Below are 106750 nucleotides of genomic sequence, written 5' to 3'. Positions count from 1 at the left end.
CGGCGTAGGTGGCGGCGTCGGTGGCGGCGCTGGTGGCGGCGTAGGTGGCGGCGCTGGTGGCGGCGTCGGTGGCGGCGTCGGTGGCGGCGCTGGTGGCGGCGCTGGTGGCGGCGTCGGTGGCGGCGCTGGTGGCGGCGTCGGTGGCGGCGTCGGTGGCGGCGTAGGTGGCGGCGCTGGTGGCGGCGTAGGTGGCGGCGTCGGTGGCGGCGTCGGTGGCGGCGCTGGTGGCGGCGTCGGTGGCGGCGTCGGTGGCGGCGTAGGTGGCGGCGTAGGTGGCGGCGTAGGTGGCGGCGTAGGTGGCGGCGTAGGTGGCGGCGCTGGTGGCGGCGTCGGTGGCGGCGCTGGTGGCCTTACCATTCTTTCGAGCATACCAGATCGCTGCCGAAGCACCGTAGGCGAAAGCCATGACGAGAGGCGAAGGAACGATGACAATCCGTGGCGTTTTCAGTCCTGCGACTTTGTAAAGCCCCTCTATCGCGGGAATGATCTTCTCGGGCTCGATAGGCTCAGTGCGCATAGCGCGACCGATCCAGAGCTTAGAATGTTCATCCATGCGTGTTTTTTCTTCCGGCGTAATGCCGCCTTCAGCTCGCGTCTTTGTACGGACGATTTTTGACATGTAGTTTCCTCTTGTGGGCGATTGATCAGCGACCAGCGCGATATTCAGGAACGCGCGTCGTCGAATAGGAGAGCGGCATTCCGCGACGGCGACGAAGGACGGGAGCAGGGTCGACATTGCCGGATACCGCGTCGGCCCATTCACGCGCCGCCTGACCGCCAACGACCGTCTTGTCGTCCTCGATCTGCTTCACGATTTCAGTGAAGAGAAAGGCTCCGACCGGATCGGCGTTGTTGATGCGGCTCGGGCGCGTCAGCACGCTCTTGTTGCCGAGCTGGATCGAAGCGACATAAAATTCGCTGTCATCCTCGCAGGAGCTTTCAAGCGCTGCCTCGCCATAGAAGAGCGCGCCTTCGCCGTAGAGCGGGATCGTCACTTGCTCGAATGTGAATTGAAGAGTTGCCATCGTTCCGTCCTCAGGCGCAAAGCTGCTGAATGTCAGAAAGCTTGGTGCGAAGAGTTTTGACCTCGGCGAGGAGGATTGGCGTTGCCGAACCTTCGCTGTTTCCGAAGTAAACCCCGAGCAAATCCATCGGCTCGATGTTCAGCACCCGGCAGATGGCGACGAGGCTGCCGACCGAAATGCGGTTCGTGCCCTTCTCGTATTTCTGGACCTGCTGGAAAGTGATGCCGAGTGCGGTTGCAAGATCGGTCTGCGTCACGCCACGGATCTTGCGGAAGTCCTTGATGCGGTTTCCGACTTCAACGTCGATATTCTCGATGCGCTTTGCCATTCTCTTCCCTCATCTCCCCGACTTCCTTGCCCGTTGGCTTGTGTCGGTGCGGTGTTGATGAGAGTAGGAATATACGCATGATGCGTAAAGAGCAAGTCCTTTTTACGAATGACGCGTAAAATAATTTGCGCAACCTGCGTAACGCAGTAAACGAAAAAAAACGCCGATCAAATATCGTCGGCGTTCATGGACTGCTCTATTGGGGAAGCGCGACCTTATGGGTTTGGCTTTGGGCGAGCCTCTTCCAATTTTCGTCTAGCGTTTTCCCAGACCTCTTCGCGCTCATCTGGTGGGAATTTAGCGATCAAATCAACTATTTCTTGAAGTTGTTCATTCAATTTTAAGATTGGTGGGTATTCGCGCTCAAGCAGAGCAACCAATTCAGAATTTACGGATCGCCCATTTTCAACTGCGGCGCGCTGAATCCGTTCCTTCAATCCGTCGGGCAAACGGATGATGATCTTGTCTAACGATCGGCTAGGACTCTCGTCGCTCATGCCGCGTGCATACAGGTCACATCGGGGGAAATAAATATTGGCCAGTGGCCATATCTGGTTGACGCGCTTACATGCGTCTGCCCATGATTTATAATGTTCTACTTTACTGAAGGGAGCGTGTCAGAGGGGGCGAGATAAAAACGAAAAAGGCGAAGCGAGTCATGCACGTCCCGCTTCGCCCTATCATCGGAAAACACGTTGAATTCGGAGAAAATCAACATGCAAGGGCATTGTACCATCGGGTCGGTAAAATCGACAGTCACGCGAGAATGTTGGACGGCATTATCCAAAGTAATTACCGACCCACCGGCAAGCAAAGAGATCGGCGCCAAACATGAATGATCTTTTTGCAATCTCAGCATACCACCTGAAGCCAGCCATCGACAATTTCAGGATACATCCCGTCATAGGTGATGCGATGGAGCCGTTACTTCGAGGCGGGCGCGACTTCGTTTTGACAGCGCCTGTGACGACGTATCAAGGTGAGGGGATTTACCTCATCGATGCCGGCTTGGGCATCGAACTCGTTCAGGTAGTTAATACCATGGACGCAGAAGGAAAGCTCTGTCTTTCAAGGGAAAACTCGCGTTACCAGTCGCGCTACGTGCAGCGAGAAAAATTCAACGAAATGGTTGTGGGTATAGTCGTCGCCGATATCCGAACACGGAATGAGCGCTTCCTGACAAGAACATGATGGTTGGGGCGGCTTCGGCCGCCCTTTTCATTTCGACGTGAAGCGACCGATGAAGCGACCGATGATATAAATCTCACTTAGGGCACGCTCCCTAGCAAGGTGCCGTGGGTTATCTGAGGATATCCTAACCATGATTTCCTCCGGGCTATCCCCAGATGTTACCTCAAGGCGCTTGACGACGACGCCGCCAAATTCATCGGCAAGAGCATAAATGCCAGGCGGCGACGGGACGCGGTGTCGCGTGTCGATGAACACAACATCCCCATCTTCTATCGTAGGAAGCATCGAATCTCCCTGTGCGGGAAAAGCTGCAACATGGCTTGCCTTGACGTTCATCCTCATCAGCATCGGCTCGGGAAGGCGCCAATGATCACGGACAACCTCTTGTGAAAAGACGATGCCATTCTTCGACACGTTCTCGAGGAGCGCAACACCTCCTCCGCCTAAGCCAGCAATGATGTCTATCTCTGGGATGTCTTTTGAAGATAGCGCCGGCCGCGGTTCTTCATCGACGACTGGCGCGTCCGGATCGAACGAGGATATCCACGTGCTTGAAGCGCCCGGAAGGCCGGTTAACTCCCAAATCTCAGCCGCGACGATCGGCGGCGCTCCACGCCCGACCAGCGCCTTTATCAGCTTCTTTGCGAGATCCGGGGTGATCGAATCCTTTTTGTATTCTCCATCCTTCACATATCGCTGGATGCTGGACGCGCCCGCCATTCCCATGCGCTGGGCAAGTTCATCCATCGTGAGCCCCGCACGCAACATAAGGCTCCGGATTTTTTGGGTGATTCTCGTGCTGTCCATCATGAAATCGACATTACGCAGTTTGCGTTTACGTTTTCCACGTTGACATATTTACGCAATGTGCGTATGAATGCGTAAAACCAACCATGGACCCGCAAAGTTTCACCGATGAGCCCTGCCGAAAACATTATCATGAACAAGCTTGGTGGCCTTACCAAGACTGCCAGGCTGCTCTCAACCGATGAAAAGGCATTCCCAATTTCCACCGTCCAGGGATGGAAAGACAGGGGAAGAATCCCGCAGGGATACTGGGTGCCAATCATCGAGGCGGCGCGCTCTGAGCTGAACGTTGATCTCAACATAGAGATGTTTCTCCAGTCTGAGGCCGCAGCATGAGCCAAGATATAATCACAGGCTTCATAGCCGTTGCGGCGATCTATTTGATCGGGCTCGCCATTCTTTGGCATCAGGATTCCATCAAATCGCAAGAGGTTGAGCGCAAAGCGCGCCGGGATGGGCTGATATGACCGCCGACAAGCAGCTGAAGATCTACATTGATCGCGTTCTCCGCTTGAAGGAAGAACAAGACGCGCTCGGCGACGATGTCCGTGACGTCTACGCGGAAGCAAAGGCCGAAGGTTACGACAAGACGGTCATGGGCAAGCTCGTTGCGCACCTCCGCAAGGTCCTGAAACAGGGCGAGGGCGCTGTCGCCGAGGCTGAAAGCGTCTTCGATACTTACCTGCAGGCTTATCACCGTGCATCTGGCACGCCAGTTGCTATCGCGCATACGCATGAGGATTTCGATCCGGCTACCGGCGAAGTCTTCGAAGAGACGCACCAGAGGCCCTCGACCAACGATGAGCCATCCCCAGAGGCAGGTCCGCAAGCCGAAGCCTCTCCCGCCGGGACAGGAGCCGGGACGCTTGCGGATCGTGAGGGCCATTCCGAAGGGGAGGCGGCTTCGGTCGACCTCCCCACCAATTCCGAGATCGCTTCGGCCTCTCAAGGCGAAGCCGAAGCCCCCAGCGCCGAGCGCGTAAGTCCGACACACGACACGAGCAGCGCCGCCGCCAACACAGGAGGCGATCATGTAACCGTCGAACCAACCGCCGCCATTTCGGCCGGAGCCCTCGTCAATCCCGCTCCGGCCATCAAGCACCGTTTCCGACCGAATTGCCAGCATAGAGATCATTGCAAGTCTGGAACGGCTGATCATTGCCATTCCTGCAGGCGGGCGATAAGGGAAGGGGACACGGCGTGAGCGATCTTCTCCGCATGGATTACATCAACAGCCTCCCGCAGCCCTTCTTCGCACGCTTCTGTGGCGACAGCGATTGGTGGCCTGTGAATGATTTCGAGGTTGAGACTGGGCGTATGCGGATTGATGTCTGCGGGAAGCTTGATGTCAAGCACTTCGGTGAAGTTATGGAAATTCGTGACGGAGCCTCCGTTATCCATGACTCCGATACCTTCTACAGCGATTGGGAAGACGATCAGAAAGCCGAAACCTCTCGGGAAGCTTCGCCGGCAGCCGAGACGGTGACGGCCCGTCGCGGGGCAGATGCATCTAAAGTCGTCTGCCCCGCATTGACCGATGATGCAGGAGGGATGTGCCCATGACCTCTGCATGTGCTGATCGCATCCTTTCTGCTCTGCAGGACATTCGCGCACGTCGCTATCGCTCAATCATCCGAACGCATGACGGCACAGTCATCATTGTTTGTGCCGAGACAGGGAAATCCGCGTCGGGCCGCACGCTTCGTGAAGCTCGGGAAAATTTCGAGAGGATCGCATGAACGATACGCTTTTCCCAATTCTGAAGCTTGGTGGTGAGATCGAAGGTGGGCGCATTGGCGGTCATATCGGTCGTTTTGAGATTATCTCGATTGAGAAGCTCTTCGTCGACAGCGTCTATCAGCGCGCGATTTCGCAGGGTTCTGTCAAGAATATCAAACGCATATGTGAGAACTTCGATTGGGCGAAGTTCCTCCCGGTCATCGTAACGCAGGATGGCGACACCTATTCGATTGTCGACGGCCAGCACCGGACGACAGCGGCGGCTACCATCGGGATCGAGGCGGTCCCCTGCTACGTTCTCTCCTGCACGGCGTCTGAGGCGGCGGCTGCGTTCGCGGCAATCAACGGCAATGTGACGCCAGTTCAGCCAATCGATCTTTGGTTTGCCGAACTTGCTGCCAAAAAGCCTTCGGCCGTCGCGCTCCAGAGGGTACTTGACGCAGCGAATGTCAAAGTAACGCGTAAGAAGGAAGGTTTTCTTTCCGGCGAGACGAGATCGATCACCGTCCTGCAGCGCGCCCTTGATTTCTACGGCAGCGCGATCCTGACGACTATTCTCCAATGCATCGTCGAGACGTCGGACGGCAATCCTGGAATGCTCTTCGGAGCGATGATTAACGGAATTGGCCGCGCAATCAGAACGAAGCCAGAGGCACTTTCCAATCCGGCTCGGCTCTTCGACATCTTCGACGACATCAATCTTTCCGAGATGCTTTATGCCGCGAGGATAGAAAGTGCACATAGCGGCAATCCCGTCCAATTCATCATCACGCGCCAGATCAATGCATTGATCAAGAGCGGCGCGGCGCGGGAGGTGGCAGATGCAGCCTAATTGCACTTGCCCGGTTTGCGGCCAGAGCATCACCGAATTGCCGGTCACATTTCTTCCGGAGCGCGGCATGGTCGTCGCTAACGGGAAGTTTGCCGTTCTGACAGGTTCCGAAGCCTTGCTCGTCCAGCGTTTGGCCGAAGTCTTCCCGCGCGTCCTGACGAAAGAAGCTGCGCTCGACTGGCTGTACCAGTTCGCTGCAGAGGGCGAAGAACCAGAAATCAAAATCATCGATGTCTTCATCTGTAAGGCTCGCAAGAAGCTCGATCCGATTGGCGTCCGCATCGATACGCTTTGGGGCAAAGGTTATGCGCTGGCCGTTGACCAAAAGCCTGTGATTATCAGGGAGGCAGCATGAACATTCTCAATTTCCGAAATCCCCCAAAGACCGCAATTCGCGCCGATGTGGCGGCGATGACGGCGGACTACATCGCTAGGCATGGTGTTCGGCGCTTTGACCGCGGCTTCTCCCAGGATTGGACCTACATCCAGAACCTCATGCTTTCCTATGGTTATGTCCTCCGGACCGAGCGGAAGTTTTATTCGCTCGTCCCGGTCGGCTACCGCGGTCGGCGCAAATTGGTCGGTCGAGACGGTATCCTCGCCCAGATCGACGCAGTTCTCATCGCCAACGGCCGTGAGCCTTTCCTCAGGAGGGCATCATGACGGAAGCCTTCGAGCTTTTCCTCATTGCTGGGCTTATCGGCACTCTCTTCTTCGGGGCGGTTTTCACGATCGAGTGGATGGGTCGCAAGGACGAGATGACTGGTTCCGACATGGGCGCTCCGGAGGGCGACGACAGAAGCCCGTTTCCTTGCCCGACCGGTCGAGACTGAATTTCAAATGGGCGCGGGTCACCTCTACCGCGCTCAAGACTCGTCGCGGGTGCTCTCCTCTCTCCCGGCGTCCGCGACGAGGACTTTAATCCGAGGGAATTGCTTCGACAGGCGCATCACAACTGCAGCCGTCGCATTTCCGAGCGGAATGAAAGGTGAGGGGACCGATGCGGCTTCGGTCCCCTCGTTGGCGAGACCGATGGCGGAACGGTCTCGCGGAAATGGAATCACGGCATTCAGGCGGCGGTCTGAGCCGGCGACGAAGGGCGAAAGCCCGGCAAGGTTTTCCCCTTCGTCGCGATCATCGTCTTTCCGGTGCATCTGAAGTCTCCGTTGAACGAGACGAGTGATCGCACAGGAGACGGACAAGGTGTTGTCAAACAAAGACAAGGAATTGGCAAACAGGGCCAAGGTCATGACTGACGCTTTTTATGCACAAAACCTTTTGAAGGAGGCGTTCCCAGAGAGCCGTTACGGATCGGTAAAGGGAGCGATTTTCGCGGCGTACCGCTTCGTCAGCCCCAAGGTGACGAAGGAAGTGACGCCGAGACGAATTCGATCGATCCGCGACGGTACCGCCCGCCGGATCGACGCTGAGGAAATGGAAGCGCTCAAGGCAGCGATCATTGAGGAGGCTCACCGTGAGCAACAGGAATTACGCGCCCGTCTGGCTGCGCTGGACAAAAAGGTTGCCGCTTTCGATGCGCGCGTGGCTGGCCGATCGGTGGCGCCGTCGAGCGAATAAGTGGGCCGATCGGGCAGAATGGATCATGGGAGACTGAGATGAGCATTCATCAGCCAACCTTGTTCGAGGGTAGCAAGCGTCTTGTGTACGACGAGGCTGTCGAGATGACGCTGCAGTCGATGCAGGCATACGGCCAAGCCCACGATCACTGGGTATTCGCTTTCTCCGGAGGCAAAGACAGCACCGCCACGTTGACCGTCATCATTCATCTGATCGACGCCGGCCGGCTCGCGGCTCCGAAGTCTATCAGCGTTCTCTATGCTGACACCCGTATGGAACTGCCCCCTCTTGCAATCGCTGCTGAGGGCTTGCTCGATCGCCTCCGCGCGCGTGGCATTCACTGCGAAACCGTCTGCGCGCCGATGGATCAGCGCTTCCTCGTCTACATGCTGGGCCGTGGCGTTCCTCCGCCGAACAACAACACGTTCCGCTGGTGCACCCGTCAGATCAAGGTAGACCCGATGACCGCGGCGCTTGAGCGTCGGATCAACGAGCTCGACGGATCTATCCTGATGATCACCGGCGTTCGCCAGGGCGAGAGCGCTATCCGTGATGGTCGCATAGCGATGTCCTGTGGCAAGGACGGTGCCGAGTGCGGTCAGGGCTGGTATCAGCAGGTTGTTCCGGAAGCCAAGGGCATTCGCGGTCGCATCGCCACATTGGCGCCAATCCTTCACTGGCGCGTCTGCAATGTCTTCGACTGGCTCAAGATCTATGCCCGCATGGAAGAGTATGGCGCTTGGGACACGTCGGCTGTCGTCGATGCCTATGGAGGCGACGAGGCACAGGAGATCAATGCCAGGACCGGATGTAACGGATGTCCTCTTGCTGCCCGCGATCTCGGGCTTGAAACCGTCGTCCGCGTTCCGTTCTGGTCATACATTTCGCCGCTGTTCGGTTTGAAGCCGCTCTATCGTGAGCTCCGTGAGCCGCGCAACCGGCTCAAGAAGACTGGCATCGACGAGAACGGCGACATCGCCACGGCCAAGAACAAGCAGCGCATGGGCCCGCTGACGTTCGAGGCGAGACTGATGGCGCTTGGTCGCATCATGTCGATTCAGTCAGAAATCAATCTCGATGCCGACCGCCTTGGCCGTCCTCACGTCGACCTGATCAATGCTGAGGAAGAAGCGCGAATCCGTGAGCTGATATCGCTCGGCACTTGGCCGAATGGCTGGGATGGCGATGAGCCTACCGCAGACACCCCGATGGACGCCGTTTTTGCTGACGGCTCCGTGCAGCCGCTTCTCGTGTGAGGTGAGTGATGCAGCAGCTTTCGATGTTCGACCTCATGATGCCGGTGCCGGTGCCCACATGCGCCGAGCCGCTTTGGCTTCAGACCAACCTCGACAAGAGTGGATGGAGCTGGGGGAAAATCGGGATCATGACTAACGACAATGGCACCTGGTCCATCAACACCGGTGATAGCGTTGGCGGCTATTGCGGTCATGGTGGTCCTTTCTGGGGCGAATACGCCACGTTTAAGGATGCGCTCACAGCCGCCGTCAAAATGATGCACGGTCGCTGGTCCGATATCTCCGTTCGCATGAATGATAGCTGCTGCCAGGAAAGCCACCGGCGCGTTGCGCGCAAGGGGTTGGACTGGCTTGCCGGTATCGAGGCTGAGTACGGAGTGCAGCACTGATGACCGAAGCCGATTTCCTCCGCGAAGAAATTGAAGAGCTAGACGCTCAAATCTTCCGTCTCAAGGGCAGCATGAACAAGGGCGACAATGGCGTGAAGCTTTCGAAGCTCGCGATCATCACCCGGCTTCGTGACCGGTGCCAACGTTCTCTGAAGGCGCTTGACCGTCGTAACGGGGAAGGGGCGGCGGCATGATCTCACTTCTCAAAAATATAGATGTCGCCCTCGACAAGCGCCTCGATGAAAGCCGCTCGGGCCTTCTCATCATCAAGCTTTCCTTCATGGGACGCCAGCAGCGCCTTCTTGGCGGCAACATAGGCCGCTCCTTCTTCGACAGTCGGCCATTCGTTGAGCATGAACTCGGCCGCCCGTTCCGAATTGGAAATGACCAGCCTTGCGCCCGGCTTCCGGGTGTCCACGATAACGGGCTTACTCCACCATTGGACCATGTGCGTTCTCCTATCGCGGAAGAACTTGCCGGCGCGGTGATAGTTCCGGGGATGGCCGCATGAACCGAGTAGTCATCAATATGGATGCTCAAGGTGGCTTCACGGTCGTAAGCGATGAGCCGATCGAATTCTACGTCGTCTGCGATCACATCCCGAACGATCGTGTCTACCAGATGGAAGTAGACGTCGGCGTCGAGAAGGTGAGAGCGCAACTTCGGAGCGATCCGGTCGGCCACAAGAACGACAGTCAGCCGTTCGGCTCCGGCTATGGTCCGCGCAAGCCGCCGTCAAAGCGGAAGCTTGAGGTGGTAAAATGACGTTCCTCGAAGCCTATTCCATCTCTGGTCCTGATGTCGAAGCAATAGCCAAGCTCCTCGGCATTACCCCGGCCGAAGCCGATCGCCTCATCAATGAAGAAATGAACCGCCGTCACCAGGAGCGCCGCGAAAAGCATCTCTCATATCATCGCGGCTACGATCAGCGTGTCCGCGTCCAGTTGCGCGAGATACGCGCCGGGAGGATTGCATGACCGTCACCATGACGCGGCAGGAATATCAGGCTGCTATCACCAAGCCTAAGCGCGGTAACAAATTCAAGGCAGAGCGTACACTCATAGACGGCATTCTCTTCGATAGCAAAGCCGAGGCCGCTTACTATGCCCATCTCAAGCTGCGCGAGCGCGCCGGCGAGGTGACGGACGTCGAACTGCAGCGTCCCTACGCCTTAACCGTCAACGGCGTTCTGGTGGCCACCTACAGGGCTGATTTCGTCTTCTGGGATAATCTCGCGCGCCGTCGTCGCGTCATTGACGTGAAAGGCGTTTCCACGCCCGTATTCCGTCTTAAGCAAAAGCTCATGCGCGCTTGCCATGGCATCACTATCGAGGTGGTGAAATGAGCGTATCCGCCGCTATTCGGCGCATGCTTGAAGCCGGCCTCACGATCGAGCAGGCCCTTGTGGCTGCAGAGGCATTTGAGGCTGAATCCATTCCAGTTCAGCCGGTGCTCTCCGCTAGGCAAGCGCGCAACAAGCGGTATTATGATAGCAAGAAGGCGTCTAAATCGCGTCTTGATTCAGACAATCAAGACGATTCAGACGATTCAGACGGCGGTGCTGCCCCTCCTTCTGATAAAGAAAATCCCCCAAACCCCCTAAAGAAATTAACTACCACCCAGACATCCTCACTTCGTTCGGATGCTTGCCCGGAGGCGGAAAAATCCGCTCCGGCCTCGCCGACGGTGATCGAGCTGCCGGCAACCAGGGGCGAACTGGTCGCCGTTTCCCAAGCCGATATCACCGACTGGTCGGAAGCATATCCCGGCATCGACGTCATGCAGCAGCTTCGCTCGATGCGCCAATGGCTGATCGCCAACGAACGAAACCGAAAGACATCAACCGGCATGCGCCGCTTCGTCGTCGCGTGGCTTGCTCGCGAGCAGGATCGAGGGGGCGGTCGATCGCCACATCAGCAAGCTCCGCCTCGCCAGACCGCCTTCCAGGAACGCCACAACGCGGCAATCGCAGCTTTCGACAGGAAATTAGGAACTACCCGAGATGACGAATTTACCGGCAACACTCTCGACCTTGGATCGGCAGATTGGCGAGCTGAACGAGCGCCTCGCTCCGGTCACTGATGATCACGTTTCGAAAGCCATCCGGTCCTTGCTCGCCGCCGGTCTGGCGTTGCCGAGCGGAATGGACCCGGACAAGGCGCCAGACGTCTATGGGTTTGCTCTCGCTGGCGTGTCCGCTTGCGGCGTCCAGAAGGCGACGACCAAGATTATTCGCGGCGAATATGAGATCAATCGCGCTTTCGTGCCGACACCACCGGAGTTCGCAGCGCTGGCCCGCAAAGAAGCGCTGGCGGTTCGCAGCGATCTCAACCGCCTGCAGCTGTCGAAGGAGTCGATCATCGATGCGCAGCCTCGCGAGAAAACAGATGCGGCCCAAATGGCAAAAATCCGTGATTTGGTTAGCCGCTTCAAGCAGCAGAACCCAGCGGCAGAGCGCCGCTATGCGCCCTCCGCCGTTGAACCAATGACGCCAGAGCAAGAAGAATATTGGGCCAAGATCGCGGCGTTACCGCCTGCAGGAGCATCATCATGAAGCCCTCCGATATCCGTCGTGTAGGCCTCAAAGATGAAGTGATCCGGCTTCATTTCGAAAATCCTGATGCTACCACGGACGAGATAGCCGCGGCGCTTGGCGCTGGACCGGAATACGTTCGTTGCACGTTTCGACGCAATGGCCTTACGGCCGTCAGGAAGAAGGACCGGCAGGCAAAGCCGATCGAGGCGAGACAACTCCTCTATAGCGCGTCCACCGTGTCAAGGCTTCGGCCTTTTGCAGAGCGACGGGGAATAACCGTCGAGCGGCTGATCTACATGGTCCTTCAGGTCATTGCGACAGATCGCATGGTTGACGCGATCTTGGATGACATCGAGGCGGCATAACCGATTTTCCAATAACCGAGCGGCGGCTCAATGCACGAGGGCAATGAAATGGCGGCAGAACAATGGTACGTGATCCGGTGCGCGCCTGGATCACAGCGCAATGCCAAGGCAAGCGTCGGGACGCCGGGTGCGCTCGAAAGCATTATTGAGCGAAACTTCCGAAACGAAGGTATCGATCTCTTTATGCCGACAGTTCACTACGAGGTGCGCCATCATCGCACAAAGAAATGGATCGAGCGGCGGTATCCCCTTTTGACCGGTTATGCCTTCGTCGACATGGCCGGCCACCAATTTGAGGATATTCGCCAGATCGAAGGCGTTATGTGCTTTCTCCGTCGATCACGAATGTCGGGGCCGTATCGTATGCCGTCAGAGGATATCGATGCCATGCGTGCCGTCGAAGAGGAAAACCGGGCCTTGATCCACAAACAGCGCGCAGAGCGCGAGGCCCGCGAGCGCAAGTCCATGCACCAGACGACCCGCAAGGATCGCGAGAAGATAATGCCGAAGGACACGGTCGCCATGATCTGCGGTCGCAGTCCGTTCAAAGGCCTTGTCGCCAGAGTTCTTGGTCCCTCATCTCGCGGCAAGGTAAAAGCTGTTATCGAAACCCTTGATAGCCTTCTGGAAATCGACATCCCGCTTGAAAATCTGGAGGCAGTCGCATAGAATCACTGCAACTGATTTGCCGCCTGATCCATCGGGGCTCTTAATGTCGTCCGAGGGGCGCGCCCTTAAGCCGCTTTAAGCGGTGTTTGGCGCGTGCGGTTTTTCCCTTATTGCGGACGTAGCTCAATGGTAGAGCTGGAGCCTTCCAAGCTCATGACGCGGGTTCGATTCCCGCTGTCCGCTCCATTTTGCTGCACGCGCGGGTGTAGCAAAATCCCCTCCGGGGGCGCCGTAAGCCAAGGATACGACCGTCAATCGCGGCCCTTGGAGCCAATTCGCCGCAAGGCAACGAAGCGCGAAAGGCCTACGGGCCGAGTAGGTGACAATCCGGAAAGACGGATATCAGCCCGTCACCTTTCGGTGGCGGGTTTTTCTTTGGAGTATCGAAAATGGAAACGACGAGGCGATCATTCCTCCGAGGCCTTCTTACCATTACGGCTGCAGCTGTCGTTTTAGACGGCCTTCCGCTTGGCCAGAAGGTGGCTTCGGCCCCGGTGCTTTACGCCGATGGTATCCACGACGACTCCGACGCGCTCGAAGCGATGTTCGATGGGCGTCCTTTCCGGGTGGATGGGGCGAACGTCATCGCCCATGACGGTATTTTGGCCAATGCGTATCTTTCGGTTTCAAGGCCGATACGCCCTAAAGGCGATTTCACCATCATGAACTGTTACATAGTCCAGCGCCCCGAATTTAAAGGTGAAGCCATGATGATTTTGGGCACTGGCTATGACATGAGCGGCATCCAAGACCTCTATCTCGACAACAGCGCATCGAAGCCAGTCACATTTCATGACTTCGCAGCCCGATCGGCATAACTGCTGGCCGGGTTTTCCAGCAATGAGGCAATAGCTATGCCAGACAAGCAACTCGCCGCCGCCAAGAAAAAGATCGCCGCGGCAAAGAAGGCCAAGCCGACGAACAAGCGGGAATGGCAGCGCGTCATCAACGCCGCGACATCCGTTCTGAAGTCGGCCGGCATCAAGGTTTAAGGAGACCCCCATGGCAGCGATCGACCAAATGGGCAATCCGGCGAATTCGCCGAGCGCCCCGGCCTCCAACTATGCCGCCATCACCACGTCCGACACTAACGATCTGCCTTTCCTGACGCGGTATGTCTATGTCGGCGTAACAGGCGATGTCGCCGCTGTGACCCAAGCAGGTAATGCGGTCGTCTTCAAGGCGGTCCCGGCTGGCGTCACTCTTCCCATCCGAGCCAGGCGCATCAACCAGACCGGTACCACGGCGACCAATCTCGTCGCCCTTTGGTGAAATCCTCCATCAAGCAAACAGCAAAAGCAAGGAGCATGAACCATGCCTGCAAAGCACTCAATCTATGGCCGTAACTTCGCGATCGATGTCCCGACCGGCGCCCCGATCTTCGATGACGGTACCAAGACCGCCACGGCAACCGGCACCGGCGGTACCGGCACGGCAACGCTGAACAAGACGTCCGGCAAGATCACGACCGGCGCCCTGACGACGGCCGCAGGCGGTACCCACGTCCTCACCCTGACGAACTCGAAGATCGCTGCTGACGAAATCGTCATCGTCACGGTCGGCAAGGGCACGGCTACCACAGGCACGCCGACGGTCGCCGATGTCACCCCGGCCGCCGGTTCCGTCGTCATCACGATCCAGAATATCCATGCCAGCGCCGCCATCAACGGCACGCTCGTCATCGGATATCAGATCTTCAAGCCGTAAGGAGACATCGGCGATGAAGGACTTTTCCGAATACGTCGAGCTCGCAAAGGCTAAACGCAAGGAAATCGACGAGGCCGCAGCCGAATACAATGCCGCTAGGGATCTGTATTACGCTGCGGAAGATAAGCGCGACGATTTGCTTTCGGATATGGGACAAATCGAAACGGACGCTGCAGCCGACGGCCATCTGATCAGCGACCTCCTCGCCGCTGTCGATCCCACGCCTGACGAGCAGCCTGAGACGAGCAGCTCCGATGCCTCTTAAAAAAGGATCGAGCCGCAAGGCGATCTCTTCCAACATCAAAACCGAAATGGCGGCCGGCCGTTCTCAAAAACAAGCCGTCGCCATTGCTCTCAACGTCGCCCGCAAGTCAAAGCGTGGTGGCAAGAAAGGATAGCACGAATGAGAGGCACATTCATTCTGCTCATCGCTATCATGCTTTCCGCCTGCCAGACACAACACCAACCGCCTGGCGATGGCCTTTGGCTCATGGTGAAGTGAATGGGCGCGCCCAAAGGAAACCAGTTCTGGAAGGCTAGGAGCAGCCACGGACGAACCCCGACTTTTGCAAGTCCAGATGATCTCTGGGACGCATGCGTCGAGTATTTCGAATGGGTGGATGCCAATCCGCTCTACGAGGACAAGCTCACCTCATATCAGGGCGTCAATCAGCATGAGCCTGTAGCCAAAATGCGGGCCATGACAATCAGCGGTCTGTGCATCTTCCTCGATATCGATCTTCAGACATGGGCAAACTACCGCGCTAATAAAGATTTCTTCGGGGTCGTATCGCGAGTTGAGCTGACGATCCGGACGCAGAAGTTCGAGGGAGCATCTGCGGACCTCCTGAATGCCAACATCATCGCTCGCGAATTGGGGCTTGCCGACAAGTCTGAACTTAGCGGCCCAGACGGTGGTCCCATCCACACGGAATCCACCTCCGATCGCGATCTGGCAAAGGCTGTCGCTCTTTTGCTCGCCAAGGGCATGAATGCAGACGGTTGATATCAGCCAGCTTGAGGCGGTCATCGCGAGCCTGACGGGCAAGCAGCGAAAAGAGCTTGAGGCTCTGGCTGCGGTGGAATTGAAAAAGCCGTTCCTTCCGAACCCTGGACCGCAGACGACGGCGATGCTCAGTGAGGCTGACATCCTGCTCTATGGTGGTCAGGCAGGCGGCGGCAAGACGGCATTGGAGATCGGCGCTTACTTCACCGGCCATTATAATGGGCTGATCCTCCGCCGTGAAGCCGTCCAGCTCGACGGCTTGATTGAGTTCTGCAAGGAAGTCGGTGAGCCGAATTTCGGCAAGTTCGTCGGCGGCAATGAGAACGTCTTCAAGCGTAATGATGGCGGTAGGCTGAAGTTCGCTGGTCTTAATCAGCCGGACGACTGGCGTAAGCACGCCGGTAACGCGAAGGATTATCTGGCTTTTGACGAGGCTGGCGAGTTTCTGAAGGAACAAGTCTTTTCCCTGATAGGCTGGCTTCGGTCGACAAGGGAAGGCCAGCGTTGCCGGGTAATTCTCGGATCGAACCCGCCTCGCGGTGGTGACGGCGAATGGATGATCGTCGAGTTCGCCCCATGGCTGGACCCGTCATTCCCGAATAAGGCCTCGCCTGGCGAGCTTCGCTGGGCCATTGTCGTCGCGAGCGAAACGGAATGGGTGGACGGTCCGGGCACATATGAGCGGAACGGTGAAGAATACGAGGCCATGTCTCGTACCTTCATCCCGGCAAGCCTGAACGATAACCCATACCTGAAGGACACGGGCTATCGCGCTAAGCTTCAGTCGCTGCCGGAGCCACTGCGCTCACAGCTCCTGTATGGTGATTTCAATGCAGGCCGCGCCGATCACGAATGGCAGGTAATCCCGTCGGAGTGGATCAGGCAAGCGCAGTTAAGGTGGATTTCCACGCCGCCGGCCAACATGCCGATGACTGCAGTCGCCGCCGACGTTGCCCAAGGCGGTGCTGACAAGACGCAAATTCAGGCTCGCTACGATTACTGGTACAGCCAGTTCAAGAGCTTCGATGGCAAGGATACGCCAGATGGTCCGACCGTCGCGGCCGAGATTGTCAAGGTCATGCGCGATCGCTGCCGCGTCGTTGTCGACGCTGGCGGCGGCTATGGCGGCGATACGCTGACCCAGCTCGCCCATGCGGATGTTGATTGCTACGGCTTCAAGGGAAGCCAGACGGCATCAGGTGCCAGCCGAGACGGAATGTTCCGTTTCTATAATCTGAGGGCGCAAGTCGTCTGGCAGTTCCGTGAGCAGCTTGATCCTGAATATGGATCGAATATCGCGCTGCCGCCCGATCCTGAACTTGCCGCAGATCTTGCCGCATATCGCTACGAGATCAAGCCGAACAAGAAAAGCGGCGGCGATATCCTCGTCGGCCCAAAGGAAGAGATGAGAGAGCGGCTTGGCCGATCGCCTGACAAGGGCGACACTACCATTATGCTTTCAGCCTCTGGCCTTGGTGGCCTCAAGCGTCCCAAGGCAGCCCAAGAGCGCCGCGATCACATTCGGCCCGTCGTCAATCTGGGCTACGCGAAACACAAAGCAAGGAGATAGCCGATGAGGCTTGGCCTATTCATCTACGGAGCGATGTTAATGGCGATGTGCTTTGTGACAGGGCTCTATCTCTCCAGCCATTATCTTGTCGGATTGGCACTGATTTCCTGCGCCTTTGCCGCTCTTGCCCATGTGTTTCATGAATGTGCGGACTTTTGTGACGAGACAGGAAAATACGCGGCACTTGCTCGTCTTCAGATTTTCGCTGCAGGCGCTGCCATCACTTCATGGTTGATGACGGCAATCACCGTTTTCTACGTTCTTCTCATTCTGATCGGAGGTGCATGATGGGCGGTCTATTCGGTAGCTCAAAGCCAAAGCCTACGCCGGTCCAGCCAATGCCCGACACGGAAGATCCAGCCGTGAAGGAAGCTCAGAAGCGTGCAGCGGCAGCGGTACAGCAGCGTTCCGGCCGGACGTCCACGGTATTGACCACGCCGACGACGCGCGCCGCGACGCCAAATGCTGGAACGACCGCCTATTCCAATAGCCTGCTGGGCCAGTCCACCTGATGGAAGATACGCGCGCCAAAGAGCTTTGCCGTATCGGCAACGCGCTCTTCTCGAAGAAACAGCCGTGGGATAGCCTGTGTCAGGATATCGCCGACAATTACTATCCGATGCGCTCGGACTTCACGCGCGAGCTGACACTTGGAGATGATTTCTGCACGAACCTGATGGAAAGCTATCCGGTTCAGGCCCGCGAGATGCTCGGCAATGCGCCGTCCGCCATGCTTCGGCAGGGCGATTGGTTCGAAATCAAGACCGGCCGCGAAGAGATCGACGATGCTCCCGGTCCGGCTCGCTGGCTGGAATATGCCACAAAGCGTTATCGCCGGCTGGTCTATGATCGTCGCGCCAAATTCACAGCTGCCACGATCGAAGTCGATCATGATTGGGTGGCATTCGGCAATGGCGTGATGTCCGTCGAGGAAAGCCCGACGCGCGATCATATGCTCTTTCGCCCATGGCATCCAAAGAACTGCGCATGGATGATCAGTGAGGTTGGCACCGTCGACCATCTCCAGCGCAACATGAAGAAGACCGCCCGCAATCTGAAGAAGATCTACAAGGACAAGGTCCATTCAGACATCAAGACGGCGGCCACGCTTGATCCGTCCAAAGAGTTCAACTGCCGCCACATCGTGCTGTCGACCGATGAAATCTACGGCGATGACAAGGCGATGCGCCGTAAGTATGCCAAGTTCCCGTTCCTCTCGATCTACATGGACATGGACCATGAGCAGATCCTCGGGGAAGCCGGGCTTCCGGTGTTCAATTATGTGGTGCCGCGCTGGCGGACACTGTCGAACTTCCCGCAAGGGTTCTCGCCGGCCACGATCAATTCGCTGCCCGACGGCCGCATGATCCAGCAGATGGCCCGTATCATCCTCGAGCAGGGTGAGAAGGCCGTCGATCCGCCGACCGTTGCCAAGGGCGCGATGTTCCGCGATGCCGTCAACATGTACGCCGGCGGCATGACATATGTCGACTTGGAAGCCGACGACGATATCCGCAAGCTCTTCCAGACCATCGAGACCGGCAACGTCTCCATGGGCTTGGAAATGAAGAACGATGTCCGCAGCATGCTTGCCGAAGCATTCTTGCTGAACAAGCTCTTCCTGCCCGACACGCGGGAAATGACTGCCTATGAGACGAGCCAGCGTGTGGCAGAGTTCCGCCGTGCCGCGCTTCCGTTCTTCGGCCCGATCGAGAGCGAGTATCATCTGCCGTTGCTGGACGCCGGTTTCCAGATCGCATTGCATAATCGCCAGTTCGATCTTGGCGAGATGCCGGATGAGCTTCAGGGCGAAGAAGTGACCTTCACTTTCGAAAGCCCGCTCAACACCGCAGAGGGCAGGGCGCTTGTCTCCGCGTTCCAGGAGAGTGTCCAGATCATCGCCGCCGGCGCGCAGTACGATCAGACCCTTCCGGCCACAATGGACCTGCAGAAGATGACGAAGGATGCCGTCAAGGGCACCGGAGCGCCGGCCGACTGGTTCAAGGATGAGGATCAGGCCACCGCCGATCAGGATCAGCAGAAGCAGGTCCAAGGCCTCACACAAGCTGCGGCCGCGCTCAATGACGCGTCCATGGTAGGCAAGAACGTGGCCGATGCGAGCGTGGCACTTCAGCAGGCAGGATTGCAATAATGGAAGCTCACAGCCCCGCAGAATACGACCTCGATGTCGTCATGGCGATCCGAGCCCTTCTCAGCGGCACGGCCAATGAGGGCCAGCAGAAGCTTGGCATGGACTGGATCATCACCAAGGCGGCCAATCTCTACGACATGAGCTATCGGCCCGACAAGGATGGCGGGGCTCGCGCAACCGAGTTCCATGAGGGTCGGCGCTTCGTCGGCAATCAGATCGTCAAAATGACCACGGTTGCCGCGTTGAAGGCAGCAGAGGCAAAGGCAGGCCGCAAGGCCGAACAATGAGGCAAACATGACTGAGGCAACAACGGAAATTAAAGAGGGAACTGGTGACCAGACGGCGACGACTGAGCAAGCCACAACCGATACCGGTACCCAGCAGACCACCACTGAAAAGTCAGCGGACGCTAGCAGCACGCAGCAGACGGATGCTGCCGATGGCGGAAAGGCAAATGATACGACTGCTGCTCTTCCTGACAATTGGCGCGAGCTAGCTTCCGGCGGCAATGAGGACCGGCTCAAGCTATTGAAGCGCTATGGCTCGCTCGACGGCGTCGTCAAAGCCCTTCAGGAGGCGCAGAACACAATCCGCTCCGGCAAGATCAAGCGCGACATGCCTGATCCCAAGGACGAAAAGGCCATGGCGGAATGGCGCAAGGAGCAAGGCATTCCCGAGACGGCGGAAGGCTATAAGCTTCCCGAGCCGGTCACAAAGCGCCTTGTCGACGCCGATAAGCCGGTGCTTTCGAGCTTCACCGAGTTCGCCCACGCCAAGAACGCGCCGCCGGCCTTCGTCGAGATGGCTGCCGAATGGTACGTCGACATGGCTGAAAAGGCGGCGGAAGCCCAAGCCCAGCAGGATACGGCGGCACGCGAGACGGCAGAAGACGCGCTTCGCGATGCATGGTCCCGCGACGAATACAAGGGCAACATGCAGCTTGCCAAGCGCTTCATGTCCGGTGCCGGTGATATCGGTGATGCATGGACGGAAGCTCGTCTGCCCGACGGACGGCGGCTTGGCGATATCCCTGGCTTCATCCAGTGGGCGTCCGACCAAGGCCGCAATGCTTTCGGCGACGTGTCCTTCGCATCCAGCGATGCCGAGACGCGCCACAATAGCCGGAAGGCTGAAATCGAGAAGATCCGCGACACGGACTTCGATCGATATGAAGCCGAAGGGCTCAACAAGGAATATCGCGAGATCCTTGAAAAGGAACTCAAGCGCCCGAAGCGCTGAACCTATTCTGACATCCAGTCAGTGTTCGCCCGCCACGACGGCGGGTTTTTTAATGCCTGCATGACGGCCACCCCGGCAACGGCCCCCGACTGCAGTTTCCAACATCGCCAAGCGTGAAAGCCCCGGTCTGACAGCGGCCACCCCGGCAACGGCCCCGCATGCTCACCCGGCCACCCTCGATCGGCTCCGGCTCAATCCCCTCCCATCAATTCGTTGAAAGGAAGAGATCATGAGCATTGAAGCTGCAATGATCCAATTCAGGAAAGACCTTGTCGCGCAGTTTGAGCAGAAGGTTTCTCAGCTCAAGATGTCCACGACCAAGGAGAATGTCATCTCCGGCAACCAGGCAACGTTCCTCGTCGCCGGCTCTGGCACGGATACCGCCGTCACTCGCGGTACCAACGGCCAGATCCCCTATGGCAACCCGACCAACAACCAGTACACGGCAACGCTGGTCGAGAAGCACGCTCCCTATGAGCTGACTGGCTTCAACGTCTTCGCGTCGCAGGGCGATCAGATCTCGGTGATGCGCAATGCATCCATCGCGGTCATCAACCGTGATATCGATCTGACGATCCTCGCCGAGCTCGCCAATGCCACCCAGCATTTCGGCTCTGGCACGGCATCGCTCAACACCGTTCTCGGTGCTCAGGCGATCCTCGGCAACAACGACATTCCGATCGAAGAGCAGGACAACATGTTCGCCGTCATCTCCCCGGCGTTCCGTGGCTACCTGCTTCAGACCACGGAATTCGCTTCCGGCGACTATGTCGATGTCAAGGCGTTCGGCATGCCGGTGCGCAAGATGTGGCAGTGGGCCGGCATCAACTGGATCGTATCGAGCCGCATCACCGGCCTCGGGACGGCGAACGAGCTTTGCTACATGTATCATCGCAGCGCCATCGGCTACGCGATCAACGTGGGCGAAGAGAAGATCGCCGTTGGCTACGACGAGAAGCAGGACGCCTCGTGGTCCCGCGCCACCGTCTACCACGGTCCCAAGATCCTCCAGGCCAGCGGCATTGTGCAGATGGTGCACGATGGCTCTGCCTTCGTAGCCTCGTAAGGAGACCCGAACATGGCTTATGTACCTGATAATTTGTCCCTCCTCGACACCCAGATCGGCGGCTATCAGCCCCGCACCTGGCGTTACACCACTGCGGCCGATGCTGACGCGACCATTGTCGGCGCCGGTTACTTTGCGGACGGTTACACCAAGGGCATGCGCGTGGGCGATCTCGTCCATGTCGTTGCCACGACCGGCCCGAAGTACAAGCTCTACCAGTGCACCACGGCCACCAAGGCTACCGGTGCCTGCACGGTAGCGGCTCCTACCGCCATTACCTGATGCTTCATCGCGGCTTCGGTCGCGGTGTTGCCTCCACCTAGACCGGGATGCGAGCGGCGGTGTCCTCCTCCACGCCGCCGCTCGCTGCCGGTTCTTTATGCATTCCTTTCGCTCATGAAGAGGCAAGTCATGAAAACGCTTCACCCCACAAAAATGCGCCATGCAGCGGACTATGTCCGGGCACAGCATCATGTCGTTGTCGATCCGTCCGATACGATCGAAGACGTGACGCGCCCGTCCTATTGGACGCATCACGTCAACACGGTTCGGGTCCATGACCTGATCGATGTCATCGGCGAGAACTTCGATCTCACCCTTCGCGTCACGGCCAAGGGCGTCGGCTTCGTCGAGACGCGCCTCCTGCGTAAGTGGGAATCCGAGGCTCCGGCCGCCAAGCTTAGCAAGGAAGAGATGGCGGCCTTCGAAGCCATGCTTCCCGATGGCTATGTCGTCGATCATACGCCCAAGACGCTTTGGCGCACCCGCTTGGAAAAGAGCGGCGAAGAGATCGTCCGCAACCAGAAATCCAAGGTCGATGCGATCCGGGCGGCGGTCGATCATTATCAGCGCGCCCAAGGCATCGCCGCGTGAGCAATGTCACCAGTCTCTTCGGTGAACGGCCGCCACAACTAGGTGAGCCCAATGAAGCTTTGGTGCGAATGCTTGAAGACGTTCTTCAAATGGCAAAGAGCGGGCGTCTTCAAAGCATGATCGCTACCGGCTTCACCGAAGAAGGCAATAGGTTGTCACTGTGGAGTGGCGATCATCCAAACGTCTATGAAATGCTGGGCGCGCTTTCGTGGCTCCAGCATGAATACGTGGACAGAATTAACGGACGGGTCACGTAATGGCGGATCGTCTCGCAATTTACCGCGGCGCTCTTCGGCTCCTCGGGCCATCGAATCTTGCGTCGTTGTCAGAGGACAGGCCCGAAAAGCTCGCCTTGGACGCTGCATGGGATGATGCCGTCAACTTCATGCTTGAGCAAGGCCTGTGGCATTTCGCGATCCGCGCGGCTCAGATGCAGCCTGATGAAGATGTCGAGCCGCTGTTCGGCTTCGATTATGCCTATTCCAAGCCGGAAGACTGGGTGAGAACTGTCTCCATCTGCTATGACCCGTCCTATCGCGAAAGCATCCGCGAATTCGAGGACGAGACGCAATACTGGCACACGTCCTACAGCACGATCTATGTCCGGTACATCTCCAATGACGAAGCCTACGGCTGGAACGTTGGAGCTTGGCGGCAGCACTTTGCCAAGGCGCTCGAAGCCTATCTCGCCTTTGAATGTGGGCTTCCGATCTCGTCCGACAAAGGCAATCGCAACGATCTTTACAATCTGTTCAAGGCTCGCCTTCAGGACGCAAAGACCAAGGATGCCGTCGACGAGCGCGTGAGAGAGAAGCCGCCGGGCTGCTGGACACGTTCTCGAATCCAGGGACATTCGGGAGATCGCCGGCGTGGCTAAGGTCAACACCTATGTCCAGAGCTTCAATACCGGAGTTCAGGATAAGACAGCGCTTACCCGCGTCGATCTTGAGCGCATGCGGCTGGCTTCCGAGATCCAGACGAACCTTATGTGCAAGGCAACCGGCCCTGGCTTCATGCGCCCCGGTCTGGAATACATCACGTCTTCCGCCAGCGGGACCGAAGTCCGGCTCAAGGAGTTCGTCTTCGGCGCGACTGATGCCGCCTTGTTTGAATTCTCCAACCAGAGCCTTCGCGTCATCCTGAATGATCAGGTCATCACGCGATCTGCGGTATCCAGCACTGTCACCAATGGCGACTTCTCGTCTGCCACCGGCTGGAACCTGACCGGCCTCAATGGCGGTCTGGCGTCGATCTCTGGTGGCGTTTTGACCATGAATGCCAAGAATGTCGATGCAACTGCAAAGTGCGGTCGCTTGGTCACGACGTCATCGCCAGGTGTCGAGCATGCCTTGCGCATCGTCGTCACTCATGGACCGGTCAATTTCCGTTGCGGTTCTACGACTGGCGGCGATGAGTATATCTCGGAAACAACGCTCTGGACCGGCGAACACTCTTTGGCCTTCACTCCGACCGGCTCCTATTACGTCCAGCTTTCCACCGCAGACATCATCAACAAGACGGTGGACAGCATTCAGGTCGAAGCGGCCGGGATCATGACGCTACCGACCCCCTGGACGACGGCCGATCTCCCCAATATTCGCATAGCCCAGTCCGCCGATGTTTGCTTTGTGGCATGCGTCGGCTATCGACAGAGGCGTATCGAGCGCCGTTCAAGCCGGTCTTGGTCTGTTGCCTATTATCAATCGGACGATGGGCCGTTCCAGGCTGTTCCAGAGCGCGCGATCCGGATGCTTCCCGACGTGCTGAACGGCAACGGCACGATCTCGTCATCGGAGCCTTATTTCAAGCCGTCGCATGTCGGCGCCATGTTCCGTATCGATCATACGGGGCAGTACACGCGCAACATTCTGGCGTCGAGCGATAGCCACACCGACACGATCCGGGTGACTGGCATCGGCAGCGACCGAGCCTTTGTTTATTCCATTACAGGCACATGGGCTGGAACGATCACGCTGCAGCGATCCTATGACAGCGAAGATGCTGGCTTCCATGATATTCAGACGTTCACGGCCAATGCGGCGGCAAGCTATACCGATACAGACGACAATTCGATCTATTGGTACCGGTTCGCCTTCAAGGATGGGCAGTATACCTCTGGCGAGGCGACAATCACGCTCGGATATGATGGCGGTGGCGGTTTCGGCATTTGCCGGACGACGAGCTATATCTCCACCCAGCAAATGAACATGGAAGTCCTGACGCCTTTCAAGAAGACGGGATTTTCCAAGAACTGGCGCGCTGGGCAGTGGTCAGACGTGGAAGGATGGCCATCGGCTGTTTCGCTTGCTGACGGTCGTTTGTGGTGGTTTGGCGCCGATTGGTTCGATGGCTCGGTGTCCGATGCCTTTGCGAGCTTTGACGAAGAAGTTCAAGGCGACAGCGGTCCGATCTCTCGCTCGATCGCGACAGGCGGCGTTAACTCCACCCAGTGGGCGCTTTCGCTTCAGCGTCTTCTCGCGGGCACTGAGGGCGCCGTTTCAACCATCAAGTCGTCATCGCTCGATGAGCCGCTTACGCCCACAAACTTGAGCGTCAAGGATTCTTCAACGACCGGCGTTGCCGCAGTCGACCCAATCAAGATTGATGCGCGCGGCTTATTCGTCGAGCGGGCCGATACAGCGCTCATGGAGCTGACCTTTGATGGAAGCGCATCGGATTACGTCGCATCGCAGATCAGCAAGTTGACCACGGACATCTTTGCCTCGGGCATCAAAGCCATGGCAATTCAGCGCCGACCTGATACCCGCATATGGGTTGTGCTGAAAGACGGCTCCGCTGTTTGCGCTCTCTACGAGCCGGATCAGCAGGTCCTGGCATTCGTTCCACTTGAAACGGATGGCTTGTTTGAAAGCGTGGCGGTGTTGCCATCGACGGTGCAGGACAGAGTGTATTTCTCGGTCCAGCGGCAGCCTGGAACCGATGTGGTGCGCTATATCGAGAAGATGGCGCTCGATAGTGAAGTCAAGCCAGCGACGCTGTGCAAGACCGTGGATGCTTTCAAGACCGGCGTAAACTCTCCGGCTTCCACCACGATCAATGCCGGCATGCATCTCGTTGGCGCGAGCGTAGTCGTATGGGCTGACGGCGAACCGATCGAAATATCAGAGGGCGTCCCGGCGACATTCACCGTGGATGGAAGCGGGAACATCGCCGTTCCCACCGCCGTCACGAATTGGGTCGTTGGTCTGCCTTATCGGGCTCGGTTCAAGTCGGCTCGTCTGGCCTATGGTGCTCAAGGCGGTACGGCGCTCCTTCAGCGGAAGACCGTCGACAGCTTGGGCATGATCATGACGGACTTTGTTCGTGCCGGCATCAAATACGGCCATTCTTTCGATGATCCCTATCGTGGCTTGTTTCGTCTTCCTCAGATGGCCGATGGCAAGATGCAGCCGGCGATCGTCTTGAGCGACATTCGGGATGAGGAATCCTTCACCTTCCCGGGCGAATGGAATACCGACTCCCGCCTGTGTCTGGAAATCAACTCGCCATACACCGCGCAGCTTCTCGGCCTCGTCATCCAAGTGAACACGAACGAGAAATGAGCCTCACGATTATTCAGGTCGATGCTTCCACGGCGCAAGCAATGGAAGGCATCAAGATCGATCTTCCGGCCGTGGCGTATGTCGGGATCGATGACGGTGAAGTCGTCGGCTCATATGGATTGGCTTGGGGCGGTGGCCGGTGCTGGGCATGGCTTCGCCTTGAGAATGGCAAGCCTTCCTATGCCCTGACGGTCGTCAGGCGGTTCAAACGGCTTATGCTGAAGGCCGAACAGCTTGGCGAGCGCGAGGTCTTTACCCCGCGTGACGCGCAATACGAGACTTCAGAAAAGCTGCTCAAGGTTTTGGGATTTTCCTTCCACGCGAAGGAACACGGAATAGAGGTATGGCGATATGAGCGGTCTTGAACTGATCGGCGGCCTATTGGGCGCAGCCGGCACGGCTGTTAGCGCCGTCGGCACTGTGGCAAGCGGTGTCGCTGCCAAAAACGATGCCAACTTTCAGGCACAACAGCTTGACGCCAAATCCAAGGAAGAGATGGCTTCGTCCCAGCGCGAGGCCGCGCAGTCCAAACAACAGGCCGATCTTGCGAACTCCCGCGCCCAAGCCCTTGCGGCTTCATCTGGCGGCGGCGCCGGCACGGATGCGCCGACCATTGTCAAGCTCATGAGCGATACGGCAGGGCAGGGACAATTGAACGCTGATACGCAGCTTTACACCGGATATTCCCGCGCCGCAGGCTTTACGGATCAGGCAGCGGCAACGCGACGGACTGGAAGGGCATCGCTGCTCGGAAGCATCTTCAATGGATTCGGGCAGGCCGCCGGCGGGATCAGTAAGGGCATCAGCAGTGGAGCATTCGGTTAATGGCGATCCTCCCGACAAAGTTCAGCCTGTCGCAGCCGTCCACATTCGTCAGTGGGCGCCACGTCGCCACGCAGGATACGACCGACATTGGCAAGGGTCTCGCCAGCCTTGGGCAAAGCGTCGCCTCGATCGGCAATGATATCCAGCAGCAGCAGGACACAGTCGACATCTCGCGCGCCGAGGCCGCCAAAGCCCAAGGCCTGATCGACACTCAGAACAAATTCACTGACGATCCCGACTATTCGACGTTCAATCAGCGTGCGCCGAAGGACACGGCTGATGTCGTAAACAACGCGGCGAACCTCATCCGCAATCCGCAGATGCGTGAGAAGTGGAAGATACAGGCCGGGACGGATGCCGCGCGGGTCAATGATGCGATCGGCGATAAGGCTCGCGCGCTCGGTAAGCAGGCCGAGACCGTAGCCTTTGACAATAGTCTTGAGACCCAGCGCCGTATCTACGTCGATCCGACGACTTCAGACGAGCAGAAGGCAGCGGCCCGAGCCGCCATGGAAGGCTCTATCGAAACCGGCCTCAAGACCGGATTGCTGACACCTGACGCCGCCGATGCCCGCAGGAAGCAGTATGTTGAGGGCGCCGACACCAATCGCCTGAAGCTGCTTGCTGAAACGAACCCCTCGGAGGTTGCAAGTTGGGGCTTGAACGGAAATCCCGTTCATGGCGCCATTATGCAAGTGGAGAGCAATGGGAACCCGAATGCGGTATCCGCCAAGGGTGCTGCGGGCCTTATGCAGGTGACGCCTGCCACCGGAACGGAAATCGCGCAAGAGCTTGGCGATAAGAATTTTCCGGTCAATGGCACCGATGCGCAGAAGATCGAGTATCTGAAGAACCCGGATGTCAGCAAGAAGTATGGCACCTATTATTATGACAAGCAGCTTCAGAAATATGGCGGCGATCAAGAAGCCGCGCTGATCGCGTACAATGGCGGCCCAGCCCGCGCCGACGCATGGCTTGCCGCCGGTCGCGACGATTCTGTCATTCCGAAAGAGACGGCCGACTATTACAAGAAGGTTTTGGCTGGAACTGGAGCCGGCGCTCCATCGGTCCCCGGCCGTACCATGGCAGAAACCGGACCTTCGGCCGCGCGTGACTTTCTGACGAGCATTTCCAGCCACGGTGCACGATCGATCGACAGCATGCAGGAAGGCTTTGGCAACAAGCTTTCCAATCTGATCCAATCGGCTCCGCCCGAAATACGCAGCGGCCTTGGCATTTATTCCGGCGCTCGCACCCCGGAAGAGCAAGCGCAGATCATCAGTTCCAATGCGGCCAAGTATGGTCTTGATAAAGCGGCGTGGGACAGCGACGTCGCTTCCATGGGACCGGTTGCTGCTGGGCAGAAGTGGGCGAGCCAGTTCAAAGCGTCTGGCATGTCTGCGTTCATTGCAAAGCCGGGCGGCTCGAACCATCAGAACGGAACCGCTGCTGATCTTTCCTACAACGGTAAATCTCTCAAGGATGCGCCGCAAAATGTCGTGGATTGGCTTCATCAGAATGCCGGCGCCTATGGGCTGAAGTTCCCGCTTGCCAACGAAAATTGGCATATCGAAGATGCATCGACGCGTGGCGGCACGGCCGGAGCGCCTGTTTCGAGTGCCCCGGATTGGGTCAAGCGGATCTCCCCGGAAGATCAGCAGGTCGCTTATCAGCTTGCCACCACGAAGCTGAAGCAGCAGCAGGTTGAAGCTCGTGGCAACATAGAGACCGTCGTTCAAAACGCGCCAGTCGCCATTCAGAACACCGGGAGCTATTCCGGCTCTACGCCGACGCAGCAGCAGTTCGTTGACGCCTATGGTCCGCAGGAAGGCCAGCAGAAATATGACGCCTTCACGGCATCGCTGGATGTTGCTCAGTCTGCCTATAACTTCCGCACCATGTCGGCGAACGATATCCAGAAGCTTGTTCAGGCATCGGTCCCGACGTCTTCCGGCAATGATGCCGCTTTGGAAGAGAAGAAATATACGGCCCTGTCTCAGGCTGCATCGCAGACGCTTGCCGCGCGTAAGGCCGATCCTGCCACCTATACTATGCAGGCTTTCCCGAATGTCCAGCAGGCTTGGAACGATGCCGCCACAAGCGGTAACTATCAGCCGGCCATGGCGGCGACCGCGGCGGCACAGCAACAGCTCGGCATGCAGCAGATGGAGTTGCTGCCGAAGTCTATTGCGGATAGGGCCGTCGAATCCTTCAAAAGTCCTGACGCCACGGATCAGCAGCGCATTAGCGCAGTGACTGGGCTTATCTTCTCGACGCCAGATCAAGGCCAAAGACAGGCCGTCTTCAAGCAATTGGTGGATGCAGGCCTTCCGGCCATGACCGAGGGTGTCGTCGAGGCGGCAGCGCGTGGCGATCAAGGCGCGGCCAATCGCCTTCTGCAGGCGGCCCTTGTCGATCCTGCCAAGCTTCCGAAGAGCGGCGAAGTCAAGCCGACCGACATAGACAATGAGCTTTATTCATCGGTCTGGGCTCCTGGCCAGATCGGCGATGCATCCTATGGCGTTGGCTATGGCGATGCATCTTCGCTTGAGCGGGCGCAGCGCGGCAGCGATCTCATGAAGAAGGCTGTCCAGCTCCGTATTTCTCAGGGCCAGGATCTTCAATCGGCCGTGGCCGGGGCAAGCAAGGACTTGTTCGGCGATCAAAAAGTTTACAATGGCTCCGGGTCTGTCTCGGCCAATCTTCCGGTCCCATCGAATACGGACACGTCATTGCTTACTGCTGGGCTTGAGGCGGCGAAGACGTCGTTCAAGGCGGCGCTTGACCAGCAAAAGGATCGCATCCTGAGCGGGACGAAGCCGCCGCCAGGCCCGACCGGCAACTTTGAAGGAATGATCTCCAAAGGAAACATCGATCTCGCAGCGCGTCCGGTTGTGAAAAATGACGATGGCACGATCAGCACGGTTCGTTCCATGTCATTCAATGAAGATGGAAAGGAAATCCTTGTTCCGACCGTCTCTCCCGACGGAAAGATTCTTTCGGATCAGGAAGCCATAGACCTCTATCACCAGACGGGCCAGAACCTCGGCGTATTCAAGAACAGCGATGCGGCCGACGCCTATGCAACCGCCCTTCATGACGCGCAAGCAAAATACTATGCCAATCCAAGCGCCGACGGTACTCGCGCAATTCTCGACGCGACGGTTCAAAATCGCATGGACGACGTCCTACAAAATGGAGTCTTCGTTCCGGCCGGCAATGGAATTGGCTTGCGAGATCCATATACAGGCGCCTTCGTCATGGGGAGCAATGGTCAACCTTTATCGCTTCCGATCGACAAGGTGCTTGACATGGGCCGCGCCAATCCGATCGGCGGTAACGAGCCTGGCACCCGCTATTCGGCGGGGCAAGCCAATACCGGCATGGTTCAGCCAAGGGAAGTTCAGCAATATCTCAAGGGTGGAACTGTCGATAGCAACCAGATTTCGCCGGAAGCCAGCCGATGGATGAGCGGTCAGCCGGTGGATGCGCAGCCTGACGTAAAAAAAAACTCAACCCCTGACCAGGGCTCCGCCGACCTGAGCAACCTCAGCCCGGTAGAGCGCGGCTTCCTCGGAGCTCTTTCGGCGGCGGAAAGCGCTGGTATCGGCGGCACGAAGCTCAAGCTCTACAACGATATCATCCAGCGCGGTCGAACCGCTACCATCACGGAAAACGATCTTCAGCCCGACGAGCAGGAAAAGCTAAAGGCCCTTGTCCTCAAGCAGGGCAAGCCTGAGGGCAAGATCGATTACAAGGATTATGTCGGCAGCGGCATGCCAGAGGATATCCTTGGAGGCTTCCGCTACAAGGTCGACAATGGTGTGGTCCACATCACTGATACCTACGATTTCAACAAAGCCAAGGGTGGAAGCTGGGATGACAATTCACTTGTCCAGGCCCTGGCCGCCTTCACTAGCCCGAAGAACCTGGCTGCGGAGATCGGACGCAAGATCGCACCCGATTCAAAGCCGGGCGTTCCTGTGAGAATAACCCTTAAATGATCGGGGCATCCTTTTGAGCTTTCAGTTCATCTCGAATCCTACCGGCGCAAGTCTCAGCGATACGGACTTTGTGACATCGGCACTCGATCAACCGATGTCCCTTGGCTCGACGTTCTGGGATCAGGCCAAGGGCGGCGCGCTGGAAAGCTTTGGATTTGGCACTGCGGCGCGCAATCTTTCGATACCTGAAGCCGCTCCACCGAGCGATGGAGGTACAGTCTCTGGCGTGCTTGGTACCATCAATCGCGCTATTGATCCCGCAGTCCTCATAAGGCGTGCGCTTGGCACGACCTATGATGGCTCAGAGCCAATGACGAAGGATCAATACGAAGCCTCGCCATCATTCCGCAAGGATATCCCGTTCCAGCAGGGCATGACACCAGATCGCGCCGCCGCTCTTGCCGAGATGGATGATGCCCGAAAAGTCCGAGAGTTCTACGGACAGAAGCGGCCCGTCACGTCGTTCATCGGCAATCTTGCCGGGTCGGCCGTTGACCCGCTCAATTACATCCCGATCGCAGGCGAAGCGGTCGTCGGCGCCAATGTGGCACGCTTTGGGCAGGTTGCGGGCCGGGCGGTATCCGGCGCTATCGATGCCGCTGGAAACGCGGCCCTTGGTGCATTGGTCACGGCGCCGACAAGAACCGAGCTTGGTGATGATACCTCATGGCAATCGACCGTTTCTCAGATCGCCATGGCTGCCCTCATCGGCGGTGCTTTCGGGGCGCTGCATGGCAAGTTCGGTCGTGACGTCTCGCCCGCCCTTAAGGCTGAGGCAGAGGATCGGCTTGCCACGCTGAACAATGTGCAGACCTCCCGGGTCGCATTGAACGATGCCATAGACGGCATGATCAACAATTCGGAGGTCAATCTCTCGCCAGCAAGCTCCGAGATGGTGGCGCGGGTTGCCGATCAGGAATTGCCGAAGGTCGTCATCAATCGCATGGCGCGTGAAGCCGAGCCGGAGACGTTCGCTCGCCTCGATGCGCTGAACAAGACCCATGATATCAATCAGGCTGAAATCGCCCGGCTTCAATCTCAGTCGCTCGACAATGCGAAGTATGGGCAGACACGCGGACAGATGATCCAGGCCGATCAGATGGCCGAGCGTTTGCAGGCTGCCGAGCAAGCGATTGCCAATGCCCCAAACGATGCTGAACGGGCGCTTGCGACGACGCGGCGGGATACAATCCGGCAACAGCTTCGTGACCATCTCTCCGGCATTGACGATAATATCGTGAAGGAAATCGAGCATATCGACGACAGCCTGGCAGCGCGGCGCGCAGCAGCCGAGCCGGTGGCAATCGAACGGGCGCAGCTTCAACAGAGGGCCGATCAGCTCTTTGCCCAGAAGCGTGACGAGTTCTGGCAGAACCGTTTCGCCCAGCCTGATCAACCTGTGATGACGGATGCTACGCCAACGCCCGGGACTGAGCAGCCGATCGATCCGACGGCGCGGCCGACAAGCGCGATTTCGCGGCCATCGGTGGACAATTCATCGCCAACAACCGAAATCGATCCTGCGGTAGTCCAAGCGGCAAAGCGCGTGGCGCGCCCGGAAGCAAGCCGAGAGATGGCCGAACAGTTCCGGGTCAATCCAGAGACCGGGGATTTCCCGGAAATGGCGGACATCGAACAGCTTCGATCCTCTGGCCGTCTGACGGAAGAGGATATGGCGGCGCTCGACGTCGCCGACGAGACGGTGAAGTCCGCAAATGCTTATAGCGAAGCTCTCAAGTCCTTCGCGGGGTGCACGATCTGATGGCTGATGATTTCAAGAATTCGGCTTGCTATGGCGCTGCCAAGGCCGCAGCAGAGGCGGCAGGCGGTGATCTTACCGACCGCGACCTTGCTGCTGCGTACAGGGCTGCCATGGAAGAGCGCGCCAAGCTCAAGGCCGCTGGCATAACCGACAATGTCGAGGATCGGATCAAGGCGAGAGCCGACGACATCGCCGAGAAGACGCGGATCGCCGCCGCCCTTCAAAAGCGCCATACAGCCTTAAACATTCTGGCGCGCGATCGGCTCGATAGCACCATTGAAGCCTTCAAGGCGGCTGGCCTCTCACCTCGTGACGCGCTGCTTGCGGTTATGGAGGGTTCGCAACAGGGCATCGCCGGCGCGCGTGATTCCGTGTTTGCCCGTCGTCTCGGCTATGAAGCCCGCTATGTCGGCGCCATGATGTCGGAAATCCAGAAGGACCGGCCGCATCTCATCCATACCTTGGCCGACAAGCGGCTATCGGATGATGTCTTTCGCGAGATGGGCGAGCTAAAGGAAGGCGGAAAGCCCGGCATCACTGGAAATGACGATGCCAAGTATCTTGCCGGCGTCTTTGCCAAGCACATCGAAGCCAGCCGGACGGAGCTGAACAAGTTCGGTGCATCGATCGGCAAGCTCGACGGTTGGGCTGGCGCTCAGGTCCATGACGACCTCAAGATGATCCAGGCTGGCAAGGACGCATGGATTGCTCGCACCGCGCCATTGCTCGATCTCAACCGGACATTCCCGGATGCATCGTCCGCCAATGACGTGAAGAGGATCCTAGGCGATATCTACGACACGATCATCACGGGCGTTCCGAACAAGGCGACGGCAAAGGAAATGGGGCAGCGGGTCAATCCCGCCAATCTGGCGAAGTCGCTCGGCAAGACCCGCGTTCTGCATTTCAAGGATGCCGAGAACGCCATCGCTTATCGCGATGCCTTTGGCTACGGCAACTCCATCTATGGCATCATGGCTCATCAGCGCCGTGCAGCAAGCATGGCGGCCCAGATGGATACCTTCGGGCCGAACCCGGAAATCATGTTCAATAGCCTTGTCGAGGCCGAGCGCCGCAAGCTGCGCGATGATCCCAGCCTTACGCCAGAACAAAAGGTCAAGGCGATCCAGAAGCTGACTACGGATGCCGGCCCGCTCAAAGGGGCGTTTGATGTCATGTCCGGGATTATCTCACGGCCTGGCAATGTCACGGCTGCCAAGGTAGGCAATGATATCCGTGCCGTCCAGAGCATGGCAAAGCTTGGCGCCGCGGTCTTGACCGCCATGCCGACGGACGTTGTCGGCGCTGCCTCTGCCTCCATGTTCCGCGGCGATGGCTTCTTCAATGGCATGGTCAAGCAGATCAGCGGTATCTTCCATGGCCGGCCAAAGCATGAGCAAGCTGAAATCTCGTATCTGTTCGGTGAAGGCTTTGACAGCATGATCGGCGAAGTCATTTCGCATGGCCTCGCCAATGATGGCCCCATCGGCAAGATGAGCAAGCTTACCGAGCAGTTCTTCAAGTGGTCCGGCCTCAACTGGTGGACCGATGTGGGCCGATCGGTGGTCGGGCGCACCGTGGCTGCTGAGATCGGCATGCGGGCGGACAAGGCATTTTCTGAGCTGCCGGCGAACTTCTCCCATGTTCTCGGGCTGCATGGCATCGATGAAACCAAGTGGAACGCCATCAGGCAGGCCACGCGGCGCGAAGTCAATGGCAGCAGCTATATCACACCGGACGCCATCCGCGATCTTCCTGATGAAGCCGTGGCTCCTGTGGTTGCCGATCGATTGGCCGGCGCCAAGACGGATGAACGCCGCGCTGAAATCCTGAACGATGGTCGGCGCGAGCTTGAGCTATCCTTGCTCCGCTATGTGGCGGATGAAACGAACTATGCCATCGTCGAGACCGACGCGGCGAGCCGGCGTATCGCATCGCTCGGTACGCGGCCTGGCACCTTTGCCGGTGAGGCGGCACGTTTCGTGATGCAGTTCAAGGGTTTCCCGATCGCCTTCTCTCAGCGGATCCTTGGCCGGGCGCTCTTTGGTGGGCGAGGGGCGACGAAATATGAGCGCATCATGAACAATGCCCCACATCTTGGGGCTCTGATCGCTGGCCTCACAGTTGCTGGCTACATGGCGATGACCATGAAGGATGCGGCCAAAGGCTATTGGCCACCACGCAATCCGCTCGATCCCAAGGTGATGACGGCAGCCCTTACACAGGGCGGCGCGCTCGGCATTTATGGCGACTTCCTGTTCGGTCAGGCCAACCGGTTCGGGCAAGGTGCTCTTGAGACGTTTTCCGGCCCAACCGTTGGCACCTTTTCTGATCTGATAAATATCCCGCTCAAGACCCGAGATCAGATGTTGAATGGCAAGCCTCTCACAACGGGCGGGGATCTGCTGAATTTCGCGATTAACAACGCGCCATACGCCAATCTTACATATGCGAGACCGGCGCTGGATTTTCTGATTTTGAATGCACTGCGAAATTGGGCGAGCCCCGGCTACGTCAACCGGCAGAACCGGCAGCGCCTTAAAGATTATGGTCAGCGCCCGCTATTGCCAGCCACAGCAATAGACCTGCCCCGATTATTATGAAAGCCCAAGTCAAAAGTGTAGTGGATACCAAGTCCTTGGCGCCTTTTTTGCCATCTACGATAAAGCCAGTGACTCCGAGAAAGACGATAATCCATGCTATTCCAAGGGGGAGAGCGAGGACGCGAGGCGGATTTTGCGCGACAATCAAGCCACCTATCAGGCCGAGACCAAGGATGGCGCCGATAAATTGGAAAAACTTCTTGGTATCATTCGTCATTATTTTTCTTGGCCACCGCAAGTGTGAGTGAGCCGCCATTCAACGATCGCCGCAATTGCGGTCTCTCGTCTAGCCTGCTGTAGCGTCGTCACCAAATCTTCATATTTACCAAAAGAACGGACAACAGCGGATTTGTAGATGTTTATTTCCTGATTGCAGCTTTCTTCAATCGCTAGCGCAACAAAGTCAGGCCGATCACAGGATATTTTGAAACGATCAATTTGTCTCATAATGCAGGCGTTGTAACCGAGCACCGCATCTTCTGGAGTCTGCAAGGTTGCCGCAGTGGCGTTCGAGACCACAAATAAAAACAATAAATAAATTGGGAGACGCAACTTCTGCACTCCATTGTTGCGGATGAATAGTCGCTCTTAAATTAAGCTTCGCGGAGTCCATCATCAAGGACGCCAAGCTAATGATTCAGTAGGCGCATAATATTTTCGCAAGTCAACAAAGGCGGTTCTTCGGAGCCGCCTTTTTCTATGGGAAAATCAAACATGACATCCATTCAGATTGACCGCACCGACGGGCTCTCTTCGAGCACGGCGATCAAGGGACCGTGCCGAGTTGCCACCACGGCCAACATCGCGCTCTATGGCGAGCAGACCATTGACGGTGTTGCTGTCGTCACTGGTGACCGCGTCCTCGTCAAGAACCAGACGGCTGGCTATGAGAACGGCATTTATGTGGCCGATACGGGCCAATGGCGCCGGTCGAAGGATTTCAACAAGACGAGGGATGTTCGCGATGGCACGGCGGTCTTCGTCAACCAAGGCCTCGCGGGCGGAAATTCCTTCTTCGTCGTGATCAGCGATGATCCGGTGATCGTCGGCACGGACACAATAACGTTTTCCCCGATCCCGTATCAGCCACTGAATGCGACACTAACCGCCTTGGCCAACATCACGCTTGGCACTGCCGGTCTAGAGACGCTTCAGGATGAAACGTATGCCGACATCCGGACAGAGCTGCTTGTCGCGACATTCGTTCCTACCCGAACGGCACTTGCTGCGCTCGATCCCACGAAAGACCAGTATGCTTATCTGACCGAAAGCGGCCGCGAAGGCTTCTTCCTCTGGAAGACTGGCGACTATTCTGCATTGGTCTCCGGCGATGCCTTGCAGGGTATTTACGTTAAGGCAACCGCCGTCGCTGCCACGGTTGGCGCATGGGTCCGCATCTATGACGCGGCCACCATCTACGCTTCTTGGTTTGGCGCAGCTTCCACGCTTTCCGATAATGCGCCGCCGATCCAGCAAGCCATCAACCACCTTCCCGTCACAGGCGGCAAGGTGATCCTGAAACGTGGGCTCTATTCCCATTCGAGCACAATATCTCTCGGCAACGGTGGGACGGGTGTGCTGTCAACCCGCAGCGGGATGCTTCTGGTTGGCGAAGGGCAGCCGCCATTGCCGAATACATGGTTCGGCGCGTTCTCGTCTGAGCCGCCTACGGCGCTGATTTACAATGGTCCGGCAGGATCTCCGCAAATCCAGATTGCAGGCCCGGTCATGGGCTGGGGCGTTCAGAACCTCTATCTTGATGGTGCTGGACTGGCATCAACGAATATTTCCGTTTCATCCGGTCAGTTCGGCGATAGCAAAAATCTGACTATGTCCGGAGCAACGGCGGCGGCTATCTCGTCGACGACGGTTGCCGTCTTCGGGTCTGTGACGAACGCTGACTCTCTCGCCAATCGATGGGATAGTTTGGCGATCAATACGGGCACCTCCGGCGTTGTTCGTGGCATCATCATTGCGGGCCGCGGCACCGATGCGATCGGCACCAACACCGATTATAATTATTTCACCAACGTCACGATCTGGAACGGAAATGCAGCCAATACGTCCGCTCAGGGCGTCTACTTCGGGGCGTCTGACAGCAACCAGTTCCATGACCTGCATCTCATCAACTTTGCCGCCGGTCAGGCTATCGTCTTCGATTATGGCGTCACTACGGGCGGCGCATGGCCCGCGTCAAACATGTTCTGGGGCGTGGATCTCGGCACGTCATCTGTGTCTAACGTCGGCACTCCTGGCAATCTTGCGCGCCCGAATGAATTTTTCGGCTCGATCGACACGAATGGTGGGAATTATCCGCGCGGCATCGCCAACCTCTATACGGCGCTCCCGCAGGAAATTTACAATACCCTTCTTACGGGCCAGACGGCGGCGATTGGTTTACAGAGCGCCTATCAGGTTCGCCAGACTGGCCTGTTCCGCGTCAGCTACTATCTGACGATCACCGCAGCGGGCACGGGGGGGACGCTTCAGTTCTACGTGAACTACAATGATGGGCAGAATGTGGGCTTCGAACAGGGATCGGCTACGCTGGCCTCGACAGGCGGCGTCCTTGCCGGATCGTTCATTTGCGAATGTGTTGCCCTCGGATCTTATGCCGCGAACGAAATTCTTAAATGGCGTGTCGCTTTCAACAGCGTAACCGGCACTCCAGCATTCAAAGTCAGGGTTGTTATTGAGCGACTTTGATCAGCCAAGTGGGAAAAGCGCGGACATAATTCCGCGCTCTCTTCTGCAGATCAGGCGCCTGGCACTGTTGCCGGGTCAGGGGCCGCGCCCGCGAACTTGTCCTTCACTTCGGCATGGAACACCCAGCCAGCGTTCTTGCTGATGAACTCAATGTTCTCAAAGCCGACGTGCTCCATCATTCCCTTGAGGGCGGCGCCGTTCGGCATGAAGAAGACCGTTCCGTCGTAGAGCGGGTTTTCCTTCGTGCCGCTCATCAGGCCACGAGGGTGAAATTCGATCATAGCGCGGTCGTTTTCGAAGTCGTCGAAGATGCCTGAGCTTTGGAAAAGCATCCGGTTCGCGCAAACACTCTTTACCTTTTCCAAGGCAAGGAGCGGATGGCGAAGGTGATAGAGAACGCCGAAGAACATCACGAGATCGAACGTTCCAAAGACGCGCGGGTTCAGGTCGTAGACCGTTGTCAGGTAGGCGTTGGCGTTGGAATCGATGGCATGCTTGATGACATTGAAGCGCTGGATTGATTCCGGCGCACTGTCGATAGCCACAACCTCTTTCGCGCCGCGACGCTCTGCCTCAAAACTGAAGAAACCTTCAGAGCAGCCGATATCAAGAACGCGCATTCCGGTCATATCTTCCGGCAAGCCGAAGTAGGGGATCTTCAGTTCTACTGGGTCGGACCAGCCTGGAGTTGCGATCGTGGGTGTTAGCTGGATCTTCTGAAACCAGTATGGATGCCGAGCGATCTCGCTCTTGACCCATTCTTCTTTGCCCGGATCGAGCTCGCTCTTCAAGACATATGACATTACGGCCTCCATTGGTAACTGAGGGTTGTCTTTGTGGTGGATGCCGAATCCTTAGTCAACCTGTAGCACAGTGTTTTCCCACGCTGTGGCAAATGAGCAATCCCCGATTCCAAGGAAATTGCATGAAACCGAAACTCGTTCCCGACTGGGGCCGGGTGCTTCGCCGTGCGTGGAGCATCCGGCTCATTGTCGTGGCTGGCATTCTGTCCGGCTGCGAAGTCGCTCTCCCGATCATCGACCAGTTCGTCTCCATCCCCCGCGGCACCTTCGCGGCGCTGACGGGCCTCGTCACCTGCGGCGCGCTGATCTCTCGCCTTGTTGCCCAAGAAAATCTGAAAGGTAACCCCGATGCCGATCAATAAGATTGTCGCGACGAAACGTGGCAAGGCTGCCATCGCCGCCGCCCTTGTCGCCGCAGCGGCCGCGGGCTGGCAGTCAACCAAGGATACTAACCCGGCAAAGCACGTCTATCCGCCGGCCGTCATCCTTGCGACTGATAAACTGATCAAGCCGTGGGAAGGGCTCGTGCTCAAGTCCCACTGGGACCCGTATGCCAAGATCTATGACATCTGCTACGGCAAGACGCGGATAAACGGCAAACCTGTCACCGCCGGCATGAGCTTCACCAAGGCTCAGTGCGACGACTTCCTTGAGCAGGAAGTCTACGAGGAATACTATCTGCCGCTCACAAAGCAGGTCCCGAAGTTTACGAGCTTCCCTGTCAGCCTGCAGGCCTCGCAGATCTCAGGCGGCTATAATTTCGGGATGGGCGCTCTCATGCGTTCCAGCGCCATGCGGGAAGCCGGGAAGGGCAACTACCGGCTGGCCTGCGAAATGCAGACCCGGTTCAATCAGGCCGGTGGCCAAGTCGTCAATGGGCTGGTGAAGCGCCGCGAAAACGGCGATGCCCAGCGGCTCGGCGAGGCCGAAACCTGCGTGAGTGGCCTCTGATGTTCGGCCTCCTCGATTACCTTAAGCTCGGAGCCGGAGCTATCGCCGGCGGCTTCCTCGTTTACGTCTTCATGAGCCTTGTCAGCATCCCAGCCGCGGAGCACCGCGCCCGTGCGGGATATGTCGAGCTCGCCGAGAAGACGACGGCCGAGGCCAAGGCGGCCGAACTGGAACGCCAGCGCAACGCCGCCTCCCAAGCCTTGGAAGAGGCCAGAAAGCGCCAGGCGGCCGATGATGCCGCCCAGCTCGCCAAAGACGCTCAAACCGATATCGAGATCGCCGACTATGAAAAGAAGCTCGCCGCTGCCAATCGCCAGTGCCTTGCTGATCCCGCTGATGTTCAGTTCCTGCAGTCTCACTGACCGGCTGGAGAAGGCGTCGTCGGCAAAGGGCGTAATAGCCGCTGGCACCAACTTGCCGCCTTTGCCTGACGACTGCCGGAAGAAAGAGCCGCATGCCTCCATCAGGGTAGGCGACGAGCTGCGCTCCGTCGTGGTGCGGGAGCGTGGCGCCCTCGATCGGGCGAACGCGCGTGTCGGGCGCTGCGAGGCGTTCTACGATGGCACCAGGGCAAATTTCGAGAGGCATCCGTGATGCCGGCACGCGTGAGCCTCGTCCTCTTCCTGCTATCGGCTGCGGCGCTCATATGCGCGATCGCCGCCGGCCTGATGTCCATCCCCCATTGAAAGAGCCGAAATGTCCCCAACAGACAGCGATCCACGCCTTCATCAGCAAATGGGGGAAGTCCTGGCAGAAGTCCGAAATCTGCGGGATGCCTTCAGGCAGTCCGAAATAAAATCGGACAACAGCAGAGCATCGATGCATCAGCGCATGGATCAATTGGTTGACCGCGTCGGCAAGGTCGAGGGCAATCTTGCCGCAGTTCAGGAAGACGTCTCAGAGATGCGGCCGGTCACTGATGACGTTAAGCGTTGGAAGCTCATGGGGCTCGGGGCGCTCGGCATGATCGGGATCGCCGGCATGGCGCTCGGGGTGTCTTTTGCCGATGCGCTCAAGCGCATAGCGATTGTCCTGCTAGGCAAGTAGGTGCCCAAATAGTAGCTTCGCTTTCTTCTCCCCGCATGAGCATTTCAGCCTTGATTCGATATCCTCGATCAGCGCGTGATGAAGCTGCCACGGCAGGGCGTCACGATCGAAGTCCTTTTCAATTCCGCAGGCCTGGCACCGAACACGGATATAGACGTGCCGTGGGCAGACATTGAGATAGCCAGGATCCCAATCGGGTATTTTCTGAAAGCGCATGGTTCAGCCTCACATAGGTTTCATCGTTCCCTGTGATGCCGCCCTGATGTTCTAACTATGTTCTGGCTTGGGATGGAGTCAAGCAACCTATCGCCACTTAGGCCCTCTGCCGTCTCTCGGCACCATCAATCGTTCGCCGTCCGTGAATTCGACGCCGATCTTGAGCTCATCGATGTGGCAGACATTCCCACGTCTCCACACCTCGCGGGCGACGAGGCCCTTTTGCTCGATGGTTTCAACCTCGATCACGTCGCCAATAATCAGTTCGGTCATTGGTCACTCTTTGCATGGTTTAGTGAAAAGGGAATAATACCCGATCGCCCCTCAATACGAGTGACGTTATTCGGATGCACGTGAATGTATCCTCCCAGCGACTTTACGTGTGCATCGAACAGCTTTGCCGCTTCAATTTCATTATCTGCTTCAACTGAGCGCGGCACGCCCTCCGGCAAAAAATCCCTGTGGTATAAATAAAACTGCATAAATCGCTCCATTTTGGGGGCGCTACGTTTCCACCGTCCCGTTGCCTTCCTGAAGGGCTGCATCGATCATTTCTCTGTAGGTGCGCACAGCTTGAAGCCGGATGGATGCGTTCAACCTCTCTGCCAATGCTCTCGCTCTCTCAGTCGGCGCCAAGTCTGGGCGTGATTTCCCCTGTGAACTAACCATCGCTTCGCTCGGCTCGCGCATAGCCTCGATGGCAGCCCTGGCGCGTTCTTCCATAACCGTCATGGTCAGAGCTTCCATTTCACCAATGTCACGTGGAAATCTGCGGACAACGACGATCTCTGGTTCATCATCATTTCCATAGCGGCAGATCTCGATAGGAAAACCTTCGACCCTATCTGATGTCCAATCGTTGAAGCGTGACCAAAGCGCCACGTTCGCTATCGCCCATCCTACGCGCTCAATCATCGTCATATGTGGTCTCCTTCAATAGGCGGCTGCGAGGGGAGCAAAGCTAGGATGATAATGATTCCAACGGGATTTTGGAGGGGTAATTCCATCCTAAGTTATTGAAATCAGTATCTTAGTTGACCTCCTCCGGGCCCACCATTTGTTCCAGCTTGCAAAACTACGATGATCTCTCCGATGCGACTGTCCAAGCGATGCAAGATCGCTTCAACAACCTGTCAACACTATTCCGGCTAGTCCCTGGTCGCGTTAGGTCTTCCCCGCTTCCGTGCCTGCGGCGGTTGCCAATAGACTGCCGAATCCGGAGCCGCATCTCTTCTGAAGGCTCGGTTCTCCTACGCTACGTCGAAGCCCGCGTGGAACACAACCGTCCCTTTTGGGGTTGGTCCCTTGAACATGATCCGCTGAAAATACTCGACCGGTACGTCAGCGTAATGAAGGGTTCCGTCGCTCGTGAAGCCGAAACGGCTGTAGTAGCGGGGATTACCCAGAACCACGCAGCCATTGGCGCCGCGCTCTCTCAGCCGCGCCAGTCCGTTTTCAATCAGAGCCTTTCCGATGCCTTTGCCCTGTCGGTCGGGGCGGACGGATACCGGGCCAAGGCCGAACCACTCTTCGGCTCCGGATTCGATTGTCACGGGCGAGAAGGCCACGTGACCGACGATCTCATCGTTCTCCACGGCGACGATGGAAAGGGTCAGCGCACCGGCCGTTCGCAGCGCATCGATGATTGCCGCCTCGGTGCCGGAACTATAGTTCTTTCCTTCAAAGGCAGCAGAGGTGATTGCATGAATAGTGTCGATATCTTTGGCTTCTTCTGCGCGAATGTGGGTCAACGATATTGCCATTCAAACCCCCGACTTTTTCAGACCTTCGCGATATGGATCCCTGTGTCGTTGCTCTTTGCTCGGGATGAGTGACGGCCATCTATCTACATCGAAATTGGGATTGGCCTCGCGCACGCATTGTGCGAGCGTGCGCGCCTCGTCCTGATGTCTCAGCATCGCCAAGCTTGCCGCGGCGAGCCTGTCTGCGAGGCTGGGATCGATCATCCGGCTGATATAGTCGAGCGCACCGACGAGATATTGATGGTCGGCGTCGGGGTTGTCCTCAAAATAGGCACGCGCCGTCTCGTGCCGCTCGACTTCCGCGGCGGCGGCGAGCACGATCTGCCTTGAGATTTCGCGCTTATTGCGCGCAAGATCAAGCGTGCCGAAATTGAAGCGCTCTGCCCACAGGATCTCGCTACCCGGCAGGGAGACGAGTTGTGTGAGGAGCGAAAGGTCGTCATCCGGCCCGCTCAATCGGGTTTCCAGGACATAGTTGATGTCATATCGCTCGAAAAGCGCGCCTTTATCCTCGGCTTGGCGGCCGATCTGGATAGCGGAGTAGGGGGCAACCACTCGCAGGCTGTGCAAGGCGCAAAAGCCGAGAGTGATGTCTTCTATGAGCGAGGAGGCGATCATGGTCGCGATACCATCGGAGCCGTCGTTGTCTGGCGGCAGCAAGGCGAGGCGAGGGATGGGCAAGACAGGCTGCGTGGCAGTATCCTGCTCGGATATGGCCGGCGAATGCGCCGGAGCAACTGGTGTCGGAGAGCGGGGCGATGCCGCCAGGGTTGCCAGCCAAGGCGAGACAAGATCCTTGCGACGCGCGAATATGCGCTTTAGCTGGTCGACGCCGCCTTCGGCGTCAAACGCCTTCAGCAATATACGGCGTGTGGTCTCGTCTTGCGGTTCGGCTTCAAAAAGAAGGAGGGCGGCCTCCTTGATAAGCGCGATATCGCCGGACGACGCGATTGAAGTCGTCACCGCAGCATCCAGCGCTTCCTTTAACATGGCGAGGTGTCGCCTTCTTTCGCTCTCTCGCCAATCGATGAACGCTCGGGTTTGGCAGTTGGCTCTCTCCAGGAATTTTAACTGCGAGCGCTCCATCAAGGTGCGGAGATGCTCGGCTGGATTCCCAGTCGTGCTTACCCGCGTCAAGACAATATCGCTCGTGAACGAGCCATTTGCGATGTGAATGTCGGTATCATCAAAGGTCAGAAGTTCGACGTTCAAGTCCCATTGCCGGCTCTTGATACGGGAAACGAGCTTGCGAAGGTTTGTCAGCGAATTCGCCAAGTCACCTTCACCCCAAAGAAATCGCGCCATGTTTGTTCTGCTGACGGACTTGCTGTCACTCGCGAGCAAATAGGCAATAATCAGAAGCGCCTTCTTCGGAAACGCTATTTGGTGTTCGTCGCTATCCAGAAGAGCGATTTCACCAAAAGTTCTGAGTAAAAATTTCATCGCGCCTTCTATATTGTCTCAGATATATAATGGCCGTCGTCCTTCGGCGACCCGACCGGATAAACGCCGAAACGACAGTGGAGTCGCTTATATATTTCTGATGCAAGGCATGAATATTTGCAAATTAACTATTCTCTTGCCTCTATTTTGAAAGTTATTGTTGCACAAAAGCTTGGTTTTCGGCTCCATTTCCGTGGAGCGCCGTAAGGCCGTTTCACATCGGGCCTGCGGAGAGACGCTTCAGCTCGGTTGAGCGATATCTTCCTCGGTGAGGGCTGGGCGATCGGAGAATGGATCGCTGCTGCAAGGCTCGGAGATTTGCGGATTTTCACGTGCTCGCTCGCGGCAGGACCGTTGAATACAGGCTTGCATTGTTGCCGCCGTGCTGTCCGTCATCGAGATCGTGCGCCATATACTTTGGTATAATGGCGGTGCACCATCGCCTGATTGACCGCTCTCGGTGGCTGTGACAATACGGCCATGTCTTCGCAACGCAATGCGAAGGCTAACGAAACCAACAGATCAAGAAACCAATGGACAGCTACCCTAGTCGCTGTCCGGTTGCGGCGTCATGCTGCACCCGGACGGTCATCGCAACAACCTGGACCGCTGCCGGCATTCGCCGGGCGAGCGTCGGTCGGGCCTAGCCTGTCCGGCTCGCCCTTCGGATCTGCCGTCAGGTGGGCCGAAGAGGTAAGCCATGAACAACATCGTTCTTTTCCGCGAACGCAGGTTCGCAGCCAAGTTTTCCGCCCCGAACACTTTCGCGATTTCGGCCGGCAGCCGTCCGGCTGAGCGCTCCGTGCCGCCGCAGCGTCCGCGCCTGATTGCCATCTGGCACATCAATTCCCTTACGGGAAAGCTCGAGTGCTTCTGGACGACAGAAGGCGAGCCGGTCCTCGACGAGGATGGCAGCCGTCACGCGGCCTAAGTGTCCTTTCTTAAACAAGCGCACCGGTGGCGTCGCGAATGCGGCGCCATACCGACCGCGCCCTGGCCGATGACATCCTGTTTCAAAGGGTTATGACATGGTTTTTCTTGCAAACGACCGACGCGAGCGTAGCGCCGTTGCTGCGTTGGCCGGTTCGCGTATTCTGCCGAATGGCTATGATCTCGCCGCATTCGCCTTCATTGCCGCTGCCGCCTATCTCACACTTCACGGTGTAGCCGAGATGCGCGCACCGCTGGCGAGCCTGTCCACGGCACCGCTGTCGCTCGACCCGGCCTATCTGCCTGAATATGCGTTGCGGACGACCTTGCGGATGATGGCGGCAATCGTTGCCTCCCTCATCTTCACCTTCGTCGTCGCAACGCTAGCCGCAAAGAGCCGCCGCGCCGAGAAGATCATCATTCCGGCTCTCGACATTCTGCAATCCGTCCCAGTGCTCGGCTTTCTGACCTTCACCGTCACCTTCTTCATGGGACTTTTCCCCGGAAGCCAGCTTGGTGCGGAATGTGCTTCGATCTTTGCGATCTTTACCAGCCAGGCGTGGAACATGGCCTTCTCCTTTTATCAGTCGCTGCGGACGGTTCCGCGCGATCTCGATGAGGTCAGCCGCGGTTTCGGCCTGTCGAGCTGGCAGCGCTTCTGGCGGCTGGAGGCTCCCTTTGCTGCGCCCGGCCTCGTCTGGAACACGATGATGTCGATGTCCGGCGGCTGGTTCTTCGTGGTTGCTTCCGAAGCGATCACGGTCGGCGATACTACCGTGCAGCTTCCCGGGCTCGGCTCATGGCTGGCGGTTGCCATCGACAAGCAGGATTTCGCCGCCGTAAGCTGGGCTGTATTTGCCATGGCGGTCGTCATCCTTCTTTACGATCAGCTGCTTTTCCGCCCGATCGTCGCCTGGGCAGACAAGTTTCGCTTCGAGCAGACAGCCGGGCAGCAGAAGCCGCGCTCCTGGGTCTATTCGCTGATCCGCCGCACGCGTCTCCTGAAGTACGTGATCACACCTTTGGCCGCTGCATGGGGTAGGCTGATGCTCGTGCGGCTGCTGCCGACGTCGCGTACGGTTGCAAAAGAGCGAGGCGGGCAGCAAGCCGTCGGCTGGGCCATCGATATCGCCTGGTATGCGCTGATCGCCGTCGTCGGTGCCTGGAGTATCTGGGATGCGGTTTCCTATCTCAGCCAGACGCTCTCCTGGGGCGATGTCTGGATTGCTTTTGCCGGCGGGTTTGTAACGCTCGTTCGCGTTGTCGTTCTTATTGCGGTCGCCAGTGTCATCTGGGTTCCGATCGGAGTCTGGATCGGCCTGCGGCCTGCGGTTGCTGAGCGTGTTCAGCCTCTGGCACAGTTCCTGGCGGCGTTTCCGGCAAATGTGCTCTTTCCTGTGGCGGTGGTTGCGATCGTTGCGACGGGTGCTAGCCCGAACGTCTGGCTGTCGCCGCTGATGGTCCTCGGCACACAATGGTACATCCTATTCAACGTGATTGCCGGCGCGAGTGCATTTCCCACCGATCTGCGGGAGGCATCCTCGGTCTATCGGCTGCGCTCATGGACATGGTGGCGGCGCGTGATGCTGCCGGGAATATTCCCTTACTACGTAACGGGAGCGCTGACGGCGTCCGGCGGTTCATGGAACGCCAGCATCGTCGCTGAACTAGCAAGCTGGGGCAACACGAAACTCGAAGCCTTCGGACTTGGATCATACATCGCGAAGGCGACAGAAGCAGGCGATTTTCCGCGGGTCATCCTCGGCATCGTTGTCATGTCGATCTTTGTGACACTCTTCAACAGAACGCTCTGGCGGCCGCTCTACGTTTTCGCCGAACGCCGCATGCGCCTCGATTAATTCAAGATCGGAGAACCGAATATGGAAAACGCTGTCATCTCCAGGAAGACCGATATTGCAAGGAATGCGCCGTTGGTTTTCGCCAAGCAGGTGTGCCAGGCCTACGACAAGGGAGCGTCCGGCTCGCTCGTCGTACTCGAAAATGTCGATCTTCAGCTTTATCCCAATGAAATCGTTGGATTGCTCGGCCGTTCCGGCTCCGGCAAGTCCACGCTGCTGCGTGCGATTGCCGGCCTGATCCGCCCGAGCAGAGGGGACATTACCTTCGAAGGCCGGCCGGTCGTCGGCCCCAACTCCGATGTTGCCGTGGTCTTCCAGAGCTTCGCGCTCTTTCCCTGGCTGACCGTGCTGCAAAACGTTGAGCTAGGTCTGGAAGCGCAAGGTGTTGCGTCGTCCGAGCGGCGCAAGCGAGCGCTCGCTGCCATCGATCTCATCGGCCTCGACGGTTTCGAAAGCGCCTATCCGAAGGAGCTGTCGGGCGGCATGCGCCAGCGTGTCGGTCTTGCGCGGGCACTCGTCGTCCGGCCAAAGGTTCTGCTGATGGACGAACCCTTTTCGGCGCTCGACGTGCTGACGGCGGAAACGCTTCGCACGGATCTGCTCGATCTGTGGTGCGAGGGTCGGATGCCGATCGAGTCGGTTCTGATGGTGACCCACAATATCGAAGAAGCGGTGCTGATGTGCGACCGCATCCTGATCTTCGGATCGAATCCCGGCCGTGTGATTGCGGAGATCCATGTCGATCTGCCGCAGCCGCGCAACCGTCTCGATCCTGCCTTCCGCATGCTGGTCGAAGACATTTATGCGCGGATGACGGTGAAGACCGGTGCACCGACGCGCGAGGGCCTTTTTCCCGGCACCGGCATTGCCATGGCTCTGCCGCGCGTGTCGACCAACCTTATGTCCGGTCTGATCGAAACGGTCGCCGCTGAGCCCTATCGAGGGCAGGCCGATCTGCCGCCGCTGGCCACCCATCTGCATCTCGGCATCGATGACCTCTTTCCGGTCGCGGAAACGCTTCAACTGCTGCGTTTTGCCGATCTGGAAGGGGGCGACATCAAGCTGACGGCGCCGGGCTTACGCTTCTCCGATAGCGATGTCGACGAACGCAAGAAGCTTTTCGAGCAGCATCTGGCGACCTATGTGCCGCTGGCTGCTCACATTCGCCGCGTGCTCGACGAGCGGCCGACCCACCGCGCGCCTGCCCGGCGCTTCCGCGATGAGCTGGAGGATTACATGTCCGAGGATTATGCCGACACCACCCTCAAGGCTGTTACGAACTGGGCCCGCTATGCGGAATATTTCGCCTATGACGAAAATGCCGATCTGTTCACGCTGGAAAACCCAAGTTGAAACCTTCAGCCGAAGCGAATGTGAAAGGGTTGCCGCCGGCTGAGGCGGTGGCCGGTCCCCTTATATTTCTGGATTTGATAGGCCGCCACGGCAGAGCTTAGCGCATGAGATCCGGCAGATCGCCGCTTTGGCGGTCTGAGGTCGCGCGGCCTGTCTGGCTGCGGGACGGATTGACGTGCGCAGAGACAACGAAGAACTCGGCCGTTTCCTGGAAGCGCTCAACAGGAACAAGCCAAATAGGCCGGGCAAGGAAAAGCGCCGCCTATCCCACATTGTCAAGCGCTTCGGCGGGCGGGTAGCACGGCTGAAGGATTTTATCGGTCTCCTATATATGATGGCGCTTCTCTGGGGTGCGCATTGGCTTATGCGGATGGCTACACGCTTGTTCTTCAATGGATTTTTGTCTGCCAGCAGGACGCGCACGCTTCTCCGCTGGGCAGCGGGTCTCAACAGGGCGAGCCTTGTCGTTCTTCGGCGCAGCCAGCGCCGGCGTCTCGTCAGCCGCTATGCCGGAAACGATAACAATGACCGCCGCGCTTGATCAGGCCGCCGTCTCCTCGAGTGCGGCACCGGTATCTGACGCTGTTTGCAACGGGCGAACATGTGCGGGCCCAAGCTCTCGTCAGCTGCGGGGAATGTCATGCGAGACGAAAGTCAAAGAGTGCGGCTGTTGTCTTGGCGCTTCGGGTCAGGCAGTTTGCAGCTTCCGCACGCAATGCTGCGGAAATGGTGATGCAGGGATGCAAGGGATGAGGCGCGAATTTCTGAAATACCTCTTCGAAATGCCCTTTCTTTGGCTCGGCATTATGATCCTCGCCGGTCTCATTTTCATCGGCGATACCATCACGGATCTGGAGATCGCCTTTGCCGTTCTTTATGTCTCGGTAATCTTGCTGGCGGTCTATTCCGGTCGACCCGGAGCTATCGCGATGGTCGGGATTGCATGTGCCGCCCTGACCGTCATCAGCTATTTTTTGACGAGCCATGGCGCCTCTCAGGCCGGCCTGATCAACAGTACGCTTAGTCTGGTCGCGATCGGTGCGACCACTTACCTGGCAATCAGGATCGAAATGCTCGATGCCAGGGCGAGGCAGGCACAATCGGAGCTCGCGCGCATGTCGCGTCTCATGATCGTCGGTGAGTTGGGTACGTCGGTAGCCCATGAGGTCAGCCAGCCGATCACTGCAATTGCCGCCAACGGCAATGCCGCGCTTCGATGGCTTTCTGCAACACCGGCCGATCACGACGAAGCCCGCCGCGCCATCGAGCGAATTGTCGCGGATGCCGGGCGAGCAGGCGATGTCATTGGCCGTGTCCGTGGACTGGTGGCGCGCTCGTCGCCGTCTAGCGACACGATCGATCTGGCCGAAGCCATCAATGATGTGCTGGAACTCGTCCGCAGCGAAATCCGTCGGAATCAGATCCTGTTCCGTTCGGAATTGGCGGGCGATCTGCCGTTGATGGTTGGCGATCGTGTCCAGCTTCAACAGGTGCTTCTCAATCTCGTCATGAATGCGATCGAAGCTCTGGCTGAGGTCGATGCAGGAACGCGCGAGTTGCTCGTCAGCGCCGCCGCGGATGAACGGAAGGTGACCGTCAGCGTACGCGATACCGGTGGCGGCATGCCGGCCGAAATGCTCGACAGGATATTCGAAGCCTTCTACACGACGAAGCCGAAAGGCATGGGGATGGGGCTTGCTATCAGCCGGTCCATCATCGAGGCGCATGGCGGGGCCATTTATGCGGCGCCGAATTTTCCGCACGGAGCCGTCTTCGGTTTCACCTTGCCGCTCGGCGGAAAGGCAAAGGGATAGGGAATGCAGGGACGGCAGCCGACCGTTTACGTCATCGACGATGATCCATCCGTACGCGATGGACTCGACAGTCTATTGCGCTCCGTCGGCTATGATACGCATGGCTTTGCGTCGCCGCGGGATTTCTTGGCGTCTCCTCGGTCTGAAGGGCCAGCTTGCATCGTCCTGGACGTCAGGATGCCGGATGCGAGCGGGCTTGACTTTCAGGATGAACTTGCCCGGGCGGGTTATACGATCCCGATCATTTTCCTCACCGGACACGGCGATGTGCCGATGTCCGTCAGGGCGATGAAAGCCGGCGCGGTTGAGTTTCTTCTAAAGCCGTTCCGGGAACAGGATCTGCTCGACGCCATCAGGCAGGCGCTCGAAATTGATCGCGCCCGCCTGCGCAAGCAGGCGGCGGAGGTTGATCTTCACGAGCGGTTTTCAACGCTCACGTCGCGCGAACGTGAGGTGATGGCGCTCGTTGCGCGAGGCCTCCTGAACAAGCAGATCGCCGCCGAGATCGGCCTCAGCGAAATCACCGTAAAGGTCCATCGCGGTCAGGCCATGCGCAAGATGCGGGCCGACTCCGTTGCCGATCTCATTCGGATGGCAGATAACCTCGGCCTCACAGACGGTAAAGCCAACGATACAGCGCCTGGGCTCCGCTAAACTTAGCGCATTTACCCCAGTCGCAAGGATTTCATGGCTTGCAAATGCGGTGGCACCGGGTTGTGGATTCAATCCTGCGAAACCGTGGGCGTTCCCTGGTGAAAGATCATCTGCCATCGCCCATCGATGCGCTGCCAGATCGAGCTCCGTAAAGTATGCCGCTCCTGGCCATTCTCTCGAGCCTCTCGGATGCTTCGATAAGTGACGAGGACGGCATCCGGTGAGATCGATCGAAAGACATAGTCGCGGGAAATAATGGGCGGAGCGGCTTCTTCCGATTTTTCTGCGGCCAGACAGGCGATTAGTTCATCTCTATCGTCATAGACCGTTCCGGAGCTGCCGAATTCAACGAAGCCTTCCGCCAATAGTTCCGCCACGATCGCCGGCGATTGCCGGATTTGAGGGAGATGCAGCTTCTGCTCCAGTAGGCGGATCTCTTCAAGCTCGTGTTGGGAGACGTCCATGGTCTCGGCAACCTCCATTGGGTGTTGATGCTCGGCTGCAATGGGCCTCAATGTGTTGGTGCAAGCATCTGCAGGTTTCTTTCCCGTCTGATCTTATGGTTTTGATCATAGTCGGTTTGCCGGGATTGCTCCAATTCGATGGCAAAAAGTTCGGCGGCGTGACGGCCTGCCTGTGTTCTGTCGTCTTCGATGACGGCAGCTATCCGCCGAAACAATTCGGACTCGAAGCCGCCTGCATTGTTCAAGGCATTCGGCCGCGCAAGCCTTGCACCGCCATCCAATCTGATTGCCGAAACGTAGAACTCATCCTCGTAATCGGCACCTGCCGACGTCAATTCAGCGCACCCATATAATAGCAATCCGGTTTCCCAGCGATCGCATAGGCGGATGTTGAGCTCATCAAACGAATATTCGCAGGAAAATTCCCGAGCGTACACCGTCATTCTCCCGTCTTGGCGATCGGCGATATCCCGGCAATACCGGTTCCCCTCAACGCATCGGTCGGTGCGATGATGAAAGCATTCGGCTTTTTCGGCATGAATGGCACTCTCCTTCGATGGCCTTGTAGCCTTTTCAATCGTAGCGCCTGGTGCATCCGGTTTCGCTGACTTCGGGCTAGATCCTACGCTGCCCGGGCTCATTCCATTCAGGACCAATGGCTCTTATCGGTGAAGTTGCCATTCAACATGATATATGTCAACATATTTTATGTTTATTGTGTAGCTCAAACAAAAAATGGCTGTAGCTAAATTGATTTTATTTGCGTGCGATATGACCGCAGATGCGGCCGATGATCGTCAAGCGGTCCAATTCGACGGTGAAAGTTTCCAGTGCCGGATTGTCGGAAATGATCTTGACTTCGCTTGGCCGGCTAAAGGGAACTCGCTGGAGGCGCTTGATCTGGGGTTCCGTATAGCCGTCGCTGATCGCGTAGACCGTATCGGTGGTCATTTGGTTCTGCGAGAGATCGACGATCACGCGATCGCCAGGCATATAGGTCGGCTGCATGGAATCGCCGACAACTTCCATGATAATTGTGTGGTTCGGTGAGGCCTTTGCCTCGTTTCGCAGATATCCGGTGGGGATAAGCCATTCCGCGACGATCTTATGCCCGGCAACATTGCCCGAACCGACGGGAAGGTTGATGACTTCGCCGACGATGCCGCTGCCGGCGCCGAGCTTGACGTCCACCTCCGGTGTTGCGCCTTCGATCTGTGGCTTCCAGTGTTCCCGGCTGTAGCTGAGTTCGTCGCCACTCTCGGCAAATCCGTCCTGATCCTGCTCGTCCGGGTCGAATGACATGACGATGTTCGGCGACGGTCGTGCGGCTTTGCGCAGGCCTTCGCCAGTCAGCAGGTAGGCCGCCGTCGTGCCGAATTTCTTCGCATATCGATTGGCGACTTCGGCACTGAATTCGTTCTGGCCGTTTTCATGCGCGCGATAGGTGGACAGGCTGACGCCCAGCGCTTCCGCCGCCTTCGTGGCTGATGGATAATTTGCGGCTTCGCGGGCCGCTCTCAGTCGTTCGCCCATGGATTTCTGCATCTTTCGACCCTTGCAAAATTTCCGACATAAATAATGTTGACATCGCCATTATTATCAACATAATTTGTGTTTATCAAGATGCCCGTGGCGCAAAACGCTAATTGGCACGTGAGCAGCCTGGCGCGGTAGGCGGCAGATAATGTTTTAGAGGTGAGGTGATGATCATGGGCAGTGGGAGCAGAAGGGCAGCGCCGCGGGCTGGATATTTCGATCGCTTTTGGGGGTGCCCCGGATGCCTTCGAATTTTGTCGATTGCGGAGATCGTCGAGCAGCATTGTGAGAATTGTGATGCAGCTGTCCAGCCTGCTGAAATGACGGAGGCCAAGTCTTTTTCTGAGGCAGCGGGCCAGGAGGTGCTGCCATGATCGAAATGCTTCAGGGCCTTCTCGCTTGCATCGCCGCGGCGTTGTTTTTCGTCGCTATGGTGATTGCGATGAAGTCGGCCATTTGGAATTCGCCAATGCCATCCCTCAAGGATGAAGACTCCGGTGCCCCGGAAGGAGACCAAATTCACTTCCGCATTGTCGAAGACTCCACGCTTGAGCCCAGAAAGCCGGCGCAGGCAGCAAAGCTGCGCAGGCGGTAGACGGGCACCAGAACGTTAAAACTCAATCGGAAACCCTAGAGATAGACCTGGCCAAGCGAGCCGGGGGAGGTTGCTATGAACGAATTTCAAATCGGAACAGAGGCCGTTGCCGGTGGCCACCTCGGCTGGATTCGCAAGGTTCACCGAGCCACAAATGAGATTCTTCGAGATAGTCGGGGCGAACCGATCGTCTTCGAAACGCAGGATGCCGCCAAGGCTGCAGCCGGCGAGGCGATGGTCGCTTATCTCAACACGCCTATGCTGCGTGATGGGGCGAGGGTGGAGGCAATTTCCAAGGCGGAGGCCTTCTTCAAACCCAAATCGCACAGCCCTATCGCCGTCGCTGGAAGCGCTTCATGAGCGGTCCATGGATAAAAAAAGGATCAAATTCACCGACGAAAGGAGTTGAACTGTCATGACCAAAGGCAGGCTGGATCTTCTTCTCGATGGACTCGGCATCAAGCTGGTTCCTGTCCATCGGCGCCGTGCGCCTGCGGAGAGCCATGCGCGCGGTACGATGCAGGAAATCCGAGGCCGCTACGGCGATGGCCATCTGGTCTTCGTTCTACGATGCATCCGGCAAACCGGGAGCAATCGCGATGAACTCTGGTCGGACACGATCGGCGCCGTATCCGATGTTCTAGCGCAACGGCAGGATTGGGCGCTGCAGCGACCCGGCGATCTTCTGGGCGCCTTTGATGATATCGCGCTTGCCACATTGCGCACGGATGCGGTGGCGCGGCGGCCCTGGCCCGTTCGGGCGACGTTGCGAACGCTGATTTATCAGGAATTGGAGAAACGACTTGATGCACCGGTCCGCCTCGCAGTTTGATGACCTGTCCCTTCGCGCGGCCGAGATCGCCGATCTCAGCCTGATCATCCGTGCACGTTTCGTCGAAGCTGCCGATACGATGGTTCATCTCGATGTACGCGGCGTCCGGCCGGACAGGATGCGGACGCTCTGGCCGGAGGTTTTGCCCGAGCCGATGGATCATGCCGATAGCCGCATTCGCTATCGTCCGAGCGCTGCGGCAATCAGCCGGGCAGAAGAGGTCTTGCAGGAATGGCTGCGCGTTCATGTCGGGGACGAGGAGCGGCGCATCCTGCTTTCGCGATGGTCCATTTGCCTTGCCGCCCCCTATATCGCCGGTTCATTTCGGGATTTTTGTGCGCGGACAGGGCGCGTACGGCGCACGGCCGAACGACGTATTCAAAGCGAATTTCAGAGTCTTGCAGGTGCGCTCCTTGTCATCTCTCCGATCTTGCAAGAGCCTGATTGGTCGCGCATTGCACCGATGATGCCCAACTCGCCGGGCGGCATCGAACGAGTGAAACCAGTGGCGCCCAGGCATAAGACGCACTGGTTGCCGGATGATGCGCGGCCTGTCTTCGATGCGGCAAGTCCCGAACTTGCCGAACTGGCCAAGCGATTGGAGCGGGAAAACCGCAGGCGTGCCAAGATGAAAGCCTGAGCCGTCGTAATGACGCGGTCCGAACCCGCCATCATTGTGATGTGCCAATATCTCCGTTTGGTGACCTTGCTCTCCCAAGCGCAAAAACGCCGGCTGGGCGGGTCTTTGTGGTGACCTCGCCGAAGTCTGGGACAGCGTATTCTGCGAGAAGTCGAAGCCGTGCTGTCGGCAGATGAGTGCGCCATGGATCGCCGATCAGAATCATGATTTCCCGAGCCAGGCAGCGGTCCAGAAAAGCAATGACGCTCTCCGCGAGCGCTGCATCATAGAAAAGATCTCCGACGCATATGACGTCGACCTCAGGCGGCTCGCTCTTCGTCAGATCTGCGAGTAGGCGATCGATCATCACCTCATTGAGGGCAGCATTGAGTTCGATAGCTGCAATTGCATAGGGATCGACATCGGCGGCATAGACTTTTGCTGCGCCTGCCTTTGCAGCGGCAATCCCGACAATTCCCGAGCCGGCGCCGAGATCTAGTACGCGGCGACCAGTCACACTTTCGGGCCTGTCGAGAAGATGACGAGCCAGAACCAGGCCTCCTCCCCAATAATGCGCCCAGTAAGGTGAGCCGAATTGCGGATCGTGCTCGGCGAGGCGCCGCAGTCCGCTTCGTGGGCCTGCTTTATGCAGGCGAATTTCGGGGATTCCGGGAACAGGCAGGACCGGGAGATTAGTAGCGATGAACTGTCGAACCGAATCCAGGCTCACGGAACCATCCGGCTGGTCATCTGGTGCAGATCTGCTCAAGAGCCTTCCCTCGACTGAATTTGATCGCTCATCCCAGATATTCGAAGCCAGCGGGTAAGGAATGAAGCGTATATCGTTCAATTTGTCGGACCGCAAAATTTAATATTTATCTGCAATTTCAATAGCTTGTTTTCTATCTCCGTCAAAGTCCCCATTCCTTGCGCGGCGATCGGCCTTCAAGGGTGTCGCCAACTGCGCCGAAATGCGGTATCTATTTTGGCATGATGAGAACAGTTGCAGCGACGCACTGTCGATCGCAAGCGTTGTTTTGAACCGCTTGTTTTCTTTCAAAATCCCATCGGAAATCTGAAGCATGACCAATGCCGACAAGCCGGTCGCGCCGCGCAAACCGCGTGCGCGCCGTCGCAAGGCCGTTTCCGCCGACGACACGCCGCTTGATTACATGCTGAAAGTAATGCGCGACGACGAGGCGGATCAGAAGCGGCGCGATGAAATGGCAAAGATAGCAGCCTCCTATGTTCATCAGAAGCCTAGCGAGCGCTCTGGCGCCGGGACCAAAGGAGGCCGCGGCGTCACCATCGACCTAACCAATGCCACGGATGAGCAGCTTGCGATACTCGAATCCCTCTTCGGTCCGCTTGCCGGATCCGGCGACGATGATGGCAGCGATCGAGGAGGAGAGGGCAAAACGGAGAACTGAGCGCGAACAGGCCGAGGTCGCCACCCGGCTTGCCTTGGATGCTGAACGAATTCGAGCCAACTGCCAATCGCTGACGGGGTTCGTTCGGGAGGCCTGGCACGTCGTCGAGCCCTCGGTTGACTATGTTTATGGCTGGCATATCGATGCCATCTGCCAACATCTCGAAGCAGTAACTTCGGGCGAGATTACCCGACTGCTGATCAACGTGCCGCCAGGTACGATGAAGTCGCTTCTTTGCGGCGTGTTCTGGCCGGCTTGGGAATGGGGGCCGAAAGGCAAGCCGCAGCTGCGCTATCTCGGCGCCTCCTATTCGGAACATTACGCCAAGCGCGACAACAGGCGCATGCGCGACTTCGTTGCCTCCGAATGGTATCAGGCGCTTTGGGGTGATGTCGTCAAGCTGACGAGAACGGGCGAGATGGCTTTCGCCAACACCCGTATTGGTTCGCGCCAGGGGGTGCCGTTTTCGAGGCTGACCGGTGGTCGCGGCGATCGTGTCATCATCGACGATCCGCATTCCGTCGATGGGGCGGAATCGGAGGCCGAGCGCCTGTCCACGGTCCGTACCTTTCGTGAATCCGTCCCGACGCGGCTCAACGATCCTCAGCGCTCGGCGATCGTCGTCGTGATGCAGCGACTGCACGAGGCGGATGTCTCCGGTACGATCCTCGCGCTTGGGCTTGGTTACGAGCACCTGATGCTGCCAATGGAATTCGAGCCGGAGCGCCGATGCCGGACCTCGATCGGATTTGTCGATCCCAGGACTGAGGAGGGCGGACTGCTTTTTCCGCAGCGCTTTCCTCGTTCGGTGGTCGAGCGGGACAAGGTCCCGCTTGGCTCCTATGCGGTGGCAGGCCAGTTTCAGCAGCGGCCTGCGCCTCGCTCGGGCGGTTTATTTCAGCGCAACGATTTCGAGATCGTCGAAGCGCTGCCTGCAGGCGCAAAGCGTTGCCGCGCCTGGGATTTCGCGGCTTCGAAAGCGCGTCCCGGTCGCAAGCCGGACTGGACAGTCGGTCTGCGCATGGCTTTGATCGGCGGTGTTTTCTATGTCGAAACCATCGCGCGCGGACGCTGGTCACCCGCCGGGGTGGAGCGCAATCTCAAGAATACTGCATCGCAGGACGGGCCGACGGTGACGATCCGCATGCCGCAAGATCCCGGTGCGGCCGGCAAGGCCGATGCGGAAACCAAGATCAAGCTGCTCGCCGGCTTTCCTGTAAAAACCATGTCGCCAACCGGTGACAAGGCGACGCGCGCCAAGCCGGCCTCGGCGCAGGCTGAAGCAGGAAATGTCAAGCTTTTGCGCGGGGACTGGAACGAAGCATTTCTGGATGAGGTCTGCGCCTTTCCGAATGGGCAGTTTGACGATCAGGTCGATGCCTTCGCCGACGCTTTGAACGAACTCGCGCTGAGTTCGTCCTTCAGCTTCAGCAACTTCTAGGCTCGCCTCGTGCGTGCCTCTTCATCCATCATATCAAAGGACAATCCATGGGGCAGGTATTCTCGATGGTTCGCGACGGATTGGTGAGCCTTGCATCCCGCATGGGCACCGAACGCGACAAGGCGGCATCTGTTTTCTATACGCAGCCGATCCTGACGGACGAGCAGATCATTGCTGCCTATCGCGGCTCCTGGCTGCCGCGCAAGATCGTCGACATTCCGGCGCTGGATAGCTGCCGGAAATGGCGAAACTGGCAGGCGGCGAGCGATCAGATCGGCTTGCTCGATGCGGAGGAACGCCGTCTCAATCTACGCGGCAAAGTGCTGGAAGCAGCGACGAAAGCACGGCTTTTCGGTGGCGCTGCCCTGTTCATTGGCGCGGAAGATGCCGATCCTGCGTTGCCGCTTGAGGCGGAGCGAATCGGGAAGGGCGGCCTTAAACACCTGACGGTGCTGACGCGCCGTCAGGTGGCTGCCGGGGACATCGAGAGCGATCCGACCTCGGAATGGTATGGCACGCCGAAATTCTACACGCTGACCGGTGCTAACGGCATTCAGGTGACCATCCATCCGTCTCGGCTCGTCATCTTCAAGGGGGTGATGGCGACCAATGAGGATTTTGGTGGCATGGGTAATCATGCTTGGGGCGAAAGCGTGCTGGCCGCGACCTTCGACGTGATCAAGAATGCCGACAGTACGGCGGCCAACATCGCGAGCCTCGTCTTCGAGGCGAAGATCGACATCATCAAGGTTCCGCAGTTCTCGGCGAATATCGGCAATCAGGCCTATGAGGATGCGGTGCTGCGTCGCTACGCGCTCGCCAACACCATCAAGGGGGTCAACGGCACCCTGATTCTCGACGCCGAGGAGGAATACGACAGCAAGAGCGCACCGCTCTCTGGTCTTACGGATATTCTGATGGCCTTCCTGCAGATCGTTGCCGGCGCGGCCGATATTCCGGTCACCCGATTGCTCGGCCAATCGCCTGCCGGCATGAATGCTACGGGCATGGCCGACATGAAGAAAACTGGTTCAACCTGTTACCCGGACCGACGGAGGTCAATCGGATTCTCGATGCTTTGCACGGCAAAGTCGGCCTCAACGGTGATTTCGGCAACTGGGAGCGGGACGGCAAATACGAGGATCTCGCAAAGATCATGAGCCGGGCCGAACTTTGTCATGCAAAGGGGCGTTATTCAGCAACGGGTCTTGATGCAGAGGATTATGTCCGCTGCATTAGGCTTTCCAACGCGGCTGGCTATCAAGGTCCTTTCACGCTGATCTACGACTCTACATATTATCAGGATGAATGGTCCGGAATTCTCGAAGAGCGAGACTGTATCGCTAATGCCTTCAAAGAGAATGCGGCATAAAACAGCGGTCACTACCGCCGCATTTTTCGATACGTTCCCTAAAGAAATCGTGCTCAGGTTTTAGATGCAAAGCTGGATGTCCGGGCGAGGCATCAATGAAAATCGTAGTCATGCAATGCGCCAAGCAACTGATCTTGTGTTTGATAGCCGGCATTATAGAGATCTATGGCCAGATTGGCTGCCGACAGACCTTCCTGACTTTGTAATTTAATACTGCGTTCGGCACACCATGCAAAAAGTGCGCCTGCGAGAACATCGATGTCATCGGGGTAAAGCGGCGCATTGACCATCATAGACATTCGCTACACCATTCATTGCTGGAGCTTGGCATCGGGTGAGTGAAGCGAACACTGCTTGGGTTTTGGAAATTTGCAAACGAGTTCATCGCGCGACGTTAACGGCAGCCTGATATGGGACAGGCTGCGTGTGTCTTAACGTGACACAGGTCTATTCTCGGGCACATTATTGCCGATTTTGATGTCCGCCGAGCGGCGCAACGGGAGGGACAATCTTCACCGCTGTATCGTGGGTGCAACAAACAAGAGGACGCCGAGCGTAATCGCCAGCGCCACTAAGAGGGACAAAACCAGCCTTGGCCGAGAAGGCATCATTGATGGATTGGGTGCGACGCCTTAACCGCGGCCTCAATCAATTCCTCGGCGTATAAAAGTGCCGATGCCGTATCGTCGCCGTCAAGTTTCAAGTCCTTGCATTTGCGATGCATCGCTCTGCGGATCTGGGCCAGCAAGGCCGCATCGATATCGACTTCACCTTCGTCGAACACATGTGTCAGCGCAGACTGGGCGACAATTTCCAGGACCGCAACTCGCCCTTCAATTTCACCTAGTGAGGGTATTGCATTCCTCTTCACATGCTGTTTGCAATCGCGATGGGTAGTAAGCATTTCGGTCACCTCCTTCACGAAGGAAGATAACTATCGAGAAAGGAAAAAGTTCGGCCATTTCTCAAAAAAAGCGCACGCTCGGGATGTGGGTCGCTCAATTGATCTAGAGGCACGCATCCTTGGCAACCTTGTCACTTGATAGGGCAAAGGCTGGGATCCGATAATACATCGGCGCAGTGGGGTGAGCGGCGAAAATCATCATAGTAAAGCGTCCATACTGTTGTATCGGCGGCGCGATAAGGGCCGAATTTGAAGTATTGATTCTTTCCTAATCCGTGATCGGCATGTCCTATGTGACCTGTAACTGTAACGATCCATTTGTTGTTAGCGAATATCTCAATATGGCCAGAACCATCGGGGCCGGGTTTGCTGTAAATGGCAAAATCGATCCAGCCTGATGTCGGCGCTGGTAGCTTGTTTCCACGATTTATTACTTTTATGGCATCTGTGCAGCCTGTAAATTCTTGTCCGTCGGATACGCCCCAGTTGTCGTCGGTGGCCACCAATGCGCGCATTTGATTGGTGTCGGGACGGAACCAGACCGGCGCTTCGTCATCGCTGCAGGCTTTGCCGTTGCTTTCGGGCTTGTGTTTCTTGATGGGAGCAACGTAGTTGGTTTCAACGGTTGCGAAGAGTTTGCCATTATTGAGCCGCAGTGCGAGGAAGGGGCTGAAATCCCCTTTGGCGTTCGGCCCGATTTCTCGCTTCCATTGCGCGATAAGGTAGCGATGGTCGCCTGAGGGTACGGGATCGGCGAATTTTACGGCAAAACCGTACCAAACCCCCTGGTCGTATGGAACGCGATACTTTGTGCGCTCCCATATTTCGGCTCTCTCGCTGCAGTTCGCCTTACCCGGCGGGCAGAATGGTCTGACGCTCAATTTCAATGCGCCGGTTCCAGAATGCTTGACTTCCGATTGAAATTCGATCGTTCCGGCCCTTTGCTCGAAGTTGTCGCGATAATAAAGATGGCCAGAGGGGGCGAAATCTGTGCCGTCGAAACCATCACGCAGCACCATTTGTGAGGGGCTATCGGCCAGAACCGGTGTTGCGGCGCAGGTGCAGGCCAGTATGGCGGGCAGTGCGTACTTTGCATTCATGCTGGGCTATTCCTGTGGCGAGACATTCGTAAAGCTTTATCAATGACCTGTTCGCTTCCCACAGGCAAGCGAGAGCCGTGTTACTTTAAAAGGCCGGGTTGATGACCCACTGTTCAATTCTGATCAATTCCAGGCGAGCTGCAGCCTATGAATGTGATGATTGATGATACAACTTTAACCGCATGTTAGGCGCTTGCGGTTCATATCCCGCGGAATTGGGCTTTGGTTGCGGCTATCAATGCCCCGGACATGACTGTTCGTCGCTGCGACCTCATCGATGTTTGAATGTCGGTCATGACATAAACCGGCTGAGGGTCGCTGTTGGGGACCGCCTTTGGCAAATGGTGAACTAGAGCTGGGCAGCCGAGAGGCGCAGCTACGACGAAAAATCGTGATCTTGACGTCGCATGCGTTTTTGCGCGGCTACCGCAAGGCGTCAATTCACTTCATTGCATCCCGCTGGGCCGAGCAGGGGCATGAAGTCCATTTTCTCACTATCGGCCACAGCTGGCTCACTTTGCTTAAGGATCGCCGGCGCTTTCGTGCTTTGTCCCAAGATCAGGCAAACCGGTTTCAGACCATCGCTGCTAATTTGAGAGCCGGCGCATGTCTCCCTCCACTACATGCTTTCAGTTCCGGTAACCGTTTTATCAATGCAGTTAGCCCCGCGCTATTTTGGCTCTATGGCAGCTTTTTCCCTCCCTTTGCGCGCCGTGCTATAGCCGACGCAGATCTAGTGCTGATTGAGAGCGGTTCCGCTCTGGCTTTCTTGTCCAAGGTCAAGAAAATAAATCCAAGGGCGCGGATTTTGTATTTTTGTCGCGATCTACTGAGAACCATCGGGGCTGCCTCGGCGCTACAGGATATCGAAGTTCGGCAGATCGCCCACTTTGATGCGATTTGCGTTCCTTCACAGCGGCTGGGTGCCATGCTCCCCCCTGGCGGGCGTGTGCGTACTATCCCGCAAGGCGTTGATGCGACTCTGTTCGATCGCGAACTGCCATCCCCCTATACCCCCGGTAGCCGCAATGCAATTTCCATCGGCAATATGCTTTTTGACCAAACTTCCGTCGCCGCGATGGCTGCTGCCGCGCCGGATGTGAATTTTCATGTTTTTGGTGCCACATGGAATGGCTGGGCCCGACCGAATGTCACCATCTACGGCGAAAGGGACTTTGAGAGCATCATCCCTTACGTGCAACATGCTGATTTCGGTATTGCTCCCTATCGCTTGACCGCGGATGAGGTCTATCTCGCGGAATCGAGCCTGAAACTCGCCCAATACAGCTATTGTGGTCTGCCGATCCTGTTACCTGACCTCGTACCCTTTACCCGCACCAACGGGATTGCCTATCGATTGGATGGCGAGGTCGCCTGGCGAGAAAAGATCGACGCAGCGCTGGCGATGCAGCGTTCGGCGGCTTTCCGCGATGGAATAATGACCTGGGACGAGGTTGCGCGGCAAACTCTGGCTGCCGCATACGAAGCCCAATAATCGCTCAGCCGGGTACAAGGAAGCTTAGCAATCTGCCAGCGAAAAGACGTGATACGCTCGGCAATCTTCCACCAGCCGTCGTCATCAGAATTTGTACGTCTTCGGTCGTAATCAAGCGTAAGAAACGAATAGCCAACAGATAGGTAATTGCTCCAGCGGGAATGGCGCTTAAAAGTGCCGGTAGCCCATCGAGACTGTAAATGCCGAGGCTTGCTGCACCCGCACAGAGAGCTGCCGCAAGAACCGTTTTCGCCAACGCAGTCAAAGGGACTGTGACGCCGACATATTTCCGGGCCATCCAGCAAAGCAACACAAACGTCAATGTCACGGTCATCGCGCGAGCTAGAGCCGCGCCTTCCAGGCCGAGGGATGGCACGAAAGCGATTAGCAAGAGTATCGTTGCTACAGCGCTTGTAATCTGCACGCGTAGCACAATGGCGCTTCGTCCAGCTGCACTGATGATACCCCAGGGGACCACGGACATGCCGGCAAGCCATACGAAGGCTAGCAGTGTGGTTGCAGCCGGCACGGCGGGCTCGAAAACATCGCCGAAGATCGTCGGCAAAAGCTCAGGCATGATGGCTGCGCCACCCATGCTGATCGGCAGCATGACCAGGGCGACTATGCGGATGACGCGCCTGTAAGCTGCATTGAGAGACTGCGGATCGCTTCTTGCGTGAGCTTCGGTGAAGTTGACGATTAATGCCGGCGATATCTGGAGCATGATCTGTTCGATGAGACCGGCCAGACCGAGTCCGGCAGCGAAGTAGCCGATACTGGTGGGAGAAAGAAAGATGCCGAGAAAAAGGAATTCAATGCGGGAGAGGATGAGGATCTCGATGAGATCGCTGAACCAGATGTACCGGCCATAGCGCAACAGTTCCGGCGATAGATTTTTCCGCGAGTGTCTTGCGGTGGGGTGGACATAGTCGCGCAATTTCAAGGCTTGCGGTAGGTAGCGGGCGATATAGCCGATTAAAGCTCCCGTCGGGCCTAGCAACCAGGCTCCGATGAATACAAGTGGGACCTGCATAGCCCCACCGAGCAGGGTAGTGCGGGCGGTCTGCCCGAACCGGTTTCTTCCGCGTGCCACGGCTGTGGAAAATGCGTAGAACGCATAACTAAGAAAGAGGAGCCCGGTGACCAGCCAGAAGCACGCATGCCATGCATCGCGATAAGCATAGGTGATCGCGGCAAAGAGAAGAATCCCTATACTGACCATGCTGACCGATATAAGGAAACTGCGGAGCGCAGTGACGACCAACGCCTTCCATGCATCACCATCGTCCGCGTGACCGCCCGCATTGCGCAGCAGGGTCTGAGGCAGGCCCATGTCGGCCAATGCTGCAGCTGACGTTGCAATCCATAATGCGTAGGCGACGTTGCCAGACCCCGCAGGACCGAGCAGGCGGGCTGCGATGATGCTGCTCGCAAAGCCCGCGGCAAGCGAGATGAGCGTCGCCGCCAAGCTAATCAACGAGCTTTTTAGGAGATTGGGTACGAACGCGCTCATGGCTATCTATCTTGAAGGCTTACGCATAACCTTGTGTTAAAGGGCGGCTGATAGTTTTCACTTGCTTTCTAGTTGAAATTCGAGACCGTCACCATGATAGATCGAGCCGCCGATCAAGATGGATTTCTCATCCCGGGATATCTGCAGAAGGGATTGCGCGAGCGCGCGCATAACCTTCTCTGGCGGCTCATGTCGCCTTTGCCCGATAAGACCTATTGTGCGCTTAAGTATCGCGCCATTCGCGGCAAATTCCCTAATTTGTCATCCCCTCAAACCTTTACTGAGAAGGTACAGGCGCGCAAATTATACGATCGCAACCCTCTCTTTCCGCGCCTCGTAGACAAGGCCGATGCGAAAGGGTTGATTGGAGAAAGGGTTGGCAGCCAATATGTTATCCCGACGCTTTGGGTTGGGAACGATCTAGCCTCCGTGGATTGGTCAGGGATTTCATTGCCGGCAGTTGTGAAGCCAACCCATGCGAGCGGTGTGGGGCGATTTCTCTACGGTGAAGCCGACGTCGATCGTCTCCTTAAGAACGATCCGTCCGGCGAGTGGCTGGCAATCAATCATTCCCGTTACAACAGAGAGTGGGCTTACAGCCAATTAAAGCCTCGCATTCTTATTGAAAGCATGCTGCTCATCGATGGGCGAGTTCCGTGGGACTACCGGTTCTTCACATTTGGCGGGAAGGTCTCGCATATCGAGATCGACATGCGCGAAAATGGTCGAGGCTATTCGTGCAACTACACTCCCGACTGGCAGAAGCTGCCGTTCTATGACCGGGATTATCTCGGTCTCTATCCAGGCGAAGTAGCCCGCCCGTCGCGGCTCGAGGAGATGATTCACGTCGCTGAAACGGTCGCTCGCGATATCGACTTCGTTCGTGTCGATCTCTATGCGTCGGCAGAGTGGGTCCGCGTTGGGGAGCTGACCTTCTATCCAGGCGGAGGTTTCGAGGCATTCGAGCCGGATGAATATGACTTCTCAATCGGTCAGAAGTGGCAGCTTGGCTTCGAAATACCGAAGAGATAGGTGGACAAATCATTCTCTGCGCGTTTGATAGGCCGATCTATTTTTAAAGAAGGTTTTCCATGACGATCGACCAGGACCTTGCTCGAATCGAATTGCAAGAGGAAACGCTGCGTTTCGATGCTTTTGACCTTTCGACCGCTTGGGTGCTCGGCAAGCTGTTGCGTGACCTCGCCAGCGAGCGCAACATGGGTGTTGCTATTGATATCACGCTTCATTCCATGCCGGTTTTCTACATAGCTTTGCCCGGTTCGACGCCCGACAATTCCAACTGGATCCGTCGGAAGCGCAACATGGTGCTGCGTTACTTCCGAAGCAGCTACGCCAGCACGTTGCGGCTGCAGCAGCAGGGCAAAACGATCGAAGACAACGGGCTTTCCAGCACCGAATATGCCGCGTCTGGTGGCAGCTTTCCGATCTTCGTCAACGGCACGGGCTGCATCGGCGCCGTCACCGTTTCTGGGCTGCCGCAGCGGGAAGACCATAATCTCGTTGTCGAAGCCTTGGCTCTCACTCTCGGCCACGAGCTTCACAATCTCAGCCTCGCATAGAGCGGCGAGGCGGCGCACGTCGATCGGGCGCCGCCGCCGATTTCAGATCTTGCCGCCAGCCTCGGCGATGACTTTGGTCAAGCTTCCCGTTGCCGGGAAGAGGGGGATAAGGCACGCCTGCAGGGCGTGATAGATGTCGCCCTTGCCCGGGAACAGCGTGTGAGCAGGAACGAGATCTTCCGTCAGTTCCTCATGCCAGCCGCCATTGGCACGATCGATAAAGGCCTGGCCGATTACGCTCCAGATCTTGCGGTAGCTTTCTTCGTGGAAATCGCTCGGGACGTGTTCATTCAGATAGTGAGCCGCACCGGCACCCTCGCATGCAGGCCACCAAAGCTTGTTGCGCTTTGCCGGAACATCTTCCCAGTCGAGCGTATAGAAGAATCCATTCTTCTTATTGTCCCAGCCGAGTGACATGGATTGGGAGAAGAGACCCTTGGCTGCTTCCGGCATCCAGTCATGACGCTTTTCCCCAAGCGCCCAGAGTTGCAGGATGAGACGCGCCCATTCCAGCCAATGCCCCGGCGTCGTTCCCGATGGACGGAACATCTCGTTGCCGCGGTAATTCTTGTCGAGCACCCAATCGGCGTTGAAGTGTTCGGCAACGCGCCAGCCGACGGATCCAGCCGAACGGCGAATGACGAGATCGGCAATGCTTTCTGCTTTTTCGAGATATGTCTTGTCGCCGGTCGCTTCGAATGCGGCCATCAGGGCTTCCGTCAGGTGCATGTTGGAGTTCTGGCCGCGATAGGTGCCTCCGTCGATCAACGACCAATCTCGATTGAATTCCTCGGCAATCGCTCCGTGCTTCGCTTCCCAGAACTTAGTATTCAGAATTTCCGTGACATCTGCCAACATGCCATCGGCCAGTGGATGGCCGATCGTCTTTGCGGATGAGGCAGCAAGCAGCACAAAAGCGTGGCCGTAGCCCTGCTTGCTGGAATCGACGGGGCCGTCATTGTTCAGCAACCAAAAGTAGCCACCATGCTCCGTGTCGCGATGATGATTCCATAGATAGTTCATGCCGTGGTCGACAATTTCGTTTGCGCCGGGACGACCGAGCAACGACCCGATCGAGAAGCAGTGCACCATGCGGGCGGTCGAATGAATGCCGCGCACGGGATTTGCCTTATCCAACGGCTTGCCGGCATCGTCCATGTCGTAGAAGCCGCCTTTGGGATTGACGGCGCGGTATTGGAAGAAATCGAAAAGCGCGTCCGCTTGATCAAGCAGCCAACGCCGATGGTAGGCGCGCGTGCTCCAGTTTCCGAGCGCTGCGGGTTCAACCTGTATGTTCATGCCGTCCTCCATGGATTCTTTTCCCGACGCCGTATAGCGCCGCCCGAAAGCGCTGTCATGGCGTTATGGACGAAACTGTGTCGTCGGCACTGCGTTGTCCATGGTCGGATCGGCAATTAACCCATGGTGCGGTTATTTTCCTGAAACGGCCGGAAGGATGGACGCATCGTTCTTGCTATCAAGTGGTTAAAAGCATAGATATGTTGACATAAAGATATCTTTATGTGATCTGATTGTGAAGTCGCAATCAGGCCAGAGGAGTTCGCTTATGTTTGACAATCTTTTTGGTTCGGGAACGGCGAAGCGCGACGGCAGCGAGGTGTTTGAGGCCTTGCGAAAGGCTGCGAGCGAGCGAATCCTCGTGCTTGATGGCGCCATGGGCACACAGATTCAAAGCCTTGGCTTTGACGAAGATCAGTTTCGCGGTCATCGTTTCGTCGGCTGTGCCTGCCACCAGAAGGGCAACAACGACCTTCTCATTTTGACCCAGCCCGGTGCGATTGAAGAGATACATTATCGCTACGCCAAGGCGGGCGCCGATATTCTGGAGACCAACACCTTCTCATCCACCAGCATCGCGCAGGCGGACTACCAGATGGAAGGTGCAGTCTACGACCTCAACAAGGAGGGCGCGGAAATTGTGCGCCGAGCGGCGATCCGCGCCGAGCGTGAGGATGGCAAGCGCCGCTTCGTTGCGGGCGCCATCGGTCCGACCAATCGGACCGCCTCCATCTCTCCCGATGTCAACAATCCTGGCTATCGTGCGGTTACCTTTGATGATTTGCGTCTTGCCTATGGCGAGCAGATCGATGGCCTGATCGATGGTGGTGCCGATATCATTCTGATCGAGACGATTTTCGATACGCTGAACGCAAAAGCGGCGATCTTTGCCTGCGAAGAGCGTTTCGAGGCCAAGGGCATCCGTTTGCCCGTCATGATTTCAGGCACCATCACCGATCTTTCCGGGCGCACGCTGTCCGGTCAAACGCCGTCGGCCTTCTGGAATTCCGTGCGCCACGCCAGCCCCTTCACGATCGGTCTCAATTGTGCGCTTGGAGCCAATGCCATGCGGCCGCATCTGCAGGAGCTTTCCGCAGCCGCGGACACCTTCATTTGCGCCTATCCTAATGCCGGATTGCCGAACGAATTCGGTCAGTATGACGAGACGCCCGAGATGATGGCCGCTCAGGTCGAGGAATTCGCCCGCGAAGGTCTGGTCAATATCGTTGGTGGCTGCTGTGGCTCCACGCCCGAGCATATTGCGGCGATCGCTCAGGCGGTTTCGAAATATCCGCCGCGCCAGCTTACCGAACATCGGCCGTTCATGTCGCTCTCCGGTCTCGAGCCGTTCGAGTTGACCAAGGACATCCCGTTCGTCAACGTCGGCGAGCGCACGAATGTCACCGGTTCGGCGAAATTCCGCAAGCTGATCACCAATGCCGATTATACGGCGGCGCTTGCCGTTGCTCGCGACCAGGTCGAGAATGGTGCGCAGGTCATTGACATCAACATGGACGAGGGCCTGATCGATTCTGAAAAGGCGATGGTAGAGTTTCTCAACCTCATCGCCGCCGAACCGGATATTGCCCGCGTTCCGGTCATGATCGACAGTTCGAAGTTCTCGATTATCGAGGCCGGCCTGAAATGCGTTCAAGGCAAGCCGATCGTCAACTCCATTTCGCTGAAGGAAGGCGAGGAGAATTTTCTCAAGCAGGCTCGATTGATGCGCATGTACGGCGCAGCGGTCGTCGTCATGGCCTTCGATGAGACAGGTCAAGCTGATAGCTACGAGCGCAAGGTCGAGATCTGCTCGCGTGCCTATAAACTGTTGACGGAAGTGGCGGGCCTGTCGCCGGAAGACATCATCTTCGATCCGAATATCTTCGCCGTTGCGACGGGTATCGAAGAGCACAACAACTACGGTGTCGACTTCATCGAAGCGACGAGGACGATCCGCCAGACGATGCCGCTCGTTCATATTTCCGGCGGTGTCTCAAACCTGTCCTTCTCGTTCCGCGGCAACGAACCCGTTCGCGAGGCGATGCATGCCGTGTTCCTCTATCACGCCATTCAAGCGGGTATGGACATGGGCATCGTCAATGCCGGGCAGCTTGCCGTCTATGACAATATCGATCCGGAACTGCGGGAAGCCTGCGAGGACGTCGTGCTCAACCGCCGTCCGGACAGCACAGAGCGTCTGCTTGAGATTGCCGAACGCTTCCGCGGTTCCGGCAGTAAGGAGGCCAAGGCACAGGATCTTTCCTGGCGCGAATGGCCGGTGGAGAAGCGGCTCGAACATGCATTGGTCAACGGCATTACCGAATATATCGAGGCCGATACAGAGGAAGCGCGCCAGGCTGCTGAACGGCCGTTGCATGTCATCGAAGGCCCGCTGATGGCCGGCATGAATGTCGTTGGCGATCTCTTCGGTTCGGGCAAGATGTTCCTGCCGCAGGTGGTGAAGTCCGCCCGTGTGATGAAGCAAGCAGTTGCCGTGCTGCTTCCCTACATGGAGGCCGAGAAGCTCGCCAATGGCGGCGACGGAGAGAGGAAGTCGGCTGGGAAGGTGCTGATGGCGACCGTCAAGGGTGATGTCCACGACATCGGCAAGAATATCGTCGGGGTCGTGCTCGCCTGCAACAATTATGAGATCATCGATCTTGGCGTCATGGTGCCGGCGACGAAGATTCTCGAAACTGCGATCGCAGAGAAGGTCGATATTATCGGCCTGTCGGGGCTCATCACGCCGTCTCTGGACGAAATGGTGCATGTCGCTTCCGAGATGGAGCGGCAGGGCTTCGATATACCGTTGTTGATCGGTGGCGCTACGACGAGCCGCGTCCACACCGCGGTGAAGATCCATCCCGGTTATCACCGGGGGCAAACCGTCTATGTTACGGATGCGAGCCGTGCCGTTGGCGTCGTATCCGCTCTGCTATCGCAGGATGCGCGGCAGGGCTATATCGATACCGTTCGGGCTGAGTATTCCAAGGTCGCGGCCGCCCACGCGCGCAGCGAGGCGGAGAAGGTGCGCCTGTCGATCGCAAGGGCGCGCGAGAATGCCGAGAAGGTGGAGTGGTCTGATTACAAGCCGGTCAGACCGCAGTTCTTCGGAACCAAGGTGTTCGAGAGCTACGATCTTGCCGAATTGGCGAAATATATCGACTGGACCCCATTCTTCCAGACCTGGGAGCTCAAGGGACGTTTTCCGGCAATTCTCGAAGACGAGAAGCAAGGCGAGGCCGCACGCCAGCTTTACAGCGATGCGCAGGCGATGCTGGAAAAGATCATCGCGGAAAACTGGTTCCGCCCACGCGCCGTCATCGGTTTCTGGCCGGCGGGCGCGGTCGGCGACGATATCAGGCTGTTCACCGACGAAAGCCGCAACGAGGAGCTTGCAACCTTCTATACGCTGCGGCAGCAGCTGTCGAAGCGGGACGGTCGTCCGAATGTCGCGTTGTCGGATTTTGTGGCGCCGGTTTCCAGTGGTGTCGGCGATTACGTCGGCGGTTTCGTTGTTACGGCCGGTATCGAGGAGGTGGCCATTGCCGAACGCTTCGAGCGCGCCAATGACGATTATTCGTCGATCCTCGTCAAGGCACTGGCCGACCGCTTTGCCGAAGCGTTCGCCGAGCGGATGCATGAGCGGGTGCGTCGAGAGTTCTGGGGCTATGCCGCGGATGAGAATTTTACGAGCGAGGAGCTCGTTCAAGAAGCCTATGCGGGCATCCGTCCAGCACCGGGCTATCCGGCGCAGCCCGACCATACCGAGAAGGATACACTTTTCCGCCTGCTGGACGCCGAAGCGGCAACGGGCGTAAAGCTCACGGAAAGCTATGCGATGTGGCCGGGTTCTTCCGTTTCGGGCATTTATATCGCTCACCCGTCTTCCTACTATTTCGGTGTCGCCAAGATCGAGCGCGATCAGGTCGAGGACTACGCTGCCCGCAAGGGCATGCCCGTGGGCGAGGTGGAGCGCTGGTTGGGTCCGGTTCTCAATTATGTGCCGGAGAAGCGCGAGGCCGCGGTCGACGACGCAGCCTGACCGCGAGTCATGTCAAAGACTTGCCGAGTTTAGCTTAGAATTTGATTCTATATAAAAGCGCCACCTCAGCCATTCGGTTGGGGTGGCGCTTTTTTTGATTCTGGGATTTTTACGGTCTTGCAGACGTAAGCTAATTTGCGCCAATCGTCAGTTCCGCGACGAAATCATAGGCGTCGCCGCGATAGAGCGACCGGGTGAATTCCACTGCGCGGCCGGAACCGAGATAGGAGATGCGCTCGATCGAAAGGCCGGCAGCGCCGACGGGAACGCCGAGCAAGCCCGCATCGGCCTCCTTCATGTTGGTCGCGGATATGCGCTGCACCGCGCGAACAGGGCGCACCTGACGCTTTTCCAGCTCTGCGTAGAGCGATGTGGTCACGACAGACGGATCCGGCAGGAATTCGCCGGAGACGCTGGCATGCTCGATCGCCAGTGGCTGGTCGTCGGCAATGCGGAGACGGCTCAGCCGCGATACCTTCGTGTCGGCGGCAAGGCCGAGGATCATCATCTCATCCGGGGAGGGCGTGTGGATGCCCTTATGCAGCCATTCGGAGCGAGCTGTCATCCCGCGCCGCGCCATGTCCTCGGTAAAGGATGTCAGCTGCGACAGCCGCTGCTCCACCTTTGAAACGGGTTTTGCGACGAATGTGCCCGAGCCGTGGCGGCGGACGAGTACGCCTTCGGCGACGAGGTCGTCGATTGCCTTGCGGACAGTGACGCGGCTGACCGCAGCAAATTCGGCAATGTCACGTTCCGGCGGCAGTGCATCCCCATGCTTCAGCCTCCCGACCTTCACTGCCTCCTCGAGCGTGCGGCGCAGCTTGACGTAGAGCGGGCCTGTGCCGCCCACGGAAAGGCGCTCCGGCGAGAAGATTGCACTCAAATCTTCGGTCATGCCCTGTTTTCCTCTCCGCCCCGCAGCAATTTTGCTGCCAGTTCCACGGCGCCGCGCAAGACATCGCCCTTGGGTTCGGCCAGAATCGCCTTGTGACGCTCGTCGAGCCAGGGACGATAAGCCTGAGCGACGCCGCCGAGAAGGCAGATCGAAGGGCATTCCGGCCAAAGCAGCGCGTCCAGGCTTTCGGTTATCGATTTTGCCGCAGCTCTCACGATGTCGATGGCGACCGCATCCTCCATTCCGGCATATTCGAAGATAACAGGCGCATAGCGGGCAAAATCCTTGGGCTTGGAGGCGTGCGCAAATTCGACGATCCGTTCGGGATCATTGCCATATTCCGCCATGATCGATGCCGTCAGCGCTGAGCCGGGTGTCACCCGGTCATGCGCCAGAAGCGCTTTTTCGAGCAGATCGCGACCAAGGCGCGCGCCGCTTGCCTGATCGCCGACGACAAACCCCCAGCCGCCAATGCCCCAGCTTTTGCCGCCGCGGCGGGCATTGTAGACAGAGCCGGTGCCAAAGGCGCCGATAACGCCATCGGCGTCGCCAAGCGCGCCTTGAAGGGCGATGGTCGCATCGGTGACAACATGCGTGCTCGCAAAGGGCAGGGCGCCTTCGACCTGCTTACCATAATTGCCGACATTGGCCCCGGCGGTTCCGATAATGGCAGGCAATTCCCGCAGCAGTTCAGGGGCGAGGTTCGCATCGATCAAGGCCTGCTTTGCCGAGGCGACGATATGTATCAGCGAGTTTTCCAGATCGGAGAGGATGTTCGCCGCGCCGGCTTTGCCGGTGCCGAGCACCTTTCCCGCAGCGTCTATGACAGCCGCCCTGCAACTCGTGCCACCGCCATCGATACCAATTGCAAACTGCCCCATCACGCCTCCGGATGCCGCCTGTTCCCCGTTTTTCCATACAATACCAAAAAAATACCATTTACCAATAGGCAAGGCAGGCATTTTTGATTGTTTTTATCCCATTGAATTGCCTTGTTAAATTAATGAGCTCCAATCTTTTTGTATCCGAAAGTTAAATTCGGCTGGACAATTGGTATTTTTTTGGACTTAATTCGGTCCAAGGGAACAGTGCGAACGGACATCGGCAAAGCCGGCAGAAAAACAACAGCCGGTAAGTGAGGCGGAAGGGCGCGCATCTCGTCGTTGCGCCAGGCCGTTAGGGATCAGGAGGATCCCGTTTTGACGTTCGTCATAATTTTCCCGCGTGGTTCTTGCTGTGTCTCCGTCCAGTGGCGGCAACGGCAATTGATTGGGCTAATCGGGCGCAAAGCCTCTGAAGCCTTTTGCATGGAGGGGTCGGCAATATTGGCGGTCCCTATGGAGCGCTGACCGTCTCCTCGGACAGGCCAGCGGATTTTCAGATCGAGAACAGCGCCTTGCCATGGCGCGGAAAACAGGAGAGGGAAATGAAAACCAATGTTCTGAAAGGCTTGCTTCTTGCATCGAGCCTGCTGACTTCCGTCAGCCTGGCGCATGCGGCCGATGTGACGCTGACGGTCGAAAGCTGGCGTAACGACGACCTGCAGATCTGGCAGGAAAAGATCATCCCGGCTTTCGAGGCGAAGAACCCGGGGATCAAGATTGTCTTCTCGCCGACGGCTCCAACCGAATACAATGCATCGCTGAACGCCAAGCTCGATGCCGGTTCAGCGGGCGATATCATCACCTGCCGTCCGTTCGACGCCTCGCTCGACCTCTTCAACAAGAAGCATCTTGTCGATCTGACCAAGCTGAAGGGCATGGAAAACTTCTCGGCTGTTGCCAAGGCTGCCTGGTCGACCGATGATGGCAAGTCGACCTTCTGCGTGCCGATGGCTTCGGTCATCCACGGCTTCATCTACAACAAGGACGCTTTCGACAAGCTCGGCCTGAAGGTACCGACAACGCGTGACGAGTTCTTCGCCGTTCTCGACAAGATCAAGGCTGATGGCACCTACATTCCGATGGCGATGGGCACGAAGGACCTCTGGGAAGCCGCAACCATGGGCTACCAGAACATCGGCCCGAACTACTGGAAGGGTGAGGAAGGCCGCAAGGCCCTGATCGCGGGCAAGGAAAAGCTGACGGACGCTCCGTGGGTCGATCCCTACAAGGAACTGGCCAAGTGGAAGCCCTATCTCGGCGACGGCTTCGAAGCGCAGGGCTATGCCGACAGCCAGAACCTCTTCACGCTCGGCAAGGCTGCGATCTATCCGGCCGGCTCCTGGGAAATTGCTCTCTTCAACACCCAGGCGCAATTCAAGATGGGCGCCTTCGCGCCGCCGGTCGCAAAGGCTGGCGACACCGCCTACATCTCCGACCATCCGGATATCGGTGTCGGCCTGAATACGAAGAGCAAGCACCAGGAAGAAGCCAAGAAGTTCCTCGACTGGGTCGCTTCCGACGAGTTTGCAACCATCTATGCCAACTCGCTGCCGGGCTTCTTCAGCCTGAACTCGCATCCGGTGAAGATGAGCGATGCGCTCGCCCAGGAATTCGTTTCCTGGCGTGACAATCACAAGTCGACGGTTCGTTCCACCTATCAGATCCTGTCGCGCGGCACGCCGAACCTGGAAAATGAGACCTGGACCGAATCCGCAAACGTGATCAACGGCACGGACACTCCGGAACAGGCTGCCGAGAAGCTCCAAAAGGGCCTCGACAGCTGGTACAAACCAGGCAAGTAAGCATCGCATGATGTGGGCGAGGGGCCTTTCAGGCGCCTCGCCCTTTTCATTATCTTGAGTAATTGGCGATTATTTCGCCGTTACATTCGACACGCCTGATGTCGCTTCCATCCGGCCAGAGCCGGGGCAACGGGCGGATTTGAACCTTTGCACTGCCGTCTCATCAGGCAGCCAAGAAAAACAGGCAGAAAGCCATGAGCGACGCCGCGACATCAGACGCCCTTGACGTAACGCCGATCAGGCGCTCCAAGCGCTGGCACATCCTCGTTTTCCTTTTCCCGGCCTTTGTCGTCTATACGGCGGTCATGATCCTGCCGCTGATCGAGACCTTGCGGCTGTCGCTTTACAATGTCGTCGACAATCAATCCGTCTTCGTCGGCCTGAACAATTTCAAGGTCCTGTTCGGCGACGATCGCTGGTCGCATGATTTCTGGAATGCGCTGCGCAACAACCTGATCTTCTTTGCCATTCATATGTGCGTGCAGAATCCGATCGGTATTGCGCTGGCGGCACTCCTGTCGCTACCGAAGCTGCGCTTCGTCGCCTTCTATCGCACGGCCATCTTTCTGCCGACGCTGCTGTCTTTCGTCGTCGTCGGCTTTATTTGGAAACTGATCCTTTCGCCGCTTTGGGGCGTAGCGCCCGAGCTGCTGAATGTGATCGGCCTGAAGTCATTTTTCGCGCCTTGGCTCGGCAGGCCGAGCACTGCCCTGATTACCGTGGCTCTTATTTCGGTCTGGCAATATGTCGGCATTCCGATGATGCTGATCTATGCCGCGCTGCTGAACATTCCCGAAGAGGTTATCGAGGCGGCCGAATGCGACGGCGTCACCGGCTGGAGCCAGTTCTGGAAGATCAAGCTGCCGCTGGTGTTGCCGGCGATCGGCATCATCTCGATCCTCACCTTTGTCGGCAATTTCAATGCGTTCGACCTGGTTTATACCGTACAAGGCGCCCTGGCGGGGCCGGATGGCTCGACCGATATCCTGGGTACGCTGCTTTATCGCGTTTTCTTCGGCTTCCAGCTGCAGCTCGGTGACCGCTCGATGGGCGCGACGATCGCGACGGTGATGTTCCTCATCATCCTGGCAGGCGTTTCCTTCTATCTTTTCATCGTACAGCGGCGCATCCGTCGCTACCAGTTCTGAGGAGCGCGACCCATGTCCAAGGCACGCACTTCCACCCTTCGCACCGGCCTCGTGCATCTGGCGCTTATCGCCTATACGCTCGTAGCCATCTTTCCGGTGTTCCTGACCGTCATCAATTCGTTCAAGGATCGCGCCTCGATTTTTCGCGCGCCCTTGAGCGTCCCGACGCCGTCCTCCTTCAGCATGATCGGCTATGATACCGTTCTGAAGCAGGGAGATTTCCTCACCTATTTCCAGAACAGCTTTATTGTCACGATCGTCTCGATCATCCTGACGCTGCTGTTCGGCGCGATGGCCGCCTTCGCGCTGTCGGAGTACCGCTTCCGTGGCAATACGGTCATGGGCCTTTATCTGGCGATCGGCATCATGATCCCGATCCGCCTCGGCACCGTTGCGATCCTGCAGGGCATGGTGGCCGCCGGCCTCGTCAACACGCTGACGGCGCTGATCCTTGTCTATACGGCACAGGGTCTGCCTCTCGCGATCTTCATCCTGTCCGAGTTCATGCGGACGGTTTCTGACGACCTGAAGAATGCCGGCCGCATCGACGGCCTCAGCGAATATGCGATCTTCTTCCGCCTCGTCCTGCCGCTGGTTCGCCCGGCGATGGCGACGGTTGCCGTCTTCACCATGATCCCAATCTGGAACGATCTTTGGTTCCCGTTGATCCTGGCGCCGAGCGAGGCGACAAAGACGGTGACGCTCGGATCGCAGATCTTCATCGGCCAGTTCGTCACCAACTGGAATGCGGTGCTGGCGGCGCTGACGCTCGCTATCCTGCCGATACTCATCCTATACGTCATCTTTTCGCGCCAACTCATTCGCGGCATTACCTCCGGAGCAGTCAAGTGAGCCTATCTGAAAAGCCAATCCGCGTTCTCGTTGCCGGCCTTGGCAATATGGGCCGCAGCCATGCACTGGCCTATCACAACAATCCGGGCTTCGAGATCGTCGGCCTCGTCAACCGCTCCAAGCGGGAGCTGCCCGAGGAGTTGCGGGGATATACGGTCCATCCGGATTTCGAGACGGCGTTGAAGGAGCTGAAGCCGGACCTCTGCTCTATCAATACCTATTCCGATAGCCATGCCGATTTCGCCGTCATGGCCTTCGAAGCCGGCTGCCACGTCTTCGTCGAGAAGCCGCTGGCCACGACGGTCGAAGATGCCGAGCGTGTGGTCGCGGCGGCAAAGAAAGCCGGCAAGAAGCTGACGATCGGCTATATCCTGCGCCATCATCCCTCGTGGATGCGGTTGATTGCCGAAGCGCGCAAGCTCGGCGGCCCCTATGTCTTCCGCATGAATCTCAATCAGCAATCGAGCGGTCCGACCTGGGCGACGCACAAGGCGCTGATGCAGATGACGTCGCCGATCGTCGATTGCGGCGTGCATTATGTCGACGTCATGTGTCAGATCACCGATGCCAAGCCCGTCGAGGTGCGCGGCATGGGCCTGCGGCTGACGCAGGAGATCAAGCCGGAAATGTATAATTACGGCCATCTGCAGGTGATCTTCGAAGACGGTTCCGTCGGCTGGTACGAGGCCGCCTGGGGTCCCATGATCTCGGAGACGGCCTTCTTCGTGAAGGATGTCATGTCGCCGAACGGCTCGGTTTCGATCGCCATGGATCAGAACGCCAAGTCCGACGATATCGACATGCATACGAAGACATCCGTCATCCGGCTGCATAGCGCTGAAACGGGACCCGACGGCCAGTTCATCCGGCCGGATCAGGACTTGCATATGGACGGCGAACCGGGTCACCAGGAACTGTGCAACTTCGAGCAGGCCTTCATGCTGAAGGCCATCCGCGAGGATCTCGACCTCAATCGTCATATGACTGATGCCGTTCAATCTCTGCGCATATGCCTCGCTGCCGATGAGAGCGTGCGCACCGGCAAGCCCGTTTATCTATAAGGACAAAAGACTGTGGGATCGCTTCAACTGAAATCCATCCGCAAGGCCTATGGTACGCATGACGTGCTGAAGGGCATCGACCTCGAGGTAAAGGATGGTGAGTTCGTCATCTTCGTCGGTCCTTCCGGTTGCGGCAAGTCGACCCTGCTGCGCAGCATCGCAGGTCTCGAAGATGTGACCTCCGGTGCCGTGCTGATCAACGGCCAGGATGTGACTGTGACGCCGCCCGCCAAGCGTGGCATCTCGATGGTCTTCCAGTCCTATGCGCTCTATCCGCATCTGACCGTCAAGGACAATATGGGCCTGGGTCTCAAGCAGGCCGGCACTGCGAAGGCGGAAATCGACAGCCGTGTCGAGAAGGCGTCCAGCATGCTGTCGCTCGCACCTTATCTCGCCCGCCGGCCATCGGAGCTTTCCGGCGGCCAGCGCCAGCGCGTCGCCATCGGCCGCGCGATCGTGCGCGAACCGGAGCTTTTCCTCTTCGACGAGCCGCTGTCGAATCTCGATGCGGCGCTGCGTGTGCAGACGCGCCTCGAAATCGCCCGGCTGCATCGCAGCCTGCAGGCAACGATGATCTACGTGACCCACGATCAGGTCGAAGCGATGACGCTTGCCGATAAGATCGTCGTGCTCAATGCCGGTGCGATCGAGCAGATTGGCTCGCCGATGGAGCTTTATAACCGCCCGGCCAATACTTTCGTTGCCGGCTTCATCGGCTCGCCGCAGATGAATTTCATCGCGGCCGAGCGTCTCGGCGAAAGCGGCGCCAAGACCGTCGGCATCCGCCCCGAGCATATTACGCTATCACGCGATCGGGGCACATGGGCCGCCAAAGTCATCCACGTCGAGCATCTCGGCGCGGACACCATCATCTATCTGGAGTCGGAGACCACCGGTCTTCTCACGGCGCGTCTCTTCGGTGAACACAAATACGAGCCGGACGAAATGGTTTATGCGACGCCGGATGCGAACCAGATGCATCGTTTCGATGTGAACGACAAGGCGATCCGGGCGTGAATGGCCCCACCGAGAGGAGGCAATAGGCTCCGTCTCGGCTGCATCTCGTCCGCTTGAGTTGCATCGTCATTCGCTTTGCGGCCGCGGAGGATCGCCCGCTGTCAGAGCAGCCCGCTCAATGACTTCGGCTATGTGGACGGAAAGGGCGGGGTCGGAGACGGCGCGGGCAAGCGTCAGACCACCGCTCAGCGTAGCGAGAAGAACGATGGCACGATCCTCTGCCGTTGTTTCACCAGAGCTTGTGTTCTCCGGCAGGCCGGCAGCGACATCGGCGATGAGTTTTTTCAATTCCACCGTATAGGCGCGGCGCGTTTCCTCGTCAGCACGCATGACATCGGGGGAAAGGCTTGGCAGTGTGCAGCTGTCCCCGAGATCGCAAGTCCGCTTGTAGCCGAGGTAAAAGCTGGCGAGCGCCTTCAACCAGTCTTTCGGCTGGTTTTGCCTGAGCGTTAGGATCGCTTGGCGCAGCTCTTCCAATCCTTCCACGACGGCGGTGCGAAACGCTTCGCTCTTGGACTTGAAGTGTCCGTAGAAGGCGCCGTTGGTAACGCCGGCCGCTTTCGTCAGTGCATCAATGCCTGCGCCGCCGTAGCCTTCCCTGCGAAAGACTTGCCCTGCAGCAGCGACCACCCGCGTCCGGGTCTCTTCCTTATGTTCGGCGCTGTAGCGCATTGCTATCTCCATTGAGAGCGATCTCTCTTTATTGCTTGCATAGAGAGCGATCGGTATGTATCGTTAAAGAGTGATCGGTATATATCAATTGCCGTCATAGGTCCAACAAGGAGATACCCCATGCCCATTACACTTACCGTGTCCGAAGGACTGCTTTCATCCGAAGCGCAGGCAAAAGCTTTTGCCGGACTTACGGGTGCAGTCCTCGATGTTGCCGGCCTGACCGGGAATGAATTTATGACGGCCAATGTCATCGGCTCGATCAATGTGCTTCCGGCCGCACATGTGCTGGCAGCCGGAAAGCCCGTCGCTGCAGCCTTCATCGAACTCAAGTTGCCCGAAATCGCGCTTGCGACCACCGAAGCCAAGCGCGCTTTCATTGCAAGGGCGACTGATGTCGTCGAGCAGGCGGCCGAAGGGCGGATCAAGCGTGAGCATATCTGGTCGAACATCGTCTATGCGCCTGAGGGTGCTTGGGGCATTGCGGGACAAAGCTACAGCAATGCCGATCTGGTTGGCGCTATTGCGAGCGCCGCAGCGCCTGAGGTTGAAGCTCATCGCGCGTGAGATGAGATAATACCGGGCGGCTGCGTGGGCCGCTCGTCCGACAACAAGGGAGGCAGGAGATGCAACTCGCCAATTATCTGTTTTTCACGACGCATTGCGAGGAAGCGCTTGCCTTCTATACAGTCTGCGGGCTCGGCGAAGTGACGCTGTTGGTTCGTCATGGTGCTGATGGGGTGCCGCTTGCCAACGAAGCGATGCGGGGCAGGGTTATGCACGCTCGCTTTGAAGGGGCAGGCGTCTCGTTCTTCGCTTCCGACAATCACGATGCCGAACCGATGAGAGGTTCGGCTCATATGCTCATGATGGATGACCGAGAGAGCACCGAGAGGATGTTTGCTCGATTGGCTGAGGGCGGCGCGGTGACGACGCCACTCGCCGTTCAGCCTTGGGGCAGCTACTACGGCAAGCTGACGGACCGGTTCGGCGTGCAATGGATGGTAGACTGCCTGCAATAGGAGCTAACTGATCACGCGCGAAAGATTATCATTATTAGTCCAGTCGTCCGGACGAATTCATGCAACTGTCATTAGGTGGAGTTATAAAGGGTTCAGTTCACTCCAACAGCGAGAGCATGATGACAAGCGCAGCAACGACTTACGCGACATGGCACAAGGAACCGCAGGGCGACGCCGCCATGGCAGAATCGCATAGCCCTTATTGGCGTCACTTCATTGAGACGGTGCCGGAGCGGGATTTCTCCTCGAAGACCGTCCTGGATTTCGGCTGCAACCGTGGCGGCTTTCTACGGCTGCTTTATGCCATGCGACCGTTCCGACGCGGTGTCGGCATCGATATCGCCTCGGAGTCCGTGGCTGCTGCTGTCGAAGCCGCAGGCAACATGCCGCTCCAGTTTCATGTAACGACCGACCTGGCGCCCTTTGCCGACAGCTTCGACGTGGCTTTCAGCTATGAGGTGATCTATCTGCTGCCGGAGTTGAGAGAGCATGCCGAGGGAATGTTCCAGGCCATGCGCAATGGGGGCGTCTATTACGCGGTGACCGGTTGCCACAATGAAATGCCGCTTTGGCCAAATTGGCTCGAGCTGATCGGCAACAACAGCAACGCGCCCATGCAGGATCGTTCGCCACAGGACTATATCGAAGCCTTCACGGCGGCCGGCTTCGATGTTTCGGTCAGGCGTTTCGGCTATGATGGTTTTGTGCGTGCCACCAAGGATCGGAAATATTATCCGAGCATTCTCGATGCATTGAGCTATCCAGCCGAATACAAGCTGCTGTTCCGGCTGGAGAAGCGTATCTGATATGGAGACGATCGACCGAAAGGGCGGCAGCGCGCTCTGGCATCAGATCGGCGAGATCCTGGCGGCCGATATTGCCGCCGGGACTTTCGCGCCCGGAGAGAAATTGCCGACCGAGCCCGAGCTGATGCTGCGGTTCGGCGTCAGCCGTTTCACCGTGCGGCAGGCGCTGGGGCACTTGGAGCAGCGTGGATTGGTCCGCGCCGAACAGGGGCGGGGAACCTTCGTTCATAGGGGCGTGCTCGACTATACGCTGTCGAAACGCACCCGCTTCCACAAAAATCTGATCGAGCAAGGTTTTGAACCGGGTGGCGAGCTGCTCGTTCACGAGATCGTGCCGGCGACCGAACGCGTCGCGGCCCATTTAAAGATCGCAATCGGCGCGTCGGTCATCCATCGTCGCGGTGTCATGACGGCCGACGGTATTCCAGTGGAATTGGGGGATTCCTATTATCCGGCCGAACGTTTTCCCGATTTCGATCAGGCTAGATTGAGGCATCCGACAATCTCGGCAGCGCTCGCCAGCTATGGCGTCACCGACTATGAGCGCTTGTCGACGGAGATCGAGGCGCGCATGCCGACGGCCGAAGAGGCGCGGATCCTGCGCCAGCCGAAATCCGCGCCGCTGCTGGTGACGCGCAAGGCGGATGCGGATACCGACGGAGTGCCGATCACCTATTCGGAATCGGTCTGGCCGGCCGAGCGCACCACATTCAATCTCGATCTGCGGTGAGAGCGCCGGAGAGCCCTTGAGGCTCTTCGCGAGCTTGAACTAGCGGTGGGAGAGGATATTGACCACCTTGCCGAAGGGGTCGCGGACGTAGAAGCGGCGGACACCCCACGGCTCGTCCGTCAGGTCATACAATATGCCGAAGCCCATGGAGGTGGCGCGCTGATAAAGCGTATCGACATCGTCGACTTCGATGGAAAGGTCGGGGACGAGCGTTCCCGAACCGCCCTCGCTGGCGACGCTGATCTGCGGCACTGTTGCCGCTTCAGAGGCGAAGGTCAGGATCCAGCCGTGATCCATGACGATGTCGAGGCCGAGCAGGTCGTGGTAGAAAAGACGGGCCGTGGCGGGATCGGCGGCGGACAGGTTCGGGATGATGCGTAGGACGGTCACTGACGTTTCTCCCTTGTGATGTGGAGGCGAGCTCTAGCCGCGCCTCCACGATGCTGGTTCAGACCGTGACGGCCGGCAGCAACTTGGCGCGCTCCGCCAGGATGTGGCGGCAGGCGCTGGCGACTTCCCGGCCCTTGATGATGAAATGTTCCTTGAAGAACTGGATGTGGGCTTCCGACTCCTGGAAGTGATGCGGGGTCAGGACTGCCGACAGGATCGGCACGCCGGTGTCCAGCTGGACGCGCATCATAGCATCAAGAACCGTATTGGCGACAAATTCATGGCGATAGATGCCACCGTCGACAACGAAAGCGGTGGCAACGATTGCGGAATAACGGCCGTTGCGGGCGAGCGTCTGAGCATGCAGCGGAATTTCCAAGGCGCCGGGCACGTCGAAGATATCGATCGGCGATGCACCTTCCGTCGTCTGCCATTCGGCAACGAAGGAGTCGACCGAGCGATCGACGATATCGGCATGCCAGCGAGCCCGAATGATCGCGACGCGGCTCGGCTGGGTAGAAATCGAAATGGTCATGAATTTTGCCTTTCAAGGGTTGTTGTCAAATATCCCTTGGGCGAACACGCAACATCGCGGCATCCCTCGCGCGGAGGAGGTGCGATCCTGCTTGCTCTCTTCCATCCGGACTATACCGTCGGCTCCGGCATCTCACCGGATCTGCTGACCCTTCCGAAAGCTCGGAAGGCGCTCGCGGGCTCGAGGAAACTCCCCATACCGCCGGTGGGGAATTGCACCCCGCCCTGAGAACGTCCGGACTATAAATGCTTTCTCTCATGAAAATCAAAGAAAAACGCCGGGCTTCTGACCCGGCGTCCGCGAATAATTTTCCAAAATGACCCTGCGACGCAGGGTGCTTTCTCAATCCTGAATCACGAGCAGATCGGAGGAGGCGAAGCGCAGCGTCACCTTCTCGCCGACGCTCGGAGGCATCATCCCGGGGCTGTTGAACATGTCGAAGGAAATCGTGTTGCCAGCAACGTTCATGCGGGTGCGAATGACCGAACCCAGGAAGTGTGCCGAAGAGACTTCGCCCGTGAGAGCGGTATCGCCTTTGGCTGATTCCGCCAGCGAACCGGCTTCCGGACGCAGGGCAAGCGATACGGTATCGCCTGGCTTGTAGGCCGTCACCGACTGCTTCAGGGTCACGCCCTGATCGCCGATCATGATGCGGTTGCTATCGGGATCGACGACCTTGCCTTCGATCAGGTTCAGCGTACCGACGAAGGAAGCGACGAAGCGGGTTGCCGGCGTGTTGTAAATCTCGAAAGGCGTGCCGATCTGATCGGCGCGACCGGCATTCATGACGACGATGCGATCCGAGATCGACAGGGCTTCTTCCTGGTCGTGGGTCACGAAAACGGTGGTGATGCCGAGCTGCTGCTGGATGGCGCGGATTTCTTCGCGCAGCGAGATGCGGATCTTCGCGTCGAGCGCCGAAAGCGGCTCGTCGAGCAGCAGCACCTGCGGCTTGACGGCGATAGCGCGGGCGAGCGCCACGCGCTGCTGCTGGCCGCCGGACATCTGATAGGGATAGCGGCCGGCGAGATGATCGAGCTTGATGAGAGCCAGCATCTCCTTGACGCGCTTATCGATGTCGGGCTTTGCCATGCCGGCCACCTTGAGGCCGAAAGCGACGTTGTCGTGCACCGTCATGTTCGGGAACAGCGCGTAGGCCTGGAACACCATGCCGATATTCCGCTGGTTCGGTTTTAACGCCCGCTGATCCTTGCCGTTGATCGACAGGGTGCCGGCGGTCGGCGTTTCGAAACCGGCGATCATGCGCAGCACGGTCGTCTTGCCGCAGCCCGATGGTCCAAGGAAGGAGATGAATTCTCCCTTCTCGATTTGCATATTGAAATCGTGAACGACCTGAACTTCGCCGAATGATTTCTTGATGTGGGTGAGTTCGAGAAAAGCCATGGTGAGAAGCCTTACGCCTTAACCGGAGCCAGTTTTGAGAAGCGGGAAACGAGCTGCAGCAGACCCATGCTAAGCCAGGTGACAGCAAGCGCAATGATGGCGAGCGCCGAGGATTGATAAGCCTGGTTGGCGCCGACGAGCTGCATGTAAGGGCCGAAAGCCGGACGATTGAGCAGCGAGGCCATCGTGAATTCGCCCATGACGATCGCCAGCGTGATGAATGCGCCGGAGAGGACGCCGCTCATGACATTGGGGAAAATGCAGCGGAGCATGATGGTTGTCCACTTCGCGCCAAGGCTTTCTGCGGCTTCCGTCAGGGTGCCGACATCGATCGTGCGCATCGCCGTGTCGACTGAACGATACATATAGGGGAGCGCCAAGACAATATAGGAGCAGACAAGAAGGAAGTTCGTCGTCTGCTCGAAGCCTGTCAAAGGCAGGATCGATGACGAATTGTAGAGGCGCAGATAGCCGAAGACGATGACGATGGCGGGGATGACCAGCGGCATCAGCGTGATGAACTCGACGATCGGGCGTATTTGGGGCAAACGGAGGCGCACCCAATAAGCCGTAGGCACCACGATCAACATGCCGAAGATGATGGTCAGCAAGGCCATGAGCATCGAATAGCCGAACGCATACAGGAAGTGAGCGTCCGAAACGACTGATGCATAGGCGTCAAAACTATAGGCGTCGCGACGCATGCGCAGTGAGAATTCCAGCGTACCGATGAGCGGAACGATGAAATAGATAGCGCCGATGACAACAGCGATCCAGGCAAAGAATTTTTGCAGCTTCATTTCTGCCACCGTTCCGCGCGAATACGCATGATGATGTAGATCACATTGGAAATGCCAGTGATGACGATCATGCCGAGCGCCATTGCATAGCCGAGATTGGCGTTGTGCAGCACGTCGCCGCGGATTTGCGCGTAGAGCTGGATCGGGATGATGTTCAGCGAGCTGCCCGTCAGCGCGATGGCCGTTGCGATGGCGCCGAAGGCGTTGGCAAACAGCAGCAGCGTCGTGCCAAGCAGGCTCGGCCAGAGAATGGGGAGCGCCACCATGAGCCAATATTGTCTCGTGGTCGCCCCGAGGATGGATGCGGCTTCACGCCATTCCTTTTTCATGCCGTCCAGCGCCGGCGTGATAATCAGCACCATCAGCGGAATCTGGAAGTACATATAGGTGATGGTCAAGCCGACGAAGCTGTAGAGATTGAAGCCTGTGGAATAGAGATTGAAACCCAACCAATCCCTCATCAGCAGCGTGACGAGGCCCAGGCGACCGATCGTGGCGATGAACGCAAAAGCCAGTGGTACGCCGGCGAAATTTGAGGCGACACCGGAAAAGGTAAGGAAGGCATGGCGCACCCAGGCCGGAAGTCCGCCCATGACCAGCGCCCAGGCCAGATAAAAGCCGATCAACGCGCCGCCGAGCGCCGAGGCGACCGAAACCCTGATGCTGATCCAATAGGAGTCCAAGATGGATTTCGTGAACAGATCGCCGATGTTCTTCAGCGTCAGGCCGCCGTCCGGCGTCAGAAAAGCGCCAGCGATCAGATAGATTGTCGGCAAAATCAGAAACAGCAGCGCGAAGATCAGGAAGGGCGCTATGCCCAGCCAGTCAACGACCACGCGTTTGTTGATCAAGGGCGTGGTGCTGATGGTCGATGTTGTCACGGTGCTCATGATTGGCCCAATCCGCGGCGTCAAAAAACGGAAAACCTCCCCGCCGAAGCGGGGAGGCCAAGTCAGTTGTGATTACTGCACGTTCGAACCGACGACGGAATCCCACTTCGTGGTGATGGCGGTCTTGCCGGCATCCTGTTCTTCTAGCGTCGGGAAGACGGCCTTTTCATAGGCGGCAGCCGGCGGCAGCTTGTCGAGAAGTTCCTGCGGAACCTTCTTATTCTTCGCCAGGTCGTTGAAGCGGATCGGGTGGCAATAGCCCTTCAGCCAGCCGATCTGGCCTTCGTCGGAATAGAGGAATTCCATCCAGAGCTTGGCAGCGTTCGGATGCGGAGCGAAAGCCGAGATCGCCTGGACGTAGACACCAGCGATAACGCCGGAAGCCGGAACAGTGACGTCGACCGGCGGGTTGCCGTTCAGGCTGTCGCGCCAGGAGAGACCGTTGTAGTCCCAGGCGACGACGATCGGGGTTGCACCCTGAGCCAGCGAGGCGGACTTGCCGATGACCGGAACGAAGTTGCCGGCCTTGTTGAGCTTCGCGAAGTAATCGAGACCGGCGGCGCCGATCTTGGCGGCGTCCTTTTCGCCGGCTGCGAGGCCGGCGGCGTAGACGGCCTGAACTGCCTGGTTCGACGTGCGCGGGTCACCAGCGAGCGAAACGGTGTTGGCATATTCCGGCTTCAGGAGGTCAGCCCAGTCCTTCGGCGGGTTCTTCACGACGTCCTTATTGGTGACGAAAGAGAGAACACCGTAGTAGTCGCCGTACCAGTAGCCTTCGGCATCCTTGGCGCTGTCCGGAATGGAATCCCAGGTGGAAACCTTGTACGGCTGCAGCAGGCCTTCCTTCTTGGCCGTCGGGCCGAAAGAGAGACCGACGTCGATCACGTCGGGAGCCTGCGGGCCGGTGTTGCCCTTGTTGGCGCGGATTGCCTCGACTTCATCGCCCGAACCGGCATCCGGATTCAGTTCGTTGACTTCGATGCCGTATTTCGCCTTGAACGCAGCGATCAGGTCGCCATAACCGCACCAGTTGTGGGGCAGGGCGATCGTGGTCAGCGTGCCTTCCTTCTTAGCGGCAGCGATGAGATCGGCGCTCGGTTCTGCGGCCGCGATAGCCGTCGAAGCGACGAGCATCGCCGTAGAAATTGTCAGAAGACGATGAATTTTCGAGATCACTGCATTTCCTCCTTTTGGGTTTTCAGTGTCTGGCGTTGCTGTTAATGACGTTACATGAAGGTTGTGTGACGACTTCAAAGTGTTGCGTTTGCTGAAAACGCAGTCGATTTTTGCTTCTAATCGACAAGTATGACAGTCGCTGTATTTCACACCCTTCACGGACCGTTATTTTCTGTTTTCATTCCCCTTCAACTTAGCTTGCGAAACAGCTTGGTTTGCTCGAAAAGACCTTCCAGTGTCTTCATACGCTCGCTTGTCTCGTCCCATGTCGAGCTTTGTACAGCTTCGATCAGGGCTTCGACGATGAAGAGGGTGACAACCGATGAATCCCAGGCGGACGGCGCCTCGATCTGCACGCGGAACGTGTATTTCGCATGCTTGGCGGCGGGCGTTGCCCACTGGTCGGTGAAGACGATGATTTCCGCGCCACGCCGGCGGGCGGCGGCGGCCAGATTGACCATTTCCTGCTCGTAACGCCTGATATCGAATATGACGAGCAGATCGCCCGGATTCATGTTCAGGACATATTGCGGCCAGGTGCTGGAATTGGAGGAGAGCAGCGTCGTGTTGGGGCGGATGACCTGCATATGGGTGAAGAAATACTCGGCAAGCGCCCCTGTAATGCGCCCGCCCACGAAATAAAGGCCGCGTTTTCTTTCCGACAGCAGCGCGGCAACGCCATCGAAGGTCGCCACGTCGATATCCGACAGGGTCTGTCGCAGGTTGCCCATGATGGCGTCGGCGAAACGATTGAGGATATGCGTGCCTGGCGCGTTGGATGCCCAGCGATCGTGCTTCGTCAGGGGGTTGGAGATCGTTGCCTCGACTTCTTGATGAAGATGGGCCTGGAAGTCCGGATAGCCTTTGTATCCGAGTTTCTGCACCATGCGTGCGACTGTCGGGGTCGAAACCCGCGCATTCTCGGCGACGGTGGTAATGCTGCCCAACCCGGAAACGGGATAATTGTCGAGCAGGCTCTTGGCGAGCTGCTTTTCGGCGCGCGTCAGCGTGTCAAAGCGCGCATTGATTACGTCTGAAACTGTTTTCGACGCATTGTTCACTCGATTTTAGCTCCCCGGAACGGTCTGATGCCGCTTTCCTTGCAGGATATAACAACGCTGTCACATTTCGAGTCAATGTCACAAATGAAGAAATAATTTCAGTTTCCAGTTGACAGCGGCGAAAACCTGAAGAATTCTTTTCTTATAAACATTTTGTTAATCGGCAATGGGGCGTCTCCGATGCTCGCGCAGCAAGGTATTTTGACGAAGGCAGACGGCGATTGCGTTGCGGTCGAAAGACCGGACGGAAGCAGTGCGGTTTTGCTCGTCTGTGAGCATGCCTCCCGCGCGCTTCCAGAACGGTTCGGCGACCTCGGGCTTTCCGTTGAGGCGCTTTCCAGCCATATCGCGTGGGATCCGGGCGCACTCGCGGTTGCAAGGGGAATTTCCGCCGGCTTGAATGCCACCTTGGTTTTTCAGCGCTTCTCCCGGCTGATCTATGATTGCAACAGGCCCCCCGAAAGCGCCGGTGCCATGCCGGAGACGAGCGAGATCTATACGATCCCTGGAAATCAGCACTTGGGCGAGGCGGATAGAAAAGCGCGTACGGAAGGGCTCTACATCCCGTTTCACGATCGCATTCGGGCGCTCTTGAAGGAGCGGGCGGCGCGCGGACAAAAAACCGTGATCGTGACAATCCATAGCTTCACGCCGGTCTATAATGGCAAGCCGCGGGCAGTGGAGCTTGGCATTCTGCATGATGAAGACCGTTGGCTGGCCGATCGCATGCTTGATGCAGCAGCTGAGGCACCGCTCTATCAGACAGAGCGCAATCAGCCTTACGGTCCTCAAGACGGTGTCACCCATACGTTGAAGCTGCATGGGCTCGCCAATGGTCTGCATAACGTAATGATCGAGGTCCGCAACGACCTCATTCGAGATGACGTCGGTCAAGGGGTCATGGCCGATTATCTGACGGGGCTTCTCCAGAGCAGTCTGGAAGCCTGAGCATAAAAGAAAAAGACCCCGGGGAGCAGTTCAACTGCGATCGGGCCGCATGGCGAAATGTCAGCGGTCAATGTGACACATGGTTCTCCGCAATCCCGCGGACGACCGGGCTTTAGGGGGAATGGCATGGCTGATTATACAGAGTCAGACAAGAAGCAGGATGTCCAGATCCTGCACTCCATGGGCTACGCTCAGGAGTTGGAACGGCGGATGAGTTCATTCTCGAATTTCGCCGTGTCCTTCTCGATCATCTGCATTCTATCCGGCGGCATCAATTCGCTGGCTCAAGCGACATCGGGTGCGGGCGGTGCCGCTATTGGTATCGGCTGGCCTGTCGGCTGCTTCATATCGCTCGTCTTCGCTGTGGCGATGGCCCAGATCAGTTCGGCCTATCCGACGGCCGGCGGTCTCTACCACTGGGGCTCGATCCTCGGCAATCGCTTCACCGGCTGGCTGACGGCCTGGTTCAACCTGCTCGGCCTCGTCACCGTCCTCGGCGCCATCAATGTCGGCACCTATTACTTCTTCGTCGGCGCATTCGGCGGCTACTTCAACATGACCGACACCACGCTGGTGCGCATCGTGTTCCTGGTGGTCATCACAGGTCTGCAGGCGCTGGTCAATCACATGGGTATCGGCTTGACGGCGAAGCTGACCGACTTCTCCGGTTATCTGATCTTCGCAACCTCGATCCTTCTGGCGGCTGTTTGCCTGATCGCTGCGCCGTCCTATGATTTTGCGCGGCTTTTCACCTTCACCAACTATTCCGGTCTGGCGACGATTGCTGCCGACGGCTCGGCAACCGGTGCCCCGGTCTGGCCGCAGGTTTCGACTTTCTGGGTCTTCGCGCTCGGCCTTCTGCTGCCGATCTACACGATCACCGGTTATGATGCCTCGGCCCATACGTCGGAAGAGACAGTGAAAGCCGCCCATTCCGTTCCGCGCGGCATGGTGTCGTCGGTTCTGTGGTCGGCGCTCTTCGGCTACATCATGCTTTGCTCGTTTGTGCTGATGCTGCCGAATATGGACGATGCCGCCAAGCAGGGCTGGAACGTGTTCTTCTGGGCAATGGACGCACAGGTCAATCCCATCGTGAAGGACATTCTCTATCTGCTGATCTTCATCAGCCAGTGGCTGTGCGGTCTCGCAACGGTAACCTCGGTTTCGCGCATGATCTTCGCCTTCTCGCGTGACGGCGGTCTGCCGGGATCCAAGGCTCTGTCTCGGGTCAGCCCGAAATACCGCACGCCGGTTTCGGCGATCTGGACTGGGTCGATCCTTTCCGTCCTGTTCGTCTGGGGGTCGTCGCTGGTATCGATCGGCGATACGCCGGTTTACACCATCGTCGTCTCGTGCACCGTCATCTTCCTGTTCTTCTCCTTTGCGATCCCGATCACGCTCGGCCTTTTCGCATGGGGTACGACGAAGTGGGACAAGATGGGCCCTTGGAACCTCGGGGAAGGTCTGTTCAAGCTATTTGCCGTGCTGTCGATCATCGCGATGATCATCATCTTCGTTCTCGGCATTCAGCCGCCGAACGACTGGGCGGGCATTATCACCGTCGGCTTCCTGGTTCTGACGGCCATCGTCTGGTTCGGCTTCGAGCGCCGTCGCTTCAAGGGCCCGCCGATCGGCGATGCCATTGCCAAGCGCAAGGCTGAGATCGCGGCAGCGGAAGCCGCCGTCGGCGAGACGTAAGCGAAGTCTAATCTTTGCGAGCAATGGGGTCGCAGACCTGCGACCCTTTTCACCGGTAGCGACACGGCGGCACGCGCGCGGATTATCCCGCAAGGCGGTATCGTTCGGCAGGCCGACGTTTCAATTCATTGTTCAGGCGGACCAAATTATGAGCAGCAGCTATACGTTCGACGACCTCAAGCGAGATGTGGCCGAAGGGCTCATCGATACGGTTCTGGCATGTCAGGTCGACATGCAGGGCCGGTTGATGGGCAAACGCTTCCAGGCGGAATTCTTCATCGAGAGCGCCTGGAAGGAAACGCATAGCTGCAATTATCTGCAGGCGACCGACATCGAGATGGAGACCGTCTCCGGCTACAAGTCGACGAGCTGGGAGAAGGGTTATGGCGACTATACCATGAAGCCAGACCTTGCCACGCTGCGCCGCATTCCTTGGCTGGAAGGCACGGCGCTCGTCCTTTGCGATGTGCTTGACCATCATACACATGAGGAAGTTGCGCATTCTCCGCGCGCCATTCTGAAGAAGCAGGTGAAGCGATTGGAAGCCATGGGGCTCAAGGCCTACATGGCTTCGGAGCTCGAATTCTTCCTGTTCGACCAGAGCTATGACAGCGCGCGCGAAGCTGGCTATCGCAACATGAAGCTCGCCAGCGGCTATAACGAGGACTACCACATCTTCCAGACCACCAAGGAGGAAGAAGTGATGCGGGCGATCCGCACCGGCCTTCAGGGCGCGGGCATCCCAGTGGAGAATTCGAAGGGCGAGGCTTCGGCGGGGCAAGAGGAAATCAACGTCCGTTACGCCGACGCGCTTGATATGGCCGACCGCCATGCCATCATCAAGAACGGCTGCAAGGAGATCGCCTGGTCGAAGGGCAAGGCAATCACCTTCCTCGCGAAGTGGAATTACGGTGCCGCCGGAAGCTCCTCGCACATCCATCAATCCCTCTGGAGCCTCGACGGAAAGAGCCCGAAGTTCTTCGAAGAAGGCGGCAAATACGGCATGTCGCCGATGATGAAGCACTATGTCGCCGGGCTTCTGACCCATGCCAGCGAGATCACCTATTTCCTGGCGCCCTATATCAATTCCTACAAGCGCTTCATGGCCGGCACCTTCGCGCCGACCAAGGCGATCTGGAGCAAGGATAACCGTACCGCCGGTTACCGCCTGTGCGGCGAGGATACGAAATCGATCCGCATCGAATGCCGTGTCGGGGGCTCGGACCTCAATCCTTACCTGGCTTTTGCGGCTCTGATCGCAGCCGGTATCGATGGTATCGAAAACAAGCTTGAACTCGAGGCGCCGTTTGTCGGCGACGCCTATGGCGCGCGCGAAGTTCGCGAGATACCGCGCACGCTGCGCGATGCCACGACTGCCTTGACGACGTCGAAGATGCTGCGTGCCGCCTTCGGGGATGATGTCATCGATCACTACACCCGCGCTGCCGAATGGGAGCAGGAGGAATACGATCGTCGTGTGACCGATTGGGAAGTGGCGCGCGGATTCGAAAGAGCGTAAGGCTTTTGCGATCTGCCTCCTGCCCGATTTTCATTTTATGATCGGGCAGGGCGCTGGGATGTTTTGTCTGTCCGCCGTTTCTCTTTTGAATGCGGCCCTGCTTGCACAACATCCGGGCAATCAACGGATGACCAAGAAAACAGGAATTCGATCATGACCATGATCACATGCGTCTCTCCGGTGAACGGAGAGGTTTATGCCGAGCGTCCGGCACTGTCGCTGGAAGCTGGCAAGGACGTCGTGGCACGCGCCCGCAAGGCGCAGAAGGATTGGGCGCGTAGTCCGCTGGAGGATCGTGTCCAGCTCGTGCTGAAGGGTGTGGCTCGGCTCAATGAGATGGCCGATGTCGTCGTGCCGGAGCTTGCCTGGCAGATGGGCCGTCCGATCAAGTATGGCGGCGAATATCGCGGCTTCAACGAGCGCTCGAACTATGTAGCCTCGATCGCCGCCGACGCACTGGCACCCTTGGTCGTCGAGGATAGTGCCAATTTCGCCCGCCGCATCGAGCGCGAACCGCATGGCGTGGTCTTTGTCATCGCGCCCTGGAATTATCCCTACATGACGGCCATCAACACGGTCGCCCCGGCGCTAATGGCCGGCAATACCGTCATTCTCAAGCACGCAAGCCAGACACTGCTCGTTGGCGAGCGGCTGGTGCAGGCTTTCGTCGAGGCCGGCGTTCCCACCGATGTCTTCCAGAATGTCTTCCTGGATCATGAAACCACCTCGGCGCTGATTGCCGCCGGCAGCTTCAACTTCGTCAATTTCACCGGCTCCGTCGAAGGCGGCCGGTCGATCGAGCGTGCGGCCGCCGGCACCTTTACCAGCCTTGGCCTCGAGCTTGGCGGCAAGGATCCGGGCTATGTCATGGAAGACGCCGATCTGGACGCCGCCGTCGACACGCTGATGGATGGCGCGACCTATAATTCCGGCCAGTGCTGCTGCGGCATCGAGCGCATCTACGTGCATGAATCGCTCTACGACAATTTTGTCGAGAAGTCGGTTGCCTGGGTTTCGAACTATAAGCTCGGCAATCCGCTGGATCCTGAGACGTCGCTCGGGCCGATGGCGCATAAGCGCTTTGCCAAGGTCGTGCGTGAGCAGATCGCCGATGCGGTTGCCAAGGGCGCCGAGGCGCTGGTCGATCCGAAGCTGTTCCCGGCCGATGACGGCGGCGCCTATCTTGCGCCGCAGGTCCTCGTCAATGTCGATCATTCCATGGCCTTCATGCGCGAAGAAACCTTCGGTCCAGCGGTCGGCATCATGAAGGTGAAGAGCGATGCGGAAGCGCTGGAACTGATGAACGACAGTCCCTACGGTCTGACGGCTTCGCTCTGGACCAAGGATGTCGAGCGCGCCTCACGTATCGGCCGCGAAATCGAAACCGGCACCGTCTTCATGAACCGCGCCGATTATCTCGATCCGGCTCTGTGCTGGACCGGCGTCAAGGAAACCGGCCGCGGCGGCTCGCTGTCGATCATCGGCTTCCACAATCTGACGCGCCCGAAATCCTATCATCTGAAGAAAGTAACAGCATGAGCACTATCTCAGCCAATTGGAGCTATCCGAACGCCTTCAAGCTCGGTCGTGGCCGTATCAAGGAGCTCGCGGACGCCTGCAAGAGCCTGGGCATGAAGAAGCCTCTCCTGATCACCGACCGGGGACTTGCCTCGATGGCGATCACGGCGACGGCCTTGGATATTCTGGAGGATGCAGGTCTCGGTCGCGCCATCTTCGCTGACGTCGATCCGAATCCGAACGAGAAAAATCTCGAAGCTGGCGTGAAAGCGTTTAAGGACGGCGGCCATGATGGCGTCGTCGCCTTCGGCGGCGGCTCCGGCCTCGATCTCGGCAAGTGCGTCGCCTTCATGGTCGGCCAGAGCCGGCCGGTCTGGGATTTCGAAGATATCGGCGACTGGTGGACCCGCGCCAGCGTCGAAGGTATCGCGCCGATCGTCGCCGTACCGACGACCGCCGGCACCGGTTCGGAAGTCGGCCGCGCCAGCGTCATCACCAATTCCGCGACGCATGTGAAGAAGATCATCTTCCATCCGAAATTCCTGCCCGGCGTCGTCATTGCCGATCCGGAGCTGACCGTCGGCATGCCGAAGATCATCACCGCCGGTACTGGCATGGATGCCTTTGCGCATTGCCTGGAAGCCTATTCCTCACCCTTCTACCATCCGATGTCGGCCGGCATCGCGCTGGAAGGCATGCGCCTGGTCAAGGAATTCCTGCCGCGCGCCTATCGTGAGGGAACAGATCTCGAAGCCCGGGCCAACATGATGAGTGCTGCCGCCATGGGCGCCGTCGCCTTCCAGAAGGGGCTCGGCGCCATCCACGCGTTGTCGCATCCGATTGGCGCCGTCTACAACACGCATCACGGCATGACCAATGCTGTCGTCATGCCAGCTGTCCTGCGCTTCAACCGCAAAGCCATCGAAGAAAAGATTGCGCGCGCCGCCGCCTATCTTGGCATTTCGGGTGGTTTCGACGGCTTCTATGATTATGTGCTGAAGCTACGCTCGGAACTCGGCGTGCCGGAAAGCCTCTCGGCTATGGGCATTGCACCTGACCGGATCGACGAACTCTCCGCCATGGCAATCGAAGATCCGAGTGCCGGCGGCAATCCGGTGCCGATGACGCTCGAAAACACGAAGGCTTTGTTCCGCGACTGCTTCTGATACGCCGCCGAACTACCTGACGCGCCGGATGAAAAATAGCGGTGCGTTTGATATTTCAAGACAAAGAAAAAGCCGCCGAGTTTTCCCGGCGGCTTTTTTGTGTAAGCATGTCTGGCAATCAGTCTACGAATTCGACGACGACGCCGGGCTTGACCATTTTCGCGAGCTCAGTCGCATCCCAATTGGTGAGACGGACACAGCCGTGGCTCTGCGACTTGCCGATCCGCGAGGGATCCGGCGTGCCGTGGATGCCATAGGTCGGTTTCGACAGGGCCATCCAGACCGTACCGACCGGGCCGTTCGGGCCAGGCGGAATGTTCAGAACCTTGTCGTTGGCGCCCTGCTGGAAGTTGATCTTTGGATTGTAGGTATAGCCAGGATTGAAGGCGACGCGCTCGACTGTGACAGTGCCTGACGGCGAGGGCGTGTCTGCGGAACCAATGCTGGCCGGGTAGGCTGCGATCAGCGTGCCGTTGGCATCATAGGCGAAAACCTGCTTGCGGCCCTTATCAGCCAGGATCTTGGCAACTGTGCCGGTCTTGCCGGGGCCTGTATTGACGACCTTGATGATGCTGCCGGGCACGGTGAAATCGACGCCGGGGTTGAGCGCCTTCAGGTAGCCTTCATCCATATGAAAGCGCTCCGCCAGCATTTCGGTCGTCGACGTGTAGCCGAGGGAAGGCATCTGGGACTTCGCGGCATAGTCCTCAGGGATCGAAGCGACGTAGGGGCCTGCGGCGTCGGCAGCGGTGATCGTATAGTTGACGATCGGCATGCCGCCGGACATGCGCAGCTGTTCGAGGATCGCGTCGGTATTGTTGGGGTCGAGCGTTTGCCCGGTCATCTGCTGATAGGCATAGATCGCCTTGGTGACGTTTGCGCCCATGCGGCCGTCGATCGCACCAGGCGAAATACCCTGCCGCGCGAGGAAGACCTCCAGCGCGGTAATCTCCATCTTCGACTTGCCCTTGAGCGTGATGACGGGTTCGGCCGGTGGTGGCTTGTTGACGATATCAGGTGCGCCCTGTTGCGGATCGATTGACGCGTAATCACTGCCGTTCTGGTTCGCCTGGCCCCGGTTCTGGCCTGGTAAGGGCTGATTGTCGAGCGGCTGGCGCTGGATATCGCTGTCACGCGGAATGCCGCCGGTGATCACGCTACGATCCTGCTGACCGTAACCATTATCGGGAGCGCCGTCGTAATTTCCGTAGCTGTCGGTACGATACTGACGATAGTCCTGGTAGTTGCCGTTGTTGGAAAGCTGCGTATCGCCATAGCGGCTGCCGTTATCAGCGTAGCTGTCGCGAGCGGGCGCGCGGGGATAATAGGTGCTGGCCTTCATCTCCGTGGCGACGATATTGCCATAGGCATCGATCAGAACCCGGCGGCCGCGTCCGTCGCGCGCCATGGAATATCCACCACCATAAGGATACTGATCAAGAATCCGACCGTCGGGAGTGACGAGAACCGTGTTGCCGTTGCTGCTGCGATAATATTGCGCCTGCGCATCGGTGAGGGCGAGCGCAGATACAGCGGCAGTCGTTGCCAGGGCAAAACTCAATTTTACGAACCGGTTCACGTCTGTCGAATCCTCGGGATAGTCGTTCGGCTGACACACACATGGCAATTTTGACGCCAGTATGGAGATTTAGATTATCATGCTGAATAAAATATAAAAATTTATGTGATCAAGGCTTCAAGTTAAGATTTGGTAAGCCAAATAACCGTTTATTTCAGTCGCGCGCCACCTTGGGACAGCACCTGCGCTCGGCGCCGATCAGGGAGGATTTTAGGGATGATGGATTTTTCTGCGGCCAAGGGGCCGAAATTGACGCTGGACGAGGGTTCTGTGCTGGATATCGGCGCCTGCATCGTCGAGGGCAACAATCTCGCGCCCGGAAGTGCCGTTCCCGACGATGGCGATCCGCGTATCAGTCATTCCGTGGAAGGCTTCCTCTTCACCTGCGGGCCGGATCATATCCGCCATCCAGAGCCGATGTCCGGCGCCTATGAAGGCAAGCGCTATCCGCTGCATGGTTCCTTCTCGTCTCATCCAGCCAAAATTCTCTGGACCAAATTCGAGAATGGTAACGCGGAATGCCGCGCCGATATCGATGTCATCACAGCCGAACGCCGCACCGCAAGGCTGGAACGTCTTTGGCGGATCGATGGCGCAACCGGCGAAGTCTCGCTTGCCGACCGCATCGTCAATACGAGTACCGAGGCGATGCCGGTCTTTTTGATGTACCATATGAATATCGGCGGCAAATGGTTCGATAGCGGCACGCGCCTTGCCGGACAGATGCTGGAGAATGGCGGCTTTCCCTGGACCTTCGGCGAAGAGGGCGGTGATATCTTCTGCGTGCCGGCGCAGGAAAAGGGCGAGGATTGGGCAGAGATCAGCCTCGGACCCATCGCGGCCATTGGTGGGAAGACTCTGAGGGTGCGGTTCGGAACGGACACGCTGCCGTTTCTGCAGGTCTGGCGCAATCAGCGCGCGCCTGCCCATGTGCTTGGCATCGAGCCGGTTTCGCATCGGTGGGTCTCTCGCGAGGAGCTCGAGGAAGCAGGCGAATTCAATATTCTCCAGCCCGGCGAAGCCCGCAATTTCATGCTCAATTTTGCCTTCGTTTGAGAGCGCCCCGCGGTTGACGCTTGGCCTGTGGCGGCGTAGATCAAGGCCACAGTTTTAGAGAGGACATGAACCATGGATATCCGCCCGATCGACGATGAATACTCGGTATCCGGCCAGATTACCGTTGAGGATCTCGACCAGATCAAGGCTCTGGGGTTCAAGTCCATCGTTTGCCATCGCCCCGATGGCGAAAGCCCGGATCAGACGTCGTTCGGCGTCATCGAGGCCCGTGCCAAGGAACTCGGCCTGGAGATTACCCATGTACCCGTCGGCCCGATGGGCGTGACCGAAGAGGCCGTGCAGGGCATGGTCGATGCGCTGGACGAGTTTCCGCGCCCGATGCTTGGCTACTGCCGCTCGGGCGCACGCTCGACGGCGATCTATCAGAAGACGCATCACATTCGCGGCTGAACGGGTCCTTCCCCGGCCTTTTGATTGAGGGCAGACCCTGGGTCATCCCTTTTACCTATCGAAGAACAACACCAGGAGAAAACCATGAGCATCAAGCGCATCGACGTTGGCGCCCGCATGAGCGGCGCTGTCATCCATGGCAACACCGTCTATCTCGCCGGTCAGGTTGGTGAAGGCGAAAGCGTCACCGATCAGTGCAAGTCGGCACTCGCCGAAGTCGACCGCCTGCTGGGTGCTGCCGGCACCAACAAGTCGAAGATCCTGCAGACGCTCATCTACCTCTCCGACATTTCCTACTTCGCCGAAATGAACGCCGCCTGGGAAGCATGGGTCGATCCGGCCAACACGCCGGCCCGTGCGACCAGCGAAGCTAAGCTCGCAGCGCCGAAGTACAAGGTCGAATTCATCGTAACGGCAGCACTCGACTAAGTCGGGCCGGCGTATTTTTGAAAGGCCGGTGGGCTCGCGCTCATCGGCCTTTTGTTTGCGCAATTTCCGTCAGGGTGCGGGAGGGCGTGATCGCTTCCGGGTCGAGCGCGATCTCGATGATGGCCGGTTTGCCGCTGGCGCGCGCCCGCTCGAAGGCCGGGCCAAACTCTTCCGTCGCTTTCACCGTCTCGCCGTGGCCGCCATAGGCGCGGGCAAGGGCCGCGAAATCAGGATTGTCGAGTGTCGTGGCGCTGACACGGCCGGGATATTCCCGCTCTTGATGCATGCGGATGGTGCCGTACATGCCATTATTGATGACCAGGGCGATCAGTGGGAGGCCGTATTGAACGGCGGTCGCAAATTCCTGGCCATGCATCATGAAACAGCCGTCGCCGGCAAAGCAGATCACTTCGCGCTCGGGAAAGAGCTGTTTCGCGGCAACCGCAGCCGGCAGGCCATAGCCCATCGAGCCGGAGGTAGGCGCTGCCTGCGTGTTGAAACGGCGGAAGCGATGGAAGCGGTGCAGCCAGGTCGCGTAGTTGCCGGCACCGTTGGTGAAGATCGCATCATCGGCCGTATTTGCTTCGATCCAGTCCATGATGCGGCCCATATGGACGGCGCCGGGGCACTGTTGCGGTGTCTTTGACCAGGCAAGATAGGCCGCGTGCATGTGTTCCGTACGCTCGGCCCATGGTGTCGCGGTTGGCGCATCGAGCTCCGCGAGAGCCTCAACGAAATCCGCCGGGCTGGCACAGATCGCCAGGTCCGGACGATAGACGCGGCCAAGTTCCGAGGGATCGGCATGGACGTGGACAAGCTGCTGGCGCGGGTAGGGGATATCGACCAGTGTGTAGCCGGAGGACGGCATTTCGGAGAGGCGGCCGCCGAGAAGAATCAGTAGGTCCGCTTCCTTGATTTCCCTTGCCAGCGCTGGATTGATGCCGATGCCGACATCCCCGGCATAATTGGGATGCAGATGATCGAACAGCATCTGCCGCCGGAAGGAGCAACCGACCGGCAGTTTGAAACGCTCCGCGAATTGCTTGATGCCGGCAACCGCTTCCTCGTTCCAGCGCGTGCCGCCGAGAATGACCATCGGTCGCTGCGCAGTCGCAAGGCGCTGGCGGAGATCGGCAAGCTGGTGGCGGCCCGGATGAGCGGCAACAGGGGCATAGGGCAGCGCTTGCGGCGCGTCGACCTCATCGCGCAGCATGTCCTCGGGCAGGGTCAGCACCACGGGACCGGGGCGACCCGATGTTGCTACAGCGAAGGCGCGGGTGACGAATTCCGGGATGCGGGCGGCATCGTCGATCTCTCCGACCCATTTGGCGAATTCGGTAAAGGCCCTGCGAAACTCCACCTCCTGAAAGGCTTCGCGTTCGCGGGCATCACGCTGGACCTGACCGATGAACAGGATCATCGGGATCGAATCCTGCCGTGCAATATGAAGGCCGGCGGAGGCGTTTGTGGCACCTGGGCCGCGGGTGACCATGCAGATGCCGGGTTCGCCGGTCAATTGGCCCCAAGTATCCGCCATCATTGCCGCGCCGCCCTCCTGGCGGCAAACGAGCACCTTGATATCGCTGTCATGCAGGGCATCGAGCACGGCGAGAAAGCTCTCGCCCGGTACGCAGGAAATGCGCTGCACGCCATTGGCCTTCAAAGCCTCGACGATGAGTTGCCCGCCCGTTCGCTTCATGTCCCCGCCTTTCCCTCCAGTTCGGCCAATTCAGCCAGAACTTCCTCCTGATGTTCGCCGAGGCGCGGGCTTGGCCGCGTATAGACCAACGGCGTTTCCGACAGCACGATCGGCGTGCGCACGCTCGGAATGACGGTGCCGGCGCTATCCTCCAGATCGATCCTCAGGCCGCGTGCCACAATCTGCGGATCGGCGAACATGTCCTCGATCGTATTGATGGCACCGGCCGGAACGGCGTTGGCCGCGCAGGCTTTCAGCAGCTCCGCCTTGTTCCACTTCAGCGTCTCCGCCGAGATGAAAACCCGAACCTCGTTGCGGTTGGCAACGCGGGCCTTGTTCGTCGCATAGCGCTCGTCGTTGGCATGGGTTTCCACTCCGAGAATGGCGCACAGGCGCCGGAACTGTCCATCATTGCCGACAGCAAGGATGAGATAGCCATCGGCGGTGGGCACGACTTCATAGGGTGAGATATTCGGATGAGCGTTGCCGAGCCGTACGGGCGGCTTGCCGGAGATCAGATAGTTCATGTTCTGGTTGGCGAGCACGGCCGATTGCACATCGAGCAGCGCCATGTCGATGAGTTGTCCTTCCCCTGTCTTCAGAGCGTGGATCAGGGCGGCTTCGATTGCCGAGACGGCATAGATGCCGGTAAAGATATCCGCGATCGCAACACCGGCTTTCATCGGCTGTCCGTCCGGTTCGCCTGTGATCGACATGAAGCCGGACATGCCCTGGACGATATAGTCATAGCCGGCGAGACTGGCATAGGGTCCGGTCTGGCCGAAGCCGGTAATCGAACAATAGACGATCCGGGGATTGATCTTCTTCAGGCTTTCATAATCCAGCCCGTACTTTACCAAGCCGCCGAGCTTGAAATTCTCGATCACCACATCCGCCGTCTTCACCAGCCGGCGTACCAGCTCTTGGCCTTCCTGGGTCTTGAGATCGGCGATTACCGAGCGCTTGCCGCGATTGGCGGAGTGATAATAGGCAGCGGAGAGATTTTCGCCATCCTTGCCCTCGACGAAGGGCGGCCCCCATTGGCGGGTGTCGTCGCCGCCGTCGGGATTTTCCACCTTGATGACATCGGCGCCGAGATCGGCCAGCATCTGCCCCGCCCAGGGACCGGCAAGCACGCGGGCAAGCTCAATGACACGAATACCGGAAAGGGGAGGTTTCTTGGTTTTCTGGTCTGTCATGTCTGTCCGCTCTCCCGCTTAGGGCGTGAATGCTGTTTCAGATGTATCGGATACGGGTTTGGAAGCAAAGCGCCGCTCGCGCCAGAGAATATAAAGCCCCGAGCCGATGATGATGAGGATGCCGAGCCATTTGATCGCATCCGGGAAATTGTCGAAGACGAGCCAGCCGAAGATCGTTGCCGAAACGATCTCGAAATACTGCAGCGGCGCGAGCGTCGAAGCTTGTACTGCGCGATAGGCATAGACTGTTAGGATGCCGGAGGCGGCCGCAGTCGCGCCGACGCCGAGCAAATAGAGCATTGCTGTCAGATCTGGAATAACCGGATAAAGGATTACAGATCCCGTCGCCTTGCCGATGCCAAGCAAGATCAGACTGAAGCCTATACCCCATAGTCCCGTTTGGAACTGCAGCGGCCACGCATCTTCGGTGTGGGAGACGACGCGCGTGATCATCACATAAACCGCAACGCAGAGTGCCGTGACGACGGGCAGCAGGGCAACGAAACCGACTTCCTGAAAGCTCGGCTGGATGATCAGCATGGCACCAAGAAAGCCGACTGCGCAGGCCGTGTAACGACGCCAGCCAATGGTTTCCTTGAGGAATATACTGCTGAGGATGGTGAGCATCATCGGCTCGACGAAAAAGATGGCAATGGCATCGGCCACTTCCATGACTTGCAGCGCGGTCACGAACGAGACCATGGACAGCGTTAAAAGGGCGGCGCGGATCGCGTGCACGCCGCTATGGCGCCACGACCATACGCCCCACTGTCCGCGCAAGGCCATCATGGGCAGGGCAAAGAGCGACTGAAAGATGAAGCGTGCAGCGGTGACTTCCGCCGGCGGAATGGTGGTTGCCGCGAGTTTGGAGAAGATATCCATGACCGGCGAGAGGACGACGGATAAAAACATCATCGACAGGCCGAAGGTCAGCTCAGATTGCTGCAATCGGACCGAGGAGCCGCTGGGGGTGTTCATTGCAGAATTTCCTTGAGAATCAGGTCTTTGCTACCGCCGTTCTGCACCAGTCGGCAAAGCGGGAGATAGCTTCCTCGGCACCGATTTCGTTAAGCGTCTCGTGCCGCATGTCGGGATAGATCTCGGTGGTGATACGAGAGAAGCCGGCTTTTTTCAAATGCTTTGCCAGCCAGGAAATCGCTTTCGCATTGTCGGTTGCCGGATCCTTGCCGCCGCCGACGAGATGAATCGGCATATCGCGGCGGAGACGATCGAGATGCGCCTTCTGTGGTGCGCGGAAGGTAAGTTCGAACAGGTCGAGCCAGAGCGAGACCGAGGCATCGAAGCCGCAAAGCGGATCAGCGATATATTTGTCCACCTGCCCAGGAATACGCGAGAGCCAGTCGAAATCCGTGCGACGGTTGCTGATCGATTTACCCCAGGTGCCGAAGGTCAGTTTCGGCAGCGGCCCGCTCGGGACGTCCGATCCCTTGAACATGCGCTCCGTTTTCAAGATGAGCTGGGCGGCGCGGCCGGCGAGTCCCGGATTAAAATTGGAATTCCAGACGGTGACCGCATCGAACTTGTCCGAATGCGTGACGACGGTGTTCAGGCTGATCAATCCACCCATGGAATGCCCGAAAAGGATGATCGGCAGGCCGGGATGGGTACTTGCGGCAAGCTCGCGCATGGCGAGCACATCGGTGATCACCTGTTCGACACCATTTCTCCGGGCAAAGCGGCCGATCGGCGCGTCAGGGGCGGTGGTCTCGCCATGGCCGCGATGATCGTGGGCATAGACATGGAAGCCTTGGCCCGCCATCGCATCGGCAAAGGCCCCGTATCGGCGGGAATGCTCGGCAAGACCGTGCGATATCAGCAGGACGCCGCGAGCATCGGTTGCCGCCGGCAAATGATGGTAGGCAAGGGTAGCGCCCGTCGGACTTTTCAGGCGCTTCGTCTCGGCGAACATATATTCGTTCCTCCCCAGTTGGACGAAAGGTTATCATCCGCCCGATTGCAATGGATAGGTAGTAAAGCTCACAGAAATAAATCTTTCCGAGCGCTGCGATTCAGGATTGCGCCCGCTCGCTCAAACTGCTTATTTGTTCCTATAATGTTCTAGTTGGAGGTACGCATGAAGCAGTGGCTTCGGGTATTTACGGTTGTGCTCGTTTCGGTCGGGGCGGCGGCAAGCGCTATGGCGCAGGAGCATAGCCGTGGACGGACGCGCTTTATCCTGGCGGCAAGCTGGGAGCCGGCATTTTGTCAGACGAACCAGAAGAAGGCGGAATGCCGAAACCAGTCGTCGAACAATCATGACGCGACGAATTTCTCCCTGCATGGTCTCTGGCCGATGCGGCAGGAATATTGCGATGTTTCCGAGGATCTGAAACAGGCGGATCGTGGCCGTGACTGGAAGGACCTGCCGGCGGTACAGCTTTCCCAAGACGTGAAGGTAAAGCTTGACAAGGTAATGCCGGGCACACAGTCGGGCCTGGAAAGGCATGAATGGATCAAGCACGGCACCTGCACGAAGCTGAGTGCGGATCAATATTTCTCCATCGCCGCTGGCCTGATCGCCGAGCTCAATACATCTGCTGTGCGCGATCTCTTCGCGCAAAATATCGGCAAGGAGCTGGATGCCGAGAGCATCAAGGCTGCTTTTGACCAGAGTTTCGGCGAGGGCGCCAATGCCCGCATCAAGATGAGCTGCCGCCGTGTTGGCGATGTCAGGATGATTTCAGAGCTGACCATCGGCCTCTCGGAGGATGCGATCGATCCGCAACAAGGCAGTGAGCTGCGGCTCGCCAAACTGATCCAAGGTGCCGGCAGCACCTCCTTCGGCTGCGACCGGGGCGTGGTGGACGCGGCCGGCTTCTGAGAAAATACGGCTTTTCTGACGCGGATAATGCCCTCGGACGAGGTTTCGCCGTTGCCCGAGGGCAGGGTTTCCCCTACATAGCGGCACAACTCGCAACGCTATTCGTCCGTGGAGCAACCCAAGCTATGGCACGTCAGTTCATTTATCATATGGCCGGTCTGAATAAGTCCTATGGCGCCAAGAAAATTCTCGAGAATATCCATCTCTCCTTCTACCCCGATGCCAAGATCGGTATTCTCGGTCCGAACGGTGCAGGTAAGTCGACCGTGCTACGCATCATGGCCGGCCTCGACAAGGAATATACCGGCGAAGCCTGGCTCGCGGAAGGCGCCACCATCGGCTATCTGCCGCAGGAGCCGCAGCTCGATCCCAACAAGACGGTTTTCGAAAACGTCATGGAAGGCGTTGCCAAGAAAACCGAAATCCTCAATCGCTACAACGAATTGATGATGAACTATTCCGACGAGACGGCGGAAGAGGGCGCTAAGCTCCAGGACATCATCGACAGCCAGAACCTCTGGGATCTGGAAAGCCAGGTGGAAATGGCGATGGACGCATTGCGCTGCCCGCCGCGCGATGCCGAAGTCACCAGCCTTTCCGGCGGTGAGCGCCGCCGTATCGCACTTTGCCGCCTGCTTCTCTCGCAGCCGGACCTGCTGCTGCTCGACGAACCGACCAACCATCTCGACGCTGAGACCATTGCCTGGCTGGAAAAGCACCTGCGCGACTATCCGGGTGCAGTGATGATGATCACCCACGACCGCTACTTCCTCGACAATGTTACCGGCTGGATTCTCGAACTCGACCGCGGCCGCGGCATTCCATACGAAGGCAACTACTCCGCCTATCTGCAGGCCAAGGCCAAGCGCATGCTGCAGGAAGCCCGCGAAGAAGCTGGCCGCCAGAAGGCGATCAGCCGCGAACAGGAATGGATCGCCTCCAGCCCCAAGGCCCGTCAGGCCAAGTCCAAGGCGCGTATCAACGCTTACGAACAGCTGGTCGATGCTGCTGAAAATCAGCGTCCCGGTGATGCGCAGATCATCATTCCGGTCAGCGAGCGTCTCGGCCAGGTGGTGATCGAGATGGAGGGCATCACCAAGGGCTTCGAAGGCCGTACGCTGATCAACGATCTGTCGATCAAGCTGCCGCCCGGCGGCATCGTCGGCATCATCGGCCCGAACGGCGCCGGCAAGACGACCCTGTTCAAGATGATCACCGGCCAGGAAAAGCCGGATTCCGGCTCGATCCGCATCGGCGAGACGGTGCATCTCAGCTATGTCGACCAGAGCCGCGACGCGCTTGATGGCAATAAGACGGTATGGGAGGAAATCTCCGGCGGCGCCGAAATCATCAAGCTCGGCAAGTTCGACATGAACTCGCGCGCCTATTGCGGCGCCTTTAACTTCAAGGGCGGCGACCAGCAGCAGAAGGTCGGCAGTCTCTCTGGCGGCCAGCGCAACCGCGTGCACCTGGCCAAGATGCTGAAGTCCGGCGGCAACGTGCTTCTGCTCGACGAACCGACCAACGACCTCGATACGGAAACGCTGGGGGCGCTGGAAAGCGCGCTCGAAAACTTCGCCGGCTGCGCGATCATCATCAGCCACGATCGCATGTTCCTCGACCGCCTGGCCACGCATATCCTAGCCTTTGAAGGTGACGGCCATGTCGAATGGTTCGAAGGCAATTTCGAAGATTACGAACAGGACAAGGTCCGCCGCCTCGGTCCCGATGCTCTCAATCCGGGCAGCCAAGCACACAAGCGCCTGACACGATAAGTTTGCTGTCTTTCCGTCATGGGGAACCCCGGCACGTCCGGGGTTTTTCTTTGCCTTGGGATAGGGCGCAGATATTCCCCAGCCGACAAAAACTAACAGATTTCCGACGCCCGGCCGGCGTCTTCGGTGATTAGCCCTTGCAGAGTTCATTCAAATCACATAAAGATATCTTTATATCTTGATTGGGTGCGAAATGACGGATCTGGTTAAACTCGGCTTGGATGACGTAGTAGACGTGCTGAAGGCGGTCGGCGAGCCGACTAGGCTGCGTCTTCTGGCGCTTCTCGCTGCCGGCGATCTCACGGTGACTGATCTTACCGAAATACTTGGCCAGTCGCAGCCGCGCATTTCCCGGCATTTGAAGCTGCTCGGTGAAGCCGGTCTGATTGATCGTTATCAGGAAGGCGCCTGGGCTTACTTCCGGCTGAAGCAGGAGGGCAAGGCCGTGACGCTGGCCCGCAGCCTGCTGCGCCATACCGCCGAAAAGGATACGGTGCTGCTGCGTGACGGGGAACGTCTCGCCTCCGTAAAGCGTGTTCGCGCCGAGCGCGCCCAGGCCTATTTCAGCCGGAATGCCGCCGAGTGGGATGAGTTGCGTCGCCTCCATGTCGCCGACGAGGATGTCGACAAGGCGCTGATCGATCTCATCGGTCCGCAGCCGATCGACTCCTTCCTCGATCTCGGCACGGGTACGGGCCGGATGCTGCAGCTCCTGGCCGGCCACTATCGCCGCGCCGTCGGCATCGATGCCAGCCGGGACATGCTGGCCGTTGCCCGCGCCAATCTCGACCGGGCCAATATCACCGCCGCCTCGGTGCGGCATGGCGATATTTTCAACCTGCCGCTCGAGCAGCAGGATTTCGATCTCATTACCATCCATCAGGTGCTGCACTTCCTTGATCAGCCGGAGGTTGCC

At 58.0% G+C, this 106750-nt stretch carries 126 protein-coding genes, 1 tRNA gene and 1 riboswitch (2 of these 128 cut by a window edge); of the genes, 88 read left to right on the top strand and 39 right to left on the bottom strand.

All coding sequences use genetic code 11. The features are described 5' to 3' along the window. From JJQ51_RS16135 to JJQ51_RS16120, 4 genes are all read right to left on the bottom strand, one after another. Positions 1-619, bottom strand: partial view of a DUF6745 domain-containing protein gene (locus tag JJQ51_RS16135; protein ID WP_269244930.1) — the 5' end (the start) only. Its footprint begins 761 nt before the window's first position; only the first 619 of its 1380 coding nucleotides appear in the window; the start codon lies at positions 617-619; its stop codon lies off the left edge, out of view. A 25-nt stretch (positions 620-644) separates the two neighbouring features. Beyond that, entirely contained in the window at positions 645-1025 is a 381-nt protein-coding gene (locus tag JJQ51_RS16130) for a hypothetical protein (RefSeq protein WP_269244929.1), read from the bottom strand. A 10-nt stretch (positions 1026-1035) separates the two neighbouring features. Further along, on the bottom strand, positions 1036-1353 hold the full coding sequence (locus JJQ51_RS16125) for a helix-turn-helix domain-containing protein (protein WP_269244928.1): 318 nt from the start codon (positions 1351-1353) through the stop codon (positions 1036-1038). 215 nt (positions 1354-1568) lie between these two features. Then, positions 1569-1850, bottom strand: a complete 282-nt coding sequence (locus tag JJQ51_RS16120) for an Arc family DNA-binding protein (RefSeq protein ID WP_269244927.1) — start codon at positions 1848-1850, stop codon at positions 1569-1571. A gap of 334 nt (positions 1851-2184) precedes the next feature. On the opposite strand from JJQ51_RS16120, the gene JJQ51_RS16115 reads away from it, so the two are divergent. After that, entirely contained in the window at positions 2185-2544 is a 360-nt protein-coding gene (locus tag JJQ51_RS16115; RefSeq protein ID WP_269244926.1) for a hypothetical protein, read from the top strand. 27 nt (positions 2545-2571) lie between these two features. Here JJQ51_RS16115 and JJQ51_RS16110 read toward each other — a convergent pair whose 3' ends face one another. Further along, positions 2572-3291 carry a S24 family peptidase gene (locus JJQ51_RS16110; RefSeq protein WP_269244925.1) on the bottom strand — a complete coding sequence of 240 codons (720 nt, stop codon included), beginning with the start codon at positions 3289-3291 and terminating at the stop codon, positions 2572-2574. A gap of 192 nt (positions 3292-3483) precedes the next feature. Here JJQ51_RS16110 and JJQ51_RS16105 point away from each other — a divergent pair, with 192 nt between their 5' ends. The 7 genes from JJQ51_RS16105 to JJQ51_RS16075 all read left to right on the top strand — a co-directional run bounded on the left by JJQ51_RS16105 (position 3484) and on the right by JJQ51_RS16075 (position 6756). Continuing rightward, a complete protein-coding gene (locus tag JJQ51_RS16105; protein WP_269244924.1) occupies positions 3484-3687 on the top strand; it encodes a carph-isopro domain-containing protein in 204 nt (67 codons plus the stop codon). 127 nt (positions 3688-3814) lie between these two features. Next, positions 3815-4555 (top strand): DUF2312 domain-containing protein, encoded by a 741-nt coding sequence (locus tag JJQ51_RS16100; protein ID WP_269244923.1) that lies wholly within the window; start codon positions 3815-3817, stop codon positions 4553-4555. Further along, positions 4552-4914 carry a hypothetical protein gene (locus JJQ51_RS16095; protein WP_269244922.1) on the top strand — a complete coding sequence of 121 codons (363 nt, stop codon included), beginning with the start codon at positions 4552-4554 and terminating at the stop codon, positions 4912-4914. Before JJQ51_RS16100 ends, JJQ51_RS16095 begins: the two co-directional genes overlap by 4 nt. 172 nt (positions 4915-5086) lie before the next feature. Then, the gene (locus JJQ51_RS16090; RefSeq protein WP_269244921.1) at positions 5087-5923 is read left to right on the top strand and encodes a ParB/RepB/Spo0J family partition protein; all 837 of its coding nucleotides are present in this window, start codon (positions 5087-5089) and stop codon (positions 5921-5923) included. A 67-nt stretch (positions 5924-5990) separates the two neighbouring features. After that, positions 5991-6278, top strand: a complete 288-nt coding sequence (locus JJQ51_RS16085; RefSeq protein WP_269244920.1) for a winged helix-turn-helix domain-containing protein — start codon at positions 5991-5993, stop codon at positions 6276-6278. Next, the gene (locus JJQ51_RS16080) at positions 6275-6586 is read left to right on the top strand and encodes a hypothetical protein (RefSeq protein WP_269244919.1); all 312 of its coding nucleotides are present in this window, start codon (positions 6275-6277) and stop codon (positions 6584-6586) included. Before JJQ51_RS16085 ends, JJQ51_RS16080 begins: the two co-directional genes overlap by 4 nt. Continuing rightward, positions 6583-6756 carry a hypothetical protein gene (locus JJQ51_RS16075; protein ID WP_269244918.1) on the top strand — a complete coding sequence of 58 codons (174 nt, stop codon included), beginning with the start codon at positions 6583-6585 and terminating at the stop codon, positions 6754-6756. Before JJQ51_RS16080 ends, JJQ51_RS16075 begins: the two co-directional genes overlap by 4 nt. A 33-nt stretch (positions 6757-6789) precedes the next feature. Here the strand turns inward: JJQ51_RS16075 and JJQ51_RS16070 are convergent, their stop codons facing one another. Beyond that, positions 6790-7173: a hypothetical protein gene (locus JJQ51_RS16070; RefSeq protein ID WP_269244917.1), complete on the bottom strand. Its 384-nt coding sequence runs from the start codon at positions 7171-7173 to the stop codon at positions 6790-6792. On the opposite strand from JJQ51_RS16070, the gene JJQ51_RS16065 reads away from it, so the two are divergent. From JJQ51_RS16065 to JJQ51_RS16050, 4 genes are read left to right on the top strand one after another with little or no spacing between them, the layout of a single operon-like run. Beyond that, positions 7172-7501, top strand: coding sequence for a hypothetical protein (locus JJQ51_RS16065; RefSeq protein WP_269244916.1), 330 nt, complete (start codon positions 7172-7174; stop codon positions 7499-7501). The two genes, JJQ51_RS16070 and JJQ51_RS16065, sit on opposite strands and share 2 nt — an antisense overlap. Before the next feature lie 38 nt (positions 7502-7539). Next, positions 7540-8757 (top strand): phosphoadenosine phosphosulfate reductase family protein, encoded by a 1218-nt coding sequence (locus JJQ51_RS16060; protein WP_269244915.1) that lies wholly within the window; start codon positions 7540-7542, stop codon positions 8755-8757. Between the two features lie 8 nt (positions 8758-8765). After that, on the top strand, positions 8766-9146 hold the full coding sequence (locus JJQ51_RS16055; RefSeq protein WP_269244914.1) for a hypothetical protein: 381 nt from the start codon (positions 8766-8768) through the stop codon (positions 9144-9146). Beyond that, complete coding sequence (locus tag JJQ51_RS16050; RefSeq protein ID WP_269244913.1) at positions 9146-9340, top strand: hypothetical protein; 195 nt, start codon at positions 9146-9148, stop codon at positions 9338-9340. Before JJQ51_RS16055 ends, JJQ51_RS16050 begins: the two co-directional genes overlap by 1 nt. 2 nt (positions 9341-9342) lie before the next feature. On the opposite strand, the gene JJQ51_RS16045 is transcribed toward JJQ51_RS16050, so the two are convergent. Continuing rightward, a complete protein-coding gene (locus JJQ51_RS16045; protein ID WP_269244912.1) occupies positions 9343-9594 on the bottom strand; it encodes a DUF982 domain-containing protein in 252 nt (83 codons plus the stop codon). A 59-nt stretch (positions 9595-9653) separates the two neighbouring features. Here JJQ51_RS16045 and JJQ51_RS16040 point away from each other — a divergent pair, with 59 nt between their 5' ends. From JJQ51_RS16040 to JJQ51_RS15890, 31 genes are all read left to right on the top strand, one after another. Continuing rightward, positions 9654-9911: a hypothetical protein gene (locus tag JJQ51_RS16040; protein WP_269244911.1), complete on the top strand. Its 258-nt coding sequence runs from the start codon at positions 9654-9656 to the stop codon at positions 9909-9911. After that, positions 9908-10123 (top strand): hypothetical protein, encoded by a 216-nt coding sequence (locus tag JJQ51_RS16035; RefSeq protein WP_269244910.1) that lies wholly within the window; start codon positions 9908-9910, stop codon positions 10121-10123. Before JJQ51_RS16040 ends, JJQ51_RS16035 begins: the two co-directional genes overlap by 4 nt. After that, on the top strand, positions 10120-10491 hold the full coding sequence (locus JJQ51_RS16030; protein ID WP_269244909.1) for a DUF1064 domain-containing protein: 372 nt from the start codon (positions 10120-10122) through the stop codon (positions 10489-10491). The genes JJQ51_RS16035 and JJQ51_RS16030 overlap by 4 nt, the downstream gene beginning before the upstream one ends. Further along, positions 10488-11228 (top strand): hypothetical protein, encoded by a 741-nt coding sequence (locus tag JJQ51_RS16025; protein ID WP_269244908.1) that lies wholly within the window; start codon positions 10488-10490, stop codon positions 11226-11228. The genes JJQ51_RS16030 and JJQ51_RS16025 overlap by 4 nt, the downstream gene beginning before the upstream one ends. Positions 11229-11289: 61 nt before the next feature. Further along, a complete protein-coding gene (locus JJQ51_RS16020) occupies positions 11290-11700 on the top strand; it encodes a hypothetical protein (protein WP_269244907.1) in 411 nt (136 codons plus the stop codon). Then, entirely contained in the window at positions 11697-12047 is a 351-nt protein-coding gene (locus tag JJQ51_RS16015) for a hypothetical protein (protein ID WP_269244906.1), read from the top strand. Before JJQ51_RS16020 ends, JJQ51_RS16015 begins: the two co-directional genes overlap by 4 nt. A 48-nt stretch (positions 12048-12095) precedes the next feature. Then, positions 12096-12716: a transcription termination/antitermination NusG family protein gene (locus JJQ51_RS16010; RefSeq protein ID WP_269244905.1), complete on the top strand. Its 621-nt coding sequence runs from the start codon at positions 12096-12098 to the stop codon at positions 12714-12716. Positions 12717-12828: 112 nt separating this feature from the next. Then, positions 12829-12902 (top strand) — tRNA-Gly (locus tag JJQ51_RS16005). A 203-nt stretch (positions 12903-13105) separates the two neighbouring features. Further along, the gene (locus JJQ51_RS16000; protein ID WP_269244904.1) at positions 13106-13534 is read left to right on the top strand and encodes a twin-arginine translocation signal domain-containing protein; all 429 of its coding nucleotides are present in this window, start codon (positions 13106-13108) and stop codon (positions 13532-13534) included. Positions 13535-13570: 36 nt separating this feature from the next. Next, positions 13571-13708: a hypothetical protein gene (locus tag JJQ51_RS15995; RefSeq protein ID WP_269244903.1), complete on the top strand. Its 138-nt coding sequence runs from the start codon at positions 13571-13573 to the stop codon at positions 13706-13708. A 10-nt stretch (positions 13709-13718) separates the two neighbouring features. Continuing rightward, positions 13719-13988, top strand: a complete 270-nt coding sequence (locus JJQ51_RS15990) for a spike base protein, RCAP_Rcc01079 family (protein WP_269244902.1) — start codon at positions 13719-13721, stop codon at positions 13986-13988. Positions 13989-14030: 42 nt separating this feature from the next. Then, positions 14031-14423: a hypothetical protein gene (locus JJQ51_RS15985; protein ID WP_269244901.1), complete on the top strand. Its 393-nt coding sequence runs from the start codon at positions 14031-14033 to the stop codon at positions 14421-14423. A 13-nt stretch (positions 14424-14436) separates the two neighbouring features. Continuing rightward, positions 14437-14688 carry a hypothetical protein gene (locus tag JJQ51_RS15980; protein WP_269244900.1) on the top strand — a complete coding sequence of 84 codons (252 nt, stop codon included), beginning with the start codon at positions 14437-14439 and terminating at the stop codon, positions 14686-14688. 237 nt (positions 14689-14925) lie between these two features. Beyond that, complete coding sequence (locus tag JJQ51_RS15975; RefSeq protein ID WP_269244899.1) at positions 14926-15429, top strand: DNA-packaging protein; 504 nt, start codon at positions 14926-14928, stop codon at positions 15427-15429. Next, positions 15416-16999, top strand: a complete 1584-nt coding sequence (locus tag JJQ51_RS15970; protein WP_269244898.1) for a terminase large subunit domain-containing protein — start codon at positions 15416-15418, stop codon at positions 16997-16999. The genes JJQ51_RS15975 and JJQ51_RS15970 overlap by 14 nt, the downstream gene beginning before the upstream one ends. A gap of 3 nt (positions 17000-17002) precedes the next feature. Further along, positions 17003-17287, top strand: coding sequence for a hypothetical protein (locus JJQ51_RS15965; protein WP_269244897.1), 285 nt, complete (start codon positions 17003-17005; stop codon positions 17285-17287). 50 nt (positions 17288-17337) lie between these two features. Continuing rightward, the gene (locus JJQ51_RS15960) at positions 17338-17511 is read left to right on the top strand and encodes a hypothetical protein (RefSeq protein WP_269244896.1); all 174 of its coding nucleotides are present in this window, start codon (positions 17338-17340) and stop codon (positions 17509-17511) included. Beyond that, on the top strand, positions 17511-19151 hold the full coding sequence (locus JJQ51_RS15955) for a portal protein (protein WP_269244895.1): 1641 nt from the start codon (positions 17511-17513) through the stop codon (positions 19149-19151). Before JJQ51_RS15960 ends, JJQ51_RS15955 begins: the two co-directional genes overlap by 1 nt. Then, positions 19151-19438 (top strand): hypothetical protein, encoded by a 288-nt coding sequence (locus JJQ51_RS15950; RefSeq protein WP_113367067.1) that lies wholly within the window; start codon positions 19151-19153, stop codon positions 19436-19438. The genes JJQ51_RS15955 and JJQ51_RS15950 overlap by 1 nt, the downstream gene beginning before the upstream one ends. Positions 19439-19445: 7 nt before the next feature. Beyond that, positions 19446-20390 (top strand): hypothetical protein, encoded by a 945-nt coding sequence (locus JJQ51_RS15945; RefSeq protein WP_269244894.1) that lies wholly within the window; start codon positions 19446-19448, stop codon positions 20388-20390. A 229-nt stretch (positions 20391-20619) separates the two neighbouring features. Beyond that, positions 20620-21456 carry a phage capsid protein gene (locus tag JJQ51_RS15940; RefSeq protein WP_269244893.1) on the top strand — a complete coding sequence of 279 codons (837 nt, stop codon included), beginning with the start codon at positions 20620-20622 and terminating at the stop codon, positions 21454-21456. A gap of 12 nt (positions 21457-21468) precedes the next feature. Further along, entirely contained in the window at positions 21469-21738 is a 270-nt protein-coding gene (locus JJQ51_RS15935; protein WP_269244892.1) for a hypothetical protein, read from the top strand. 129 nt (positions 21739-21867) lie between these two features. Then, on the top strand, positions 21868-22329 hold the full coding sequence (locus JJQ51_RS15930) for a hypothetical protein (RefSeq protein WP_269244891.1): 462 nt from the start codon (positions 21868-21870) through the stop codon (positions 22327-22329). Beyond that, positions 22326-22586 carry a hypothetical protein gene (locus JJQ51_RS15925; RefSeq protein WP_269244890.1) on the top strand — a complete coding sequence of 87 codons (261 nt, stop codon included), beginning with the start codon at positions 22326-22328 and terminating at the stop codon, positions 22584-22586. The genes JJQ51_RS15930 and JJQ51_RS15925 overlap by 4 nt, the downstream gene beginning before the upstream one ends. Positions 22587-22681: 95 nt before the next feature. Beyond that, positions 22682-23206, top strand: a complete 525-nt coding sequence (locus tag JJQ51_RS15920) for a hypothetical protein (RefSeq protein WP_269244889.1) — start codon at positions 22682-22684, stop codon at positions 23204-23206. Next, the gene (locus JJQ51_RS15915; protein ID WP_269244888.1) at positions 23199-25892 is read left to right on the top strand and encodes a hypothetical protein; all 2694 of its coding nucleotides are present in this window, start codon (positions 23199-23201) and stop codon (positions 25890-25892) included. The genes JJQ51_RS15920 and JJQ51_RS15915 overlap by 8 nt, the downstream gene beginning before the upstream one ends. Continuing rightward, complete coding sequence (locus tag JJQ51_RS15910; RefSeq protein WP_269244887.1) at positions 25889-26257, top strand: hypothetical protein; 369 nt, start codon at positions 25889-25891, stop codon at positions 26255-26257. The genes JJQ51_RS15915 and JJQ51_RS15910 overlap by 4 nt, the downstream gene beginning before the upstream one ends. Beyond that, on the top strand, positions 26244-26717 hold the full coding sequence (locus JJQ51_RS15905; protein ID WP_269244886.1) for a hypothetical protein: 474 nt from the start codon (positions 26244-26246) through the stop codon (positions 26715-26717). The genes JJQ51_RS15910 and JJQ51_RS15905 overlap by 14 nt, the downstream gene beginning before the upstream one ends. Continuing rightward, complete coding sequence (locus tag JJQ51_RS15900; RefSeq protein ID WP_269244885.1) at positions 26717-30721, top strand: transglycosylase SLT domain-containing protein; 4005 nt, start codon at positions 26717-26719, stop codon at positions 30719-30721. Before JJQ51_RS15905 ends, JJQ51_RS15900 begins: the two co-directional genes overlap by 1 nt. Positions 30722-30815: 94 nt before the next feature. Next, a complete protein-coding gene (locus tag JJQ51_RS15895; RefSeq protein WP_269244884.1) occupies positions 30816-32483 on the top strand; it encodes a hypothetical protein in 1668 nt (555 codons plus the stop codon). Beyond that, positions 32483-35086 (top strand): hypothetical protein, encoded by a 2604-nt coding sequence (locus tag JJQ51_RS15890; protein WP_269244883.1) that lies wholly within the window; start codon positions 32483-32485, stop codon positions 35084-35086. Before JJQ51_RS15895 ends, JJQ51_RS15890 begins: the two co-directional genes overlap by 1 nt. 216 nt (positions 35087-35302) lie before the next feature. Here JJQ51_RS15890 and JJQ51_RS15885 read toward each other — a convergent pair whose 3' ends face one another. Further along, entirely contained in the window at positions 35303-35638 is a 336-nt protein-coding gene (locus JJQ51_RS15885) for a hypothetical protein (RefSeq protein ID WP_269244882.1), read from the bottom strand. 162 nt (positions 35639-35800) lie between these two features. Between JJQ51_RS15885 and JJQ51_RS15880 the strand changes: the two genes are divergently transcribed. Next, positions 35801-37792, top strand: coding sequence for a hypothetical protein (locus tag JJQ51_RS15880; protein WP_269244881.1), 1992 nt, complete (start codon positions 35801-35803; stop codon positions 37790-37792). A 50-nt stretch (positions 37793-37842) separates the two neighbouring features. On the opposite strand, the gene JJQ51_RS15875 is transcribed toward JJQ51_RS15880, so the two are convergent. Then, a complete protein-coding gene (locus JJQ51_RS15875) occupies positions 37843-38583 on the bottom strand; it encodes a DUF1698 domain-containing protein (RefSeq protein WP_269244880.1) in 741 nt (246 codons plus the stop codon). Positions 38584-38717: 134 nt separating this feature from the next. Between JJQ51_RS15875 and JJQ51_RS15870 the strand changes: the two genes are divergently transcribed. The 5 genes from JJQ51_RS15870 to JJQ51_RS15850 all read left to right on the top strand — a co-directional run bounded on the left by JJQ51_RS15870 (position 38718) and on the right by JJQ51_RS15850 (position 40593). Further along, positions 38718-38957, top strand: a complete 240-nt coding sequence (locus tag JJQ51_RS15870; RefSeq protein ID WP_269244879.1) for a DUF7940 domain-containing protein — start codon at positions 38718-38720, stop codon at positions 38955-38957. Then, a complete protein-coding gene (locus tag JJQ51_RS15865; RefSeq protein WP_269244878.1) occupies positions 38944-39546 on the top strand; it encodes a lysozyme in 603 nt (200 codons plus the stop codon). Before JJQ51_RS15870 ends, JJQ51_RS15865 begins: the two co-directional genes overlap by 14 nt. Further along, complete coding sequence (locus JJQ51_RS15860) at positions 39546-39908, top strand: hypothetical protein (protein WP_269244877.1); 363 nt, start codon at positions 39546-39548, stop codon at positions 39906-39908. Before JJQ51_RS15865 ends, JJQ51_RS15860 begins: the two co-directional genes overlap by 1 nt. Continuing rightward, positions 39883-40140: a hypothetical protein gene (locus JJQ51_RS15855; protein WP_269244876.1), complete on the top strand. Its 258-nt coding sequence runs from the start codon at positions 39883-39885 to the stop codon at positions 40138-40140. Before JJQ51_RS15860 ends, JJQ51_RS15855 begins: the two co-directional genes overlap by 26 nt. Before the next feature lie 102 nt (positions 40141-40242). Then, positions 40243-40593: a DUF1515 family protein gene (locus JJQ51_RS15850; RefSeq protein ID WP_269244875.1), complete on the top strand. Its 351-nt coding sequence runs from the start codon at positions 40243-40245 to the stop codon at positions 40591-40593. Between the two features lie 303 nt (positions 40594-40896). Here the strand turns inward: JJQ51_RS15850 and JJQ51_RS15845 are convergent, their stop codons facing one another. From JJQ51_RS15845 to JJQ51_RS15825, 5 genes are all read right to left on the bottom strand, one after another. Next, positions 40897-41082 (bottom strand): hypothetical protein, encoded by a 186-nt coding sequence (locus JJQ51_RS15845; protein ID WP_269244874.1) that lies wholly within the window; start codon positions 41080-41082, stop codon positions 40897-40899. Next, complete coding sequence (locus tag JJQ51_RS15840) at positions 41079-41291, bottom strand: hypothetical protein (RefSeq protein WP_269244873.1); 213 nt, start codon at positions 41289-41291, stop codon at positions 41079-41081. Before JJQ51_RS15840 ends, JJQ51_RS15845 begins: the two co-directional genes overlap by 4 nt. A 22-nt stretch (positions 41292-41313) precedes the next feature. Beyond that, a complete protein-coding gene (locus JJQ51_RS15835; RefSeq protein ID WP_269244872.1) occupies positions 41314-41730 on the bottom strand; it encodes a hypothetical protein in 417 nt (138 codons plus the stop codon). 329 nt (positions 41731-42059) lie between these two features. After that, the gene (locus tag JJQ51_RS15830; RefSeq protein ID WP_113351910.1) at positions 42060-42572 is read right to left on the bottom strand and encodes a GNAT family N-acetyltransferase; all 513 of its coding nucleotides are present in this window, start codon (positions 42570-42572) and stop codon (positions 42060-42062) included. Beyond that, positions 42573-43535 (bottom strand): hypothetical protein, encoded by a 963-nt coding sequence (locus JJQ51_RS15825; RefSeq protein ID WP_152092639.1) that lies wholly within the window; start codon positions 43533-43535, stop codon positions 42573-42575. 135 nt (positions 43536-43670) lie between these two features. Here JJQ51_RS15825 and JJQ51_RS15820 point away from each other — a divergent pair, with 135 nt between their 5' ends. The 7 genes from JJQ51_RS15820 (at position 43671) to JJQ51_RS15790 (ending at position 50625) form a co-directional block, all read left to right on the top strand. Beyond that, positions 43671-44006, top strand: coding sequence for a hypothetical protein (locus JJQ51_RS15820; RefSeq protein ID WP_145316615.1), 336 nt, complete (start codon positions 43671-43673; stop codon positions 44004-44006). A gap of 709 nt (positions 44007-44715) precedes the next feature. After that, positions 44716-44946 (top strand): hypothetical protein, encoded by a 231-nt coding sequence (locus JJQ51_RS15815; protein ID WP_113332296.1) that lies wholly within the window; start codon positions 44716-44718, stop codon positions 44944-44946. A gap of 97 nt (positions 44947-45043) precedes the next feature. Further along, positions 45044-46804, top strand: a complete 1761-nt coding sequence (locus tag JJQ51_RS15810) for an ABC transporter permease (RefSeq protein ID WP_152092640.1) — start codon at positions 45044-45046, stop codon at positions 46802-46804. A 21-nt stretch (positions 46805-46825) separates the two neighbouring features. Beyond that, positions 46826-48157, top strand: coding sequence for an ABC transporter ATP-binding protein (locus JJQ51_RS15805; RefSeq protein WP_113351913.1), 1332 nt, complete (start codon positions 46826-46828; stop codon positions 48155-48157). A 175-nt stretch (positions 48158-48332) separates the two neighbouring features. Continuing rightward, positions 48333-48698, top strand: coding sequence for a hypothetical protein (locus tag JJQ51_RS15800; protein ID WP_113351914.1), 366 nt, complete (start codon positions 48333-48335; stop codon positions 48696-48698). 208 nt (positions 48699-48906) lie between these two features. Continuing rightward, positions 48907-49971 (top strand): sensor histidine kinase, encoded by a 1065-nt coding sequence (locus JJQ51_RS15795; RefSeq protein ID WP_113351915.1) that lies wholly within the window; start codon positions 48907-48909, stop codon positions 49969-49971. Between the two features lie 3 nt (positions 49972-49974). Continuing rightward, positions 49975-50625 (top strand): response regulator transcription factor, encoded by a 651-nt coding sequence (locus JJQ51_RS15790; RefSeq protein ID WP_113351916.1) that lies wholly within the window; start codon positions 49975-49977, stop codon positions 50623-50625. A gap of 68 nt (positions 50626-50693) precedes the next feature. On the opposite strand, the gene JJQ51_RS15785 is transcribed toward JJQ51_RS15790, so the two are convergent. From JJQ51_RS15785 to JJQ51_RS15775, 3 genes are all read right to left on the bottom strand, one after another. Continuing rightward, a complete protein-coding gene (locus JJQ51_RS15785) occupies positions 50694-51089 on the bottom strand; it encodes a nuclear transport factor 2 family protein (RefSeq protein WP_162748793.1) in 396 nt (131 codons plus the stop codon). Positions 51090-51136: 47 nt separating this feature from the next. Next, a complete protein-coding gene (locus tag JJQ51_RS15780; RefSeq protein WP_233788720.1) occupies positions 51137-51730 on the bottom strand; it encodes a hypothetical protein in 594 nt (197 codons plus the stop codon). A 115-nt stretch (positions 51731-51845) separates the two neighbouring features. Next, the gene (locus JJQ51_RS15775) at positions 51846-52634 is read right to left on the bottom strand and encodes a LexA family transcriptional regulator (protein WP_113351919.1); all 789 of its coding nucleotides are present in this window, start codon (positions 52632-52634) and stop codon (positions 51846-51848) included. Positions 52635-52995: 361 nt separating this feature from the next. On the opposite strand from JJQ51_RS15775, the gene JJQ51_RS15770 reads away from it, so the two are divergent. From JJQ51_RS15770 to JJQ51_RS15755, 4 genes are all read left to right on the top strand, one after another. Continuing rightward, positions 52996-53220, top strand: coding sequence for a hypothetical protein (locus JJQ51_RS15770; protein ID WP_113351920.1), 225 nt, complete (start codon positions 52996-52998; stop codon positions 53218-53220). A 75-nt stretch (positions 53221-53295) separates the two neighbouring features. Further along, positions 53296-53580 (top strand): hypothetical protein, encoded by a 285-nt coding sequence (locus JJQ51_RS15765; protein ID WP_113351921.1) that lies wholly within the window; start codon positions 53296-53298, stop codon positions 53578-53580. Between the two features lie 55 nt (positions 53581-53635). Further along, positions 53636-54052: a hypothetical protein gene (locus JJQ51_RS15760; protein WP_069612591.1), complete on the top strand. Its 417-nt coding sequence runs from the start codon at positions 53636-53638 to the stop codon at positions 54050-54052. Beyond that, positions 54027-54692 (top strand): DUF6362 family protein, encoded by a 666-nt coding sequence (locus JJQ51_RS15755; RefSeq protein ID WP_113351922.1) that lies wholly within the window; start codon positions 54027-54029, stop codon positions 54690-54692. Before JJQ51_RS15760 ends, JJQ51_RS15755 begins: the two co-directional genes overlap by 26 nt. 31 nt (positions 54693-54723) lie before the next feature. On the opposite strand, the gene JJQ51_RS15750 is transcribed toward JJQ51_RS15755, so the two are convergent. Together JJQ51_RS15750 and JJQ51_RS15745 are read right to left on the bottom strand one after the other, a co-directional pair. Next, entirely contained in the window at positions 54724-55401 is a 678-nt protein-coding gene (locus tag JJQ51_RS15750) for a class I SAM-dependent methyltransferase (RefSeq protein ID WP_233789752.1), read from the bottom strand. Between the two features lie 138 nt (positions 55402-55539). After that, entirely contained in the window at positions 55540-55755 is a 216-nt protein-coding gene (locus JJQ51_RS15745) for a hypothetical protein (RefSeq protein WP_113351923.1), read from the bottom strand. Here JJQ51_RS15745 and JJQ51_RS15740 point away from each other — a divergent pair. The 4 genes from JJQ51_RS15740 to JJQ51_RS32925 are packed head-to-tail and all read left to right on the top strand — an operon-like array spanning position 55754 to position 58914. Next, a complete protein-coding gene (locus tag JJQ51_RS15740; RefSeq protein ID WP_113351924.1) occupies positions 55754-56101 on the top strand; it encodes a hypothetical protein in 348 nt (115 codons plus the stop codon). The two genes, JJQ51_RS15745 and JJQ51_RS15740, sit on opposite strands and share 2 nt — an antisense overlap. Then, entirely contained in the window at positions 56058-57542 is a 1485-nt protein-coding gene (gene terL / locus JJQ51_RS15735) for a phage terminase large subunit (protein WP_173004630.1), read from the top strand. Before JJQ51_RS15740 ends, terL begins: the two co-directional genes overlap by 44 nt. Before the next feature lie 47 nt (positions 57543-57589). Next, entirely contained in the window at positions 57590-58702 is a 1113-nt protein-coding gene (locus JJQ51_RS15730) for a DUF1073 domain-containing protein (protein ID WP_371865484.1), read from the top strand. Further along, positions 58699-58914, top strand: coding sequence for a hypothetical protein (locus JJQ51_RS32925; protein WP_371865485.1), 216 nt, complete (start codon positions 58699-58701; stop codon positions 58912-58914). The genes JJQ51_RS15730 and JJQ51_RS32925 overlap by 4 nt, the downstream gene beginning before the upstream one ends. Before the next feature lie 92 nt (positions 58915-59006). Here the strand turns inward: JJQ51_RS32925 and JJQ51_RS15720 are convergent, their stop codons facing one another. From JJQ51_RS15720 to JJQ51_RS15710, 3 genes are all read right to left on the bottom strand, one after another. Further along, positions 59007-59213 carry a hypothetical protein gene (locus tag JJQ51_RS15720; protein WP_069612588.1) on the bottom strand — a complete coding sequence of 69 codons (207 nt, stop codon included), beginning with the start codon at positions 59211-59213 and terminating at the stop codon, positions 59007-59009. A 308-nt stretch (positions 59214-59521) separates the two neighbouring features. After that, entirely contained in the window at positions 59522-59818 is a 297-nt protein-coding gene (locus JJQ51_RS15715; RefSeq protein WP_069612587.1) for a hypothetical protein, read from the bottom strand. Between the two features lie 131 nt (positions 59819-59949). Then, the gene (locus tag JJQ51_RS15710) at positions 59950-60918 is read right to left on the bottom strand and encodes a polysaccharide lyase (RefSeq protein WP_113351925.1); all 969 of its coding nucleotides are present in this window, start codon (positions 60916-60918) and stop codon (positions 59950-59952) included. Between the two features lie 334 nt (positions 60919-61252). On the opposite strand from JJQ51_RS15710, the gene JJQ51_RS15705 reads away from it, so the two are divergent. Beyond that, entirely contained in the window at positions 61253-62413 is a 1161-nt protein-coding gene (locus tag JJQ51_RS15705) for a GumK N-terminal domain-containing glycosyltransferase (protein WP_186450296.1), read from the top strand. Positions 62414-62417: 4 nt separating this feature from the next. On the opposite strand, the gene JJQ51_RS15700 is transcribed toward JJQ51_RS15705, so the two are convergent. Next, on the bottom strand, positions 62418-63926 hold the full coding sequence (locus tag JJQ51_RS15700) for an oligosaccharide flippase family protein (protein WP_113332858.1): 1509 nt from the start codon (positions 63924-63926) through the stop codon (positions 62418-62420). Between the two features lie 72 nt (positions 63927-63998). On the opposite strand from JJQ51_RS15700, the gene JJQ51_RS15695 reads away from it, so the two are divergent. Both JJQ51_RS15695 and JJQ51_RS15690 read left to right on the top strand, forming a co-directional pair. Next, entirely contained in the window at positions 63999-64958 is a 960-nt protein-coding gene (locus tag JJQ51_RS15695; RefSeq protein WP_233789753.1) for an ATP-grasp fold amidoligase family protein, read from the top strand. Positions 64959-65017: 59 nt separating this feature from the next. Then, positions 65018-65506 carry a heme-degrading domain-containing protein gene (locus JJQ51_RS15690; RefSeq protein WP_113332860.1) on the top strand — a complete coding sequence of 163 codons (489 nt, stop codon included), beginning with the start codon at positions 65018-65020 and terminating at the stop codon, positions 65504-65506. Positions 65507-65548: 42 nt separating this feature from the next. On the opposite strand, the gene JJQ51_RS15685 is transcribed toward JJQ51_RS15690, so the two are convergent. Further along, complete coding sequence (locus tag JJQ51_RS15685) at positions 65549-66805, bottom strand: AGE family epimerase/isomerase (protein ID WP_113352051.1); 1257 nt, start codon at positions 66803-66805, stop codon at positions 65549-65551. Positions 66806-67073: 268 nt separating this feature from the next. Here JJQ51_RS15685 and metH point away from each other — a divergent pair, with 268 nt between their 5' ends. Continuing rightward, positions 67074-70850, top strand: coding sequence for a methionine synthase (metH, locus tag JJQ51_RS15680; RefSeq protein WP_113351927.1), 3777 nt, complete (start codon positions 67074-67076; stop codon positions 70848-70850). 130 nt (positions 70851-70980) lie between these two features. Here metH and JJQ51_RS15675 read toward each other — a convergent pair whose 3' ends face one another. Next, complete coding sequence (locus JJQ51_RS15675; RefSeq protein ID WP_145632591.1) at positions 70981-71745, bottom strand: GntR family transcriptional regulator; 765 nt, start codon at positions 71743-71745, stop codon at positions 70981-70983. Further along, positions 71742-72626: a BadF/BadG/BcrA/BcrD ATPase family protein gene (locus JJQ51_RS15670; protein WP_113332862.1), complete on the bottom strand. Its 885-nt coding sequence runs from the start codon at positions 72624-72626 to the stop codon at positions 71742-71744. Before JJQ51_RS15670 ends, JJQ51_RS15675 begins: the two co-directional genes overlap by 4 nt. A 545-nt stretch (positions 72627-73171) precedes the next feature. Here JJQ51_RS15670 and JJQ51_RS15665 point away from each other — a divergent pair. The 5 genes from JJQ51_RS15665 to JJQ51_RS15645 all read left to right on the top strand — a co-directional run bounded on the left by JJQ51_RS15665 (position 73172) and on the right by JJQ51_RS15645 (position 78509). Further along, positions 73172-74431: an ABC transporter substrate-binding protein gene (locus JJQ51_RS15665; protein ID WP_113332863.1), complete on the top strand. Its 1260-nt coding sequence runs from the start codon at positions 73172-73174 to the stop codon at positions 74429-74431. A 194-nt stretch (positions 74432-74625) separates the two neighbouring features. Next, complete coding sequence (locus JJQ51_RS15660; RefSeq protein WP_113332864.1) at positions 74626-75579, top strand: carbohydrate ABC transporter permease; 954 nt, start codon at positions 74626-74628, stop codon at positions 75577-75579. 12 nt (positions 75580-75591) lie between these two features. Then, entirely contained in the window at positions 75592-76431 is an 840-nt protein-coding gene (locus JJQ51_RS15655) for a carbohydrate ABC transporter permease (protein ID WP_113332865.1), read from the top strand. Next, entirely contained in the window at positions 76428-77492 is a 1065-nt protein-coding gene (locus tag JJQ51_RS15650) for a Gfo/Idh/MocA family protein (protein ID WP_269244871.1), read from the top strand. The genes JJQ51_RS15655 and JJQ51_RS15650 overlap by 4 nt, the downstream gene beginning before the upstream one ends. Positions 77493-77504: 12 nt before the next feature. Beyond that, entirely contained in the window at positions 77505-78509 is a 1005-nt protein-coding gene (locus tag JJQ51_RS15645) for an ABC transporter ATP-binding protein (RefSeq protein WP_269244870.1), read from the top strand. A gap of 66 nt (positions 78510-78575) precedes the next feature. On the opposite strand, the gene JJQ51_RS15640 is transcribed toward JJQ51_RS15645, so the two are convergent. Continuing rightward, positions 78576-79181 carry a TetR/AcrR family transcriptional regulator gene (locus JJQ51_RS15640; RefSeq protein WP_113332868.1) on the bottom strand — a complete coding sequence of 202 codons (606 nt, stop codon included), beginning with the start codon at positions 79179-79181 and terminating at the stop codon, positions 78576-78578. A gap of 120 nt (positions 79182-79301) precedes the next feature. Between JJQ51_RS15640 and JJQ51_RS15635 the strand changes: the two genes are divergently transcribed. The 4 genes from JJQ51_RS15635 to phnF all read left to right on the top strand — a co-directional run bounded on the left by JJQ51_RS15635 (position 79302) and on the right by phnF (position 81739). Next, positions 79302-79748 carry a tautomerase family protein gene (locus JJQ51_RS15635; RefSeq protein ID WP_113332869.1) on the top strand — a complete coding sequence of 149 codons (447 nt, stop codon included), beginning with the start codon at positions 79302-79304 and terminating at the stop codon, positions 79746-79748. A gap of 59 nt (positions 79749-79807) precedes the next feature. Then, positions 79808-80203: a VOC family protein gene (locus JJQ51_RS15630; RefSeq protein ID WP_269244869.1), complete on the top strand. Its 396-nt coding sequence runs from the start codon at positions 79808-79810 to the stop codon at positions 80201-80203. Positions 80204-80322: 119 nt separating this feature from the next. Then, entirely contained in the window at positions 80323-81009 is a 687-nt protein-coding gene (locus tag JJQ51_RS15625; protein WP_269244868.1) for a class I SAM-dependent methyltransferase, read from the top strand. A 1-nt stretch (position 81010) separates the two neighbouring features. Further along, positions 81011-81739: a phosphonate metabolism transcriptional regulator PhnF gene (gene phnF / locus JJQ51_RS15620; RefSeq protein ID WP_269244867.1), complete on the top strand. Its 729-nt coding sequence runs from the start codon at positions 81011-81013 to the stop codon at positions 81737-81739. 39 nt (positions 81740-81778) lie between these two features. Here the strand turns inward: phnF and JJQ51_RS15615 are convergent, their stop codons facing one another. The 7 genes from JJQ51_RS15615 to JJQ51_RS15585 all read right to left on the bottom strand — a co-directional run bounded on the left by JJQ51_RS15615 (position 81779) and on the right by JJQ51_RS15585 (position 87995). Beyond that, positions 81779-82129, bottom strand: coding sequence for a VOC family protein (locus tag JJQ51_RS15615; RefSeq protein ID WP_113332873.1), 351 nt, complete (start codon positions 82127-82129; stop codon positions 81779-81781). Positions 82130-82187: 58 nt separating this feature from the next. Further along, positions 82188-82664: a 6,7-dimethyl-8-ribityllumazine synthase gene (locus JJQ51_RS15610; protein ID WP_113332874.1), complete on the bottom strand. Its 477-nt coding sequence runs from the start codon at positions 82662-82664 to the stop codon at positions 82188-82190. An 89-nt stretch (positions 82665-82753) separates the two neighbouring features. Further along, a riboswitch (FMN riboswitch) is annotated at positions 82754-82900 on the bottom strand. A 106-nt stretch (positions 82901-83006) separates the two neighbouring features. Continuing rightward, positions 83007-84068: an ABC transporter ATP-binding protein gene (locus JJQ51_RS15605; protein ID WP_069612572.1), complete on the bottom strand. Its 1062-nt coding sequence runs from the start codon at positions 84066-84068 to the stop codon at positions 83007-83009. 11 nt (positions 84069-84079) lie between these two features. Continuing rightward, the gene (locus JJQ51_RS15600; protein ID WP_152092644.1) at positions 84080-84868 is read right to left on the bottom strand and encodes an ABC transporter permease; all 789 of its coding nucleotides are present in this window, start codon (positions 84866-84868) and stop codon (positions 84080-84082) included. Continuing rightward, positions 84865-85758 carry an ABC transporter permease gene (locus JJQ51_RS15595; protein WP_113351939.1) on the bottom strand — a complete coding sequence of 298 codons (894 nt, stop codon included), beginning with the start codon at positions 85756-85758 and terminating at the stop codon, positions 84865-84867. Before JJQ51_RS15595 ends, JJQ51_RS15600 begins: the two co-directional genes overlap by 4 nt. Before the next feature lie 72 nt (positions 85759-85830). Beyond that, the gene (locus JJQ51_RS15590; protein ID WP_113332877.1) at positions 85831-86934 is read right to left on the bottom strand and encodes an ABC transporter substrate-binding protein; all 1104 of its coding nucleotides are present in this window, start codon (positions 86932-86934) and stop codon (positions 85831-85833) included. A 188-nt stretch (positions 86935-87122) separates the two neighbouring features. Further along, positions 87123-87995 carry a MurR/RpiR family transcriptional regulator gene (locus tag JJQ51_RS15585; RefSeq protein WP_095435308.1) on the bottom strand — a complete coding sequence of 291 codons (873 nt, stop codon included), beginning with the start codon at positions 87993-87995 and terminating at the stop codon, positions 87123-87125. A 180-nt stretch (positions 87996-88175) separates the two neighbouring features. On the opposite strand from JJQ51_RS15585, the gene JJQ51_RS15580 reads away from it, so the two are divergent. The 5 genes from JJQ51_RS15580 to JJQ51_RS15560 all read left to right on the top strand — a co-directional run bounded on the left by JJQ51_RS15580 (position 88176) and on the right by JJQ51_RS15560 (position 94844). Continuing rightward, a complete protein-coding gene (locus JJQ51_RS15580; RefSeq protein WP_095435307.1) occupies positions 88176-88943 on the top strand; it encodes an N-formylglutamate amidohydrolase in 768 nt (255 codons plus the stop codon). Between the two features lie 126 nt (positions 88944-89069). Continuing rightward, on the top strand, positions 89070-90641 hold the full coding sequence (locus JJQ51_RS15575; RefSeq protein ID WP_113351940.1) for an amino acid permease: 1572 nt from the start codon (positions 89070-89072) through the stop codon (positions 90639-90641). 148 nt (positions 90642-90789) lie between these two features. After that, on the top strand, positions 90790-92160 hold the full coding sequence (locus JJQ51_RS15570; RefSeq protein WP_113332879.1) for a glutamine synthetase family protein: 1371 nt from the start codon (positions 90790-90792) through the stop codon (positions 92158-92160). Positions 92161-92313: 153 nt separating this feature from the next. Then, positions 92314-93699: an aldehyde dehydrogenase family protein gene (locus tag JJQ51_RS15565; RefSeq protein WP_113351941.1), complete on the top strand. Its 1386-nt coding sequence runs from the start codon at positions 92314-92316 to the stop codon at positions 93697-93699. Continuing rightward, positions 93696-94844, top strand: a complete 1149-nt coding sequence (locus tag JJQ51_RS15560) for an iron-containing alcohol dehydrogenase (protein WP_113332880.1) — start codon at positions 93696-93698, stop codon at positions 94842-94844. Before JJQ51_RS15565 ends, JJQ51_RS15560 begins: the two co-directional genes overlap by 4 nt. 118 nt (positions 94845-94962) lie before the next feature. On the opposite strand, the gene JJQ51_RS15555 is transcribed toward JJQ51_RS15560, so the two are convergent. Next, complete coding sequence (locus tag JJQ51_RS15555) at positions 94963-96423, bottom strand: L,D-transpeptidase (RefSeq protein ID WP_113351942.1); 1461 nt, start codon at positions 96421-96423, stop codon at positions 94963-94965. A gap of 216 nt (positions 96424-96639) precedes the next feature. Between JJQ51_RS15555 and JJQ51_RS15550 the strand changes: the two genes are divergently transcribed. The 3 genes from JJQ51_RS15550 (at position 96640) to JJQ51_RS15540 (ending at position 98319) form a co-directional block, all read left to right on the top strand. Further along, positions 96640-97479, top strand: a complete 840-nt coding sequence (locus JJQ51_RS15550; RefSeq protein WP_113351943.1) for a DUF4432 family protein — start codon at positions 96640-96642, stop codon at positions 97477-97479. Positions 97480-97551: 72 nt separating this feature from the next. Beyond that, positions 97552-97890, top strand: coding sequence for a TIGR01244 family sulfur transferase (locus JJQ51_RS15545; protein ID WP_113351944.1), 339 nt, complete (start codon positions 97552-97554; stop codon positions 97888-97890). A gap of 84 nt (positions 97891-97974) precedes the next feature. Continuing rightward, positions 97975-98319, top strand: a complete 345-nt coding sequence (locus tag JJQ51_RS15540) for a RidA family protein (RefSeq protein WP_113332882.1) — start codon at positions 97975-97977, stop codon at positions 98317-98319. A 40-nt stretch (positions 98320-98359) separates the two neighbouring features. Here JJQ51_RS15540 and JJQ51_RS15535 read toward each other — a convergent pair whose 3' ends face one another. Genes JJQ51_RS15535 through JJQ51_RS15520 form a run of 4 tightly spaced genes read right to left on the bottom strand, consistent with a single transcriptional unit; the run spans position 98360 to position 103147 of the window. After that, on the bottom strand, positions 98360-100018 hold the full coding sequence (locus JJQ51_RS15535; protein ID WP_113351945.1) for a thiamine pyrophosphate-binding protein: 1659 nt from the start codon (positions 100016-100018) through the stop codon (positions 98360-98362). Further along, a complete protein-coding gene (locus JJQ51_RS15530; protein ID WP_113351946.1) occupies positions 100015-101217 on the bottom strand; it encodes a CaiB/BaiF CoA transferase family protein in 1203 nt (400 codons plus the stop codon). Before JJQ51_RS15530 ends, JJQ51_RS15535 begins: the two co-directional genes overlap by 4 nt. A gap of 18 nt (positions 101218-101235) precedes the next feature. Then, on the bottom strand, positions 101236-102195 hold the full coding sequence (locus JJQ51_RS15525) for a DMT family transporter (protein ID WP_113351947.1): 960 nt from the start codon (positions 102193-102195) through the stop codon (positions 101236-101238). Positions 102196-102214: 19 nt separating this feature from the next. Further along, positions 102215-103147 carry an alpha/beta hydrolase gene (locus JJQ51_RS15520; protein ID WP_113351948.1) on the bottom strand — a complete coding sequence of 311 codons (933 nt, stop codon included), beginning with the start codon at positions 103145-103147 and terminating at the stop codon, positions 102215-102217. A gap of 165 nt (positions 103148-103312) precedes the next feature. On the opposite strand from JJQ51_RS15520, the gene JJQ51_RS15515 reads away from it, so the two are divergent. The 3 genes from JJQ51_RS15515 to JJQ51_RS15505 all read left to right on the top strand — a co-directional run. Then, entirely contained in the window at positions 103313-104059 is a 747-nt protein-coding gene (locus JJQ51_RS15515; RefSeq protein ID WP_113351949.1) for a ribonuclease T2 family protein, read from the top strand. A gap of 125 nt (positions 104060-104184) precedes the next feature. Continuing rightward, a complete protein-coding gene (ettA, locus tag JJQ51_RS15510) occupies positions 104185-105834 on the top strand; it encodes an energy-dependent translational throttle protein EttA (protein ID WP_069612556.1) in 1650 nt (549 codons plus the stop codon). A gap of 193 nt (positions 105835-106027) precedes the next feature. Continuing rightward, a protein-coding gene (locus JJQ51_RS15505; protein ID WP_113351950.1) for an ArsR/SmtB family transcription factor crosses the window boundary here: on the top strand, positions 106028-106750 show its 5' portion. 303 nt of this gene lie beyond the right edge of the window; only the first 723 of its 1026 coding nucleotides appear in the window; its start codon is at positions 106028-106030; the stop codon falls past the right edge of the window.

This window comes from Rhizobium sp. AG207R (assembly GCF_027109195.1).
GTDB classification, from domain to species: Bacteria; Pseudomonadota; Alphaproteobacteria; order Rhizobiales; family Rhizobiaceae; genus Rhizobium; species Rhizobium dioscoreae.
This window is presented reverse-complemented; position numbering and strand designations above follow the sequence as displayed.

Excerpts from the sequence above, each read along its gene's own strand:
- JJQ51_RS16010 (WP_269244905.1), top strand. The coding sequence starts at position 12,096 with ATGGCGGCAGAACAATGGTACGTGATCCGGTGCGCGCCTGGATCACAG.
- JJQ51_RS15960 (WP_269244896.1), top strand. The coding sequence starts at position 17,338 with ATGCCCGACACGGAAGATCCAGCCGTGAAGGAAGCTCAGAAGCGTGCA.
- JJQ51_RS16115 (WP_269244926.1), top strand. The coding sequence starts at position 2,185 with ATGAATGATCTTTTTGCAATCTCAGCATACCACCTGAAGCCAGCCATC.
- JJQ51_RS15905 (WP_269244886.1), top strand. The coding sequence starts at position 26,244 with ATGAGCGGTCTTGAACTGATCGGCGGCCTATTGGGCGCAGCCGGCACG.
- JJQ51_RS15535 (WP_113351945.1), bottom strand. The coding sequence starts at position 100,018 with ATGAAGCGAACGGGCGGGCAACTCATCGTCGAGGCTTTGAAGGCCAAT.
- JJQ51_RS16070 (WP_269244917.1), bottom strand. The coding sequence starts at position 7,173 with ATGACCTTGGCCCTGTTTGCCAATTCCTTGTCTTTGTTTGACAACACC.
- JJQ51_RS15785 (WP_162748793.1), bottom strand. The coding sequence starts at position 51,089 with ATGGACGTCTCCCAACACGAGCTTGAAGAGATCCGCCTACTGGAGCAG.
- JJQ51_RS15640 (WP_113332868.1), bottom strand. The coding sequence starts at position 79,181 with ATGCGCTACAGCGCCGAACATAAGGAAGAGACCCGGACGCGGGTGGTC.
- JJQ51_RS15755 (WP_113351922.1), top strand. The coding sequence starts at position 54,027 with ATGCACCGGTCCGCCTCGCAGTTTGATGACCTGTCCCTTCGCGCGGCC.
- JJQ51_RS15945 (WP_269244894.1), top strand. The coding sequence starts at position 19,446 with ATGACTGAGGCAACAACGGAAATTAAAGAGGGAACTGGTGACCAGACG.
- JJQ51_RS15835 (WP_269244872.1), bottom strand. The coding sequence starts at position 41,730 with ATGACGATGATTGAGCGCGTAGGATGGGCGATAGCGAACGTGGCGCTT.
- JJQ51_RS15745 (WP_113351923.1), bottom strand. The coding sequence starts at position 55,755 with ATGCTTCAGATTTCCGATGGGATTTTGAAAGAAAACAAGCGGTTCAAA.
- JJQ51_RS15685 (WP_113352051.1), bottom strand. The coding sequence starts at position 66,805 with ATGAACATACAGGTTGAACCCGCAGCGCTCGGAAACTGGAGCACGCGC.
- JJQ51_RS15610 (WP_113332874.1), bottom strand. The coding sequence starts at position 82,664 with ATGACCATTTCGATTTCTACCCAGCCGAGCCGCGTCGCGATCATTCGG.
- JJQ51_RS15575 (WP_113351940.1), top strand. The coding sequence starts at position 89,070 with ATGGCTGATTATACAGAGTCAGACAAGAAGCAGGATGTCCAGATCCTG.
- JJQ51_RS16080 (WP_269244919.1), top strand. The coding sequence starts at position 6,275 with ATGAACATTCTCAATTTCCGAAATCCCCCAAAGACCGCAATTCGCGCC.
- JJQ51_RS16020 (WP_269244907.1), top strand. The coding sequence starts at position 11,290 with ATGGACCCGGACAAGGCGCCAGACGTCTATGGGTTTGCTCTCGCTGGC.
- JJQ51_RS15660 (WP_113332864.1), top strand. The coding sequence starts at position 74,626 with ATGAGCGACGCCGCGACATCAGACGCCCTTGACGTAACGCCGATCAGG.
- JJQ51_RS15895 (WP_269244884.1), top strand. The coding sequence starts at position 30,816 with ATGTCCCTTGGCTCGACGTTCTGGGATCAGGCCAAGGGCGGCGCGCTG.
- JJQ51_RS15795 (WP_113351915.1), top strand. The coding sequence starts at position 48,907 with ATGAGGCGCGAATTTCTGAAATACCTCTTCGAAATGCCCTTTCTTTGG.
- JJQ51_RS15810 (WP_152092640.1), top strand. The coding sequence starts at position 45,044 with ATGGTTTTTCTTGCAAACGACCGACGCGAGCGTAGCGCCGTTGCTGCG.
- JJQ51_RS15775 (WP_113351919.1), bottom strand. The coding sequence starts at position 52,634 with ATGCAGAAATCCATGGGCGAACGACTGAGAGCGGCCCGCGAAGCCGCA.
- JJQ51_RS16125 (WP_269244928.1), bottom strand. The coding sequence starts at position 1,353 with ATGGCAAAGCGCATCGAGAATATCGACGTTGAAGTCGGAAACCGCATC.
- JJQ51_RS15860 (WP_269244877.1), top strand. The coding sequence starts at position 39,546 with ATGTTCGGCCTCCTCGATTACCTTAAGCTCGGAGCCGGAGCTATCGCC.
- JJQ51_RS15635 (WP_113332869.1), top strand. The coding sequence starts at position 79,302 with ATGCCCATTACACTTACCGTGTCCGAAGGACTGCTTTCATCCGAAGCG.
- phnF (WP_269244867.1), top strand. The coding sequence starts at position 81,011 with ATGGAGACGATCGACCGAAAGGGCGGCAGCGCGCTCTGGCATCAGATC.
- JJQ51_RS16040 (WP_269244911.1), top strand. The coding sequence starts at position 9,654 with ATGAACCGAGTAGTCATCAATATGGATGCTCAAGGTGGCTTCACGGTC.
- JJQ51_RS15630 (WP_269244869.1), top strand. The coding sequence starts at position 79,808 with ATGCAACTCGCCAATTATCTGTTTTTCACGACGCATTGCGAGGAAGCG.
- JJQ51_RS15815 (WP_113332296.1), top strand. The coding sequence starts at position 44,716 with ATGAACAACATCGTTCTTTTCCGCGAACGCAGGTTCGCAGCCAAGTTT.
- JJQ51_RS15655 (WP_113332865.1), top strand. The coding sequence starts at position 75,592 with ATGTCCAAGGCACGCACTTCCACCCTTCGCACCGGCCTCGTGCATCTG.
- JJQ51_RS16100 (WP_269244923.1), top strand. The coding sequence starts at position 3,815 with ATGACCGCCGACAAGCAGCTGAAGATCTACATTGATCGCGTTCTCCGC.
- JJQ51_RS16015 (WP_269244906.1), top strand. The coding sequence starts at position 11,697 with ATGAAGCCCTCCGATATCCGTCGTGTAGGCCTCAAAGATGAAGTGATC.
- JJQ51_RS15850 (WP_269244875.1), top strand. The coding sequence starts at position 40,243 with ATGTCCCCAACAGACAGCGATCCACGCCTTCATCAGCAAATGGGGGAA.
- JJQ51_RS15935 (WP_269244892.1), top strand. The coding sequence starts at position 21,469 with ATGGCTTATGTACCTGATAATTTGTCCCTCCTCGACACCCAGATCGGC.
- JJQ51_RS16045 (WP_269244912.1), bottom strand. The coding sequence starts at position 9,594 with ATGGTCCAATGGTGGAGTAAGCCCGTTATCGTGGACACCCGGAAGCCG.
- JJQ51_RS16075 (WP_269244918.1), top strand. The coding sequence starts at position 6,583 with ATGACGGAAGCCTTCGAGCTTTTCCTCATTGCTGGGCTTATCGGCACT.
- JJQ51_RS15565 (WP_113351941.1), top strand. The coding sequence starts at position 92,314 with ATGACCATGATCACATGCGTCTCTCCGGTGAACGGAGAGGTTTATGCC.
- JJQ51_RS15550 (WP_113351943.1), top strand. The coding sequence starts at position 96,640 with ATGATGGATTTTTCTGCGGCCAAGGGGCCGAAATTGACGCTGGACGAG.
- JJQ51_RS15720 (WP_069612588.1), bottom strand. The coding sequence starts at position 59,213 with ATGTCTATGATGGTCAATGCGCCGCTTTACCCCGATGACATCGATGTT.
- JJQ51_RS15855 (WP_269244876.1), top strand. The coding sequence starts at position 39,883 with ATGTTCAGTTCCTGCAGTCTCACTGACCGGCTGGAGAAGGCGTCGTCG.
- JJQ51_RS16025 (WP_269244908.1), top strand. The coding sequence starts at position 10,488 with ATGAGCGTATCCGCCGCTATTCGGCGCATGCTTGAAGCCGGCCTCACG.
- JJQ51_RS15700 (WP_113332858.1), bottom strand. The coding sequence starts at position 63,926 with ATGAGCGCGTTCGTACCCAATCTCCTAAAAAGCTCGTTGATTAGCTTG.
- JJQ51_RS15990 (WP_269244902.1), top strand. The coding sequence starts at position 13,719 with ATGGCAGCGATCGACCAAATGGGCAATCCGGCGAATTCGCCGAGCGCC.
- JJQ51_RS15540 (WP_113332882.1), top strand. The coding sequence starts at position 97,975 with ATGAGCATCAAGCGCATCGACGTTGGCGCCCGCATGAGCGGCGCTGTC.
- JJQ51_RS15670 (WP_113332862.1), bottom strand. The coding sequence starts at position 72,626 with ATGGGGCAGTTTGCAATTGGTATCGATGGCGGTGGCACGAGTTGCAGG.
- JJQ51_RS15730 (WP_371865484.1), top strand. The coding sequence starts at position 57,590 with ATGGGGCAGGTATTCTCGATGGTTCGCGACGGATTGGTGAGCCTTGCA.
- JJQ51_RS15950 (WP_113367067.1), top strand. The coding sequence starts at position 19,151 with ATGGAAGCTCACAGCCCCGCAGAATACGACCTCGATGTCGTCATGGCG.
- JJQ51_RS16060 (WP_269244915.1), top strand. The coding sequence starts at position 7,540 with ATGAGCATTCATCAGCCAACCTTGTTCGAGGGTAGCAAGCGTCTTGTG.
- JJQ51_RS15970 (WP_269244898.1), top strand. The coding sequence starts at position 15,416 with ATGCAGACGGTTGATATCAGCCAGCTTGAGGCGGTCATCGCGAGCCTG.
- JJQ51_RS15975 (WP_269244899.1), top strand. The coding sequence starts at position 14,926 with ATGGGCGCGCCCAAAGGAAACCAGTTCTGGAAGGCTAGGAGCAGCCAC.
- JJQ51_RS16030 (WP_269244909.1), top strand. The coding sequence starts at position 10,120 with ATGACCGTCACCATGACGCGGCAGGAATATCAGGCTGCTATCACCAAG.
- JJQ51_RS15605 (WP_069612572.1), bottom strand. The coding sequence starts at position 84,068 with ATGGCTTTTCTCGAACTCACCCACATCAAGAAATCATTCGGCGAAGTT.
- JJQ51_RS15740 (WP_113351924.1), top strand. The coding sequence starts at position 55,754 with ATGACCAATGCCGACAAGCCGGTCGCGCCGCGCAAACCGCGTGCGCGC.
- JJQ51_RS16035 (WP_269244910.1), top strand. The coding sequence starts at position 9,908 with ATGACGTTCCTCGAAGCCTATTCCATCTCTGGTCCTGATGTCGAAGCA.
- JJQ51_RS15760 (WP_069612591.1), top strand. The coding sequence starts at position 53,636 with ATGACCAAAGGCAGGCTGGATCTTCTTCTCGATGGACTCGGCATCAAG.
- JJQ51_RS15545 (WP_113351944.1), top strand. The coding sequence starts at position 97,552 with ATGGATATCCGCCCGATCGACGATGAATACTCGGTATCCGGCCAGATT.
- JJQ51_RS16065 (WP_269244916.1), top strand. The coding sequence starts at position 7,172 with ATGACTGACGCTTTTTATGCACAAAACCTTTTGAAGGAGGCGTTCCCA.
- JJQ51_RS16085 (WP_269244920.1), top strand. The coding sequence starts at position 5,991 with ATGGTCGTCGCTAACGGGAAGTTTGCCGTTCTGACAGGTTCCGAAGCC.
- JJQ51_RS15995 (WP_269244903.1), top strand. The coding sequence starts at position 13,571 with ATGCCAGACAAGCAACTCGCCGCCGCCAAGAAAAAGATCGCCGCGGCA.
- JJQ51_RS15710 (WP_113351925.1), bottom strand. The coding sequence starts at position 60,918 with ATGAATGCAAAGTACGCACTGCCCGCCATACTGGCCTGCACCTGCGCC.
- JJQ51_RS15525 (WP_113351947.1), bottom strand. The coding sequence starts at position 102,195 with ATGAACACCCCCAGCGGCTCCTCGGTCCGATTGCAGCAATCTGAGCTG.
- metH (WP_113351927.1), top strand. The coding sequence starts at position 67,074 with ATGTTTGACAATCTTTTTGGTTCGGGAACGGCGAAGCGCGACGGCAGC.
- JJQ51_RS15600 (WP_152092644.1), bottom strand. The coding sequence starts at position 84,868 with ATGAAGCTGCAAAAATTCTTTGCCTGGATCGCTGTTGTCATCGGCGCT.
- JJQ51_RS15665 (WP_113332863.1), top strand. The coding sequence starts at position 73,172 with ATGAAAACCAATGTTCTGAAAGGCTTGCTTCTTGCATCGAGCCTGCTG.
- JJQ51_RS15690 (WP_113332860.1), top strand. The coding sequence starts at position 65,018 with ATGACGATCGACCAGGACCTTGCTCGAATCGAATTGCAAGAGGAAACG.
- JJQ51_RS15930 (WP_269244891.1), top strand. The coding sequence starts at position 21,868 with ATGAAAACGCTTCACCCCACAAAAATGCGCCATGCAGCGGACTATGTC.
- JJQ51_RS16120 (WP_269244927.1), bottom strand. The coding sequence starts at position 1,850 with ATGAGCGACGAGAGTCCTAGCCGATCGTTAGACAAGATCATCATCCGT.
- JJQ51_RS15870 (WP_269244879.1), top strand. The coding sequence starts at position 38,718 with ATGAAACCGAAACTCGTTCCCGACTGGGGCCGGGTGCTTCGCCGTGCG.
- JJQ51_RS15900 (WP_269244885.1), top strand. The coding sequence starts at position 26,717 with ATGGCGATCCTCCCGACAAAGTTCAGCCTGTCGCAGCCGTCCACATTC.
- JJQ51_RS15845 (WP_269244874.1), bottom strand. The coding sequence starts at position 41,082 with ATGACCGAACTGATTATTGGCGACGTGATCGAGGTTGAAACCATCGAG.
- JJQ51_RS15880 (WP_269244881.1), top strand. The coding sequence starts at position 35,801 with ATGACATCCATTCAGATTGACCGCACCGACGGGCTCTCTTCGAGCACG.
- JJQ51_RS15770 (WP_113351920.1), top strand. The coding sequence starts at position 52,996 with ATGATCGAAATGCTTCAGGGCCTTCTCGCTTGCATCGCCGCGGCGTTG.
- JJQ51_RS15715 (WP_069612587.1), bottom strand. The coding sequence starts at position 59,818 with ATGCTTACTACCCATCGCGATTGCAAACAGCATGTGAAGAGGAATGCA.
- JJQ51_RS15570 (WP_113332879.1), top strand. The coding sequence starts at position 90,790 with ATGAGCAGCAGCTATACGTTCGACGACCTCAAGCGAGATGTGGCCGAA.
- JJQ51_RS15520 (WP_113351948.1), bottom strand. The coding sequence starts at position 103,147 with ATGTTCGCCGAGACGAAGCGCCTGAAAAGTCCGACGGGCGCTACCCTT.
- terL (WP_173004630.1), top strand. The coding sequence starts at position 56,058 with ATGATGGCAGCGATCGAGGAGGAGAGGGCAAAACGGAGAACTGAGCGC.
- JJQ51_RS15965 (WP_269244897.1), top strand. The coding sequence starts at position 17,003 with ATGAGGCTTGGCCTATTCATCTACGGAGCGATGTTAATGGCGATGTGC.
- JJQ51_RS15515 (WP_113351949.1), top strand. The coding sequence starts at position 103,313 with ATGAAGCAGTGGCTTCGGGTATTTACGGTTGTGCTCGTTTCGGTCGGG.
- JJQ51_RS16055 (WP_269244914.1), top strand. The coding sequence starts at position 8,766 with ATGCAGCAGCTTTCGATGTTCGACCTCATGATGCCGGTGCCGGTGCCC.
- JJQ51_RS15910 (WP_269244887.1), top strand. The coding sequence starts at position 25,889 with ATGAGCCTCACGATTATTCAGGTCGATGCTTCCACGGCGCAAGCAATG.
- JJQ51_RS15865 (WP_269244878.1), top strand. The coding sequence starts at position 38,944 with ATGCCGATCAATAAGATTGTCGCGACGAAACGTGGCAAGGCTGCCATC.
- JJQ51_RS15625 (WP_269244868.1), top strand. The coding sequence starts at position 80,323 with ATGACAAGCGCAGCAACGACTTACGCGACATGGCACAAGGAACCGCAG.
- JJQ51_RS15980 (WP_269244900.1), top strand. The coding sequence starts at position 14,437 with ATGAAGGACTTTTCCGAATACGTCGAGCTCGCAAAGGCTAAACGCAAG.
- JJQ51_RS15820 (WP_145316615.1), top strand. The coding sequence starts at position 43,671 with ATGCTCGGCTGGATTCCCAGTCGTGCTTACCCGCGTCAAGACAATATC.
- JJQ51_RS15530 (WP_113351946.1), bottom strand. The coding sequence starts at position 101,217 with ATGACAGACCAGAAAACCAAGAAACCTCCCCTTTCCGGTATTCGTGTC.
- JJQ51_RS15940 (WP_269244893.1), top strand. The coding sequence starts at position 20,620 with ATGAGCATTGAAGCTGCAATGATCCAATTCAGGAAAGACCTTGTCGCG.
- JJQ51_RS16090 (WP_269244921.1), top strand. The coding sequence starts at position 5,087 with ATGAACGATACGCTTTTCCCAATTCTGAAGCTTGGTGGTGAGATCGAA.
- JJQ51_RS15580 (WP_095435307.1), top strand. The coding sequence starts at position 88,176 with ATGCTCGCGCAGCAAGGTATTTTGACGAAGGCAGACGGCGATTGCGTT.
- JJQ51_RS15595 (WP_113351939.1), bottom strand. The coding sequence starts at position 85,758 with ATGAGCACCGTGACAACATCGACCATCAGCACCACGCCCTTGATCAAC.
- JJQ51_RS15765 (WP_113351921.1), top strand. The coding sequence starts at position 53,296 with ATGAACGAATTTCAAATCGGAACAGAGGCCGTTGCCGGTGGCCACCTC.
- JJQ51_RS16050 (WP_269244913.1), top strand. The coding sequence starts at position 9,146 with ATGACCGAAGCCGATTTCCTCCGCGAAGAAATTGAAGAGCTAGACGCT.
- JJQ51_RS15840 (WP_269244873.1), bottom strand. The coding sequence starts at position 41,291 with ATGCAGTTTTATTTATACCACAGGGATTTTTTGCCGGAGGGCGTGCCG.
- JJQ51_RS15790 (WP_113351916.1), top strand. The coding sequence starts at position 49,975 with ATGCAGGGACGGCAGCCGACCGTTTACGTCATCGACGATGATCCATCC.
- ettA (WP_069612556.1), top strand. The coding sequence starts at position 104,185 with ATGGCACGTCAGTTCATTTATCATATGGCCGGTCTGAATAAGTCCTAT.
- JJQ51_RS15560 (WP_113332880.1), top strand. The coding sequence starts at position 93,696 with ATGAGCACTATCTCAGCCAATTGGAGCTATCCGAACGCCTTCAAGCTC.
- JJQ51_RS15890 (WP_269244883.1), top strand. The coding sequence starts at position 32,483 with ATGGCTGATGATTTCAAGAATTCGGCTTGCTATGGCGCTGCCAAGGCC.
- JJQ51_RS32925 (WP_371865485.1), top strand. The coding sequence starts at position 58,699 with ATGAGCCGGGCCGAACTTTGTCATGCAAAGGGGCGTTATTCAGCAACG.
- JJQ51_RS16105 (WP_269244924.1), top strand. The coding sequence starts at position 3,484 with ATGAACAAGCTTGGTGGCCTTACCAAGACTGCCAGGCTGCTCTCAACC.
- JJQ51_RS15830 (WP_113351910.1), bottom strand. The coding sequence starts at position 42,572 with ATGGCAATATCGTTGACCCACATTCGCGCAGAAGAAGCCAAAGATATC.
- JJQ51_RS15675 (WP_145632591.1), bottom strand. The coding sequence starts at position 71,745 with ATGACCGAAGATTTGAGTGCAATCTTCTCGCCGGAGCGCCTTTCCGTG.
- JJQ51_RS16110 (WP_269244925.1), bottom strand. The coding sequence starts at position 3,291 with ATGGATGAACTTGCCCAGCGCATGGGAATGGCGGGCGCGTCCAGCATC.
- JJQ51_RS15955 (WP_269244895.1), top strand. The coding sequence starts at position 17,511 with ATGGAAGATACGCGCGCCAAAGAGCTTTGCCGTATCGGCAACGCGCTC.
- JJQ51_RS15780 (WP_233788720.1), bottom strand. The coding sequence starts at position 51,730 with ATGAGCCCGGGCAGCGTAGGATCTAGCCCGAAGTCAGCGAAACCGGAT.
- JJQ51_RS15805 (WP_113351913.1), top strand. The coding sequence starts at position 46,826 with ATGGAAAACGCTGTCATCTCCAGGAAGACCGATATTGCAAGGAATGCG.
- JJQ51_RS16000 (WP_269244904.1), top strand. The coding sequence starts at position 13,106 with ATGGAAACGACGAGGCGATCATTCCTCCGAGGCCTTCTTACCATTACG.
- JJQ51_RS16130 (WP_269244929.1), bottom strand. The coding sequence starts at position 1,025 with ATGGCAACTCTTCAATTCACATTCGAGCAAGTGACGATCCCGCTCTAC.
- JJQ51_RS15985 (WP_269244901.1), top strand. The coding sequence starts at position 14,031 with ATGCCTGCAAAGCACTCAATCTATGGCCGTAACTTCGCGATCGATGTC.